The sequence below is a fragment of the Paenibacillus barengoltzii NBRC 101215 genome (assembly GCF_004000745.1).
Taxonomy (GTDB): Bacteria; Bacillota; Bacilli; order Paenibacillales; family Paenibacillaceae; genus Fontibacillus; species Fontibacillus barengoltzii.
Genome location: NZ_BILV01000001.1, coordinates 1 through 115,343, shown reverse-complemented (window position 1 = coordinate 115,343; position 115,343 = coordinate 1). Strand labels below are relative to the sequence as shown.

At 51.7% G+C, this 115,343-nt stretch carries 126 protein-coding genes, 1 pseudogene, 1 riboswitch and 1 other annotated feature (1 of these 129 running past the window's edge); of the genes and pseudogenes, 116 read left to right on the top strand and 11 right to left on the bottom strand.

All coding sequences use genetic code 11. From position 1 onward, the window contains the following. The 16 genes and pseudogenes from PBA01S_RS00635 to PBA01S_RS00560 all read left to right on the top strand — a co-directional run. Window positions 1-991 carry the 3' portion of a sensor histidine kinase gene (locus tag PBA01S_RS00635; RefSeq protein WP_127575086.1) on the top strand. Its footprint begins 773 nt before the window's first position, so 991 of the gene's 1,764 nt are visible here — the last part of the coding sequence; its start codon lies off the left edge, out of view; it ends in the stop codon at window positions 989-991. A gap of 74 nt (window positions 992-1,065) precedes the next feature. Continuing rightward, window positions 1,066-2,460, top strand: coding sequence for an ABC transporter substrate-binding protein (locus PBA01S_RS00630; RefSeq protein WP_085170733.1), 1,395 nt, complete (start codon window positions 1,066-1,068; stop codon window positions 2,458-2,460). Window positions 2,461-2,534: 74 nt separating this feature from the next. After that, window positions 2,535-3,470, top strand: a complete 936-nt coding sequence (locus tag PBA01S_RS00625) for a carbohydrate ABC transporter permease (RefSeq protein WP_028538270.1) — start codon at window positions 2,535-2,537, stop codon at window positions 3,468-3,470. Continuing rightward, window positions 3,467-4,270: a carbohydrate ABC transporter permease gene (locus PBA01S_RS00620; RefSeq protein ID WP_028538269.1), complete on the top strand. Its 804-nt coding sequence runs from the start codon at window positions 3,467-3,469 to the stop codon at window positions 4,268-4,270. Before PBA01S_RS00625 ends, PBA01S_RS00620 begins: the two co-directional genes overlap by 4 nt. A 62-nt stretch (window positions 4,271-4,332) precedes the next feature. Next, window positions 4,333-5,616 (top strand): cellulase-like family protein, encoded by a 1,284-nt coding sequence (locus PBA01S_RS00615; protein WP_127575085.1) that lies wholly within the window; start codon window positions 4,333-4,335, stop codon window positions 5,614-5,616. A 148-nt stretch (window positions 5,617-5,764) separates the two neighbouring features. Further along, the gene (locus PBA01S_RS00610; protein ID WP_016311681.1) at window positions 5,765-6,226 is read left to right on the top strand and encodes a Fur family transcriptional regulator; all 462 of its coding nucleotides are present in this window, start codon (window positions 5,765-5,767) and stop codon (window positions 6,224-6,226) included. A 1-nt stretch (window position 6,227) separates the two neighbouring features. Then, the gene (yidD, locus tag PBA01S_RS00605) at window positions 6,228-6,509 is read left to right on the top strand and encodes a membrane protein insertion efficiency factor YidD (RefSeq protein ID WP_028538267.1); all 282 of its coding nucleotides are present in this window, start codon (window positions 6,228-6,230) and stop codon (window positions 6,507-6,509) included. Window positions 6,510-6,923: 414 nt separating this feature from the next. Further along, entirely contained in the window at window positions 6,924-8,936 is a 2,013-nt protein-coding gene (gene metG / locus PBA01S_RS00600; protein ID WP_127575084.1) for a methionine--tRNA ligase, read from the top strand. A 185-nt stretch (window positions 8,937-9,121) separates the two neighbouring features. Further along, a complete protein-coding gene (locus tag PBA01S_RS00595) occupies window positions 9,122-10,117 on the top strand; it encodes a metal ABC transporter substrate-binding protein (RefSeq protein ID WP_028538265.1) in 996 nt (331 codons plus the stop codon). A 35-nt stretch (window positions 10,118-10,152) separates the two neighbouring features. Continuing rightward, window positions 10,153-10,914 carry a metal ABC transporter ATP-binding protein gene (locus PBA01S_RS00590; protein WP_028538264.1) on the top strand — a complete coding sequence of 254 codons (762 nt, stop codon included), beginning with the start codon at window positions 10,153-10,155 and terminating at the stop codon, window positions 10,912-10,914. Between the two features lie 12 nt (window positions 10,915-10,926). Further along, window positions 10,927-11,730, top strand: a complete 804-nt coding sequence (locus tag PBA01S_RS00585) for a metal ABC transporter permease (protein WP_028538263.1) — start codon at window positions 10,927-10,929, stop codon at window positions 11,728-11,730. 26 nt (window positions 11,731-11,756) lie between these two features. After that, window positions 11,757-12,470: a cytochrome c biogenesis CcdA family protein gene (locus PBA01S_RS00580; RefSeq protein ID WP_028538262.1), complete on the top strand. Its 714-nt coding sequence runs from the start codon at window positions 11,757-11,759 to the stop codon at window positions 12,468-12,470. A 131-nt stretch (window positions 12,471-12,601) separates the two neighbouring features. After that, entirely contained in the window at window positions 12,602-13,027 is a 426-nt protein-coding gene (gene mntR, locus PBA01S_RS00575; RefSeq protein ID WP_016311688.1) for a transcriptional regulator MntR, read from the top strand. Window positions 13,028-13,161: 134 nt separating this feature from the next. Further along, complete coding sequence (locus PBA01S_RS00570) at window positions 13,162-14,799, top strand: family 10 glycosylhydrolase (RefSeq protein ID WP_127575083.1); 1,638 nt, start codon at window positions 13,162-13,164, stop codon at window positions 14,797-14,799. A 332-nt stretch (window positions 14,800-15,131) separates the two neighbouring features. Next, window positions 15,132-16,848, top strand: a pseudogene (locus PBA01S_RS00565) (proline--tRNA ligase). Window positions 16,849-16,915: 67 nt separating this feature from the next. Further along, window positions 16,916-17,890 (top strand): patatin-like phospholipase family protein, encoded by a 975-nt coding sequence (locus PBA01S_RS00560; RefSeq protein WP_127575081.1) that lies wholly within the window; start codon window positions 16,916-16,918, stop codon window positions 17,888-17,890. Window positions 17,891-17,931: 41 nt separating this feature from the next. Here the strand turns inward: PBA01S_RS00560 and PBA01S_RS00555 are convergent, their stop codons facing one another. Beyond that, complete coding sequence (locus PBA01S_RS00555) at window positions 17,932-18,258, bottom strand: hypothetical protein (RefSeq protein WP_255315257.1); 327 nt, start codon at window positions 18,256-18,258, stop codon at window positions 17,932-17,934. Window positions 18,259-18,263: 5 nt separating this feature from the next. Continuing rightward, on the bottom strand, window positions 18,264-19,262 hold the full coding sequence (locus PBA01S_RS00550; RefSeq protein WP_127575079.1) for a DUF1385 domain-containing protein: 999 nt from the start codon (window positions 19,260-19,262) through the stop codon (window positions 18,264-18,266). A gap of 186 nt (window positions 19,263-19,448) precedes the next feature. Here PBA01S_RS00550 and PBA01S_RS00545 point away from each other — a divergent pair, with 186 nt between their 5' ends. The 34 genes from PBA01S_RS00545 to PBA01S_RS00380 all read left to right on the top strand — a co-directional run bounded on the left by PBA01S_RS00545 (window position 19,449) and on the right by PBA01S_RS00380 (window position 48,168). After that, window positions 19,449-20,009, top strand: a complete 561-nt coding sequence (locus PBA01S_RS00545; RefSeq protein WP_127575078.1) for a YqhR family membrane protein — start codon at window positions 19,449-19,451, stop codon at window positions 20,007-20,009. 68 nt (window positions 20,010-20,077) lie between these two features. Further along, complete coding sequence (gene aroQ, locus PBA01S_RS00540) at window positions 20,078-20,521, top strand: type II 3-dehydroquinate dehydratase (protein WP_085278492.1); 444 nt, start codon at window positions 20,078-20,080, stop codon at window positions 20,519-20,521. 50 nt (window positions 20,522-20,571) lie between these two features. Further along, window positions 20,572-21,645, top strand: coding sequence for a M24 family metallopeptidase (locus PBA01S_RS00535; protein ID WP_127575077.1), 1,074 nt, complete (start codon window positions 20,572-20,574; stop codon window positions 21,643-21,645). Window positions 21,646-21,809: 164 nt separating this feature from the next. Continuing rightward, a complete protein-coding gene (gene efp, locus PBA01S_RS00530; protein ID WP_016311697.1) occupies window positions 21,810-22,367 on the top strand; it encodes an elongation factor P in 558 nt (185 codons plus the stop codon). 209 nt (window positions 22,368-22,576) lie between these two features. Then, on the top strand, window positions 22,577-23,830 hold the full coding sequence (locus PBA01S_RS00525) for an aspartate kinase (protein WP_085169700.1): 1,254 nt from the start codon (window positions 22,577-22,579) through the stop codon (window positions 23,828-23,830). Between the two features lie 133 nt (window positions 23,831-23,963). Then, complete coding sequence (locus PBA01S_RS00520) at window positions 23,964-24,230, top strand: YqhV family protein (RefSeq protein WP_009225772.1); 267 nt, start codon at window positions 23,964-23,966, stop codon at window positions 24,228-24,230. Between the two features lie 129 nt (window positions 24,231-24,359). Beyond that, on the top strand, window positions 24,360-25,358 hold the full coding sequence (spoIIIAA, locus tag PBA01S_RS00515) for a stage III sporulation protein AA (protein ID WP_016311699.1): 999 nt from the start codon (window positions 24,360-24,362) through the stop codon (window positions 25,356-25,358). Further along, window positions 25,351-25,869 (top strand): stage III sporulation protein SpoIIIAB, encoded by a 519-nt coding sequence (gene spoIIIAB / locus PBA01S_RS00510; RefSeq protein ID WP_028538383.1) that lies wholly within the window; start codon window positions 25,351-25,353, stop codon window positions 25,867-25,869. The genes spoIIIAA and spoIIIAB overlap by 8 nt, the downstream gene beginning before the upstream one ends. 60 nt (window positions 25,870-25,929) lie before the next feature. Then, window positions 25,930-26,133, top strand: coding sequence for a stage III sporulation protein AC (spoIIIAC, locus tag PBA01S_RS00505; RefSeq protein WP_009225775.1), 204 nt, complete (start codon window positions 25,930-25,932; stop codon window positions 26,131-26,133). An 11-nt stretch (window positions 26,134-26,144) separates the two neighbouring features. Next, entirely contained in the window at window positions 26,145-26,534 is a 390-nt protein-coding gene (spoIIIAD, locus tag PBA01S_RS00500) for a stage III sporulation protein AD (RefSeq protein WP_016311701.1), read from the top strand. 32 nt (window positions 26,535-26,566) lie between these two features. Then, window positions 26,567-27,763, top strand: coding sequence for a stage III sporulation protein AE (gene spoIIIAE, locus PBA01S_RS00495; protein ID WP_016311702.1), 1,197 nt, complete (start codon window positions 26,567-26,569; stop codon window positions 27,761-27,763). A gap of 47 nt (window positions 27,764-27,810) precedes the next feature. Next, on the top strand, window positions 27,811-28,641 hold the full coding sequence (gene spoIIIAF, locus PBA01S_RS00490; RefSeq protein WP_016311703.1) for a stage III sporulation protein AF: 831 nt from the start codon (window positions 27,811-27,813) through the stop codon (window positions 28,639-28,641). A gap of 20 nt (window positions 28,642-28,661) precedes the next feature. Then, window positions 28,662-29,309, top strand: a complete 648-nt coding sequence (spoIIIAG, locus tag PBA01S_RS00485) for a stage III sporulation protein AG (RefSeq protein ID WP_016311704.1) — start codon at window positions 28,662-28,664, stop codon at window positions 29,307-29,309. 62 nt (window positions 29,310-29,371) lie between these two features. After that, the gene (locus PBA01S_RS00480; RefSeq protein ID WP_127575076.1) at window positions 29,372-30,160 is read left to right on the top strand and encodes a SpoIIIAH-like family protein; all 789 of its coding nucleotides are present in this window, start codon (window positions 29,372-29,374) and stop codon (window positions 30,158-30,160) included. Window positions 30,161-30,328: 168 nt separating this feature from the next. Then, window positions 30,329-30,826 carry an acetyl-CoA carboxylase biotin carboxyl carrier protein gene (gene accB, locus PBA01S_RS00475; protein WP_016311706.1) on the top strand — a complete coding sequence of 166 codons (498 nt, stop codon included), beginning with the start codon at window positions 30,329-30,331 and terminating at the stop codon, window positions 30,824-30,826. A gap of 87 nt (window positions 30,827-30,913) precedes the next feature. Next, window positions 30,914-32,257 carry an acetyl-CoA carboxylase biotin carboxylase subunit gene (gene accC, locus PBA01S_RS00470; protein ID WP_016311707.1) on the top strand — a complete coding sequence of 448 codons (1,344 nt, stop codon included), beginning with the start codon at window positions 30,914-30,916 and terminating at the stop codon, window positions 32,255-32,257. 112 nt (window positions 32,258-32,369) lie between these two features. After that, window positions 32,370-32,777 carry an Asp23/Gls24 family envelope stress response protein gene (locus PBA01S_RS00465; RefSeq protein WP_009225783.1) on the top strand — a complete coding sequence of 136 codons (408 nt, stop codon included), beginning with the start codon at window positions 32,370-32,372 and terminating at the stop codon, window positions 32,775-32,777. Window positions 32,778-32,881: 104 nt separating this feature from the next. Beyond that, window positions 32,882-33,421 carry an alkaline shock response membrane anchor protein AmaP gene (gene amaP, locus PBA01S_RS00460; protein ID WP_028538378.1) on the top strand — a complete coding sequence of 180 codons (540 nt, stop codon included), beginning with the start codon at window positions 32,882-32,884 and terminating at the stop codon, window positions 33,419-33,421. Window positions 33,422-33,435: 14 nt separating this feature from the next. Then, window positions 33,436-33,669, top strand: a complete 234-nt coding sequence (locus PBA01S_RS00455) for a DUF2273 domain-containing protein (protein WP_009225785.1) — start codon at window positions 33,436-33,438, stop codon at window positions 33,667-33,669. 276 nt (window positions 33,670-33,945) lie between these two features. After that, the gene (gene nusB, locus PBA01S_RS00450) at window positions 33,946-34,395 is read left to right on the top strand and encodes a transcription antitermination factor NusB (protein ID WP_028538377.1); all 450 of its coding nucleotides are present in this window, start codon (window positions 33,946-33,948) and stop codon (window positions 34,393-34,395) included. A 43-nt stretch (window positions 34,396-34,438) separates the two neighbouring features. Continuing rightward, a complete protein-coding gene (gene folD / locus PBA01S_RS00445) occupies window positions 34,439-35,296 on the top strand; it encodes a bifunctional methylenetetrahydrofolate dehydrogenase/methenyltetrahydrofolate cyclohydrolase FolD (RefSeq protein ID WP_028538376.1) in 858 nt (285 codons plus the stop codon). Between the two features lie 140 nt (window positions 35,297-35,436). Then, window positions 35,437-36,819, top strand: a complete 1,383-nt coding sequence (gene xseA, locus PBA01S_RS00440; protein ID WP_085169693.1) for an exodeoxyribonuclease VII large subunit — start codon at window positions 35,437-35,439, stop codon at window positions 36,817-36,819. Continuing rightward, entirely contained in the window at window positions 36,794-37,078 is a 285-nt protein-coding gene (gene xseB, locus PBA01S_RS00435; protein ID WP_085169692.1) for an exodeoxyribonuclease VII small subunit, read from the top strand. Before xseA ends, xseB begins: the two co-directional genes overlap by 26 nt. Before the next feature lie 47 nt (window positions 37,079-37,125). Further along, entirely contained in the window at window positions 37,126-38,001 is an 876-nt protein-coding gene (locus tag PBA01S_RS00430) for a polyprenyl synthetase family protein (RefSeq protein WP_085169712.1), read from the top strand. A gap of 177 nt (window positions 38,002-38,178) precedes the next feature. Next, window positions 38,179-40,089, top strand: a complete 1,911-nt coding sequence (gene dxs / locus PBA01S_RS00425) for a 1-deoxy-D-xylulose-5-phosphate synthase (RefSeq protein ID WP_371859483.1) — start codon at window positions 38,179-38,181, stop codon at window positions 40,087-40,089. 12 nt (window positions 40,090-40,101) lie between these two features. Further along, window positions 40,102-40,965, top strand: a complete 864-nt coding sequence (locus PBA01S_RS00420; RefSeq protein ID WP_085169691.1) for a TlyA family RNA methyltransferase — start codon at window positions 40,102-40,104, stop codon at window positions 40,963-40,965. 156 nt (window positions 40,966-41,121) lie between these two features. Further along, on the top strand, window positions 41,122-41,601 hold the full coding sequence (locus tag PBA01S_RS00415; protein WP_085169690.1) for a hypothetical protein: 480 nt from the start codon (window positions 41,122-41,124) through the stop codon (window positions 41,599-41,601). A gap of 59 nt (window positions 41,602-41,660) precedes the next feature. After that, a complete protein-coding gene (ahrC, locus tag PBA01S_RS00410; RefSeq protein ID WP_016311717.1) occupies window positions 41,661-42,110 on the top strand; it encodes a transcriptional regulator AhrC/ArgR in 450 nt (149 codons plus the stop codon). A 30-nt stretch (window positions 42,111-42,140) separates the two neighbouring features. Beyond that, window positions 42,141-43,880 (top strand): DNA repair protein RecN, encoded by a 1,740-nt coding sequence (gene recN / locus PBA01S_RS00405; protein WP_016311718.1) that lies wholly within the window; start codon window positions 42,141-42,143, stop codon window positions 43,878-43,880. 99 nt (window positions 43,881-43,979) lie between these two features. After that, window positions 43,980-45,311, top strand: coding sequence for a SpoIVB peptidase (gene spoIVB / locus PBA01S_RS00400; RefSeq protein WP_028538369.1), 1,332 nt, complete (start codon window positions 43,980-43,982; stop codon window positions 45,309-45,311). Window positions 45,312-45,614: 303 nt separating this feature from the next. Beyond that, window positions 45,615-46,418: a sporulation transcription factor Spo0A gene (spo0A, locus tag PBA01S_RS00395; protein WP_009225798.1), complete on the top strand. Its 804-nt coding sequence runs from the start codon at window positions 45,615-45,617 to the stop codon at window positions 46,416-46,418. A gap of 243 nt (window positions 46,419-46,661) precedes the next feature. Next, window positions 46,662-46,970 (top strand): ArsR/SmtB family transcription factor, encoded by a 309-nt coding sequence (locus PBA01S_RS00390; protein WP_016311720.1) that lies wholly within the window; start codon window positions 46,662-46,664, stop codon window positions 46,968-46,970. 11 nt (window positions 46,971-46,981) lie between these two features. Beyond that, window positions 46,982-47,929 (top strand): cation diffusion facilitator family transporter, encoded by a 948-nt coding sequence (locus PBA01S_RS00385; RefSeq protein WP_085169686.1) that lies wholly within the window; start codon window positions 46,982-46,984, stop codon window positions 47,927-47,929. Window positions 47,930-47,958: 29 nt separating this feature from the next. Beyond that, on the top strand, window positions 47,959-48,168 hold the full coding sequence (locus tag PBA01S_RS00380; RefSeq protein WP_085169710.1) for a hypothetical protein: 210 nt from the start codon (window positions 47,959-47,961) through the stop codon (window positions 48,166-48,168). A gap of 63 nt (window positions 48,169-48,231) precedes the next feature. Here the strand turns inward: PBA01S_RS00380 and PBA01S_RS00375 are convergent, their stop codons facing one another. Next, a complete protein-coding gene (locus PBA01S_RS00375) occupies window positions 48,232-48,558 on the bottom strand; it encodes a DUF2627 domain-containing protein (RefSeq protein WP_127575075.1) in 327 nt (108 codons plus the stop codon). A 162-nt stretch (window positions 48,559-48,720) separates the two neighbouring features. On the opposite strand from PBA01S_RS00375, the gene lpdA reads away from it, so the two are divergent. The 5 genes from lpdA to lipB all read left to right on the top strand — a co-directional run bounded on the left by lpdA (window position 48,721) and on the right by lipB (window position 54,420). Then, window positions 48,721-50,142: a dihydrolipoyl dehydrogenase gene (gene lpdA / locus PBA01S_RS00370; RefSeq protein WP_028538364.1), complete on the top strand. Its 1,422-nt coding sequence runs from the start codon at window positions 48,721-48,723 to the stop codon at window positions 50,140-50,142. A 127-nt stretch (window positions 50,143-50,269) separates the two neighbouring features. Beyond that, window positions 50,270-51,295 carry a thiamine pyrophosphate-dependent dehydrogenase E1 component subunit alpha gene (locus PBA01S_RS00365; RefSeq protein WP_028538363.1) on the top strand — a complete coding sequence of 342 codons (1,026 nt, stop codon included), beginning with the start codon at window positions 50,270-50,272 and terminating at the stop codon, window positions 51,293-51,295. Window positions 51,296-51,297: 2 nt separating this feature from the next. Next, window positions 51,298-52,284: an alpha-ketoacid dehydrogenase subunit beta gene (locus PBA01S_RS00360; RefSeq protein ID WP_085278501.1), complete on the top strand. Its 987-nt coding sequence runs from the start codon at window positions 51,298-51,300 to the stop codon at window positions 52,282-52,284. Window positions 52,285-52,302: 18 nt separating this feature from the next. Further along, entirely contained in the window at window positions 52,303-53,703 is a 1,401-nt protein-coding gene (locus PBA01S_RS00355; protein ID WP_085169684.1) for a dihydrolipoamide acetyltransferase family protein, read from the top strand. A 30-nt stretch (window positions 53,704-53,733) separates the two neighbouring features. Beyond that, window positions 53,734-54,420, top strand: coding sequence for a lipoyl(octanoyl) transferase LipB (lipB, locus tag PBA01S_RS00350; protein WP_028538361.1), 687 nt, complete (start codon window positions 53,734-53,736; stop codon window positions 54,418-54,420). 21 nt (window positions 54,421-54,441) lie between these two features. Here the strand turns inward: lipB and prli42 are convergent, their stop codons facing one another. Then, a complete protein-coding gene (gene prli42, locus PBA01S_RS00345; RefSeq protein ID WP_127575074.1) occupies window positions 54,442-54,540 on the bottom strand; it encodes a stressosome-associated protein Prli42 in 99 nt (32 codons plus the stop codon). A 75-nt stretch (window positions 54,541-54,615) separates the two neighbouring features. On the opposite strand from prli42, the gene PBA01S_RS00340 reads away from it, so the two are divergent. Beyond that, window positions 54,616-55,746 (top strand): M20/M25/M40 family metallo-hydrolase, encoded by a 1,131-nt coding sequence (locus tag PBA01S_RS00340; protein WP_127575073.1) that lies wholly within the window; start codon window positions 54,616-54,618, stop codon window positions 55,744-55,746. 81 nt (window positions 55,747-55,827) lie between these two features. Here PBA01S_RS00340 and PBA01S_RS00335 read toward each other — a convergent pair whose 3' ends face one another. Further along, a complete protein-coding gene (locus tag PBA01S_RS00335) occupies window positions 55,828-56,391 on the bottom strand; it encodes a tetratricopeptide repeat protein (protein ID WP_127575072.1) in 564 nt (187 codons plus the stop codon). Between the two features lie 290 nt (window positions 56,392-56,681). On the opposite strand from PBA01S_RS00335, the gene PBA01S_RS00325 reads away from it, so the two are divergent. The 13 genes from PBA01S_RS00325 (at window position 56,682) to sigF (ending at window position 67,980) form a co-directional block, all read left to right on the top strand. Beyond that, on the top strand, window positions 56,682-57,248 hold the full coding sequence (locus PBA01S_RS00325) for an NUDIX domain-containing protein (protein ID WP_127575070.1): 567 nt from the start codon (window positions 56,682-56,684) through the stop codon (window positions 57,246-57,248). After that, window positions 57,245-58,453: an endonuclease Q family protein gene (locus PBA01S_RS00320; protein ID WP_127575069.1), complete on the top strand. Its 1,209-nt coding sequence runs from the start codon at window positions 57,245-57,247 to the stop codon at window positions 58,451-58,453. The genes PBA01S_RS00325 and PBA01S_RS00320 overlap by 4 nt, the downstream gene beginning before the upstream one ends. Before the next feature lie 100 nt (window positions 58,454-58,553). Further along, a complete protein-coding gene (gene spoIIM / locus PBA01S_RS00315) occupies window positions 58,554-59,180 on the top strand; it encodes a stage II sporulation protein M (protein WP_127575068.1) in 627 nt (208 codons plus the stop codon). Between the two features lie 229 nt (window positions 59,181-59,409). Further along, window positions 59,410-59,883, top strand: a complete 474-nt coding sequence (gene fur, locus PBA01S_RS00310; protein WP_009225814.1) for a ferric iron uptake transcriptional regulator — start codon at window positions 59,410-59,412, stop codon at window positions 59,881-59,883. Between the two features lie 174 nt (window positions 59,884-60,057). Then, window positions 60,058-60,315, top strand: coding sequence for a DUF4227 family protein (locus PBA01S_RS00305; RefSeq protein WP_016311736.1), 258 nt, complete (start codon window positions 60,058-60,060; stop codon window positions 60,313-60,315). A 105-nt stretch (window positions 60,316-60,420) separates the two neighbouring features. Further along, window positions 60,421-61,365: a site-specific tyrosine recombinase XerD gene (gene xerD, locus PBA01S_RS00300; RefSeq protein WP_036699632.1), complete on the top strand. Its 945-nt coding sequence runs from the start codon at window positions 60,421-60,423 to the stop codon at window positions 61,363-61,365. Window positions 61,366-61,425: 60 nt separating this feature from the next. Next, on the top strand, window positions 61,426-62,613 hold the full coding sequence (gene deoB, locus PBA01S_RS00295) for a phosphopentomutase (protein WP_028538354.1): 1,188 nt from the start codon (window positions 61,426-61,428) through the stop codon (window positions 62,611-62,613). A gap of 51 nt (window positions 62,614-62,664) precedes the next feature. Next, window positions 62,665-63,501 (top strand): purine-nucleoside phosphorylase, encoded by an 837-nt coding sequence (locus PBA01S_RS00290; RefSeq protein WP_127575067.1) that lies wholly within the window; start codon window positions 62,665-62,667, stop codon window positions 63,499-63,501. A gap of 21 nt (window positions 63,502-63,522) precedes the next feature. Then, complete coding sequence (locus tag PBA01S_RS00285) at window positions 63,523-64,854, top strand: pyrimidine-nucleoside phosphorylase (protein WP_028538352.1); 1,332 nt, start codon at window positions 63,523-63,525, stop codon at window positions 64,852-64,854. Between the two features lie 266 nt (window positions 64,855-65,120). Then, on the top strand, window positions 65,121-66,311 hold the full coding sequence (locus PBA01S_RS00280) for a D-alanyl-D-alanine carboxypeptidase family protein (protein WP_009225820.1): 1,191 nt from the start codon (window positions 65,121-65,123) through the stop codon (window positions 66,309-66,311). Window positions 66,312-66,401: 90 nt separating this feature from the next. Then, on the top strand, window positions 66,402-66,755 hold the full coding sequence (spoIIAA, locus tag PBA01S_RS00275) for an anti-sigma F factor antagonist (RefSeq protein WP_009225821.1): 354 nt from the start codon (window positions 66,402-66,404) through the stop codon (window positions 66,753-66,755). A 29-nt stretch (window positions 66,756-66,784) separates the two neighbouring features. Further along, a complete protein-coding gene (spoIIAB, locus tag PBA01S_RS00270) occupies window positions 66,785-67,213 on the top strand; it encodes an anti-sigma F factor (protein WP_036624713.1) in 429 nt (142 codons plus the stop codon). Window positions 67,214-67,224: 11 nt separating this feature from the next. Then, window positions 67,225-67,980, top strand: coding sequence for an RNA polymerase sporulation sigma factor SigF (gene sigF, locus PBA01S_RS00265; RefSeq protein ID WP_009225823.1), 756 nt, complete (start codon window positions 67,225-67,227; stop codon window positions 67,978-67,980). A 79-nt stretch (window positions 67,981-68,059) separates the two neighbouring features. On the opposite strand, the gene chrA is transcribed toward sigF, so the two are convergent. Together chrA and chrB are read right to left on the bottom strand one after the other, a co-directional pair. Further along, the gene (gene chrA / locus PBA01S_RS00260; RefSeq protein ID WP_016311743.1) at window positions 68,060-68,602 is read right to left on the bottom strand and encodes a chromate efflux transporter ChrA; all 543 of its coding nucleotides are present in this window, start codon (window positions 68,600-68,602) and stop codon (window positions 68,060-68,062) included. Next, window positions 68,599-69,177 (bottom strand): chromate efflux transporter ChrB, encoded by a 579-nt coding sequence (gene chrB, locus PBA01S_RS00255; RefSeq protein ID WP_028538351.1) that lies wholly within the window; start codon window positions 69,175-69,177, stop codon window positions 68,599-68,601. Before chrB ends, chrA begins: the two co-directional genes overlap by 4 nt. Window positions 69,178-69,423: 246 nt before the next feature. Here chrB and deoD point away from each other — a divergent pair, with 246 nt between their 5' ends. The 6 genes from deoD to PBA01S_RS00225 all read left to right on the top strand — a co-directional run bounded on the left by deoD (window position 69,424) and on the right by PBA01S_RS00225 (window position 75,025). Further along, window positions 69,424-70,131 (top strand): purine-nucleoside phosphorylase, encoded by a 708-nt coding sequence (gene deoD / locus PBA01S_RS00250; protein ID WP_009225826.1) that lies wholly within the window; start codon window positions 69,424-69,426, stop codon window positions 70,129-70,131. A 138-nt stretch (window positions 70,132-70,269) separates the two neighbouring features. Beyond that, window positions 70,270-70,911 carry a stage V sporulation protein AA gene (locus PBA01S_RS00245; RefSeq protein WP_085278504.1) on the top strand — a complete coding sequence of 214 codons (642 nt, stop codon included), beginning with the start codon at window positions 70,270-70,272 and terminating at the stop codon, window positions 70,909-70,911. Next, window positions 70,911-71,333, top strand: a complete 423-nt coding sequence (locus PBA01S_RS00240; protein WP_016311746.1) for a stage V sporulation protein AB — start codon at window positions 70,911-70,913, stop codon at window positions 71,331-71,333. Before PBA01S_RS00245 ends, PBA01S_RS00240 begins: the two co-directional genes overlap by 1 nt. Window positions 71,334-71,379: 46 nt before the next feature. After that, window positions 71,380-73,005, top strand: coding sequence for a spore germination protein (locus PBA01S_RS00235; RefSeq protein WP_371859485.1), 1,626 nt, complete (start codon window positions 71,380-71,382; stop codon window positions 73,003-73,005). A gap of 112 nt (window positions 73,006-73,117) precedes the next feature. Beyond that, window positions 73,118-74,446 carry a diaminopimelate decarboxylase gene (gene lysA / locus PBA01S_RS00230; RefSeq protein ID WP_028538347.1) on the top strand — a complete coding sequence of 443 codons (1,329 nt, stop codon included), beginning with the start codon at window positions 73,118-73,120 and terminating at the stop codon, window positions 74,444-74,446. Between the two features lie 141 nt (window positions 74,447-74,587). Beyond that, on the top strand, window positions 74,588-75,025 hold the full coding sequence (locus PBA01S_RS00225) for a peptidylprolyl isomerase (protein ID WP_016311749.1): 438 nt from the start codon (window positions 74,588-74,590) through the stop codon (window positions 75,023-75,025). A gap of 70 nt (window positions 75,026-75,095) precedes the next feature. Here PBA01S_RS00225 and tlp read toward each other — a convergent pair whose 3' ends face one another. Beyond that, entirely contained in the window at window positions 75,096-75,323 is a 228-nt protein-coding gene (gene tlp, locus PBA01S_RS00220) for a small acid-soluble spore protein Tlp (protein ID WP_085169679.1), read from the bottom strand. 187 nt (window positions 75,324-75,510) lie between these two features. Next, a riboswitch (FMN riboswitch) is annotated at window positions 75,511-75,674 on the top strand. Between the two features lie 293 nt (window positions 75,675-75,967). On the opposite strand from tlp, the gene ribD reads away from it, so the two are divergent. From ribD to PBA01S_RS00135, 17 genes are all read left to right on the top strand, one after another. Further along, entirely contained in the window at window positions 75,968-77,089 is a 1,122-nt protein-coding gene (gene ribD, locus PBA01S_RS00215) for a bifunctional diaminohydroxyphosphoribosylaminopyrimidine deaminase/5-amino-6-(5-phosphoribosylamino)uracil reductase RibD (protein WP_028538346.1), read from the top strand. After that, complete coding sequence (gene ribE, locus PBA01S_RS00210; RefSeq protein ID WP_028538345.1) at window positions 77,089-77,763, top strand: riboflavin synthase; 675 nt, start codon at window positions 77,089-77,091, stop codon at window positions 77,761-77,763. Before ribD ends, ribE begins: the two co-directional genes overlap by 1 nt. A 70-nt stretch (window positions 77,764-77,833) precedes the next feature. Next, entirely contained in the window at window positions 77,834-79,075 is a 1,242-nt protein-coding gene (locus PBA01S_RS00205; protein WP_028538344.1) for a bifunctional 3,4-dihydroxy-2-butanone-4-phosphate synthase/GTP cyclohydrolase II, read from the top strand. Between the two features lie 62 nt (window positions 79,076-79,137). Then, entirely contained in the window at window positions 79,138-79,605 is a 468-nt protein-coding gene (ribH, locus tag PBA01S_RS00200) for a 6,7-dimethyl-8-ribityllumazine synthase (RefSeq protein ID WP_009225836.1), read from the top strand. Window positions 79,606-79,723: 118 nt separating this feature from the next. Further along, window positions 79,724-80,521, top strand: coding sequence for a segregation and condensation protein A (locus PBA01S_RS00195; protein ID WP_016311754.1), 798 nt, complete (start codon window positions 79,724-79,726; stop codon window positions 80,519-80,521). Beyond that, a complete protein-coding gene (gene scpB, locus PBA01S_RS00190; RefSeq protein ID WP_009225838.1) occupies window positions 80,490-81,158 on the top strand; it encodes an SMC-Scp complex subunit ScpB in 669 nt (222 codons plus the stop codon). Before PBA01S_RS00195 ends, scpB begins: the two co-directional genes overlap by 32 nt. 362 nt (window positions 81,159-81,520) lie before the next feature. Continuing rightward, a complete protein-coding gene (locus tag PBA01S_RS00185; RefSeq protein ID WP_085278507.1) occupies window positions 81,521-82,204 on the top strand; it encodes a DUF2953 domain-containing protein in 684 nt (227 codons plus the stop codon). Next, the gene (gene ytfJ, locus PBA01S_RS00180; RefSeq protein ID WP_127575065.1) at window positions 82,177-82,668 is read left to right on the top strand and encodes a GerW family sporulation protein; all 492 of its coding nucleotides are present in this window, start codon (window positions 82,177-82,179) and stop codon (window positions 82,666-82,668) included. Before PBA01S_RS00185 ends, ytfJ begins: the two co-directional genes overlap by 28 nt. Window positions 82,669-82,807: 139 nt before the next feature. Beyond that, window positions 82,808-84,007, top strand: a complete 1,200-nt coding sequence (locus PBA01S_RS00175; RefSeq protein WP_085278508.1) for a D-alanyl-D-alanine carboxypeptidase family protein — start codon at window positions 82,808-82,810, stop codon at window positions 84,005-84,007. A 50-nt stretch (window positions 84,008-84,057) separates the two neighbouring features. After that, the gene (locus PBA01S_RS00170; RefSeq protein WP_127575064.1) at window positions 84,058-84,687 is read left to right on the top strand and encodes a nucleoside recognition domain-containing protein; all 630 of its coding nucleotides are present in this window, start codon (window positions 84,058-84,060) and stop codon (window positions 84,685-84,687) included. A 6-nt stretch (window positions 84,688-84,693) separates the two neighbouring features. Further along, on the top strand, window positions 84,694-85,227 hold the full coding sequence (locus PBA01S_RS00165; protein ID WP_009225843.1) for a spore maturation protein: 534 nt from the start codon (window positions 84,694-84,696) through the stop codon (window positions 85,225-85,227). Window positions 85,228-85,363: 136 nt separating this feature from the next. Beyond that, window positions 85,364-86,110 (top strand): pseudouridine synthase, encoded by a 747-nt coding sequence (locus PBA01S_RS00160; RefSeq protein ID WP_036624368.1) that lies wholly within the window; start codon window positions 85,364-85,366, stop codon window positions 86,108-86,110. Between the two features lie 422 nt (window positions 86,111-86,532). Further along, window positions 86,533-87,060, top strand: a complete 528-nt coding sequence (locus tag PBA01S_RS00155) for a peroxiredoxin family protein (protein ID WP_016311761.1) — start codon at window positions 86,533-86,535, stop codon at window positions 87,058-87,060. 22 nt (window positions 87,061-87,082) lie between these two features. Next, on the top strand, window positions 87,083-88,756 hold the full coding sequence (resB, locus tag PBA01S_RS00150) for a cytochrome c biogenesis protein ResB (protein WP_085169675.1): 1,674 nt from the start codon (window positions 87,083-87,085) through the stop codon (window positions 88,754-88,756). Continuing rightward, the gene (ccsA, locus tag PBA01S_RS00145) at window positions 88,753-90,018 is read left to right on the top strand and encodes a cytochrome c biogenesis protein CcsA (protein ID WP_016311763.1); all 1,266 of its coding nucleotides are present in this window, start codon (window positions 88,753-88,755) and stop codon (window positions 90,016-90,018) included. Before resB ends, ccsA begins: the two co-directional genes overlap by 4 nt. Before the next feature lie 67 nt (window positions 90,019-90,085). Continuing rightward, window positions 90,086-90,802, top strand: a complete 717-nt coding sequence (locus tag PBA01S_RS00140; protein WP_009225848.1) for a response regulator transcription factor — start codon at window positions 90,086-90,088, stop codon at window positions 90,800-90,802. After that, entirely contained in the window at window positions 90,803-92,242 is a 1,440-nt protein-coding gene (locus PBA01S_RS00135) for an ATP-binding protein (RefSeq protein WP_028538338.1), read from the top strand. A gap of 128 nt (window positions 92,243-92,370) precedes the next feature. Here the strand turns inward: PBA01S_RS00135 and serA are convergent, their stop codons facing one another. After that, window positions 92,371-93,960, bottom strand: coding sequence for a phosphoglycerate dehydrogenase (gene serA / locus PBA01S_RS00130; protein ID WP_028538337.1), 1,590 nt, complete (start codon window positions 93,958-93,960; stop codon window positions 92,371-92,373). A gap of 220 nt (window positions 93,961-94,180) precedes the next feature. Then, window positions 94,181-94,408, bottom strand: a binding site (T-box leader). 181 nt (window positions 94,409-94,589) lie between these two features. Next, entirely contained in the window at window positions 94,590-95,507 is a 918-nt protein-coding gene (locus PBA01S_RS00125; protein WP_127575063.1) for a hypothetical protein, read from the bottom strand. A gap of 69 nt (window positions 95,508-95,576) precedes the next feature. On the opposite strand from PBA01S_RS00125, the gene PBA01S_RS00120 reads away from it, so the two are divergent. Together PBA01S_RS00120 and PBA01S_RS00115 are read left to right on the top strand one after the other, a co-directional pair. Beyond that, window positions 95,577-96,170 (top strand): CPBP family intramembrane glutamic endopeptidase, encoded by a 594-nt coding sequence (locus PBA01S_RS00120; protein ID WP_127575062.1) that lies wholly within the window; start codon window positions 95,577-95,579, stop codon window positions 96,168-96,170. Then, a complete protein-coding gene (locus PBA01S_RS00115) occupies window positions 96,167-96,844 on the top strand; it encodes a hypothetical protein (protein WP_127575061.1) in 678 nt (225 codons plus the stop codon). The genes PBA01S_RS00120 and PBA01S_RS00115 overlap by 4 nt, the downstream gene beginning before the upstream one ends. A gap of 61 nt (window positions 96,845-96,905) precedes the next feature. Here PBA01S_RS00115 and PBA01S_RS00110 read toward each other — a convergent pair whose 3' ends face one another. Beyond that, window positions 96,906-97,730 (bottom strand): polysaccharide deacetylase family protein, encoded by an 825-nt coding sequence (locus PBA01S_RS00110; protein WP_127575060.1) that lies wholly within the window; start codon window positions 97,728-97,730, stop codon window positions 96,906-96,908. 171 nt (window positions 97,731-97,901) lie between these two features. Between PBA01S_RS00110 and PBA01S_RS00105 the strand changes: the two genes are divergently transcribed. From PBA01S_RS00105 to PBA01S_RS00005, 22 genes are all read left to right on the top strand, one after another. Next, window positions 97,902-98,297: a hypothetical protein gene (locus PBA01S_RS00105; protein ID WP_255315256.1), complete on the top strand. Its 396-nt coding sequence runs from the start codon at window positions 97,902-97,904 to the stop codon at window positions 98,295-98,297. Between the two features lie 201 nt (window positions 98,298-98,498). Then, entirely contained in the window at window positions 98,499-99,119 is a 621-nt protein-coding gene (locus PBA01S_RS00100) for a genetic competence negative regulator (protein WP_127575059.1), read from the top strand. An 85-nt stretch (window positions 99,120-99,204) separates the two neighbouring features. Beyond that, window positions 99,205-99,897 carry a glutamic-type intramembrane protease PrsW gene (prsW, locus tag PBA01S_RS00095; protein WP_016311772.1) on the top strand — a complete coding sequence of 231 codons (693 nt, stop codon included), beginning with the start codon at window positions 99,205-99,207 and terminating at the stop codon, window positions 99,895-99,897. Between the two features lie 89 nt (window positions 99,898-99,986). Then, a complete protein-coding gene (locus PBA01S_RS22640) occupies window positions 99,987-100,139 on the top strand; it encodes a hypothetical protein (RefSeq protein ID WP_164744058.1) in 153 nt (50 codons plus the stop codon). Window positions 100,140-100,435: 296 nt separating this feature from the next. Beyond that, complete coding sequence (gene ypeB / locus PBA01S_RS00090; RefSeq protein ID WP_016311773.1) at window positions 100,436-101,803, top strand: germination protein YpeB; 1,368 nt, start codon at window positions 100,436-100,438, stop codon at window positions 101,801-101,803. A 149-nt stretch (window positions 101,804-101,952) separates the two neighbouring features. Beyond that, entirely contained in the window at window positions 101,953-102,606 is a 654-nt protein-coding gene (locus tag PBA01S_RS00085; RefSeq protein ID WP_028538333.1) for a flagellar brake protein, read from the top strand. 105 nt (window positions 102,607-102,711) lie between these two features. Next, window positions 102,712-102,921 (top strand): hypothetical protein, encoded by a 210-nt coding sequence (locus PBA01S_RS00080; protein ID WP_036699616.1) that lies wholly within the window; start codon window positions 102,712-102,714, stop codon window positions 102,919-102,921. 116 nt (window positions 102,922-103,037) lie between these two features. Beyond that, on the top strand, window positions 103,038-103,736 hold the full coding sequence (cmk, locus tag PBA01S_RS00075) for a (d)CMP kinase (protein ID WP_085169674.1): 699 nt from the start codon (window positions 103,038-103,040) through the stop codon (window positions 103,734-103,736). A 6-nt stretch (window positions 103,737-103,742) separates the two neighbouring features. Beyond that, window positions 103,743-104,324 carry a lysophospholipid acyltransferase family protein gene (locus PBA01S_RS00070; RefSeq protein ID WP_016311777.1) on the top strand — a complete coding sequence of 194 codons (582 nt, stop codon included), beginning with the start codon at window positions 103,743-103,745 and terminating at the stop codon, window positions 104,322-104,324. A gap of 199 nt (window positions 104,325-104,523) precedes the next feature. Continuing rightward, a complete protein-coding gene (gene rpsA, locus PBA01S_RS00065; RefSeq protein WP_016311778.1) occupies window positions 104,524-105,759 on the top strand; it encodes a 30S ribosomal protein S1 in 1,236 nt (411 codons plus the stop codon). A 196-nt stretch (window positions 105,760-105,955) separates the two neighbouring features. Beyond that, window positions 105,956-107,278, top strand: a complete 1,323-nt coding sequence (der, locus tag PBA01S_RS00060) for a ribosome biogenesis GTPase Der (protein WP_085169672.1) — start codon at window positions 105,956-105,958, stop codon at window positions 107,276-107,278. Window positions 107,279-107,289: 11 nt separating this feature from the next. Further along, the gene (plsY, locus tag PBA01S_RS00055; RefSeq protein ID WP_085169671.1) at window positions 107,290-107,901 is read left to right on the top strand and encodes a glycerol-3-phosphate 1-O-acyltransferase PlsY; all 612 of its coding nucleotides are present in this window, start codon (window positions 107,290-107,292) and stop codon (window positions 107,899-107,901) included. After that, complete coding sequence (locus PBA01S_RS00050) at window positions 107,894-108,934, top strand: NAD(P)H-dependent glycerol-3-phosphate dehydrogenase (RefSeq protein ID WP_016311781.1); 1,041 nt, start codon at window positions 107,894-107,896, stop codon at window positions 108,932-108,934. The genes plsY and PBA01S_RS00050 overlap by 8 nt, the downstream gene beginning before the upstream one ends. 304 nt (window positions 108,935-109,238) lie before the next feature. Next, window positions 109,239-109,511, top strand: coding sequence for a stage VI sporulation protein F (locus PBA01S_RS00045; protein WP_016311782.1), 273 nt, complete (start codon window positions 109,239-109,241; stop codon window positions 109,509-109,511). A gap of 144 nt (window positions 109,512-109,655) precedes the next feature. Beyond that, window positions 109,656-109,835, top strand: a complete 180-nt coding sequence (locus PBA01S_RS00040) for a DUF2768 family protein (RefSeq protein WP_009225869.1) — start codon at window positions 109,656-109,658, stop codon at window positions 109,833-109,835. Window positions 109,836-109,875: 40 nt separating this feature from the next. Further along, window positions 109,876-110,511 carry a nucleotidyltransferase family protein gene (locus PBA01S_RS00035; RefSeq protein WP_127575058.1) on the top strand — a complete coding sequence of 212 codons (636 nt, stop codon included), beginning with the start codon at window positions 109,876-109,878 and terminating at the stop codon, window positions 110,509-110,511. Between the two features lie 10 nt (window positions 110,512-110,521). Beyond that, entirely contained in the window at window positions 110,522-110,872 is a 351-nt protein-coding gene (locus tag PBA01S_RS00030) for a 2Fe-2S iron-sulfur cluster-binding protein (protein WP_085169669.1), read from the top strand. Window positions 110,873-110,909: 37 nt separating this feature from the next. Further along, complete coding sequence (locus PBA01S_RS00025; protein ID WP_127575057.1) at window positions 110,910-111,665, top strand: YphF family lipoprotein; 756 nt, start codon at window positions 110,910-110,912, stop codon at window positions 111,663-111,665. Between the two features lie 399 nt (window positions 111,666-112,064). Then, complete coding sequence (gene spoIVA, locus PBA01S_RS00020; protein WP_028538327.1) at window positions 112,065-113,543, top strand: stage IV sporulation protein A; 1,479 nt, start codon at window positions 112,065-112,067, stop codon at window positions 113,541-113,543. A gap of 402 nt (window positions 113,544-113,945) precedes the next feature. Next, on the top strand, window positions 113,946-114,218 hold the full coding sequence (hbs, locus tag PBA01S_RS00015; protein WP_009225874.1) for a non-specific DNA-binding protein Hbs: 273 nt from the start codon (window positions 113,946-113,948) through the stop codon (window positions 114,216-114,218). 118 nt (window positions 114,219-114,336) lie between these two features. After that, window positions 114,337-114,585 carry a trp RNA-binding attenuation protein MtrB gene (mtrB, locus tag PBA01S_RS00010; RefSeq protein WP_016311787.1) on the top strand — a complete coding sequence of 83 codons (249 nt, stop codon included), beginning with the start codon at window positions 114,337-114,339 and terminating at the stop codon, window positions 114,583-114,585. Between the two features lie 115 nt (window positions 114,586-114,700). Next, window positions 114,701-115,240 (top strand): hypothetical protein, encoded by a 540-nt coding sequence (locus PBA01S_RS00005; protein WP_127575056.1) that lies wholly within the window; start codon window positions 114,701-114,703, stop codon window positions 115,238-115,240. Window positions 115,241-115,343: the final 103 nt, after the last annotated feature.

Here is a 115,343-nt window from a genome sequence, read left to right as displayed (position 1 = left end):
CGTAGGGGAGAGATGGCAACAAGTTGCGGTGATCTCCAAATCACGCTTGTACGAGCGGATTAACAAGTTGTTGCTTTTTTACACGCTGATTGTGGCGGTAAGCCTCATCGTGGTGATGATGATTCTGCTTCCTCTGCTCGTGCAACTGACCCGGCCGATCTCGAAGCTGGTTCGAGCGATGAAACGAGTGTCCGCAGGCGATTTGAACACTGAATTGCAGATCCGGAGCGGAGATGAAATGGAACTGCTGGGGCTTGGATTTAACCGAATGATGAAGGATTTGAAATCATTGATCGAATCGCATGTGCAGGAACAGAAGGAAAAACGGAACATGCAGATCCAGCTGTTGTTGTCCCAGATGAACCCCCATTTTATATATAACACGTTAAACACTGTGATTTATTTAGCCCATGCTGGGCGAACGAAGGAGGTGGCCGACATGACCGCCTCATTAATCTATCTTTTGCAAAACACGATCAAAATCGGCGATGATGCCTGGTTCACGACCCTGGAGGATGAAATCGAATTGGTGAAAAAATACGCCGCCATCCAGGACTGCCGTTATCCCGGACGGTTTCGGATCGAATGGGACATTCAAGAGGAGCTGCTGCCCTGCATGGTCCTCAGGATGATGCTGCAGCCGCTTATTGAAAACGCGCTATATCATGGGATTTTCCCCTCCGAACGGGACGGTTGGATTAGGATCTCTGCTCGAAGATCGGATCGGTTTATCGAGGTATCTGTCATCGACAATGGTATCGGTATCCGCAAAGACCTAAAGGTCCCCCCCATCCAGAATGGCTCCACAGGAATCGGACTTTCTAATATTCGTGAACGATTGAATTTTCATTATGGTCCGCCGGCCAGCCTCGAGATTAAGAGCTTTCCGGGCGAAGGAACGGAAGTGCGGATACGTCTCCCTTTCACGATTGAGGACGGGGACTCCACTGCGGAAGACAGCCGATTTATGCGTAAAATAACCGGGTTGTGAGATTTTAACCCCATTGCCAGCGATGATAAGATCGCACTGTAAGCGGATACAAAAAGAATGTGGGAGGGGTTAATTTGAAGAACAGACGTCTGAAAAAGAGTTGGGTGACGCTCTTGGTGTTGGCGATGATGATCACGGCGATATTGGCGGGTTGTGCGAAGAACGATTCTGCCGCCAATCGGAACACAAGTGAGCCGTCGTCGAATTCAGGTGGCACTTCCGCCAACGCCGAAGGGGAAGCTCCGACGCTCGGCGGGATCCCCACAAACATCGAAGGTGAAATCGTCGTATGGGACTGGGATGAAGCCTTCCTGACCACGATGGTGCCGGAATTTAACAAAGTCTTCCCGAATGTCAAAGTGAAGTACACCGTCGTTAACAATAACGACTACATGCAGAAGCTGCAAAGCGGGATTGCATCCGGCTCCGAGGTGCCTGATGTCATATTGGGCGAAATGAACTTCCGCGGACAGTTGTTTGATCTTGATGTGCTCGACAATCTAGAGCAAGCTCCTTATCACTTCTCCAAGGACCAACTGCTCGATTATTTACCGCCGCTTCTTTCGAATACCAAAGGCGAGCTGGTGGGCGTCGATCAATCGATTACACCGGCTGGACTCGGATACCGGAGAGATCTGGCCAAGGAATACCTGGGCACCGACGATCCAAACGAATTGTCTACGCTGTTGCCGGATTGGAATGCCTTCATCCAAAAAGGAATTGAAGTCAAAGAAAAGAGCGGTGGTGCGGTGACGATGATCGCCAGTTTCGACGACGCTTACCGCGTGTTGAAAGGGCAGACCGAACAGCCATACATCAATGGATCCACAATTGAGTTAACGGAGCGAATGAAGGTACCGTTCGAAAAGCTGTTCGCCATGCGAGATGCCGGGATTCTTGGTAAATACGAGGGGTATACCCCGGGATGGAACGCGTCGTTTGCAAAAGGCGATAATATTTTCTACCCGATGGCGCCGTGGAGTCCCAAATGGAATGTGCAGGCTAATGATCCAGACGGCATCGGGCGATGGGGCTTGATGGCCGCGCCGGAAGGCGGCTTTACGTACGGAGGAACTTCTGTCAGCGTCTATAAGAACAGCAAGAACAAGGAAGCGGCTTGGGCTTACATTTACTTCTGTTATTTGTCCTCTGAAGGAATGGAGACGAATTACAAGAAGCTGGGAAATATGCCGGGGATCAAGAGCTTCTTCGATGAGCATCGCGATTGGCTTGAAGCCGGAACGGAGCTCGATCAGTTCTTTAATCAAAACCTGAGCTTGACGTTCTACGACGATATCGTGCCAGAAGTGACGGGGTCGACCCAAACGAAATATGATTCGATTGTGCAGACGGCATTTAACTCGTTATTCCCGCTATGGATGAAGGATACGAGCATCGGTGTAGACGGCGCTCTGGAGCAATTCAAGGAAGCCGTCAAAAATCAGGCCCCTGAGGCAACGATTAACTAATCGGGAGAATCGCCGGGGTGAGAGAACATCCTGTTTCTCACCCCAATCGATTCCTGAAAGGGGGACCTACTAGGATGAATGCCCAAACGGTCGTTAACAGCAAGCCGAGGAAGCGGCTTGGTCTTCGGCTGTGGCCCTACTTGTTTTCGCTTCCGTTCGTGCTTTTGTACTTGGCGTTTCAGTTTTATCCGGTCATCTATTCGTTTTTCCTCAGTTTTCACGAGTGGAATGGTGTCAGCGAGAAACGGTTTGTTGGTTTCACCAACTATGTGACGCTGTTTACAAAAGATCCGTTGTTTTACAAATCGATTTTCAACACGGTTGTCATCATGCTGATGTCGTTACCGACCTTGATCTTTACCGGCATGCTGTTGGCTTATCTCATTTTTAACATGGTCAAAGGGCGAATGCTGTTTCAAACGGCGAACTTTCTGCCATATATTACGACGCCTGTTGCTATTGGCTTTATTTTCTCTTTTATGTTCGACTGGCAGACCGGGATCATCAACGCCTTATTCGTAAAGATGGGCTTGCTTCAGGAAGGGATTTACTGGTTACAGGACCCCTGGCTGTCCCGAATCATCATTGCGATTATGATCGTGTGGCGAAATTTAGGTTACTTTATCGCGATCTATTTGGCGGGGATGACGGCCATTTCCCAAGATGTCTACGAGGCAGCGAAGGTGGATGGAGCTACAGCATTTCATACCTTTACGCGCATCACGCTGCCGCTGCTCCGAAATATCTCTGTGTTCCTCATTGTCACTTCGATTATCGGAAGCCTGCAGTTGTTTGACGAGCCGAAGCTGCTGTACGGCGGCTGGACGGCGAGCCAGGTCGGCGGTCCAGACAACGCGGCGCTGACGATCATTTGGAAGTTCGTCAACGATTCGTTTATGAATGTTCGTTTTGGATATGGTGCGACGATCGCTTATGCGTTGTTCATGCTGATCGTTGTGTTCTCCATCGTCAGCTATAAGATCTCCATGGGGAAGGGGGACCAGGAATGAAGGTCGTAAAATGGGGGTTTCTCAGCATAGTTACCCTCGTATCGCTGTTCCCTTTTTATGTGATGTTGATGATGTCGACGTATTATTCTGAAGATATTTTCAAAGGCTTGCCGTTGATTCCTTCCGACTATTTGTTGGAGAACTTGAAAACTGTGTTTAAGACCAACTTCGTGCAGGTTTACTTGAACAGTATGATCGTTTCGGTGTCCGCAGTGGTTATCGGTGTCTTCACGGCTACGATGATCGGTTATGCGGTCGCTAAATACCAATTTAAGTTGAGGAATTTTCTTCGCTATTTCATTATCATTACGATGATGGTCCCCAGCCAGGTTGGGTTGATCGGTTACGTTATCGAGATGCGTACACTGGGGTTTGGCAACACGCTTCTCTCCGTCATTCTGGTTTGGAGCGCATGGTCGTTTGGCGCCTTTTTCATGGTGCAGTTTATCAAGGATACGGTACCCAATGAAGTCATCGAGTGCGCGAGAATTGACGGGGCCTCGGAGCCGCGGATCTTCTTTAACATCGTTATTCCGTTAGTTAAGCCGGGACTGGCTACGTTGTCGACGCTGGTGTTTCTTTGGTCATGGAACAACTACTTGCTGCCGTTAGTGACGATCAATAACAGTGAAAACTATACGATCCCGCTGTTTGTTTCAACGTTAGGATTTGTCCACCGGACCGATTATGGCGCTCGGATGGCGGCGCTGGGGTTGTCGACTTTGCCTGTTCTCATCATCTTCCTGTTTGGCAGCCGCTCATTCATTAAAGGGATTACTTCAGGGGCCGTGAAAGGATAAGAGCTAAACGGAACCGCCGAAATCAAGCTTCTAAATTTAAGAGGTTTTAAGAGGTGAATCGCATGAACAAGATCAGCGCGCATCTTCCCCGCAAACTAACGATTACGATGTGGGATTTCTCTTGGTATACGATGACGATGCCGGGGGAACCGTTTCACGATCTGGAGCAGTGCTTCAAGGAGGCGGTGGAAAGGGGCTACAATACGATTCGAATCTGTGCGATGCCATTCCTGCTATTTACGGCAGACGGCCCGCGTCCTGGCCGATTAGCCTTCTCCAATCTTGGTCAAGTGGGAGTGAGGACACGCTGGTATAACTGCAAAGGCGGCGCGGAAATCGACGGTCATCAGCATTTATTAAATCTGTTTCGTCTGGCGAAGCAATACGACATGTTGATCATCCTCTCTTCTTGGGAGTATCAACAGAGCCCCAGCTTCTTGAGAACACCGGAGCTATTTGAAGCGCTGCAGGCGATTCCGCCGCAGGAGCGATTCATGGCTTTGGCTCGGTCGATGGATCAGTTAATTCATTTCGTCAAATCAGCCGGACTCGGAGACCGTATCGCTTACGTGGAACTGCACAACGAGATCGAGTTTGGACGGTTGAGTCAGATGGCGTTGGAGGCGGGCATCTCGTCCCGGCAGCTAGGCAAGCTGATCCGCTATACGAAGTCCTATGTGGAGGAGGCACTTGCCTATTTACAGGAACAGCATGCCGATCTTCGGATCACCGGCTGCTACACGCTGAACGAGCCCTATTCCAAAGACTGTGTTCCGGATAACGAGCAGGTTGCCCATTTTCACATGTATATTAACGGTGTACTGCAGCAGTTGATGGAGGAGACGGGGATCCGTAACCCGGATCTTGAATTTCCCAATGCTTTGGTGCAATCTTTACTAAGAGATGACGCTCCGCCGTTCGAGGACTATAGGCTGCCCGATGGTGAGGAATGGCGAATGCATGAAAATCCGGTTGGCCTTAAGCTGATGTACGTCCATGACTGGTGCGACCCGGTGAAATGGGATTTATACTTGTATGAGCATTACGGCGCACATAAGCAGGCGATGCTGCAGAAGGTGGACGAACGGTTTCAGGAAACCGCGGATTGGGCAGAGAAGCACGACATTCCGGTTGTTATAGGCGAAGGATATGTCGGCTATACGCCGCTGTTCGCCCAATTTGAGGAAGGTCCGATCGGCAAAGCTATTGCGGAATACGCCATACGAAAAGGGATGGAGCACGGCTTTTGGGGCATGGTGCTCTGCTCCAATTGCGCTCCTCATCATCCCTTTTGGTCCGACGTCGCTTGGCAGCAGAAGTGGAACCGGTTTATTTTAAACAGTTGACATGGATGGTATCGCCCTTTTGCCTTCTTAAAGGTAAAGGGGCTTTTACGTTTGTGGAGTTGGATCCCGTCGAATTGACGATGCACTGAATTTGGGGCATTATTAGAAGAGACGCATGGAACGAAGGTGCAGACGGGAGGAATGTCACATGCTGTCGACCGAGGAGATTATAAAAGTGATGTCCAGCCGGGGACTGCGGATTACCGACCAACGCAAAAGCTTGGCCAAACTGTTCGCTGAGCGGGACGGGTATTTGACCCCTAAGGACGTCTATGAATATATGGGTAAGGAATACAGCGGCCTTAGCTTTGATACCGTGTACCGGAACCTCCGGGTGATGGAGGAGCTGGGGGTGTTGGAGCAGGTCGTATTTGAGGACGGTTTGAAGTTCCGAGCCAGCTGCAGCAGTGAAGGGCATCATCACCATCATATGATCTGCTTGCAATGCGAGAAGACGTATCCGATTCATTTCTGCCCGATGCCGCTGACCGATGCGCCGGAGCAGTTCCAGGTTGTGAAGCATAAGTTTGAGGTATTTGGGTATTGCAAAAATTGCCGGCCGGACGGCAAGCCGCAGGATGCCGCGCCGGAGCAACACGAGGTGCACTGAGATGGGGCTCGTCCGCAAAACGTTTCAGGCGCCGATCCACGTGTACCGCAAGTTTATTTCGCCGCTCAAGCCGCCAACCTGCAGGTTTTATCCGACCTGCTCGGCATATGCTTTGGAGGCGATTGAGGTCCATGGCCCGCTGAAAGGGTCTTGGCTGGCGGCCAAACGGATCGTGAAATGCCAGCCGTTTCATCCGGGCGGTTATGATCCGGTTCCCCCTAAGGTAGAGAAGAAGCGCGGGGGAGAGCAAGGCACGCCTCCGCTGAGCGGCGGACAAGCCTAATCGCATTTGTGCGAGACCAACTCCAGCGCGGCTTGACACGGTTTGGAAATTTTTTTAATATAAAGTTTGAAATGAACAACCTCAACCTCAATACTTTCCAGTGAACGGATGAGTACAAGGATTGGATCCAGCCACAGAGAGCCGGGGGAGCTGCAAACCGGTCTGGAGCGTCTTTGGAATATGGTCCGGGAGGAACCGTCTTTGAGCCGAGCAGCGTGCGCTTTATGCGCAGCGCTTCGGTAAGGAGATGGCGTAGAGTCCGGCGTTAACGGACGGTCGAATTTCGACCAACGGAGCCCGCAGCCTGTGAAGGAGCGGGGAAATTGGGTGGTAACGCGTGAGAACTCTCCCGCCCCATATGGGGCGGGAGTTTTTTTGTTGTATTTGTCATGAAATAAAAGGAGATGAATCGCGATGTCCAACAAACCAACATTTTACATTACGTCGCCGATCTATTATCCAAGCGATAAGCTGCATATCGGCCATGCCTATACGACGGTGGCGGGGGATGCCATGGCGCGGTACAAGCGGCTGCGCGGCTTTGATGTCCGCTATTTGACGGGGACGGATGAGCACGGACAGAAGATCGAGCAGAAAGCGAAGGAAAAAGGCCAAACCCCGCAGCAGTTCGTAGACGGGATCGTGGCGGGGATCAAGCAGCTGTGGGAGAAGCTGGACATTTCCTACGATGACTTTATCCGCACAACGGAGCCGCGGCATAAGCAGGTCGTGGAGGCGATTTTTGACCGTTTGCTGAAGCAAGGGGATATTTACAAAGGGGAATATGAAGGCTGGTACAGCATTCCTGACGAGACGTATTATACGGAATCGCAGCTGGTGGATGTCATCCGCAATGAAAAAGGCGAAGTGATCGGCGGGAAAAGCCCGGAGAGCGGCCATGCGGTAGAGCTGGTGAAGGAAGAGTGTTATTTCTTCCGGATGAGCAAGTATGTGGATCGTTTGCTGAAGTTCTATGAGGAAAACCCCGACTTCATTCAGCCGGAGTCCCGCAAGAATGAGATGATCAACAACTTCATCAAGCCGGGGCTGGAGGATTTGGCCGTCTCGCGCACAACGTTCGACTGGGGCGTGAAGGTCAAAGGCGATCCGAAGCATGTCGTGTACGTGTGGATCGATGCGTTGTCCAACTACATCACGGCCCTTGGTTACGGCACGGACAATCAAGAGCTGTTTGAGCGGTATTGGCCGGCAGACGTTCATCTCGTGGGGAAAGAAATCGTGCGCTTCCATACGATTTACTGGCCGATTATGCTGATGGCGCTGGGGCTGCCGCTGCCGAAGAAGGTGTTTGGCCATGGCTGGCTCTTGATGAAGGGCGGGAAAATGTCCAAATCCAAGGGCAACGTCGTGGATCCAAACGTGCTGATCGACCGTTACGGGCTTGATGCTACCCGGTATTATTTGCTGCGTGAGGTGCCGTTCGGTTCGGACGGTTCGTTTACGCCGGAAAGCTTCGTACAGCGGGTGAACTCCGATCTGGCTAATGACCTTGGTAACTTGCTGAACCGTACCGTGGCGATGGTAGAGAAGTATTTTGGCGGCGAGGTGCCGGCTTATGAGCCAAACGCCACGGCGTTTGATGCGGAGCTGGAGCAAGCGGCGCTGGATACGGTCCGCAAGGTAGAGGAGGTTATGGAGAACATGGGGTTCTCCGTGGCGCTCACCCATATTGGGGCGTTTATCAGCCGAACGAACAAATACATCGATGAGACGCAGCCGTGGGTGCTGGCCAAAGATGAAGCGAAGAAAGGCGAGCTCGCTTCGGTCATGGCGCATCTGGCCGAGTCGCTGCGCATCGCCTCGATCCTGTTGCAGCCGTTCCTGACACAGGCGCCGGCGAAGATCTGGGCGCAGCTCGGCATCGCTCCCGGGGAGCTCACGACCTGGGAGAGCGCCAAGACGTTTGGCCTGATCCCGGCCGGAACGAAGCTCGTCAAAGGCGAGCCGATCTTCCCGCGGCTCGACGCAGAGCAGGAAATCGAGTTTATTTCGAACTCGATGACCGGGGGTACGCCGGCTGCCGCCCCGGCTGCCGCTTCGGCGTCGACGCCGGCACCGGCAGTGGAGAAGCCGGAGCCGAAGGACGAAATCGGCATTGACGATTTCGCGAAGGTAGAGCTGCGGGTTGCGCAGGTGCTTGCCTGCGAGCCGGTGCCGAAGGCCGACAAGCTGCTGAAGCTGCAGCTGGATCTGGGCTATGAGCAGCGCCAGGTTGTGTCCGGTATCGCCAAGTTCTATAAGCCGGAGGAGCTGGTTGGACGCAAAGTGATTTGCGTGACGAACCTGAAGCCGGTGAAGCTGCGCGGCGAGCTGTCGCAGGGCATGATCCTTGCCGCTTCGCAAGGTGATCAGCTAACGCTGGCCACGGTGCCGGATACGATGCCAAACGGTGCGATCGTAAAATAATCAGACGGATAAGCGATGACTTGCGGTATGCTCACCGCAAGTCATCCAGGCCGCCAGAGGAACCTTCCTCTGGCGGTTTTGTTTGTTGTGCACAACTTATAGGAAGAATAATAGAGGTTGACATTCCAAGAGGAGGGCCCTATAATCCTTGTTGGTAATCATTACGATTAAGAGAGGGAGTCATGATGTTTATACATAGATTCAAGCGAGGCTTCGTCGCAGCGGCAATGTTGCTTACGCTCCTGCTGGTTCTAGCTGGCTGCGGGAAGAACGGAAGCAGCGGGACAATCGTTGAGGGCAAGGTGAACGTAATCACTAGCTTTTATCCGATCTATGAATTTGCCAAGGCGATTGGCGGCGAAGAAGCGAATGTCATCAACTTGCTGCCGACCGGCGTTGAGCCGCATGATTGGACGCCGCGCAGTCAGGATATTTTAAATGCATCGAAAGCTCAGCTGTTTTTGTATAACGGCGCAGGGTTGGAGGGCTGGGTCCCGAACTTTCTGAAAGGCTTAGGTGCCGATGCCAAAGTGAAAACGGTGGAGATCAGCCATGGCATTGATTTGATCGAAGCCGAGGGCGATGATGGTCACGGGCATGGCGAGGAAGCCGAACATGGGGAAGCACACTCGGACCATGATGAGGAAACGGAGCCTCACCATGTAGATCCGCACACCTGGGTCAGTCCGAAATCGGCGATGATCATGGCCGAGAATATTAAGAACAGCTATATTGAGGTCGATCCGCAGCACCAAGCGGCTTATGAGTCGCGGTATCAGGAGCTGCTGAGTCAGCTGCAGGCGCTAGATGCTAAGTTTATGGAGCAGCTATCCTCATTGCCGAAGAAGGAAATCGTTGTTTCTCACCAAGCTTTTGGCTATTTGTGCCGGGACTATGGATTAACCCAACATGCGATTATGGGGCTGTCGCCGGAGGCTGAGCCGCGGGCTCAAGATTTAGTGGCCTTGTCAAAGCTGGTGAAGGAGAAGGGCATTCGTTATATCTTTTTCGAAGAGCTTGTCTCGGATAAATTGGCCAAAACGCTGGCTTCTGAAGCCGGTGTGGAGACGCTGGTCCTTAATCCGGTTGAAGGCTTGACGAAAGCCCAGGCTCAGGCCGGCGACAATTATTTTACGTTGATGGAGAAAAATTTGCAAAATCTGATTCAAGCTCTACAATAAGAAGAAACTATATGTACCGGAAGGACGCTAAATAAATGAAATCCGACGCAACTACGGCACAGGATGCCGTTTGTCATGATAGTGTAATCGAGCTTGACCACGTTTCCTTCGCGTACCAGGAACAACAAGTGATCTCCGACTTCAGCTTTGCGGTTCGCGAGCGGGATTTTGTTGGCGTGATTGGTTCCAACGGGGCGGGGAAGACCACACTGCTGCGGATGATGGTGGGTCTGCTGCAGCCTACCGAAGGGGAAATTCGCTTGTTCGGCGAGCCGATCCGGCGCTTCCGCGATTGGGGGCGGATCGGCTATGTGCCGCAGAAGAACGCCTTCAATCCTCTGTTTCCGGCGACGGTACGCGAAGTGGTGTTGTCCGGTCTCTACAATAACAGGAAGCTGTTCCGCCGAATTGGTCGTGAGGATCAGCGGATGTGTGATGATGCGCTGGAAGTGATGCGGATCGGGGATATCCAGCATAAGCGCATCGGTCAGCTGTCCGGCGGCCAACAGCAACGGGTATTTTTGGCGCGGGCGCTTGTGAACAAGCCCGATTTGCTCGTTTTGGACGAACCTACTGTCGGCATTGACGCCCAGACGCAAGCCGACTTTTTTGAATTGATTTTTCATATGCACGCCCACCATCACATGACGTTTCTGATGGTCTCCCATGATATCGGCATGATTGAAGGGAAGCTGGGGCAGGAACCCCGCAAGCAATGCGGGGCAATTAAATTTTACGTGCGCCACTCGCACGAGCAGGACTGCGCGATCCCGGATCTGCAGCATTCGTTGGTTTAGGAGTTGTTTATTTTGGAGATATTGTCCGCTGATTTTTTTCAAAGAGCGCTGGCCGGCGGCCTGCTGATCGGGTTGACCGCACCTTTGATCGGAATCTTTCTGGTGCTGCGTCGTCTTTCGATGATTGGTGATACGCTGGCTCATGTGACCATCGCCGGGGTGGCGTTAGGGTTCTTGCTTGGGGTCTACCCCGTGGGGGTTGGCCTTGCTTTTGCGGTCGTCGCCTCGTTTGCAATTGAAAAGCTGCGTAAAGCGTACCGAGGTTATGCCGAACTGTCGATTGCTATTATCATGTCAGGCGGGGTTGCACTAGCCTCTCTGTTCTTTACGCTGGGGATGGGTTACAATACGGATGTGGTCAGCTATCTGTTTGGCAGCATTTATACGCTGGATACAACAGATTTATATGTAACTTTTGGCGTCACCCTGGTGGTGGTGATCGTTGTCGTTGCCTTTTTCAAGGAATTTTTCCTGCTAACTTTTGAAGAAGATGCCGCTTCAGTAAGCGGGATTCCGGTGAAGCTGTTGAATCTGCTGCTGACGGTGATGACGGCACTCGTCATCAGCACCGCCATCAAAATCGTTGGCGCCTTGCTCGTTTCGGCGCTGCTGACGATTCCTGCGGCCTGCAGCCTGCTCATCGCCCGCAGCTTTAAAATGTCCGTGATATTCTCCGTCGTCATTGCGGAAATCGCGGTGATCGCCGGGTTGATTGTGGCGGGGGTCTGGAATTTGGCTCCGGGTGCGACGATTGTATTGCTGCTGATCTGCATGCTGATACTTACTTTGCTGGGCAAACGGGGATTTTCTGCCTAGCCCGCAAGGGTACATAGGGGGTACTTATGGCTGACATCCATCTCGGGATTGCCTTCGGCGCGGGGGTTGCTTCCTTTATTTCGCCTTGCTGCCTGCCTTTATATCCGTCTTACCTGTCCTATATTACCGGGATGTCCGTGCAGCAATTGAAGACGGAGCAAAGCAAACGGGACGTTCGCTTCCGGACGATGACGCATACGCTGGCGTTCATCCTCGGCTTCTCTGTTGTGTTCTATACATTGGGCTTTGGCGCTGGACTGTTTGGCGAATTTTTTAATCAATATCGCGGGCTCATTCGGCAATTATCCGCCATTTTGATCATTTGTATGGGTTTGTTTCTGATGGGGATCTTCCAGCCGCAGTTTTTACTCAGGGAACGGAAGATGAATTTGAAATTCAAACCGGCCGGATACATCGGTTCGTTTATTTTTGGCATCGGCTTCTCCGCGGGCTGGTCGCCCTGCGTTGGCCCGATTCTGGCGGCGATTATCGCCTTAGCCGTTACGGAGCCGGGAACCTGGATTGGACTGATCACCGCCTATACTCTTGGGTTTGCCTTGCCTTTTTTTATCTTGGCGTTCTTTATCGGATCAACCAAATGGATTCTCCGTTATTCTGCCATAATGATGAAGATCGGCGGCGCGCTGATGCTGCTGATGGGCGTATTGCTGTTCACAAACCGTATGGCGCAAATCACGATTTGGCTGCAGCAAATTACGCCTGAATGGTTGAAGTTCTAGGGGAAGACGAAGGAAAGTGTGCCGATGCGCACTTGCCAACGGACAATCATAACATGTATCATTAACAGAGTAATGTTTAACATGCGTACAGGTTTGTCCGCGTCAACTCATGGAAAAGAGGGAATCGATAGATGCCAACGCCCAGTATGGAAGATTATTTGGAGCGTATTTACAAACTGATCGACGAGAAAGGATACGCCCGCGTGTCCGATATCGCGGAAGGTTTGGAGGTTCATCCTTCCTCCGTTACGAAGATGATTCAGAAATTGGACAAGGATGAATACTTGATCTACGAGAAATATCGGGGCCTTGTCCTGACCAATAAAGGGAAGAAAATCGGGAAACGGCTCGTAGACCGGCATCACTTGCTGGAGGAGTTTCTTGGGATGATCGGCGTTGATCACGAGAACATCTATAAAGACGTTGAAGGAATCGAACATCATTTGAGCTGGGATTCGATCACGCGTATTGCGACGCTTGTGGAATATTTCAAACGGGACAGCAATCGAATTCGCGACCTGGAGAAGGTCCATCAGGAACTGATCAACGAATCCTAGAAGAAGCATCTGTCTTTTCAGAGAAGGCAGATGCTTCTTTCTTTTTGTCCGAAGGGCGCAACTCTTGACCTCCGCATGACGTTTAAGAAAGTAGCACGGTTCGTCCGTACATAACGATGATGTGGAGGATACTGATGAAATTTTGCAAATGGTTTATTCCTATTCTAGTGTTGCTCATCTTATGGCCTTATTCCGGGAATACGCCGGCGGCCGCAGCCGCAACCGACATTCGGATTGTTTTAGATGGTGAGGTGTTATCCACCGATGCTTCGCCATACATTAAGCCTGGGGCGAATGTCACCATGGTTCCGCTTCGGGTGATCAGTGAGAACCTGGGAGCCCAGGTAGCCTGGTCCCAAGTTGATAAAACCGCGACGATTCAAAAAGACGGCACTACCCTCGTGCTGACGTTAGGTTCTCCTGCAGTCCAAGTTGACGGGAGCACGATCAACCTGGAAGCTTCTGTGGAAATCAGCTCCGGCCGGACGATGGTGCCGTTGCGTTTTGTCAGCGAACAGCTTGGCATTTCCGTGAATTGGAATCAGCTGACCCGTACGATCACACTGTCGAGCGGCTCCGAAGTAACTCAGCCGGAACCAGGTGCAGGCGGGGAGGACCCGCAAACCGATCTGCCTCAGCCGCCGGTTGTGGATACATCGAATGGGTTGCGCGGTGTTTGGGTATCCACGGTTTCTAATCTCGACTGGCCGAGCAAAAGCTCGTACGGCAAGGTAGATGCCCAGAAAGCCGAATACGTCCAACTGTTAGACGAAGTGCAAGCGATGGGAATGAACGCAGTGTTCGTTCAGGTGCGGCCGTCTGCGGACGCGATTTATCCGTCGTCCCTGGTGCCGTGGTCCTCTTATTTGACGGGAACCGCCGGCAAGGATCCGGGATACGACCCACTCCAGTTCCTGATCGAAGAGACGCACCGTCGCGGCATGGAATTCCACGCTTGGTTCAATCCGTTCCGTGCCAGCACAGGCAGTGATGCCAGCAAGCTTCCGGCGAATCATGTCGCCAACCAACATCCAGAATGGATCGTGAAGTTTGACGGCAAGCTGTATATTAATCCAGGGATTCCGGAAGCCCGTGAACATGTGATTAAAGCGATTATGGAAGTTGTGAACGGATACGATATTGACGGAGTTCATTTGGACGATTATTTCTATCCGACCGGGGAGACGGCCTCGAAGAAGTTCTCGGATGATGCTGCATTTAAGTCTTACAACTCCAAGAAAATAGCCACGAAAGGCGACTGGCGCCGGGACAATATCAATCAGTTCGTTCAGAAATTAGGCCAACGGATTGAAGCGTCTAAGCCGAATGTTTCTTTTGGTATCAGCCCTTACGGAGTTTGGCGGAACAAGTCAACCGATTTGACCGGCTCGGATACGAAAGCCAGCGTTACGGCATACGACAGCACCTATGCCGACGTTCGGACCTGGATTAAGAATGAGTGGATCGATTATGTCGCTCCCCAACTGTACTGGAGCATGACGCGCAAGGAGGTTCGTTATGACCTGCTTGCCGATTGGTGGGCCGGGGAGGTAAGAGGGACGAACGTGAAACTGTACATCGGTCATGCGCCGTATAAGCTGGGAACGCCGGAGATCGGCTGGTCCACCGCGCAGGAAATCATCAATCAGCTCGAATACAACCGGCAGATTCCTGAAATCAGCGGCAGCATCTTCTTTAGCGCCAAGGATCTGCGGAAGAATCCACTGGGATTGATCCCGCTGCTGCAGTCTTATTATGGAGTGCAGCCTTGACAGGAACAATGAAATGCGTTAAATTCGTTGTCAACATGATTTAAATGATATTAATGTTCCATCAGCCGTGATCAAGGATTGAAATTAACGACTGCGTCCTCAGAGAGGAGACCCGGGAGCTGGAAGGTCTCTGTCGCACGTGAATTTTTCCCGCCTTGTGAGCTGTACGGGGAGATTTCCTCTGTGGAAATTGAACACGTACCGGTCCCCAACCGTTATCATGGTTAGAGCACCGTATGAGCTTGATCGACGGTGGAATTAGGGTGGTACCACGACACATTCGTCCCTTGACGAATGTGTCTTTTTGTTTTCAGATGAAGGAGGTCATTGAAATGCGCCAAAGCCGATTATTATCCCCAACCCTGCGGGAGGCTCCATCCGATGCAGAAGCGGCCAGCCATCAGCACCTGCTGCGCGAGGGCTACATCCGCCAATTGGCAGCGGGGATCTACTCCTACCTGCCTTTAGGAAGAAAGGTGCTGCTTCGAATCGAACAGATTGTGCGGGAGGAAATGAACCGGGCCGGAGCTCAGGAACTGCTTCTCCCTGCAATGCAGCCGGCGGAGCTTTGGCAGAGATCCGGTCGTTATGAACGCTATGGCCCTGAGCTGATCCGATTCAAGGATCGGCATGATCGCGAATTTGCTTTAGGTCCAACGCATGAGGAAGTCATCACTTCATTGCTGCGAGATGAGGTGAACTCATACCGCCAGCTGCCTCTAACGGTTTATCAAATTCAGACGAAGTTCCGTGACGAACGCCGTCCCCGGTTTGGTTTGCTGCGCGGTCGAGAGTTCTTGATGAAGGATGCCTACTCCTTTGACACCGATTGGACCGGCTTGGATGGCGCATATCAATCCATGGTTTCTGCTTACGAGAAAATCTTCCGCCGCTGCGGTCTGAAGTTCCGAGCTGTTGAGGCTGACCCTGGAACGATTGGCGGGGAAGGCGGCACCCATGAATTCATGGCCTTAGCCGATATTGGCGAGGACGTTGTAGCTGTGTGCGGGAATTGCGATTATGCAGCGAATCTTGAAAAAGCGACTTCAGCGCTGCCAGACCCAAGCCTGCAAACTCAATCATCGGCAGCTGACCGTCCCGAAGTGGTTGATACGCCGGGCGTGCATACCATCGAACAATTAGGTCAGTTCTTTCAAGTGGGCCCTGAACATTTCCTCAAAACGCTGATTTACGTTCCTGAAGGGAAAGAGCCAGTTGCGGTCGTCGTACGCGGTGATCATGAAGTGAACGAGCTGAAGGTGGCTGCCTGGTTAGGCGTAGATCACGTGCAGCTTGCTGATCATGAGACAGTAGAGAAAATAACCGGTGCCCCGGTGGGGTTTGCTGGCCCGATCGGCCTTATGATCCCGGTCTTGATGGACAGGGAGGCTTCAAACATGGACACAGCGATTGCAGGGGCAAATGCGCCGGACACCCATTTACGCTCGGTCTGCCCAACACGCGATGTAGCTGAAGCCTCCATCGGCGACTTTCGCAACGTGGTGAAAGGAGATGCTTGCCCACGCTGCAAGGAGGGAAGGCTCCAATCGTTGCGGGGCATTGAGGTTGGCCATGTGTTTAAACTTGGAACCAAATACAGCGAGCGGTTAGGCGCCGTATTTTTGGACGCCCAGGGGCGTCAGCAGCCGATGATCATGGGATGTTATGGAATCGGCCTTTCTCGACTTATGTCCGCAATTGCCGAACAACATCACGATGAACATGGCCTCATCTGGCCGGTATCGATCGCACCATACCAGGTACACATCATCCCAATTTCCGCTTCAAATTCGCAGCAAATGGAACTTAGCCTCAAGCTTTATGAAGAGTTAACTCAAGCCGGCGTAGAGGTATTGTTGGATGACCGGGATGAGCGCCCCGGTAGCAAATTTAATGATGCTGATTTGATCGGGATTCCTTATCGGATCATCATTGGGAAGTCTGCTGCACAAGGACAAGTCGAATGGGGTAGAACGAGCCTCTATGAAGCGAGAACTGATCCCCATTGATGAAGCCATTCGGCGAATTCACACGCGCCAAGTTCTTTAGTCATACGTACACCTCTCCCAACATACATAAGCAGTAAACTGAATGTGGGTTGGGAGGAGGGCGCCGGATGCTGATTAACGGAGTTTTTGAGGGCGGCGGAGTCAAAGGGATATCGTTGGCTGGTGCGGTCCGGGCAGCCGAAAAGCATGGAGCGCAGTTTCATCGAGTGGCCGGAACCTCATCAGGTTCAATTGTCGCTTCAATGATTGCTGCAGGCTATACCGCAGACGAAATGAAAGAACTGATTATGACGACGTCCTTCACCAAATTTCTGAAGAGAGCGCCCCTTTTTAATTTGGCATTAATTGGCCCCGCTCTTCGGGTCTTGCTGAAAAAAGGCTTGTATGCCGGGGAAGCGTTGGAGGAGTGGATCCGCCAACTTTTACTGCTGAAGGGTATTCGGACGTTTGGCGATTTGGAGCGGGGGAAGCTGACGATCATCGCCTCGGATATCACCAGTGGGAAAATCATGGTACTGCCGGACGATTTAGAGAAGATTGGCATCGACCCAACGACGTTTGAGGTTGCCCGAGCGGTTCGTATGAGCTGCAGCATTCCGTATTTCTTTGATCCGGTGTTGCTGCGATTGCCGCCGAAGCTGGCCAGAGGGAAGCCGTTCACCGAGCAATTTCTGCATATTGTGGATGGCGGATTGCTCAGTAATTTTCCGCTATGGTTATTTGATCAGGAAGAACCGCGGCAAGGCGGGCGTCTTATTCCGACGGTCGGCTTTCAAATGGTTGGCAAAAATACGAATAAACCGCATCGAATCACCGGCCCATTTACGATGCTGCAGGCGATCGTGGAGACGATGTTGTCGGCCCATGATGAGCGGTACATTGAGCAATCCAACCGCTATCGTACCGTGAAAATTCCGACGCTAGGCATCGGCACTACGCAATTTGATATTAGCGAGGAGGAAAGCCAACTGTTGTTCGAATCCGGGTTTCTGGCGGGGGACCGGTTTTTCGCCAATTGGAGCCTGCAGCTATATGAAGAACAGTTTAAGAAGTACCAACAAGCAAATAGCACGTTCAAATAAAAGGAAAGGACGGAACCCCAGCGGTTCCGTCCTTTTGCATTTTAATGATATTTCGGCAAATCGTCGTCGTTTTTGCCTTTGTTGCCTTCGATGACTTGAAACGGATAAGTCTTGCGCTTCTCCGTCCGGGGATTCTTCAGTTCCGCAGCCACTTTGGCCATCGTACGCGCGGAAGGCTTGATCTTCGGCTGTTGCGCCTTTCGATATTTCTTCGGCGGATATTTATAAAGCAGGAAGACGATACCAAAGACAGCCACCGGAACAATGATACTACTCCACTCGATTTGATGCTTGATAAACAAACCATCAATAATATAGAACGCGACAAGAAGGACGATGATCCAAAACATGATGCCTTGTTTTCTCATGTTACTCATCCTTTCAAGGGATCCAATGATGTACCCACCGGCGTCTCAATAACGCCGACCTGTTCCAACTGCGCATCCAGCTCGCGCATCCGGTTAAAAGAAGCGATCGATACTTCAACCATATCATCGGTCGGTTCTTTTGTAGTCAACAACTGCAGCCAAAGTCCTGGATATCCCAGGAACCGCAGCACCGGAATGTCGCGAACCGCATTCGTGAACCGCAGCATTTCAAAGGAAAGTCCAATTACAAGCGGGAGCAGCAAGATTCGAATGTAGATCCGTTCCCAAACCGTGTCCCAACTGAAAATCGGCAGGGAATAAATGATCACGCCAACGATTACCGTTAGGATGATAAAGCTGCTGCCACACCGGTAGTGCAGGCGGGAATATTTTTGTACATTGGCCGGGGTTAATTCTTCGCCTGCTTCATAAGCAGAAATCACTTTATGTTCCGCTCCATGGTATTGGAACAGCCGTTTGATCACAGGGGTCTGGGACATGAGCCACAGATATCCGAGAAGAAGAACAATTTTAATGACACCTTCAACCAAGGAGTGCAACGTCTGGCTGGCAAACGCATGTTGGAACAAATATTGCTCCAAGAGCGCCGGTACCAATGTGAAAATGAGCTTTCCTACGATAAAGGACAAGATCCCTACGACGGCAACTCCAAGCAGCATCGTGAGAGAAAAGCCTGACTCTTCTTTTTCCTTCTGTTTGGCGCGTTCTTCGGGGTCCATCTCGTCATCGGCCATCGCCTCTGCCGAAAAATTCAGGTGTTTGGAGCCTTTGGCACTAGCGTCAACGATGCTGACGATACCGCGGATCAGCGGGATTTTGCGCAGCTTTTTGACCCATTCCTTATCTTCCTTTGGGACCTCTAAGAAGCTGATTTCCCCGTTTTTCCGGCGCACTGCGGTCACATTCACATATTTCCCGCCAAACATGACGCCTTCTATAACGGCTTGGCCGCCGTAAATCGTCGGTGTGGATTGTTCAGGCAAAACTTTCACCTTCCTATAATGTATAAGTTTGGTTTGGTATAAGCGGCAAGACATCGATCATTTGTAATGATTCCATTGTAACGGACTTTGCGGGCAAATTCTAGTTGGATTAGTCGTTTTGGAAATGTGCATACTAATCTTCAAAAAAAACGCAGGAACTTATTCCTTTGGAAAGGAAGGATGCGAATGAAAGCGGATAAGGAGAAGAAGCAGAACGGGGTTCAACCGTGGCGCCAGCAACACCGGGAACATACGAATATCTGGCTGTATACGCTGGAAATCGGGTGTTTTGCTGGATTAATTTGGGGTGGCGTGAAGGGGGTATTCTTCTATATGAGATTCACCTCGGTGCTGCCAGGCTATTTGTTGGAGCCGTTCTTCAAAAATTCGTTCTTGCATAGTCAAGCCGGGTACTATTTGGGCTGGCTGGCGTTTATCGGATTATCGATTCTGGCGACGCTGATTTATGTGTTGGCGTTCCGCAAGCTCAAAGGGCCAGGTCCGGGCATTCTATATGGCATTGCCTGGTGGGGAATTTTGTTTGGAGTGCTGGGCCCGTTGCTTGACATGATCCCTCCGCTGCGCGAATTGTCGCGGACGACGATCATCAGCGAGTTTTGCTTGTATTTGCTGTGGGGGTTGTTCATCGGTTATACCACGGCTGAGGAATACACGGATGAGCGCGCACGTGAACCTAAAAAAACCGGCGAACAGGCGCTTTCCATGGAGGGCGGGGCAAAAAGTTAAAGCTTCTCAAGCGACTCCTACCTATGTTAAAATTATTTTTGGTTATTTTTCGGAAAGGGGGAGCCGCCATGTACCGCATCTTAGTGATGAACGGACCGAACTTAAACATGCTTGGCGTGCGCGAGCCCGGCGTCTATGGTTCCGAGAAACTGGTTGATATCGAAAACCATCTGAAGGAACTGGCTGCGCCAAACGGGCTGGAATTATCCTTCTTTCAGTCCAATCACGAGGGCGAGCTGATCGACCGGATTCATGCCGCCTACGGAAATACGGATGGAATTCTGTTGAATCCAGGTGCACTCACGCATTATAGCTATGCGCTTCGGGATGCCTTGACTTCCGTAAGCATCCCCGTGGTTGAGGTCCATCTGTCCAATATCCACGCCCGTGAGGCGTTCCGGCACCACTCGGTCATCGCACCGATCGCTGTCGGTCAAATCTCTGGATTCGGATCCTACGGATACGAAATGGGACTACTGGCCTTAAAACGTCACTTGGAGCGGGCAAAATAACGGAGAGATCGTAAGAAGGTTATTACCTTTATAATAAGGGAGAGTTGGTTATGGCGAGTACACGTGTAGCCCGGCTCCGTGAGGCGATGAAATCGCAGCAAATCGAAGCCGTACTCATCACCGGAGAAGTGAACCGCTGCTATTTGACGGGATTTACGGGAAGTTCCGGCTATGTCTTGATTACCGATCAGAAGGCTTGGTTGCTCACAGACTTCCGCTATTTAACCCAAGCTGCCGAACAGGCGCCTGGGTTCGAAATTGTGGATCACGGGCCATCGGTTACTGGAACGATTCAAAGCTTGCTGAAGCAAGAGGGCATCGAACGGCTTGGTTTTGAAGAAGATCAGTTGGTCTATGCCACCTACCGGACTTATGAAAATGAATTGAAGCCGGTGAAGCTGGTTCCGCTTAGCGGGTTGGTTGAAGAACTGCGGATCTTCAAGGATGACGAAGAATTAGCGATTATGAAGGAAGCGGCGGAATTGGCTGACCGGACTTTCCTGCATATGCTCGACGTTCTGAAGCCGGGCATGAGCGAGTGGGATGCCGCTCTGGAACTGGAAACATTCATGAAGAAGAACGGTGCTACCGGACCTTCGTTCGATACGATTATGGCTTCGGGAGAACGCTCCGCATTACCGCACGGGCGAGCGAGCGAACGCATTATGCAAGCGAACGAACTGGTCACGATGGATTTCGGCGCTTTGTACAAAGGGTATTGCTCTGATATTACGCGGACGGTGGCCTTGGGGACGCCAAGCGCCAAGCTGCGTGAAATCTATGATATCGTTCTGGAAGCCCAGCTGCATACGCTGGAATTCCTTCGTCCAGGAATGACTGGACGGGAAGCCGACGACTTGGCACGCGACGTCATTACCCGTTACGGCTACGGTGAACAGTTCGGACACAGCACCGGACATGGCCTTGGAATGGAAGTGCATGAGGCTCCGCGCGTCTCCAAAGCAAGCGACACGGTGCTGAAGCCGGGGATGGTTGTCACCGTTGAACCAGGGATCTACCTGCCGGGAATCGGCGGCGTTCGCATCGAGGACGATGTCGTCATCACGGAAACCGGAATTCGCCGGTTGACGGAATCAACGAAGGATTTTATTTCACTAGGCTAAAATAGGGTTGCCGCCGGTCTTTATAAAGGACCGGATGCCCGGCTGTAGTGCGTGGTTTCGCAGGGTCTCCAAGCGTGGGGGAACAGCAGCTAACGTGAGCAGCTTGAAATTTGGGTATTTTTCAATTTTAATATAGGTGTTAACCCACTTGAGGAGGTACTTTTGTGATTTCAGTAAACGATTTTAAAACAGGCTTGACCGTCGAGGTGGACGGCGACATTTATACGGTGCTGGAGTTCCAACACGTAAAACCGGGTAAAGGTGCAGCGTTCGTCCGCTCCAAGCTGAAAAATCTGCGGAACGGCAACATTGTAGAGAAAACGTTCCGTGCCGGCGAAACCATCAGCCGGGCGATGATTGAAAACCGTGATGTATCCTATCTGTATGCCAGCGGCCAAGAGCATACGTTCATGGATAATGAAACCTTCGATCAATTTACATTGACGTCGGATCAATTGGAATGGGAACTGAACTTCTTGAAAGAAAATATGAACGTAAAAATCGTCAGCTACCAAGGCGAAATTATCGGGATCAACCTGCCAAACAGCGTCGAGCTGAAGGTTATTGAAACGGAACCGGGAATCAAAGGTAACACGGCTACCGGTGCTACGAAGAACGCCAAAGTCGAAACCGGCTTGAACGTTCAGGTACCGCTCTTCATTAATGAAGGCGATGTACTCTTGATCGATACACGCGAAGGGAAATATATTTCGCGGGCATAATCCCTCAGCAGTTGTTTGCTACAAGGCTCCGCTCCAGGCGGAGTCTTGTACTAATAGGCATCCTCCACCTACCTGGGTGGAGGAATTTTTGTTAATATCGGCAAAACCATTGACGAACTTCGGGTCTTTCGTATTATACTGGTTTAAAGCGTTACTGGATTCAATGGGTTGAACGCTCCGACTTGGAGCACCATTAGGGAGGGTCTGACTTGGCTTTATACGTGATGAAATTTGGAGGCAGCTCTGTAGGCGATACGGAGCGTATGCAACGCGTCGCCCGGCGGGTTGTAGACAAACAGCAGGAAGGGCATCAGGTGATGGTGGTCGTCTCCGCGATGGGCGACACGACGGACGATTTGATCGATCAAGCGAAGCTGATTAATCCGGACCCACCTTTGCGGGAAATGGATATGTTGATGACGACCGGCGAGCAAATCTCGATCGCATTGATGGCAATGGCTATCGATGCGCTGGGCGCTAAGGCCGTTTCTTATACCGGTTGGCAAGCAGGCTTCCGCACGGAGGCAGAGCATGGTAAAGCTCGGATTACCGATATTAAGCCGGAGCGGGTGCTCAAGTCATTGGAAGAAGGGTATATCGTGATTGTAGCCGGCTTCCAGGGCTTGACTGAGGACGGAGAGATTACGACGTTCGGGCGCGGCGGTTCGGATACGACAGCCGTCGCTTTGGCTGCGGCGACAAAAGCGGATTATTGCGAGATTTATACCGATGTGGACGGGGTGTATTCAACGGACCCGCGGATCGTGAAGAATGCCCGCAAGCTGAACGAAATCTCATACGACGAGATGCTTGAACTCGCGAACTTAGGTGCGGCGGTTTTGCATCCACGTGCGGTGGAATATGCGAAGCACAATAATGTACGGCTCGTTGTCCGCTCCAGCTTTAACAATCATGAAGGTACGGTCGTGAAGGAGGAAGTCAATATGGAACAAGGTGTGGTAGTCAGCGGGATCGCGTATGATAAGAACGTAGCCCGAATCAGCATATTGGGCGTATCGCACGTGCCAGGCGTACTGGCGAAGGTGTTTGGCTCTCTGGCAGAGGCCAAGATCGATGTGGACATCATCGTCCAAAGCGGGGTAACGAATGGGAAAGCGGATTTCTCCTTTACCGTAGCCCTGTCCGATTGCGATAAGGCAGTGAAGGTATTGGAAGGGATCCGTAACGAGCTGCCTTATGAGAAGGTAACCTCCCAGGAGGGGCTTGTGAAGGTTTCGATCGTAGGCGCAGGGATGGTCAGCCATCCGGGCGTTGCAGCTCAAATGTTTGAAGTGATCTCCAAGCAGGGCGTTAATATTGAGATGGTTAGCACCTCTGAGATTAAGGTATCTTGCGTGATTGAAGGAAGCAAGCTGAACGATGTCGTGAAGGCCTTGCATACCGCATATGGTTTGGACGCGGAGACCACCGCATTTGTTGGCGGTCCGCAAGAACGGCGCTAATCCGTATATCAATTAACTGAAGAACGGTACAAAGGAATCCCTCGAAGCGAATGGCTTCGGGGGATTTTTTTTAATAAATAGAGAGTTTCAGGCATATCGTTAAGAGAACAGATGGGACAAGAAGGAGGTATATATGCTTGATAAATTCGTGACTAGCATGGCGGCCTTGCGAATTTTTTCGGGGACGATCGAAATTCTCGCAGCGCTGCTGATGCTGAAGCTGGGCAGGGTGGACAAGGCGCTGGCCGTTAATTCGGCGCTGGCGTTCGTTGGCCCGACCATACTGCTTGTCACCACGTCGATTGGACTTGCCGGTATGGCCGACAAGCTATCGTGGGGAAAGATGGCATGGATTGGGTGCGGTGTGACTTGTCTCTTAATCGGCATTTTGAAGAAATGATAGAGTTCCCTAGCATATTGACCAAGTACAAGCATACACATGTGATATAGCAAAAAACAATCCAAATAAGAGAAAGCAAATCAGGCGATATGGACCTGCGTGAAAAGTAAGAGTTTTGGGGGTACGCCTATGAACCCAAGTTGGTTAACCGTATTTCCCGACAATCTCCGGGACTTGCTGCTGAAGCTTCCGCCTTCTATCTTTACGGCTTTGGAAGAAATTCGCATTCGCGAGGAACGCCCGCTGGAGATTAATACGGGCGGCCGCTACTATTTTCTAACGCCGGACGGGGAGATGACGCGAAATCCGAACGCCGCATACAAGCCATGCAAGCAGGACGGCAAACGGCTGCTTGACCTGATCACCAACCATTCGCTGTACACGATGGAAGAGGAGCTGCGCAAAGGGTTTATTACGATCGCTGGCGGCCATCGGATCGGACTGGCCGGGAGAACCCTGCTCAGCGGAGGAAGGGTGGAGCACCTGCGTGACATCAGCGGGTTTAACGTGCGGATTGCCCGAGAGATGAAAGGCATTGCGGATCCGATCCTGCCGAGGTTGCTTGATTTCAAGCACAAGACGGTGTATCACACCTTAATTCTGTCTCCGCCCCAACAAGGAAAGACGACGCTAATTCGCGATTTAGCGCGCCAGATTAGCAGCGGCACCTGGGGACATCCCGAGGCCTCCTGGCCGGGGCTCAAGGTTGCGGTCATCGACGAGCGCTCCGAAATCGCCGGCAGTAAGCGGGGCGTGCCCGGCTTTGACATGGGTCCGCGAACCGATGTGATGGACGGCTGCCCGAAGGCAGAAGGAATCATGATGATGATTCGCTCCATGTCACCGGACGTCATCATCGTTGATGAAATCGGTCGACCGGAGGATGCCGAGGCTTTGGCTGAAGCGCTGCACGCCGGCGTTAGGGTCATTGCCACGGCGCATGGTTCAAGCGTGGACGATTTGGTCGCCCGTCCGGCATTGTCCAGGCTGGCGGAGAGTTCTTTCTTCCAAATGTACGCGGTGATTGCGCGGACGGATAAGGGACTTGCCTTTAAGCTGTGGGACGGCAAACGCCGCGGAATTCCGGCGCCTGCCCCTGGATGGAGAGGCAGGGAAGAGCATGCTTAAGATGTTTGGAGCCGCCCTCGTCCTGCTGACTGCCACTTTGGCGGGCTGGCTGAAAGCAAGACAATTCGCAGCGCGGCCAAGCCAGATCCGCAGGCTGATCCTCGCACTAAAGCGGCTCGAGACAGAGATTATGTACGGCTTTACCCCGCTGCCGGATGCCCTCCGAAGAATCGGTGAGCAAAGCGGGGAGCCGATCCGGGCGATCTTCGTTCGGGCGGCAGACCATATGAGTTCCGCTCACCCGCTGACCGCCCAGGAGAGTCTGGAGCAAGCTGTAACGAAGCTGTGGAGCTACACTGCGATGAAGGCGCCCGAGCAAGAGGTCATCAGGCAGCTCAGCATCACGCTCGGGACAAGCGACCGGAAGGATCAGCTGGGTCATATCGCAACAGCGGTGCGGCAGCTTGAGAGCGAGGAATCCGCAGCACGGGAAGAACAGGCCCGCTATGAAAAAATGTATCGAAGCTTGGGGCTTTTGTGCGGAGCGTTCATCGTCATTTTGTTCTACTGAATATCATTTCCCTCCACGGCTGATTGACGCCTGTGAAATCGTTAGTGAGGTGCCAAATCAATGAACATAGAAGTGAACGCCATCTTTCAGATTGCTGGCATCGGTATCATCATCGCCATGATCCATACGGTATTGAAGCAGATGGGCAAAGAGGACATGGCGCATTGGGTGACCCTGATCGGGTTTGTGGTCGTTCTGTTCATGGTCATCCGATTGCTTGACAGTCTGTTTCAGGAAATTAAATCGATCTTTTTATTCCAGTAGGTGAGCGCTCCGTGGAAATCATCCAAGTTGTAGGGCTCGGGCTTATCGCAACCGTGCTGGTCCTGGTCGTCAAGGAACAAAAGCCGATGTTCGCATTCCTGATTGCCGCAAGCACGGGCGTTCTGATCTTCCTGTACCTGATCGGAAAAATCGGGGGAATTATCGAGGTGCTGGAGGATCTGGCCGAGAAATCCGGCGTCCAGATGATCTATCTGAAGACGATTCTGAAAATTATCGGCATCGCCTACATCGCCGAATTTGGGGCACAGATCGTCCGGGATGCCGGTCAGGAGAGCATCGCCAGCAAAATCGAAATGGCGGGTAAAGTGCTCATTATGGTGCTAGCCATACCGATTATCAGCATTATTATCGAGACGGTCATCAAGCTGCTGCCGGCTTAGCAGGCGCATTGCATCAGATTGGGGAGAAAGTTATGCCAGCAACGATTGAACGATGGCGCGGGTCTACGCTGCTCTTGATCATCCTAGGGGTCCTGCTGTTTTGGTACATGCCCGTCATCGCCTCCGCTGAAGGGGAAGGGGATAACTGGATCCAACGCCAGGCCAAGGAGCTTCCCACCGATCAGGTCGAAACGTATTGGCAGCAGCTGATGAAGGAGTACGGCGGGTTCTTCCCGGATCAGAAGCTCCCTTCCTTTATGGATATGCTTCTGCAGCAGGACCAGAGCTTTAGTCTTAAGGCGGGGCTAAGCGGCCTGATGCGATATATGTGGCACGAGGTGCTGTATAACGGGCACATCTTAGTGACCATCGTGCTGCTCTCCATTTTTAGTATGATTCTGGAAACCTTGCAAACCGCATTCGAGCGCAAACAGGTCAGTAAAGTGGCTTACTCCATCTGCTATATGGTGATTTTGGTGCTTGCAATCAACAGCTTCCATGTGGCGATCACCTATGCGACGAATGCGATTAGCGGAATGATTGACTTCATGATGGCGATGGTGCCGCTGCTGTTCACGCTGCTAGCTTCTCTGGGCAATGCGGTAACGGTAACCGTGACTCACCCTTTGGTTGTGTTTATGGTCCATGCGGTAGGGACAGCGGTACATACGGTCGTATTCCCGCTGTTGTTCTTCTCGGCGGTGCTGCACATCGTCAGTTCTTTGTCAGACAAGTATAAGCTTACTCAGCTGGCCAATTTACTTCGCACCGTGAGCATGGCTTTGCTTGGGGTCCTGCTCACCGTATTTCTTGGCGTCATCTCGGTGAAGGGCATCGCCGGATCCGTGGCCGACGGGGTCACCCTGCGAGCAGCCAAGTACCTGACCGGCAACTTCGTTCCTGTCGTCGGCAAAGTGTTCGCCGATGCAACGGACACGGTGATCTCGGCTTCCCTGCTCGTCAAGAATTCGATCGGCCTGGTTGGAGTGATCATCCTGCTGTTTCTATGCGCCTTCCCGGCAATCAAGATCATTACGCTGGCACTGATCTTCAACCTGGCTGCGGCGGTGATGCAGCCGCTCGGCGATTCACCCGTGATCGCATGCCTGGAGACGATCGGCAAGAGCATGTTGTATGTCTTCGCAGCGCTGGCCGCGGTGGGCATGATGTTCTTCCTGGCGATCACGATCATGCTGACCGCTGGAAACATCACCGTGATGATGAGGTGAGCCGTCCTAAGGGGACCCAAACGATATACAAGGGGTGGTGATCATGCGTGGACTGGCTGGCGGGGTGGCTAAGAGAAATCATTTTCATCGTATTAATCGCCGTGTTTATCGATTTGCTGCTGCCCAACCGCGCGATGGAGCGTTACGTCAGATTCGTGGTCAGCCTGCTGATCCTGCTAACGTTAATATCCCCGATCATGCGTTTCTTCTCCGCCGATGCCAAAGATCAGCTCGAGGCAGCATTCTCGACGAGCTGGGATGGACTAGAGAGCCATTCCCAGGTTCAAAGCACAGAAGCGATCCTGCAACAGGGCGAGAAGCTGAGGGAGAAGCAGGAATCCGAAGCCTTGGCCTGGGCAGGCGAGGAGGCGGCAAGGCAAATGAAGCAGCAGATCGAGCGCTCGACGGGACAGCAAGTTCAACGAGTAACGGTCAAGCTGAAAACGAAGCCAACGGACAAATCCGGAGCCGGAGGAGTCGCTCCGCTGGCTGCTGAGCCGGTCATTTCCGCGGTAGAGGTTGTCATGGCACAGGTGAAGTCGGAAGAGCAAACCGCAAAGGCCGGTGGAGCCGGACGGGGGCCGGAGGTATCGATCGCACCGGTTGAAAAAATAAAAATCAGCGTAAACACAAGCGATTCCGGCAAGACCAAGGACGCTGAGGGGGAATCCGAAGCGCAGAGCCAAGCGGTGATGGCCGGTACGCCTGAAGAGCCAATGGGCGAGAACGGCTCTGGGGGAGAGGGCAAGACGGTCGCAAGCGATGCCGAGCCAGCCGCAGACCGGCTGGTCTCGCAAATCGAAGACCTGCTCCAGGAGAACTGGGGCGTTGATCGAGAGGCAATCACGGTCCTAAGGGCCGAGCATCTAAATGATTAACACGCCGGGAGGTGAAGAAAGTGCCGGGATGGCTGAAGAAATTGGAGCAATGGTTAGGCAAGGGGACGGACGGCAAAAAGGCTGCAAGTACGTTCCGCTGGCTGTTGATCCTCGGGTTGGTTGGGATTGCCATCATGTTGTTTAACTCCTTCGTTAACGTGAAGCAGCTGGATAACAACGGCGAAGGGAGCCGCGAACCGCCGATGATGCAGGACCTATCGAGTTCGACAGGATCTGCGGGCATCGCGGGTGACGATGATTTCAGCAGCATCGAAACGGCGCTCGAAGGCAAGACCAAAGAGATTTTGGAGAAAATCGTGGGCGTTGGTGCGGTAGATGTGCTGGTTACCATCGATTCGACCGAGGAAATCGTGGTCCAACGAAATATCAAAGATTCGCAGGAGCTGACAGAAGAAAGCGATGCGGATGGGGGGAAACGGCATATCACCCAATATACCCGAGACGGACAGATCGTCACCTACGAAGCTTCCGGCAGCGAGCAGCCGATCGTTACCAAGAAGATCAAGCCGAAGGTTCGCGGCGTGCTGGTTGTCGCCCGAGGAGCTGAGAACAAAACGGTGAAGAGCTTGATCGTCGATGCGGTTGAGAAGGGCCTTAACGTACCGGCCTACCGGATCTCTGTCGTCCCGCGCAAGCAATCTCAATAAGGAAGCAATCGAAAATGAAGGAAATGTTTCGTTCGAATACATTTTGAGGAGGAAAATCCATTATGAAATCCAAAAGACAAACGATTTGGCTGGTTTCCATGCTGAGCTTGATGGTGATTTTATCGGCTTACTACTTATTTACGGAAGAAGGACCGCAACCTGCAACAACAGCTGACGGACAACAGGTGGCTACGACAAATAACGGCATGAATAGCACAGAAGGCGATGACGTGATCCTGTCCGAAGTGACAACGGACGGCACTGAAAACAGCAGCACGATCACGGACGATACAACGGTCGCAGATCAAACGGAGCAATCCACCGATGAGAGCAACAACGAAATTACAGATATAGCTCAAGAAGACGATACCGCAACCTCCACGGATACGCAAACGGCTGATGCCGGCAAAGCGTCGGGAAATACGGCAGCTGCGGACAACGGCCAGAAGGAAACCACTACAGATGAGGATGTGCTGAGTCAACTGGAAGCTCAAGGCGTCTCCTCTACGGACACGCTGAACGCTTACCAATTCGCTCGCGCTCAGGAGAACATGAAAAAGCAAGAAGAGCTGATGAAAGCGATCAATGAAAACGAATCTCTCGAAGAAGCTGCAATGGCTCAACAAGAATTAAGCGCTTTGGAAGAGAAGGAAGCAAAAATCTATGACATCGAAGAAAGATTGAAACAGCAATATGCCAATGCTGTTGTACAAGAAGCGGACGACAAATATAAAGTCGTGGTGATCAGTGAGAAGATGGAAGCAAAAGAAGCCGTCAGCATCATGGACCTCGTGATCAAGGAATTGGGTGTATCTCAGGATAAAGTCAGCGTACAATATGTGAAACAATAAGGTTATAGGCTCAGTTGAATAGCAACCGAGGAAGGGAAGGGTCCGAGGCAACTTGGACTCTTTCCATTTTGATCGATTATGATATAATACATAAAGTTATGAGCCGAGAAGGCTTATGGTTGAAGGCCAAGGCTTTTCCTACAAAGCTGAAGGAGAGAGAGTGAAGATATGTTTAAGCTGAGTGAAATTAAAGAATTGATCGAGCTGCTGGACCAAACGTCCGTGCATGAACTAGAAATCGAAAATGAAGGCGCTCGCTTGTCCATTCGTAAGAACGGCGCGAGTGAAGTTGTTCACGTGCAGCCGCAAGTTGTTGCCGCTGTACCGCAAAATGTCCAAGCTGCCGCATCGGCTCCGGCTCCGCAAGAAACGGTATCGGCTCCTCAAGCGACAGACTCGGCTCCATCGGCGGCACCTGCTGCGAATTTACATACCATTGTTTCGCCGATGGTCGGGACGTTTTATCGTGCTTCGTCGCCGGAAGCTCAGCCTTATGTAAATATCGGCGACAAAGTCGGCGAGAAGACGACGGTCTGCATCATTGAAGCAATGAAGCTGATGAACGAGCTAGAGGCGGAAGTGAAAGGCGAAATCATCGACATCCTGGTGGAGAACGGGCAGATGGTCGAATACGGTCAGCCTCTCTTTTTGGTGAAGCCGGAGTAAACCAAGGATTACGCCCTTAACGCATCACGTATGTTGCAGCTTCAAGGGCCGTTACCCTAGCTTTCCAAAGGAGGATACGAGTATCTCATGAAATTTCATAAAATATTGATTGCCAACCGCGGCGAGATTGCTGTGCGGATCATTCGTGCTTGCCGTGAACTCGGGATATCTACCGTAGCGGTCTATTCCGAAGCGGACAAGGATTCGCTGCACGTCCGTTTGGCTGACGAAGCTTATTGCATCGGACCTACGCCGTCGAAGGACAGCTATTTGAATCTGACCAATTTGATGAGTGTAGCGACGTTAACGGAGTGCGACGCGATTCATCCCGGGTACGGGTTCCTGGCTGAAAATGCCGACTTCGCGGAGATCTGCGGCTCCTGCAATATTACGTTTATCGGCCCTTCCCCGGAAGCGATTACCCGCATGGGGGACAAGGCGATGGCGAAGCAAACGATGAGAGAGGCTAACGTGCCTGTTATTCCGGGCTCGGACGGATTGATTGAGGACCTCGAACAAGCCGTGATGATTGCTCGGGACATCGGATATCCGGTCATCATCAAAGCGACAGCTGGCGGCGGAGGCAAAGGGATTCGTATTGCCGAGGACGAGGAATCGCTGATTAAGCAAATTACAACAGCGCAGCAGGAAGCGCAAAAAGCTTTTGGGAATGCCGGCGTGTATCTCGAAAAATATTTGACCGGCATGAAGCATGTGGAGATCCAAATCATCGCCGACAAGCACGGCAATGCTGTATACTTGGGCGAACGCGATTGCTCGGTGCAACGTCGCCGCCAGAAGTTGCTAGAGGAAGCGCCATGCCCCGTGCTCTCGCCTGAGAAACGGCAAGAGATGGGAGAAGCGGCGGTTCGGGCTGCATTGGCGGTAAACTACTCCGGTGCGGGTACGCTGGAATTCCTTCTGGGTCCGGACGGACAGTTTTACTTCATGGAAATGAATACGCGGATTCAGGTTGAGCATCCGGTTACCGAGATGGTGACCGGCGTTGATTTGATTCAAGAGATGATTTCCGTGGCCGAAGGCAATCCGCTTTCCTTCACCCAAGAGGACATCAAGCTGAACGGTTGGTCGATCGAATGCCGGATTAATGCGGAGGATCCGACTCGCAACTTTATGCCGTCTCCGGGGAAAATCGGCTTCTATTTGCCTCCGGGCGGTCCAGGGGTTCGCGTCGATAGTGGGGCTTATCCAGGGTACATGATCTCGCCTCATTATGATTCCATGATTGCGAAACTGATCGTTTGGGGACCCACACGGGAGGAAGCGATTGCGAAGATGAAACGGGCTTTGTCCGAATTCGCGATCGAAGGAATTCATACCACGATTCCTTTCCATCAGAAGCTGCTGGAGCATCCAACCTTTATTAAAGGTGACTTTGATATCAAATTTTTGGAAGAAAACGAGATATAGAAAGCCGCCTCGTGTTTGTCATAATGAACCCAAAATGATATAGTATGTATAATAAGTGCGCGGTATCTATCGATAGAGCAGCGTCATACTTATTGAGAGGTGGATGAATAGAATGAGCACATTGCCAACGGAATTCGAACGTACGGATATTGGTGAAATTCAAATTGCCCCTGAAGTCATCGAGGTGATTGCTGGACTAGCTACCGTCGAGGTCAAGGGGGTTGCCGGAATGAGCGGCGGATTTGCCGGCGGAATCGCCGAACTGTTGGGAAGAAAGAACCTTTCCAAGGGTGTGAAGGTGGAAGTCGGTCAACGTGAAGCTGCGGTGGACGTATCCGTTATCGTCGAATACGGCAACCGTCTCCCGGAAGTCGCCTCGGAAATCCAACGTAATGTGAAACGCTCCATCGAAAACATGACGGGACTGAATGTCGTTGAAGTGAACGTACATATTCACGACGTCATTTTCAAAGCAGCCGAACGTGTGGAAGAAGTGGAAGCGACCCATCGCGTGAAATAACGATTTGTCATGAACCCCTTGACCGCTTCCTTGGTCAGGGGTTTACTGTAATTTTCAGCTGGGACAAGCTGAAGCAACCCTCTTTTAAGGAGGCAATACCTGTCGTGGCCAAAATTTTAGATCGAATTTTGATGTTTATTTACAGCTTGAGCATTGCCATCCTATCCGTATTTGTCATTCTTGTGCTCACGGACGCTGTTCCTATGGAGCTGAAAGTTCTGGAGCAACAACCGATCTATATCGGTACCTGGGTAGCGGCAATCCTGCTGCTCTTGATCAGCATTCGGGTATTTTACATATCCATCAGCAGAGATCGCAGTGCGGCGACCTCGATTGACCAACGCAACGAATACGGTGATATCCAGATCTCGGTGGACACCATTGAGAACTTAGCGTATAAAGCCGCTTCCCGCGTGCGCGGCATCAAGGAAGTGAAGACGCGGATTCGGATCACGGAGTCCGGCCTTGAAATCGTCGTGCGTGCGTTGGTGGACGGGGAGACATCGATCCCTGCGTTGACGGAAGAAGTTCAGAAGCAAGTCCATGACCGTGTCGAGGAAATTACCGGGATTCCTGTCTCCTACGTATCGGTGTACATTGCCAATCTGGTCCATTCCCCGGTTCTCAAAGGCCGGGTTGAATAGGGGTGAGCAGCGGGGTGTTCTGGAAACAATTGTGGGAGAGTCACAAAGGACGCCTGCTCGGGATAGCGGCGGCCGTGTTTTTATGCCCGATCTATCTGTTTTTCGGATTCTGGAATATGTTGTTCTGCGCCTTGCTGCTATTTATCGGGTATACGATTGGTAAGCAGAAGGACTTGGAGGGAGGCCCGCTCCTACCTTGGGGCACGATTTGGGAATGGCTGTCTACGCGTTGGCGTCCCTTTAAATGAGATTTTTGAATTTTGAATTCCTCATTACCGCTTCCTGTGATATGCTTACTCCGGAAAAGAGCTAGGAACGTGTTCTTGCCCCTTTTGTGGAGTAAGCCTATTACGGGTCTTTTTTTGTGTTAAAGCGAGTCGAGAAATGTGAAATGTCCGGTGATGTTTAAGCCGTTTTTGGTCTATGCTTATGGGTAAGTACTGAGGGATAGGAAATGAAGCATAGCAACTTAAAAGTAAGCCATGATGGAAGAGTAAGCGTAGAAATTGGTTAGGAGGAAACAGATGAAACGGCGTTTGGCGAGAGAGATTGCGGTGCAGAGCATGTACCAGATGGAAATGAATGAGGTGGACGCAAACGAAGCGGTGACGATGCTGCTGACGGAAGCGATGGAAGAGAACGAAGGTGAAGTCGAGCTGTCGGATGTGGATGCGACACGAGCTTTCGTCCTGGAGCTGGTCAATGGCACTTGGAGCCGGAAGGATGCGATCGATGGCTTGCTGGAAGATTATTTGAAGGGATGGCAGATCAGCCGTTTGTCTAAGGTGGACCGGCAGGTGTTGCGTCTGGCAACCTATGAAATGATCTTCCGCGATGACGTGCCGGGGAAAGTCGCTGTAAATGAAGCGATCGAGCTGGCCAAGCATTTTGGATCCCCGGAATCCGGCAAGTTCGTCAACGGCGTACTGGGGAAGATGATTCAAGACATCGATCAGCTGAAGAGCAAACGATAATTTTTTCATCCAATATTATTTTATAGAAGAGGAGAGGACGAGCATGACAGCACCAATTATTAACGGTAAACAAATTTCGGAGGATATCCGCAAGGATTTGCGCGCAGAGGTAGAACAGCTGGTGAAACAAGGCTTTACGCCAGGACTGGCCGTCGTGCTCGTCGGGGAAGATCCGGCTTCGCAGGTGTATGTGCGGAATAAGGAGAAAGCCTGCCATGAGTTGGGCTACTATTCGGAGGTTCACCGTCTGCCAGCCGATACGTCGCAGGCGGACTTGCTCGCTTTGGTGGACAAGCTGAACCATCAGGCGAATATCCATGGGATTCTGGTACAGCTGCCGCTGCCTAAGCATATTGATGAGAAAGCCGTTATCGATGCCATCTCGCCGGAAAAAGACGTTGATGGATTCCATCCGATTAATGTTGGGAACTTGATGATCGGCGACGACAGCCTGTTGCCGTGCACACCGGCAGGGGTGATTGAGCTGATCAAACGCACCGGCGTGGAGATCGCCGGGAAGCATGCGGTTGTTATTGGCCGCAGCAACATCGTCGGCAAGCCGGTTTCCCTGCTCCTGCAACGGGAGAACGCCACGGTCACGATGTGCCATTCGCGCACGGCGAACATGAAAGAGTTGACTCGCCTCGCGGACATTCTTGTCGTTGCGATCGGACGCGCCAACTTCGTAGACGCTTCCTATGTGAAGCCGGGTGCAGTCGTGATTGACGTAGGGATGAATCGTCTGGATAACGGCAAGCTGGCTGGGGACGTTGACTTTGAGAGCGTAAAAGAGATCTCTGGACCCATCACACCGGTACCTGGCGGCGTTGGCCCGATGACGATTACGATGTTGATGCAAAATACGCTGATTGCAGCGAAACGCCTGCAAGGGCTGGCTTAAGCGGAGGTGCCAAGTAATGGCTGGCCGGTGTGTGTCGTTGGACCGTACGGCTTTAAGTTCCCTTGTTTTCATCAGCAGCGACTACGAGAAGTGAATTAGGGCATGATTTTCCCTTAGTTCTCGGAAAGGAGGCGGCACCTTTGGATCAGCAACGGATTTTAACGGTTAAGGAGTTAAACCGCTACATCCGCATGAAGCTGGAATCGGATCAGGTGCTCACCGACGTCTGGATTCGCGGTGAAATCTCCAATTTCACGCATCATTCCAGCGGGCATATGTATTTCACGCTGAAGGATGCGGACAGCCGAATCAAGAGCATTATGTTCGCATCGTACAACCAGCGGTTGCCGTTCCGACCCAAGGAAGGGACGCGCGTGATTGCACGCGGCAATGTTTCCGTCTACGAGCGGGACGGGCAGTATCAATTTTACGTGACGCATATGCAACCGGACGGCGTAGGCAGCCTGTATCTCGCCTTCGAACAGCTGAAGCAGAAGCTCGATGCAGAGGGCTTGTTCGCGCCGGGACGCAAACGGCCATTGCCGCGGTTCCCGAAGACGATTGGCGTGGTGACCTCGCCGACCGGGGCAGCGGTCCGCGACATCTTAACGACGCTGGGGCGGCGGTACCCGCAGGCCGCGGTGATCCTGTACCCTGTGCTTGTCCAAGGCAAAGGGGCAGCGCCGTCGATCGTGAAAGCGATTCGCACGCTGAACGCAATGGGCGAGGCCGACGTGCTTATCGTCGGCCGCGGCGGCGGCTCGCTCGAGGAGCTGTGGGCGTTCAACGAGGAGCAGGTCGCGCGGGCGATCTATGAATCGGCGATTCCCGTCATCTCGGCCGTAGGCCACGAGACAGACTTCACGATCGCCGATTTCGTCGCCGACCTGCGAGCTGCCACGCCCACCGCGGCCGCCGAGCTGGCCGTGCCGCACACGGCCGAGCTGCGCGCGCACTTGCGCCAGCGAGAACAGGTGCTGCAGCAGAGCTTGCAGCACCGCTTGCAGCAGGCGCGCGAACGGCTGCGCCGGCTGCAGCGCTCGCCGGCGCTGACGCAGCCGCGGCGCAGCCTGCTCCAGCACGCGGAGCGGCTGGACCGGCTGTCCTCGCGGCTGACGGGGCACATGCAGACGCGCCTGCAGCTCGCCGGCGCGGCACAAGACCGCCTGCACCAGCGTCTGCTGCGCTTCCATCCACGGGATGCGCTGCAGTTCGCGGGACGCCGGAGGCGGGAGGCGGATCGCCTGCTGCGGCAAGCGATGCAGGGCATCCTGCGAGAGAAGTCCAGTCAGCTGGCATCGGGCATTCGCCATCTGGATGCACTGAGCCCGCTGAAAGTCATGGCGCGGGGCTACAGCCTCGTCTACGATGAACGCGGGGATCGGTTGATCAAGTCGTTATCGGACGTTGAACTGGGTGACCGGATCACGGTGAAGGTGACGGACGGAGAACTAGATTGTCAAGTTTGGGGCATGAGACCGGAAGGAGCGGGAGAAGATGAAGGAACAGGAAGCCAAGCTTAATGCAGCAGACGCGCAGCAAGCTGAACTTAATTTCGAAGATGCGATGAACCAGTTGGAGGATATCGTGTCTCAGCTGGAGCGCGGAGATGTGCCGTTGGAGAAAGCGATTGACCTGTTTCAGCAGGGCATGCGGCTCTCGCAAATCTGCGGTCAAAAGCTGGCACAAGTGGAACGAAAGATCGAAATGATCGTAGAAGAAGACGGGGCGGTGGAGAAGCAGCCGTTTCAGCCGCCGCTAAGTGATAGTTCGGACTTCTGAAGAGAGCGGTGATCTTGTTGCAGCAGCATTTATCGATAGAGGCATATATGAAGGAGATTGCTGAAGCCGTGTCCACGCGCTTGTCCTCCAGCCTTCCGGCGGTATGGAACGTGCCGGAAACGCTAAGTCAGGCGATGGATTATTCGCTGATGGCGGGTGGGAAACGGCTTCGGCCGCTGCTCGTCGTGGCTGCGGCGGAGGCGCTCGGCGGCAGCCGAGATGCGGCAATGCCCGTCGCCTGCGCCGTGGAAATGGTACATACGTACTCGCTGATCCATGACGATCTCCCGGCCTTGGACAATGATGACTTTCGTCGCGGAAAACCGACGAACCACAAAGTGTTTGGGGAAGCGATGGCCATTTTGGCCGGGGATGGGCTGTTAACGCATGCTTTTTACAGCGTGGTTCAAGCGAGCCGCCAGCAAGGGGTGTCGGCGGAGTCGGCGCTGGCGATCGTGGAGGAATTATCGCGATTTGCCGGGCCGGGCGGCATGGTGGGCGGCCAAGTGGCCGACATGCAAGGCGAGCAGGGAGTGACCGATCTCGACCAGCTGCGCTACATCCATGAGCACAAAACCGGAGATCTGATCGTATTTTCAGTCAGAGCAGGCGGACATATCGCTTCGGGAAATACGAAGCAGCTTGAGGCATTGGAACGGTATGGACGGGCGCTGGGGCATGCGTTTCAAATTCAGGACGACATCCTGGATCTGATCGGGGACGAAAGCAAACTCGGCAAAAAAACGCAAAGCGATGTCATCCAACAGAAGGTGACTTACCCTTACTTTATCGGCATCGAGGCTTCCCAAGCGGAAGTCGAACGGCTGACGAGTGAGGCGAAGCAGGCGTTACAAGACGGAGCGATTCCGCATCCGCAGCGGCTGCTGGAGATTGCGGATCTGTTGCTTCGCCGGGATCATTAACGTATTTGTCTCATCGAGGTGTTGGTCGAAATCAGGGAAAAATGACTTACGTATCTGCCGTAAGTGATTTCGACATCGCGATGACATATGGTATAATGAAGGCTATTATCAACAAGTGTAAGAAAAGGCCGGACTTGGATGTCGGCTTTTGGAACCATACATTTAGGAAAGCGGGGAATGGCTGTGCTGCTTTCGCAAATACATGAGCCTGCCGATCTGAAAAACTTGTCCCTGGAGCAATTGACGCCGCTCGCTGAGGAGATCCGTCAGTTCTTGATTGAGAAGCTGTCGGTCACCGGCGGGCATTTGGCATCGAATTTGGGCGTGGTGGAACTGACGATCGCCCTGCATTATTGCTACAACAGTCCGCAGGATAAACTCATCTTTGACGTAGGACACCAAGCCTATGTACATAAAATCTTAACCGGACGGAAGGACCAGTTCGACACGCTTCGTAAACATCGGGGATTATGCGGATTCGTCAAACGAAGCGAGAGCGTGCATGACGTGTGGGAAGCAGGGCACAGCAGCACCTCCCTCTCCGCGGCCATGGGGATGGCGCTGGCCCGAGACATGAAGGGCGAATCGAACCGCGTAATTGCGATCATTGGGGACGGTGCGTTAACCGGCGGGATGGCATTTGAAGCGCTGAATCATATCGGCCATGAGAAGAAAGATTTGATGGTAGTTTTGAACGACAATGAAATGTCGATCGCGCCAAACGTTGGAGCCTTGCATAATTACTTGACCAAAATTCGTTCGGACCGCAATTACCTGCGGGCCAAAGACGAAGTGGAACAGCTGCTGAAGAAAATCCCGGCCATCGGCGGCAAAGTTGCCAAAACTGTGGAGCGGGTGAAGGACAGCCTGAAGTATTTGATGGTATCCGGCGTCTTATTTGAAGAGCTCGGATTCAAGTACCTGGGACCAGTCGATGGCCATGACTTGCCGGGTCTTATTGATGCCTTCAAGCAGGCGAATAACGTCAGCGGACCAGTGTTGGTGCATGTGCTGACGACCAAGGGCAAAGGTTATACTCCGGCAGAACAGGATTCGCATAAATGGCATGGTATCACGCCGTACAAAATTGAATCCGGCCAATTGTTAAAGGCTGTTGGGAACCCGATGTATACGGAGGTGTTCGGACAGACCTTGATTGAGCTGGCCGAACAGGATGAACGGATCGTGGCCGTCACTCCAGCGATGCCAGGCGGTTCCGGATTGGTGAAATTCGGTGAACGTTTTCCGGGCCGCATGATTGACGTGGGGATCGCTGAGCAGCATGCCGCGACGATGTGCGCTGCCATGGCGATGGAAGGCTTGAAGCCGGTTTATGCGGTATATTCCACGTTCATGCAGCGGGCTTACGACCAGATCGTGCATGATATTTGCCGTCAGAACGCCAACGTCATGTTCGCGATCGACCGGGCTGGATTCGTAGGAGCGGACGGGGAAACCCACCAAGGGGTTTACGATATCGCTTTTATGCGTCATATTCCGAATATCGTTCTCATGATGCCGAAGGATGAAAATGAATTGCGCCACATGATGAAGACGGCACTGGAATATAACGACGGGCCGATTGCATACCGCTATCCGCGGATTAACGTCCCTGGGGTTCCGTTAGACAAAGAGCTTGTGCCGATTCCGATCGGAACATGGGAGCTGCTGCGGGAAGGCGACAACCTGACGATCGTTGCGGTTGGCCCGATGGTACAGGTTGCCGAGGAAGTGGCGGAAAGACTCAAGCGGGAAGGCGTGTCTGCTGCGGTGGTTAACGCCAGATTCTTAAAGCCGCTCGACCGAGAGATGCTGGTTCAACTGGCGCAAAGCAGTGGAACAATGATCGTGCTGGAGGAAGCGTCGCAAGCGGGAAGCTTGGGGAGTGCGATCCTGGAATTCTATGCGGAGCAAGGAATTACGGGTCTGGACATCCGATTGATGGGAGTACCCGACCGGTTCATCGAGCACGGCAGCATCAAGGAGCAATTGGAAGAAGTCGGCTTGACGGCTGAGAACGTTGTTCGTGAGGTGCACAAGCTGCGGAGCGAACAACATTTGACGCTCGGCAAGAAAGTAAATTATTGACGGGAGATTGGCATGTCGGTTTCCAAGGAACGCGTAGACGTCCTGCTTGTGGAGCAGGGGTATTTTGACAGCAGAGAAAAAGCGAAAGCGGCGATCATGGCCGGACTGGTGTTTGGCGGACAAGAGCGGATCGAGAAGGCGGGGACGAAGATTCCTCGGGACACGGTGTTGTCCGTCAAGGGTGCGATTCATCCCTATGTCAGCCGGGGCGGACTTAAGCTGGAAAAAGCAATTAAGCAGTTTAACCTGGATCTGACCGGTCGAACGATGCTGGATATTGGATCGTCAACCGGCGGATTTACGGATTGCGCTTTACAGCACGGCGCGGAGTATGTGTACGCGATTGACGTGGGATACAATCAGCTGGATTGGTCGCTGCGTAACGATCCGCGGGTGAACGTTAAGGAACGCACCAACTTCCGTTATATGACCCCGCAGGATTTAGACGGTCCTACGCCGGATTTTGCCAGTATCGACGTTTCCTTTATTTCGCTAAAAATCATTTTGCCGCCGCTCCTTGCGTTATTGAAGCGGCCGGCGGACATCGCTGCGCTCATCAAACCGCAATTTGAGGCGGGGCGTGAGAAGGTTGGCAAATCGGGAGTCGTCCGCGATCCCAAAGTACATCAGGAAGTGTTAGAGACGGTGCTGAGCTTTGCGGTGGAGCAAGGCTACGAAGTGGCTGGATTAACCTTCTCTCCAATTACCGGCGGGGAAGGGAACATCGAATTTTTAGCTCATCTCCAATTGGAAGAGGAAGCTGCGGCTGGTGCAGCAGGGGAGCTAGATGTGGATCAGTTTACCCGGATCCGCGAGCTGGCGGCCAGCGTGGTTCATGAAGCATCAAACACTTTTACAGGAGGCCCATCCAAGTGATGGGTCTTTTTTCATTGGAGCATCTTGCAAATCGAACGCTTGTTCCCTATAATGGAATCAAAACCGTGATGTTGTCCACATTCCCTTCTAAATTTTGTGCTTCTCAAGACAGGAGCTCATCGCAGAAGCGTCGAAATAAGGGATGAGGTGATATCGGTGGGAGCTTATTCGGACGGTCTTCTGATGATCGTGATCGCGGGAATCGGCGCGTATTTGCTATACCGCGGTTTTCGTTCCTGGGTCCGCAAGCCGTTTACTTTACGATCCGGCATCGGATTTGAGATGAATGAGGAGATTATAGAGCACCCTGCGGTGGACATGCTGGAAGAAGCAGGGTATGAAGTCGTCAGCGATAAACTGAAAGTTCCGCTCACCTTCCGTGTGGACGGAGAACTTCTGCACAGCCGTCTGTTTATTGACTATATTGCAGTCAAGAATGGGGAATTCTATCTCGTTAGAACTGCGCGAGAGCGCCGCCCGGTGGAATGGACGGGTAGCGGTTTGCGCCGGGACCTGTTGCCGTTCCTGCTGTTATATCCGGAGTGTGCCGGCGTGTTGTACGTGGATCCGGAGCAAGGAGAGCTGAAGGTCATATCCCTAACGACAGACGATAACGAAGAAGATGAATCCGCCTAAACCGATAAATACTGATAAATAAGAATAAATACGATCATGCAGGGCTAATGGAGGGCAGAATGAAAGGGCATAGACATATCAAGATAAGGGAAATTATTTCGGCCAGGGAAATCGAGACTCAAGATGAACTGGTAGAAGCATTACGCGAGGCGGGGTATCAAGTCACTCAGGCGACGGTCTCCCGCGACATTAAGGAATTAATGCTGATTAAGGTGCCAACAGACGACGGAAGATACAAGTATTCCATGCCGACGGCTCAACGTTATAATCCGGTGCAGAAGCTGCAGCGAGCGCTGGTCGACAGCTTCGTGCATATCGACTATACCGGCAATTTGGTTGTGATGAAGTGTCTTCCGGGGACTGCGAATGCGGTAGCCGTGCTGCTGGACAATATGGAATGGCCGGATCTGCTTGGCACGATTTGCGGTGATGACACCATCTTGCTGATCTGTCGCAACGAGGACTATAGCCGGTATTTGATTGATCAGATCATGGGATACATATCTTAATTGATTTGGGAGTAGGGGAGGAGTGCCCGGATGTTGGTTCATTTATCCATTCGTAATCTGGCAGTGGTTGAAGCGGTTGATGTATCATTTGGTTCCGGTTTTCATGTCCTGACAGGGGAGACGGGAGCGGGCAAATCGATCATCATTGATGCCCTGGGCCTAATTGCCGGCGGCAGGGGATCAGCCGATTTAATCCGTTATGGTTGTGATAAAGCCGAGATGGAGGCTTCCTTCGATCTGCCGGCAGATCATCCGGTTTGGACAACCCTGGAAGGGTTTGGCATCGCGGGCGACCCCGGAGAGCTTCTAATAATTCGCCGGGAAATCAGCGTTCAAGGCAAGAGCTCAGCCCGCATTAACGGGCAGCTGGTGAACTTATCGATGCTGCGCGAGGTTGGAGAGAAGCTGATCAACCTGCATGGCCAACATGAACACCAAACCCTGCTTCGACCGGAACGTCATTTAGAATTGCTGGACGCCTACGGGGCCGAAGCGATTGATCCGGTGAAAGCGGCTTATCAAGCGACCTACGCCGAGTTCGTACGGATTGACAAGGAATATCATGAGCTGCGTAATACCAGTCAACAGGCGTTGCAAATGCTTGATTTATACCGTTTTCAGCTGAGTGAAATTTCTGCAGCCGAGTTAAAACCGGGGGAAGATGAATTACTCGCGGAGGAAAAGGTCAAGCTATCCCATAGCGAGAAAATGATGGAGTCCATTTCGAAAGCCTATGATTTGCTGTACGGTCCTCAGGGACTGGACGCGATTGCGAAGGCTGTCTCGAAGCTAAGTGAAGTATCGGCTTACGACAGCAAGGGAATATCTCCGCTCCTGGAGCAGCTTCAATCCGCGTATTATCAATTGGAGGATGCGTCCTTCAGCCTGCGGAATTATCGTGAACGGATCGAGTTTAATCCGGAACGGTTGGAAGAAGTCGAAGAACGTCTGGATCTGATCTCTACGCTGCGCCGTAAATACGGTGATGATATTCAAGGGATCCTTGCGTATTATGAGAAGATTCGCCAAGAAGTGGATGCCTTGGAGAATAAGGATGAACGCCTGGAGCAGCTCCAGGTGCAACGGGAGAAATTAACCGAGCGGCTGATGAAGCAGGCTTTCGAGCTAAGTGCAGTACGGCAGCAGAAGGCCGTTGAACTCGCGGCCCAGATCGAGGCGGAGCTTAAAGACCTGCAAATGGGTCGGACCTCTCTGGAAGTGAAGTTAAGCCTTATGGAGGATGCCAACGGATTGGAATGGGAAGGAAAGAAGATCCGTCCCGGCAAACACGGTATCGACAATGCTGAATTCCTCATTTCGCCAAATCCCGGAGAGCCGCTCCGACCGCTTAGCAAGATTGCATCCGGCGGTGAGCTGTCCCGCATGATGCTGGCGCTTAAGAGCATCTTTGCCCGGCATGAACAGGTTCCTGTACTCATTTTTGACGAAGTGGATACGGGTGTCAGCGGACGGGCCGCTCAGTCGATTGCCGACAAATTGTCGCGATTGTCTGGATTGTGCCAAGTTTTCGCCATCACACATTTGCCGCAGGTGGCTTGCATGGCGGATCGGCAGTACCTCATCGAGAAAGTCGTTGAAGACGGCCGCACCATGACACGCGTTGCTTCCTTAGATGAAGCCGGACGAGTGAATGAACTGGCCCGCATGCTCGGCGGGGTAGAAATCACGGAAAAGACCCAGCATCATGCCCAAGAAATGCTGAAGCTGGCACAGGCACAAAAGGATGTTTTATTAAGTCTGGCACAATGATTGACAGTAATAAAACACCTGACCCGGGGTATCTTATAGGTACGCAATTGGCGACCACCGTTTCGTCAAGCGAAAGAAGCTAAGGGAGCGTGACAGCCATTGAACCCGAACCTCAGGAATCGAATGCTCGGTCTTTTTCTTGCCTTCTTCTTTTGTTTTCTCGGCACGTCTGCCGCTGAAGGGCGGCTTCCTGTACTGCCGGACGAGTTACGCCTGTTTCAGGGTCAGGGAACACAAATTTCATTTGCTTTACCCGTGCAGGCCGAAGTCAGCGTAGATCGCCCTGATGTAGTGATGGTCAACGGGCAAGCGAACCCATCCATGAAAGTATCGTTAGGACATCCGCTCAAGCTTTCGTCGCTTCGGAGTGGAGAAGCCAACCTCCGCATGAAATTATTCGGTCAAATTCCTCTAAAGACCGTCAAGGTCAATGTCATCCCGGACCTTAAAGTGATTCCCGGCGGACAAACCATCGGTGTCAAGGTGAAATCCGCCGGGATCTTAGTGGTCGGGCATCATCAAGTTGTAACGGATACCGGCAAAGTTTCACCCGGCGAAGCGGCCGGAATCCAAGCCGGTGATTTGATCACCCACATTAACGGAATGAAGCTCCACGATGTTCGTGAAGTGGCGGAAATTGCCGCTGAAGCTGGCAAACATCAACGGCCTCTTAAGATCACCTATATGCGGAACGATAAGGAGCTCACCACGTCCTTAAATCCAGCATATGATCAGCAGGATCGGGCCTGGAGACTTGGCTTGTATATCCGGGATTCGGCTGCAGGGGTCGGCACCTTGACGTTTTATGCCCCGGATCACGGCGTCTATGGGGCCCTCGGTCACATTATTACCGATATGAATACCCAAACGCCGATCGTCGTCGGCAGCGGGCAAATTCTGCAATCCAGCGTCACATCCATCTCCAAGAGCGAAAGCGGTGAACCCGGGGAGAAGCGGGCTCACTTTCTCAAAGAAGGTAAGACCCTAGGCAATATCGAACGCAATACGAATTTTGGGATCTTCGGGAAGATGTCGCAAAATCCAGAGCATAGCCTTTATGAGAAACCGATTCCCGTCGCTTTTTCAGAAGAAGTGAAGGAAGGACCGGCTGAAATTCTGACCGTCGTTGAAGGTCAACGTGTAGAGCGGTTTAAAGTCGAAATCGTCCATGTTTCCAAACAGAGTGCACCGGAAACGAAAGGATTAGTTATTCGCATTACCGACCCGCGTCTCGTGGAGAAGACCGGTGGTATCGTTCAAGGCATGAGCGGTAGTCCAATTCTTCAGAACGGCAAGCTCATCGGTGCTGTGACTCATGTGTTCGTCAACGACCCGAAATCAGGATATGGTTGCTTTATCGAATGGATGCTGCAGGATGCCGGTATTTTACAAAGCACGAAAGACTCGATGCAAAATCTTAAGGCGAGCTAAACGCTGCCTTAAGATTTTTTTAGATATCAGAAAGTATAAACTTCAGGGGATTGGCATCCAAGAAGGGAATTTCCTTAAGCATAGGTCGACAAACACAGCTTTCAATCTGTATGCAAATGTCGAATGTATCCGAATTAGATCGCTTTCTGTAAATAAATAATTTATTATATATCAATCATGCAAAAAAATAAATAAAAATAATTTTCGACAGAAGGAATTTACTTTTGCATGTCGAATCCTTATTCTGGTAAGAAGAGAAGCAATGAATAAACCTATCCAATTACCTGAAGGAGGAAGTAGGCAGTGCAGAAAATCGAAGTGTTGTTGGCAGATGATAATCGTGAATTTACGAATTTGCTCGCGGAATACATTTCGGAGCAAGACGATATGGTCGTCTCGGGAATCGCCTATAACGGGGAAGAAGTACTGGAGATGATCGATCAAGCAGCAAGAGTTCCCGATGTCTTGATCCTTGACATTATTATGCCTCATCTGGACGGACTCGGTGTGCTTGAGCGCATTCGCGACCTGAACCTGACCCCTCAGCCTAAAATCATCATGCTGACCGCCTTTGGTCAAGAGAACATCACGCAGCGTGCCGTTCAGCTTGGAGCTTCTTACTACATCTTGAAACCATTTGACATGGAAGTGTTGGCGAATCGGATTCGTCAGCTCGTGGGTGTCCAAACCTTGAGCAACAGCGCACCTTCTACTTCGTTTGCCAAATCGAATGTGGTGCCTTTGGGCAAAGGGAAGAACCTCGATGCGAACATCACATCGATCATACATGAAATCGGAGTTCCGGCGCATATTAAAGGGTATCAATATCTGCGCGAAGCGATCACAATGGTGTATAACAACATCGAAATTTTAGGCGCTATTACGAAAACGCTGTATCCAGCAATCGCGGAGAAATTTAAAACGACGCCATCCCGCGTAGAGCGTGCAATTCGTCATGCGATTGAAGTCGCTTGGACCCGTGGCAATATCGACTCCATCAGCCATCTTTTTGGTTATACGATCAATATCTCCAAATCCAAGCCGACCAATAGTGAATTCATCGCCATGGTAGCGGATAAGCTGCGGATCGAGCATAAGGTGTCTTGAAAGTCTGAGGACACGAATAGTGATAACGACGGGAGAACATAAGCCGTTGGTCGTTCACTTATGCAGCGATCCAGAAAGGTTCAATGAAAGGCGGTCCCTCTCGGTGTATACCGGGATGCGGCCGTTTTTTATTTTGCCTAAGACGAAAATCCGCACTTGTTGATTGACAATATAGGACCTTTAGGATTATTCTGTATATGAGCATATGTTCATATACAGTTATTTCGAGAGGGGAACGACCAAGTGGATAAAAAATTACACGTTGATCTGAGCCCGGATACACTGGAGAAGGTTTCTACGATATTCAAAGCATTATCTGATCCGACCCGAATCAAAATTCTTCATTTGCTGTCGGAAGAAGAATGTTCCGTGACGCATATGTCGGAGGTGTTGAATTTGTCGCAGTCGGCGGTGTCCCACCAACTCAGTTTGCTGCGAAATTTGCGGCTGGTCAAGTTCCGGCGAGAGGCCAATACGGTGTACTACAGTTGTGACGACGAGCATGTGATTTCACTCTTGAAACAGGCGATTCAACACGCTTGTTGCGAATAGGAGGGAGATTCATGGGACATCATCACGCTCATCATCATCACGGCCATGACCATAGCCATGCCGGCCATTTCCACGATCATCATGCGGCGCGTTCTGGAAACAAGAAGGGGCTGTGGATCGCTTTATTGATCACGGCTTCGATCGCTGTTCTTGAATTTTGCGGCGGTTTGATTACCGACAGCCTTGCTTTATTGTCTGATTCCGGTCATATGTTAAGCGATGCCAGCTCGCTGCTGCTTAGCCTGATTGCCTTTTGGTTTGCCGCTCGACCTGCTTCTAAGCGAAATACGTACGGATACCACCGTATGGAGATCCTGGCGGCTCTGCTGAATGGGGGAGCCCTGTTTGTGATCGCCGGGTTTATCTTTTGGGAAGCTTACGGGCGATTGCTTGATCCGCCAACCGTGTCCAGCAATACGATGATCGTGATTGCAGTGATCGGTTTATTTGCGAATTTAGCTAGCGCAGCGGTATTGCTGAAGAAAGGCGACGTCAAAGGCAACTTAAACCTGAAAAGCGCTTATCTGCATGTACTTGGAGATGCTTTGGGTTCGGTTGGCGCTATTCTCGCGGGAATCGTGATGTCGTTGTTTGGCTGGTATATTTTTGACCCGATTATCAGTGTTCTGGTCGCTTTGTTAATTCTTCGCAGTGCCTGGAGCGTCATCAGCCAATCGGTGCACATATTGATGGAAGGCTCGCCCGCATCGATCGATCAAAGTCAGGTGAAGCAGTGTCTGGAAGGGATTCCTGGGGTTGTGGAAGTCCATGATTTGCATATTTGGACCATCACTTCGGGGATGGATGCGTTAAGCTGTCACTTAACAATAGAGGATGGCAGTCAAAGCCAAGCCGTGTTACAGGAAGCAATTACTGCCTTGGAGAAGACGTTCCACATCGGTCATACCACCATTCAGGTGGAAACCTCGCACATCCAGCATCGGGAGCTTATGGTATAATGCCATCAGGAGAAAGGATGAGCATTAATATGACGAACGATCTTGAGCCGGCAGCTTACCGGGAATTGCTGGAGGGCACGAATTTGGAAGAAAATCAACGGCAGGCCCTTCTGGAACTAATCCAACGTTACGAACAGCTTCTTGCAGAGAACGCTAGGTTACGCAAGGCATTGCTTCGTGCAAATGCCCATCAAGGTTCGCGGATGTCGACCAAACTGAAGGAAGCGTTATATGAATAAGCTAAAAAACCTCTTTACGCTGAAGACAAAGCGAAAGAGGTTTTTTCATATGATCCGAGGAGTTTAGTCGTTCTGTACCACAGCGGGTTCTGGTTCTTTTGCAGCGGCTTGGGCGGCTTCGTCTTTTTTGCGAAATCTGGGACCTAGGTAATTCCGCTTGCGATCCCGGAAGAAGATCCACCCGCCCAAAAATCCGGCGCCGGCTGCAAACAGAACAACGCCTAGCCCGAAGTTTATCCAGTCAAATGTGACTCGGGTTAACGAATCGTCGCCGTGTGCTGACATATAATCAAATAAGGTGTCTTTGATTTTTATAAATCCGATCATCGCTGCAATGCCGGGAATCACCAGCAAAATAATCGCAATAAACCGGGAGAACTTGAGCCTCATGCGCTAGATCTTCCTTTCCCTCTCGAAATGGCTATGTATTGTTAAAAATATCATACCTTTTTCCTGAGGGGATGTCTATTTACGGCTTTGATTTGTAATAACGGAAAAACAAGGTAAAATAGGGGAAAGTGACTGAATTGATAGAATGGGTGGAGATGAATTATGGCAATTACTTGTGATGTAGCGGTGCTTGGCGGAGGGACTGGCGGATATATCGCAGCCATTCGCGCGGCACAGTTGGGGAAAGACGTTGTCATTATTGAGCGGGACAAGCTGGGGGGAACCTGTCTGCATCGCGGATGTATCCCAAGCAAAGCGCTGCTACGCAGTGCGGAGCTCTACGCGCAAATGAAGGACAGTGCAAGTTACGGCATCGAGACAAGCGGTGTGACGCTCGTATTCCCGAAAGTGCAGGAACGAAAGCAAAGCATCGTGGATCAACTGCATAAAGGGGTCCAATATTTGATGCGTAAACATAAAATCCGCGTGATTGAAGGAAATGGGCGAGTGATCGGGCCGTCGATTTTCTCTCCCAAAAGCGGAGCCGTTGCCGTGGAGCTTCCGGATGGTGAAATGGAGACGGTCGTGCCTACGAACTTGATCATCGCCACAGGCTCACGGCCGCGAATGCTGCCAGGGCTTGAGCCGGACGGGAATTATATTCTTAGCAGCGATGAAGCGCTGCAGCTATCCGAACTTCCCGGCTCGATGCTGATTGTGGGAGGCGGCGTCATCGGGGTTGAATGGGCCTCCCTGCTAAATGATTTTGGCGTGCAGGTGACCGTGGTAGAAGCCGCGAATCAGCTGCTGCCGGCAGAAGATGAGGATATCGCCCGTGAATTACAGAAGCAGTTGCAACGGCGCGGCGTTCAAGTCATCACAGGGGTTACGGTTGATCCGAGTTCTTTAGAAGTTGGTCATAACCGGGTGCAAATCTCCGCAAAACGAGGGGACGAATCGATCCGGCTCGAAGCGGACAAGCTGCTGGTATCCATCGGACGCCAGGCCAACGTGGAGAATATTGGGCTCGAAAATACCGACATCGGGTTAGAACGCGGCTTCATTCGGGTAAATGAATATATGCAAACCACGGAACCGCATATTTACGCCATCGGCGATTGCATCGGCGGGCTTCAGCTCGCACATGCCGCCAGCCATGAAGGGTTAACTGCCGTCCATCATTTGGCCGGGGAAGCCTCGCATGGTTATCAAGAAAGCCAAGTTCCGCGCTGCGTGTACACCCGTCCTGAAGTCGCATCGGTTGGAATCACCGCCAAGGAAGCGAAGGCTAAAGGGCTGGAGGTTAAAGTTGGCAAAGTTCCGTTCTCGGCGATTGGTAAGGCGCTGGTGCATGGCGAAACGGAAGGATTTGTGAAAATGGTGGCCGATGCCCGCACCAATGATATTCTCGGCGTACAGATGATCGGGCCGCATGTGACGGAGCTGATCAGCCAAGCGGCACTGGCCCAGGTGCTGGATGCGACGCCTTGGGAAGTTGGACAAGTCACCTTTGCCCATCCGACGCTGGCAGAAATTATCGGGGAAGCAGCGCTGGCCGTGGACGGGAACTCCTTAAACGCTTGAGGTAACGGGCAAAATGATGAATATTTTCCTTTTCGCTGCAAAACGATTATAATAAACTTATTCCAAGTCTTAGTACCTGGTGTTAAGATTAAGGTATGTAACGCCCCAATCAAAGGAGGTAACTCCCATGAATGCCAAAAGTGTAGTTCAAACCGAGCCAAAACATAAGCAACTCGGACTAACAGATGCAGAAGTCATTGAGATGTACAGATATATGGTGACCGCACGCAAATTCGATGAGCGTAACCTATTGCTGCAGCGGGCCGGGAAAATTAATTTCCACGTTTCCGGGATCGGTCAAGAAACCACGCAGGTTGCTGCGGCGTTTGCGCTTGATCGTGAGCGCGACTATTTCCTGCCTTACTACCGGGACTACGGCTTTGTACTGGCCGTGGGCATGTCGCTTACGGAATTAATGCTCTCAGCCTTTGCCAAAGCGGATGATCCGAACAGCGGCGGCCGTCAGATGCCAGGACATTTCGGCAGCAAACGGCTGCGTATCGTGACCGGCTCCAGTCCGGTAACCACGCAGGTGCCCCATGCCGTAGGCGTTGCCTTGGCGGCCAAAATGCAGAAGAAAGACATTGTTTCTTATGTCACGTTTGGGGAAGGCTCCAGCAATCAGGGGGATTTTCACGAAGGGTTAAACTTTGCCGGTGTTCAGAAGCTGCCGGTCATCTTCTTGTGTGAGAATAACCAATATGCCATTTCTGTGCCGGTGAAGAAGCAGTTGGGCGGTCGCGTGGTGGATCGGGCTCAAGGGTATGGCTTCCCTGGGGTTCGTGTCGATGGCAATGATGCGCTGGAGGTGTACCGAGTTGTGAAGGAAGCGCGGGAACGCGCGATTCGCGGCGAAGGGCCTACACTGATTGAAGCGATGATGTACCGCCTGTCTCCGCACTCGACATCGGATAATGATCTGGCGTATCGGACGAAGGAAGAAGTAGAAGAGAACTGGAAAAAAGACGGTATCCCTAAAATGAAGTCGTACCTGATCGAAACCGGCATTTGGAGCGAGGAGCAGGACGAAGCGCTGTTGCGGGATATCCAACAACAGCTGAAGGAAGCGGTGGAAGCGGCTGACAATGCGCCGTTCCCACGGCCGGAAGACACGCTGCTGCATGTCTATGCCAGCGAAGGGGAGGAGCAGTAATCATGCCGGTGATGGAATATATCGACGCGATTCGTCTGGCCATGAAGGAAGAAATGGAGCGGGACGAAAGCGTGTTTGTTCTGGGGGAAGACGTCGGCGTTAAGGGCGGCGTGTTCACCACAACGAAAGGGCTGCAGGAGCAGTTCGGTGAAATGCGCGTCATCGATACGCCGCTGGCGGAATCGGCCATTGCCGGTGTTGCGATTGGTGCAGCGATGTATGGTCTGAAGCCGATCGCAGAAATGCAATATTCGGACTTTATGCTGCCGGCGACGAACCAGATTATTAACGAAGCGGCGAAAATTCGCTATCGTTCCAACAACGACTGGAATTGCCCGGTTGTGGTCCGCGCTCCAATCGGCGGCGGGATTTTTGGCGGGTTGTACCATTCCCAATGTCCGGAATCGATTTTCTTCGGTACCCCGGGGCTGAAGATCGTTGCCCCTTATTCCGCTTATGATGCCAAAGGCTTGCTGAAGGCAGCGATCCGCGACCCCGATCCGGTGTTGTTCTTTGAGAATAAGAAATGTTATAAGCTCATCAAGGAAGAGGTGCCGGAGGACGATTATATCGTTCCGATCGGCAAAGCGAAGGTGCTGCGGGAAGGCGATGACATTACGGTTATAAGCTACAGCTTGCCGCTGCATTTTGCGATGCAGGCTGCGGAAGAGCTGGCGGCAGAGCAAGGGATCCGCTCCCACATTCTTGATTTGCGCACGCTGCAGCCTCTGGACCGCGAAGCTATTATTGAGGCTGCCCGCAAGACAGGCAAGGTCCTAATTATCCATGAGGATAATAAAACCGGCGGTATTGGTGCAGAAGTATCGGCGATTATTTCTGAAGAGTGCTTGTTCGAGTTGGATGCTCCGATTGCAAGACTGTGCGGACCGGACGTTCCGGCGATGCCGATTAGCCCTCCGATGGAGAAGTTCTTTATGCTTAGCAAAGATAAGGTCAAAGAAGCGATGCTTCAATTGGCGCTTTATTGATTGGGAGTGAGGATACGAATGTCATCCAATAAAACATTGATAGACGTGCAATTACCCCAGCTCGCCGAATCGCTTGTCTCGGCGACGATCGGGAAATGGCTGAAGAAGCCGGGGGATCCCGTTGAACAATACGAGCCGATCCTTGAGGTTATTACGGACAAAGTAAATGCGGAAATCCCTTCGACGGTCGACGGTGTAATGGGCGAGCTGCTAGCAGAAGAAGGGCAAGAGGTTCAGGTTGGTGCCGTGATCTGTCGGATCGAGACGGCGAACGCGGCTGCTGATGCGCCAGCCGGCGACTCAGCGGTGAATGAAGCCGCCCGTTCTGCTGCCGGCGCGGCAAGTGCGGGGGAACAGCCCGATCAGTCGCAGCGCCACCGGTATTCGCCGGCCGTGCAGACGTTAGCTGCCCAACACGGGATTGATCTGCGGCAAATTACGGGCACGGGGCTTGGCGGACGGATTACGCGGAAGGATGTGCTGGCTTACATCGAGCAAGGCGGCCGCGGCAGTGTTGCTGCGCCACCAGCACCGGCAGCAACGACGGCTGCTGCACCGTCCGTGCCGCTGCAGTCAGCGCCAACAGCGTCTTCAGCTACACCGGTGTCGCAGCGCGTGATCCCGGCCGTGATCAACGATGCTCCGGGTCCAGTGCGTCATTCCGGCTTGCACTTGACGGAGAACCCGCCGATCCCAACCATCGAGGTGGAAGGGGGCGACCGTTCCGAGTATTTTATCGACGTAACCCCGATCCGCAACACGATCGCAACCCGGATGCGCCAAAGTGTGTCGGAAATTCCACACGGCTGGATGATGATCGAGGTCGACGTGACCAACCTGGTCCAGCTGCGTAACAAGATCAAGCAGGAGTTTATGCAGAAGGAAGGCGTCAATCTGACGTACCTGGCTTTCCTGCTGAAGGCGGTTGTAGGAGCCATCAAGGATTATCCGATCATGAACTCGGTATGGGCTGTGGACAAGATCATCGTCAAACGCGATATCAATATCTCCCTTGCCGTTGGGACCGAGGATTCGGTACTGACGCCGGTCATCAAGAAGGCCGATCAGAAAAATATCGCAGGTCTGGCACGGGAAATCGAGGAGCTGGCAACGAAGGTCCGCTCCGGCAAGTTGAAGCTGGAAGACATGCAGGGCGGCACGTTTACGGTGAACAATACCGGTTCCTTTGGTTCCATTTTGACGCAACCGATTATCAATTACCCGCAAGCCGCGATTCTGACGTTTGAGTCGATCGTGAAGCGGCCGGTTGTGATCAACGATATGATTGCCGTCCGTTCGATGGCTAATCTGTGCCTGTCCTTGGACCACCGGATTTTGGACGGCGTAATTTGCGGCCGCTTTATGCAGCGGGTGAAGGAAAATATGGAAAGCTACAATTTGGACACGCAGGTATATTGAACGTAACATAAGAATCGAGGCGACAATGCGATGAACGAAGGCTTGACAGTACGCTATTATCCGATGATGGAATATGGGGAAGCCTGGGATTTGCAGAAACGGCTCATTAAAGAGATGGATGCACAGCAGCAGGGAGAACACCTGCTGCTGTTGCAGCATCCGCCGACCTATACGATAGGCTCCCAAAACCATCCTGAACATTTGCTCCTAAGCCCTGAGCAACTGCAGGAGCGGGGCATTGCTGTGTTTGAAATCGATCGCGGGGGAGATATTACATACCATGGTCCCGGGCAGCTAGTTGGCTATCCGCTGCTTCGGTTAGAGGCCGGGCGCGGGCTGGATTTGCACGGGTATTTGCGCCAGCTGGAGCAGGTGATTATCGATTATTTGGCCGAGTTTGGCATCGAAGGCTCACGTAAACCGGAATATACCGGAGTGTGGGTTGGTGACGTGAAAATTTGTGCAATTGGCGTCAAGTTCAACAAATGCAGGCATCATCGAGGTTTTATTACGAGCCACGGCTTTGCTTTTAATGTGAAGTCTGGTATTCAAGAGGAAGGCTTTCGCGGAATAATACCTTGCGGGATTCAAGAATACGGGGTGACCTCGCTCGAAGACGTGACTGGCCGCTCATTTACGGTTGAGCAAGTCGCAAGGGAGATCGTTCCGAAGTTTAACGCGATATTTGGGCGTTCGGGGGCTTGGGTCGAGGCTTAAGCAGCCCCCAAAGCGGGTTGGTTAGCGAATGAAGAAGGGTTCTAGGAAAGCGATCAGCGTTGAAGCCAGCATGGCAAACAACATCAAATATACGACGATTCTCATTGTATTTTTGCGCATCATGGTAACTCCTTTGACTTAAACGTATATTATTCTCACTCTTATTATCGTATCGAAGAAAGCGAGGAAAGTCCAATGATTAACGAGGAACGCCTCATCGGACAATTTCTGGAGCTGGTGCAGGTGGACAGCGAAACGAAACACGAGCGCCAAATAGCCGATGTGTTAAAACAGAAATTCAGTGAATTGGGACTGGACGTTGTAGAGGACAGTTCGGCGGCAGAGACGGGACATGGCGCCGGGAACCTGATCGCTACGCTGAAAGCTAGTGAAGGCGTGTCCGTGGAACCCTTCCTGTTCACCTGCCACATGGATACCGTTACTCCGGGCAAAGGGATTAAACCGATTGTTGGGGAGGACGGATGGATTCGCAGCGACGGCACGACGATCCTTGGAGCGGACGACAAAGCGGGTGTAGCGGTGCTGCTGGAGCTGATTCAAGTTCTTCAGGAGAAGCAAATTCCACACGGACAAATCCAGTTTGTCATCTCGGCTGGCGAGGAATCGAGCCTGCGCGGGGCACGGGCGCTGGAGGCACAGTATGTTAATGCGAAGTTCGGGTTCGCGATCGACACCGGCGGTGAAGTAGGCACGATTTGCATCGGCGCTCCCACACAGGCGCGAGTAGAAATCGAGATTTACGGCAAAGCGGCTCATGCCGGTGTCAATCCGGAAGACGGCATCAGCGCAATTCAGGTCGCGGGCAAGGCGTTGGCACGTATGAAGCTCGGGCGTATTGACGCAGAGACAACCGCTAACATCGGCAAGTTTGAAGGCGGCGGTGCGACGAACATCGTACCGGATCACGTCATCTTATATGGCGAAGCACGCAGCATGTCCCAAGAGAAGGTCGACAAGCAGCTTCAGGACATGAAGGAAGCGATGGAATCCGCATGCCGCGACTTTGGAGCCAAGGGAGAATTCCGCAGCGAGGTGCTGTATCGGGCATTCCGGATCCCGGAGGAAGCCCCTGTGCTGCGGATCGCCAAGCAAGCGGCGGCTGCGCTCGGGCTTGCGGGAACGACGTTTACGACCGGCGGCGGCAGCGACGCGAATGTCTTTAATAGCCTGGGGATTCCAACGGTGAATTTGGCGATCGGCTATGAGGACATCCATACGACCAGCGAAAGAATCAAGAAGGACGATCTCGTAAAAACAGCGCAGTTTGCGCTGGAGATCGTACGCCAATCGGTATCCTCCTCTTGATCCCTTAAAGAATGTCAGAATGCCCGGTGCGACCAATGCGCACCGGGTTTTATTTTGTATATTCTCTACCATTAATTCACATTAATGCAGCCGAGTAGACGATTTGGCCGGGAAGTGACGAACCTGCGTAGTACTCCACTTGGTATGCCAGCCTGAAGCTTGAATCAAGTTCAGAGCTTGGTGGAAGTCGTCTAAATATTTGCATATTTTCTCCTGCTCTGATTTTGGCGGGTGATACAGTTGGATTCGTCGCTCGAGATTGGTGATCGCCAGTTGCAAGTAACAGGAGGCTGCACCGAAACGAGCTGCTGCGAAATCGGGATTCTGCTCAGCAAGTGCTTCAAAGATGGGAGCGGCTTCTTCGTAATTTCTCTCATCATAACAAATCTCTGCCCAAATCAGACTTAGCTCCAAGAAGGGGGGAGTGGGCTCGCGAAGCAACCGAGGTTCGATCTGCAGCAGCCGTTCTTTGGCTAGTGCGACATAACCTTCTTTATATAAAGACTGGATCAGCTCGCTAAGCAAATAGTTGTCCATCTGCCCCGCTAGCTGTTCAGCAACGTCAATCCGACCTGTGGATACGGCATTCTGGATCATTTCTACGAGTTTTCCCATATTTTTAGGCTGTCCGGTAGGACTGCGCATTTTCACCCCCTCCTTTTATTAACCGATTTTCCCTTAACTGAATAACTATTTTGATAGGAATGAATCAAATCCGTGATTTTTACGTCACGTCCTGATTCTTTTCTCCATTGGGACAGCAGAAGGCGAATCTGCCAAGCTTTACCCTGAGCGCGTACACGGTCTTCCGTAAAATAGCTTTTCATAAGGGGGCTCCTTTCCGAACGGTTTGGTATAATAACACCATATGTCTCGTGTGGACAAGTTATGTATGATTGGAACGGTTGATGACACGATTAAGGGAGGAACAAGAAATGGCGGCTAACGATAAATTAAAGGAAACCACGGTTTCCACAGAGTCGATCTTCCAGGGGAGAGTGATCTCCTTGCAATTGGATACTGTCAAACTGCCGGACGGCACGACGGCAACCCGTGAAATTGTGAAGCATCCGGGTGCGGTTGCTGTGCTGGCGGTGCATGAGGGACGCTTGTTGCTGGTGGACCAATATCGCCAAGCGATGGGCCGATGTGAATTAGAGATTCCGGCGGGTAAATTGGAGCCAGGCGAAGATCCTGCGGAGGCAGCGGTCCGTGAGCTGCAGGAGGAGACCGGGTATCGCTGCGATAAATTGATTCATTTGCACTCCTTCTACACTTCGCCGGGGTTCGCAGATGAAATCATTCATCTCTACTTGGCCGAGCAGTTGAGTGCGGGAGAGATGTCGCTGGATGCGGACGAATTCCTTGAAGTTCAGGAAGTGACGCTGGAGGAGGCGCTTGACCTCATTTCGGAGGGGCGGATTGCGGATGCCAAAACGATTCTGGCAGTGTATATCTGGCAGCTGAAGGTTGTGCGCGAACAGGCAGGGGCAAGATTATGATCTCAAGTTCCACGACCACCTCGGCCGAGCTTACGACCGTATTCGCCGATTTGCATATTCACATCGGACGAACCGGGCGGGGGGAGCCGGTGAAGATCAGCGGCAGCCGTGATCTGACCTTTGCCGGGATCGCCAAGGAGGCTGCAAAGCGCAAAGGGATCGGACTGGTTGGAATCATTGACTGTCATGCCCCAGGGGTGCAAGAGGATATCGACCGGTGCCTGGAGCAGGGGGAAATGCAGGAGCTGAAGGAGGGCGGCATCGCCTATCAAGGGACGACGATTCTGCTGGGATGTGAACTGGAAATCCGAGAACCGGGGATGGGGCCGGCGCATTTGCTTGCTTTTTTCCCACACCTGGAGACGATTCGCGGCTTTACTGAATGGCTGAAAGCAAGAATGAAAAATGTGGGGTTAAGCTCGCAGCGCGTGTACGCTCCGGCGGTTACGCTGCAGGAAGAGGTGTATGCCCGCGGCGGTATGATCATTCCGGCCCATATTTTCACGCCGCATCGCAGCATTTACGGAAGCTGCGCTCCTCGAATGTCAGATGTGCTGGATCTCTCCCTGATCAGCGCGGTGGAGCTGGGGCTCAGCGCGGATACGGAGATGGCCGGATTGATCAGTGAGCTTGATCCTTTTCCGATTTTAACCAATTCCGACGCACATTCGCTGGGCAAAATCGGTCGGGAGTATAATGAACTGCGCTTGAAGGAAGCGAGTTATCATGAATTCGTGAAGGCTCTTCGGCGTGAAGAGGGGCGGTTGGTGGCCGGCAACTACGGACTAAATCCGCGTCTTGGCAAATATCATCGAACATACTGCAGCAACTGTAACTATATCATCGATGAGGCCGAAGCTAATGTAGAACGATGTCCCTATTGCGGCAGCCCGAAACTGGTGCGAGGCGTGCTGGACCGCATTCGCTCGATCGCCGATCGCGCGGAACCCAGTGTACCGCGGTATCGTCCGACGTATCATTACCAAGTTCCCCTGGAGTTTATCCCGGGCCTGGGACCGGCAAAATTAGAGCTGCTGCTGGACAGGTTCGGCACGGAGATGAACATTTTGCATCACGTGCCAGAGGAGGAACTGGCTGAGGCGGTGGGAACGGATCTGGCCCAGCTTATTGGCATGGCCCGCAGCGGCAGGCTCGAACTTAGTGCAGGCGGCGGGGGAATATACGGCAAAGTGAAAAAATCTTAATCTAGCGGCGGCGGTCTCGACATGCGGAAGGCATAAGCAGGCAGGCTAGTTCATAGGGATAAGATAAGACCTTATCGAACAAGCTAGGAGGCAAAATTCGATGCTGCACCCAATTCGCCATGCGTTTAAAGATCAAACGCCGCTATATGTTTTTGTTTCCGTGCTGTTTTTAATGGGCGTCGTATTCGGTGCGCTCATGGTCAACGCATTAACATTGGAACAACAACAGGATATCTCCCGATTTTTAGGTGATTTCTTTCTATCGATCAACGAAGGCGGGTCCGAATTTCAACCGATGACGTTCTGGCAAGTAGCCGGGTTACATCTAAAATGGCTAGGTCTGATCTGGCTGTTGGGATTATCCGTAATTGGGCTTCCGGGGATCTTGATTCTCGATTTTCTAAAAGGGGTATTAATTGGCTTCACCGTCGGCTATTTGGTTGGCCAATATACATGGAAGGGGCTGCTGTTTGCCCTCGTTTCCGTAGCGCCGCATAATCTGATTGTGATTCCAGCCCTGCTGATCGCCAGCGTCGCAGCGGTGAGCTTCTCGCTCAACATCATTCGCTCGCGTGTGTTGATGAGCCGTCCCGGCCAGGCTACCCGGCCTTTCCTGTCGTATACAGGGCTGACGTTGGCCATGGCAGTGGCGCTGCTTGCCATCTCCTCGTTCGAGACATGGGTGACGCCGGTGATGATGAGTTGGGTGACGCCGTTGATTGCATGAGTTTGTGCCTGTGTAGAAAAATACATCCCCCGCACCTGGCTGCTGGCCTGGACGGGGGATATTCGTTTTTTCTAGCACGTTCTACTAATTTTAAAACATCCTGGTGATAAGGATTCCCTCAGATTTTGCAATCTACCAAAATGTTTGACTTTGTTGAATATCTCCCCCTATAATGAAAGAAGTGGTCATGAACTTATTGGATGTGCGGCAAGGCTGGGGGAGGGATAACATGGAAGCAAAGATCGAAAAAATCAAACAGCAGTTACAATCCCACGGTTACAAATTGACGCCCCAGCGGGAAGCCACGGTACGCGTTTTGCTCGAAAATGAAGATGATCATCTGAGTGCGGAAGATGTTTTCATGCTCGTCAAAGACAAGGCACCGGAGATCGGCCTGGCCACGGTCTATCGAACATTGGAATTGCTCAGCGAGCTTCACGTTGTGGAGAAGATCAACTTCGGCGACGGTGTAGCCCGGTACGACTTGCGTACCGATACGACTAAACATCATCACCACCATTTGATCTGTGTTCAGTGTGGGGCAATGGATGAAATTCGCGAGGATTGGCTTGGACCGCTCGAGGAACGCTTGGAGAAGGAATTCAATTTTACGGTGCTCGATCACCGGTTGGATTTTCAAGGCATTTGTTACCGATGCAAGGACAAGAACAACGATTCGCCTGGAACAGACAATAAGAAATAACTTCGTTAAGCCGAGCTCTTTACGGCCCTGCCGTAGGGAGCTTTTTACGTTGCCTTGCACGAGGGAACGCCGCGTAAGCCGCATCATCTATGAAGTCATTTCCGCATACTCCCTAGTCTCTCTCTATATACTTAATACATAGGGTGTCCTAGCAGACAAGCAGGCGCCCCACAAATGATAGAGAGGATGGGGTTCATGGTCATCTCGCTTCGAAAATGGCTCAGAACAGGGAAATATTTGATCCTGTTTGTTGCTCTTGCGTATACTTTTTATAAGGCGTTAGGACTGCTGGACGATGTTCTCTTTCGTGAGGACAAGTACCGCGTACCCGAAGGCTCTGCGGTGAAAGTATTTTATGAAGGCGTACCCGGAAATAACATGATGGAGAACATGACGGAGCGGCTGAAGTTATTTTTCTGGTATGGAGAGTAGTTCATTAGCTGGACAGCAGGGAAATTTCGCAAGAGTGTGGAAATAGTAATCAAGGCGGATGGCTGAGGATATTGCATTTGATAACCAGGAAAGGAGGCGCAGCGCATGGAAAGGGATGCGGCCTCTTTTATTTCGTTTTTGGCCGGGCAACGGGCATTAAGTGAAGCAACGCGGGAGTCCTATGCGCGGGATCTCAAGCAGTACATAAGCTATTTGCAATCGAAGCAGGTCAGCGATTACCGCCAAGTGACTCGTGCGGGCATCTTGCTCTATTTCGCTTACTTGAAAGATCTCGGCAAGGCGCCGGCAACGATTCAACGCGTATCTGTCACCCTTCGCGCTTTCTTTCGGTATTTACTGCAGGAACGGCGGATTGACCAGGATCCCTTCATCATGTTGGAGGTGCCCAAAGTCGAAAAAAAACCGCCGCAAACCCTCACCGTAGAGGAAACCGAACGGCTGCTGGAGGCCCCAAAGCCCGACACACCATTAGGCTTAAGGGACAAGGCGATGCTTGAGCTGCTCTATGCAACCGGCATCCGCGTTTCCGAGCTGATCGCGCTCAACCAGAACGATGTGAACCTGGAGCTTCACTTTCTTAGGTGCACCGGGGATCGAGGGAAGGAACGCATTCTTCCGTTTGGAGAAGTCACCGCGGAATGGCTTGATATGTATTTAAGGGAAGGACGCAGCCGTCTGATTTTGGAGGATAAGGAGAACCCGGCTCTTTTTCCGAATCGTCGGGGCGGGCGGATTAGCCGGCAAGGTTTCTGGAAGATAATGAAGAAATATGGCCAGGAAGCCGGGATCACGGCCGATATTACGCCGCATACCTTGCGTCATTCCTTCGCCGTCCATCTATTGGAGCGGGGAGCGGACGTGAGGTCGGTCCAGGAGCTGCTCGGGCATTCCGATGCCTCCACAATTCAAATGTATGTAAGTCGTTCAAGGTCCAATCTGAAGACGGTTTACGACGCCTTTCATCCGCGGGCCATGCGGGAGGCGAAAGCGCCGGAAGCCGTTCATGAAGGGGAACCGAAGGATCATTAGAATGGTTTCCCTTCTGGGAAGGGATAACTAAAGCTGCATAGATTAAAGGAGTGATAGAAGATGGAAAACGGAAATCGTTTTAGAAAAATGACCGTCATCGTCCTCGACAGCGTGGGGATCGGTGAACTGCCGGACGCCAAAAAATTTGGTGACGAAGGTGCACATACCTTGGGGCATATTTTGCAAACCGTACCCGGTACGAAGCTGCCGAACTTGCAAAAATTAGGACTTGGCAATATCGCAGCGCTGCCGAATCTGGATCCGGTGGACGAGCCGCTCGCTTACTTCGGGAAAATGGCAGAGATCTCTGCGGGCAAAGATACAATGACCGGCCACTGGGAATTGATGGGCCTGAAGATTGAAACGCCGTTCCAAACGTATCCGAATGGCTTCCCGCGCGATTTGATCGCTCGCTTCGAGCAGGAAACGGGACGTAAAATTATTGGCAACAAGCCAGCCTCCGGTACGGAAATTTTGGTGGAGCTCGGCGAAGAGCATATGAAAACCGGAAGCTGGATCGTCTACACTTCGGCGGACAGCGTATTTCAAATTGCAGCCCATGAAGAGATCATTCCGCTGCCAGAGCTGTACCGGGCTTGCGAAATCGCTCGTCGGCTGACGCTGGAGCCGGAGCATTCCGTTGGGCGCGTTATCGCCCGTCCGTTTGTTGGTCAACCAGGAAACTTCCAACGTACGCCAAACCGCCACGATTATGCGGTGAAACCGCCGGAACCAACCGTACTCAACGCGTTGAAAAATGCCGGCAAGGAAGTGGTGGCCATCGGGAAGATCGGCGATATTTTCTCCGGGGAAGGAATTACTGCTTCGTATCCAACGAAGAGCAACCAGCACGGAATTGAAGAAACGCTGCAGCGGATCGGCCAGGACTTCACCGGCATGCTGTTTACAAACCTGGTGGATTTCGACTCCTTGTACGGCCATCGCCGTGACCCGCAGGGCTACGCTCGTGCGCTGGAGGAGTTTGATGCGGCAGTACCAGATTTGCTGAAAAATGTAGGGGAGAACGACTTGCTGATCATTACGGCTGACCACGGGAACGACCCGATTCATGCCGGAACGGACCATACTCGCGAATATGTGCCATTGCTTGTTTATGGGCCAAGCTTGAAGAAGCCGGGCAGCCTGGGCATCCGTGCGACGTATGCCGACTTGGCCGCAACGATCGCCGACAATTTCGGGGTCCATGCCACCGAGCACGGAAAGAGCTTCTTACACGAACTCGTATAAGCGCAGAAGCTCAACTGTCATTTATAGCTTGTGAACCAGGAGGATTACGATATGACGACGACATTAAACATTGGAATGATCCGGGAAGCAGCAGATTATATCCGTTCCCGGTCGGGCCTTACGCCAAAGGTAGGATTAATCCTGGGCTCTGGATTAGGCGTACTGGCCGATCATATTGAAGAGCCCGTCAGCATCAACTACAGCGATATCCCGTTTTTCCCGCAGTCGACGGTTGAGGGACATGCAGGCGAGCTGTTGATCGGGACGGTACAGGGTACGCCGGTTGTGCTTATGAAAGGCCGCTTCCACATGTACGAAGGGTACGGGCCGGAGATGACGGCTTTCCCGGTACGGGTCATGAAGGAGCTGGGCGTCAAAACGCTGCTGGTCACGAATGCAGCTGGCGGGGTAAACACATCCTATGAGCCGGGAGATCTGATGCTGATCTCCGACCATTTGAATCTCACAGGCCGTAATCCGTTGGTAGGGCCAAACGACGAGGAGCTGGGGCCGCGCTTCCCGGACATGTCCCAAGCGTACAGCCGTCGTCTGCGCGAGATTGCACGGAAAGTCGCTGCCGACAAGGGAGTGCCTCTGCAAGAAGGCGTCTATGCCGGCTTGTTGGGCCCAACCTATGAGACGCCAGCGGAAATCCGCATGCTGCGGACGCTGGGTGCCGATGCCGTCGGGATGTCCACGGTTTCGGAAACGATCGTTGCCCGCCATGCTGGCATCGAGGTGCTAGGGATTTCCTGCATCAGCAACATGGCGGCAGGTATTTTGGACCAACCGTTGTCCCATCAGGAGGTTATGGAGACGACCGAGCGCGTGCGTGAGAAGTTTCTAAGCCTTGTGTTGTCCATTATCCCGGAGATTGGCGAAGCTTAAGAAGAACGGAGGCAAGGAGCGATGAGAGCGGTAGATCTGATCCGTAAAAAAAGGGACGGCCAGGAGCTGACGAGCGAAGAAATCGCCTTCTTGGTCAAAGGGTACAGCGAGGGGCAAATCCCCGATTACCAAATGTCCGCATGGGCGATGGCCGTTTATTATCAAGGGATGAGCGCCCGGGAGACGGCCGACCTGACGATGGCAATGGCCGGTTCCGGAGATACGATTGACCTTAGCTCCATCCGTGGCATTAAGGTCGATAAGCATTCAACGGGCGGAGTTGGCGATAAAACCACCGTCGTCTTAGGCCCGCTTGTGGCGGCCGCCGGCGTACCGGTTGCGAAGATGTCCGGCCGGGGGCTCGGGCATACCGGCGGGACGATCGACAAGCTGGAAGCGATCTCCGGATTCTCTGTGGAGCTTACGAAGGAGCAATTTTTCCGCCAGGTGAACGAAATCGGCCTTGCGGTCGTCGGCCAAAGCGGGAATATGACACCAGCCGACAAGAAGCTGTATGCGCTGCGGGATGTCACCGCGACGGTCGATTCCATCCCGCTGATCGCCAGCAGCGTCATGAGCAAGAAGATCGCTGCTGGTGCGGACGCCATCGTGCTGGACGTTAAGACCGGCAGCGGCGCGTTCATGAAGACGCTGGAGGACTCGATCCGTCTAGCCAAGGCCATGGTGGATATCGGCACGCAGGTCGGACGCCGCACGGTTGCCGTGATTAGTGACATGGACCAGCCGCTGGGCCATGCAATCGGCAACGCGCTGGAGATCAAGGAAGCCGTGGCAACGCTGCGCGGGGATGGACCGGCCGATCTCGAGGAGGTCTGCCTGATTCTGGCGTCCCATATGCTGATTCTCGGCGGCAAGGCATCAAGCGAGGAAGAGGCGAAGGCGATGCTAGCCGAGCAGATTAAGAGCGGTCAAGCGCTGGAAAAGCTGAAGCAAATGGTTGCGGCGCAGGGCGGTAACACGGAGCAAATCGGCCGCCCAGAGCTGCTGCCGGAAGCAGAGCTGAAGGTGGATGTGAAGGCAACTGCGGGCGGATATGTTGAATCGATTCAGGCCGAGGAGATTGGCCTCGCCGCCATGATGCTCGGAGCGGGCCGGGAGACGAAGGAATCCGTCATTGATCTGGCTGCCGGCGTAGAGCTGCGCAAGAAAATCGGCGATCCGGTTGAGGCAGGCGAAACGCTGGCGGTGCTGCATCTGAACCGCAGCCATGAGACGGGCCTCGCGGAGGCACAGCGGCGCATTCTTAACGCGTATGGCATTTCCAGTACGAAGGTGCCGCGTCGCCCGCTGGTGTTCGCACTGGTAACGCCAGACGGGATTAAGCGATTCTGAGCGAGGGACGCAGACGACGTAGTCATATTCATAAGATAACGGAATCATATGGCCTTATTTTGGCTAAACGACGGGGTGTGGACATACGCCTCAAATGATCAAAATAAGGCCATCAACTTCTCTTATTTTAGAGGATTGGGGCATTTAACCCAAAGAAATCAAACGCCTAAAAGGCGTTTTTTCTTTTTGCACAGGAATATTATTCCTCTTTCATGCCGATACTAGGTTAGCAGAATCCAGACTTATGTCTAGAAGGAGGATAAACCTTGAAAAGACGGATGTTGACCTGGTTTGCCGCGTTCGTATTGGCCGTATCGGTGTGGCCGACCTACACCAGTGCTAATCATGGCGGTCCGCATGACGGGGATGATGAAATCGCATTGGCGGAAAATGCGTTGTCCGCCGTCTTAATCGATGCCGATACCGGCACAGTAATTTACGAGAAGAAGAGTCATGAGAAGCTGCCACCTGCCAGCATCACCAAAATCATGACGATGTTGCTGACCATGGAGGCGATCGATAACGGCACGCTGAAGCTGACCGATAAGGTGACGACAAGCGAATATGCGGCATCGATGGGCGGCTCGCAGATCTTTCTGGAGCCGGGCGAAACGATGACTGTGGATGAGCTGTTGAAGGGCGTGGCTATGGCGTCTGGGAACGATGCGTCCGTGGCGCTTGCCGAGAAGATCGCCGGCTCGGAAAAAGCCTTCGTCAAAATGATGAACGAGCGAGCGCAGCAGCTGGGACTCAAGGATACGCATTTTGCGAACTGCAACGGCTTGCCGGTGGCGGACCATTATAGCTCAGCTTACGATATCGCCATTATGAGCCGGGAGCTGCTGAAGCATGAGGAGATTACGAAGTATACCGGGGCGTATCAGGATTATTTGCGCCAAGGCACCGAGAAGCCGTTCTGGCTCGTGAATACGAACAAACTCGTGCGCTTCTACAGCGGGGCAGACGGCCTGAAAACCGGCTATACCTCGGAAGCGAAGTTCTGCCTGGCCGCTACCGCAAAACGTGACGGACTTCGCCTGATCGCTGTAGTGCTGGGCGAGCCGAATACTAAAACGCGGAACAGCGAAGTCTCGGCGATGTTCGATTACGCCTTCTCGCAATACGCGTTGCTGCCGATTTATCAAGCCGGGGAAACGATTGGCAAGGTGAAGGTGCAGAAGGGGATGAGCGCCCAGTTGGAGCTGACCGCCGCCAAACCGCTGAATGTACTGGTCAAAAAGGGTGTGAAGCAAGACAGCATCACGCATAAGTTGATCGCACCAGAAAAGCTTGCAGCACCGATTAAAGCCGGTCAAACGATCGGCAAGCTGGTCGTCTATCAGGATGGCCGCACGTTGACAGAGTTCGAGCTGACCGCCCCTGCGGACATTGATAAAGCGGGCTGGTGGACATTGTTCAAGCGAACCGCGGCACACTTGTTTTTTGTAGATTCATAGGGCTTTTCTTCTAGTTTTGTCAGGCGGCAGGAATCCGGCCTGAGGTCGTAGAATTGTTGTGTTCATGTCTAGGGAGGAGAGTGAACAGGCGTGAATTTGCATGTGGAAATGGTAAGACACCGCGAGACATTAATTGTACGCTTGAGCGGGGAATTGGATCATCATACGGCGGACAACGTCCGCATGCGGATGGATGAAGAAATCGCCCGCGGGAACTGCCGCAATCTGGTGTTAAGCCTCAAAGAGCTGCAGTTTATGGATAGCTCCGGCATCGGCGTCATCCTCGGAAGATATAAGCTGATCAAGCAAAAGGGCGGGAAGATGGTCGTATGTGACGTCAACCCGCCGGTATATCGACTGCTGGAAATGTCGGGATTGTTTAAAATTATGTCCATCTTCGAAAACGAGGATCTGGCGCTGACGGAACTGGAGGTGGCCCTGTGAGTACCAACGCGAATCAAGCCGGGAATTTCATGAAACTTCAATTTGCCGCGAAGTCCGAAAATGAATCGTTTGCCCGGGTGACCGTCGCTGCCTTCGTTTCTCAGCTGGATCCTACGATGGATGAAATCACCGACTTGAAGACGGTGGTTTCGGAAGCGGTCACCAATTCCATCATCCACGGATATGACGGGAACCCGGAAGGGATTGTCACCATCTCTGCTTCCATTGAGGGCGATACGGTGACCTTGATCATCGAGGATCAAGGCCGAGGTATTGAGGATGTGGAATTGGCGAAGCAGCCGCTTTATACGTCGAAGCCGGAACTGGAGCGCTCGGGGATGGGCTTTACGATTATGGAAAATTTTATGGATGAATTCGATGTGACCAGCGAGATTGGCGGGGGCACGCGCATTCGGATGAAGAAGAGGATTGTATCCAAGAAAGCTTTATACAATTAGGGGTTGGAGCTATGGATGCCGAAGTGAAGCAAATCTCGAGAGAGTTTTTGGACGACACGGAAGTGAAACGGTTGATCGCCCTGAGTCAATCCGGGGACAACGCTGCTAGAGACCGGCTGGTGAACTGCAACATTCGACTTGTCTGGTCCGTCGTGCAGCGGTTTATGAATCGGGGATACGAACCCGAGGATTTGTTTCAAATCGGCTGTATCGGCCTGCTGAAGTCGGTGGACAAGTTTGATCTCAGCTATGATGTGAAGTTTTCTACGTATGCGGTGCCGATGATCATCGGGGAAATTCAGCGGTTCCTGCGCGATGACGGGACGCTGAAGGTCAGCCGTTCATTGAAGGAGATGGCGAACAAGGTTCGCAAGAAGAAGGATGAACTGTCCAAACAGCTGGGCCGGCTTCCAACCGTCAAGGAAGTTGCCGATGAGCTGGGTGTTACACCCGAGGATGTCGTGTTTGCCCAAGAGGCGAACAAACCGCCGGCATCCATTCACGAAACCGTATTTGAAAATGATGGCGATCCGATCACACTGATGGATCAAATTGCTGACGAGACCCAGGAGCGCTGGTTCGACAAGCTGGCGCTACATGAAGCGATCGACGGCTTAACCGACCGGGAACGTCTTATCGTGTACCTTAGGTACTATCGCGACCAGACCCAATCAGAGGTGGCGACCCGGCTTGGGATATCCCAGGTTCAGGTGTCCAGGCTCGAGAAAAAAATATTGCAAAGCATTCGCGACCAGATCGCGCAATGAAATGGGCAAGCCCTTCGGACAGCGTCAGCCTTCAACGGCGCGCTGAACCGAGGGGCTTGTGTATTGATACAGACCGCGCTTAAACATAATGCTGGAGCACTACTCCACCGTAAATGAACGCCGCTACGATGACAATGGCTGGATGGATTTTACGGCGCTCCATTGCCCAGAACGCGATGGCTGCGATCACCAGCGTCTGCCAGATGCCGATCGTGCCCATGGGCTCCTTGGCCATCTGCCACGTGAGGGTGATCATCATAACCGCAATCACCGGCTGCACGAGCAAGGTCATCCCTTTGACGATGCTGGATTGGCGGTATTTGGCAAGAAGGCGCAGCAGCAGAATGAGGCCAATTGCTGAGGGCAGCACGGTGCCTATCAACGCGAGTCCAAGGCCAACCCAACCGCCGACCTCAAAGCCTACGTAGGCGGCGATTTTGGTAGCGATGGGGCCTGGTAAGGCGTTACCGAGGGCAAGCATATTGGAAAATTCCGCATCCGACAACCAATGGTAGTGGGGCACGATCTCCTGGTACATTAACGGGATGGAGGAGGGGCCTCCACCATAGCCCAACAGATTGGCGATCAGGAAGCCAATCAACAAGTTCAGCCAATCAATCATAGATGATCTCCTTCCCGGTCCGGCCGTTTCCGCTTGTTGCGGAAACGTGCGATCGCTCGGAAATGTACAGCCCCATAGCCAAGGAACAGCACGATCACGAGCGCTGGATGAACTTCTAAGATCTCCAGCAGCAATAGAGCCAGAAGCATAAACAGAATGCCGGCGATGATGCCGAGGCCTTTGATTCCTTTTTTCGCAAACTCATAAGCCATCACTCCGAGCATGACGGCGATTACGGGCGAGACAGCGGCGATCATGCCTTTTACGACGCGAGACCCCGCTAGAAGATTTACAGCTGAGAGCAGCAGAAGCATCGCCAGGACACTAGGTAAGATGTGCATGATCACTGCATAGGACGCGCCCAGGATCCCCCTGCGTTTATAGCCCAGGTAGGCAGCCATCTTCGTTGCAATAGGGCCGGGCAAAGCGTTAGCAATGGCGAGAATTTCGCCAAACTCTTCATCACCCAGCCACTGATAACGCTTGACGGCATCGTGCCGGATCAAGGGGATGACGGAAGGCCCGCCACCGTAACCTAACACGCCGGTTCTAACCATGGATACACCTAGGTCCATATAATCTTTCAGATGAGGTTTCAAGCGGTTCCCTCCTTTGTACTTAAGTTACCCGACTTCGTCCAATCCTAGAATAACCAATCAATCCTATTATAGAGGCAAGGGGAGGAACGCGGTGAAAAATGTGCATTAATACATCAATACGGTTCTGCGGTGATTGCATCCATGTACGTGGTTTGTTGCATCCTATATAATAAAGAGCGTTGATAACAATACCAAAATTGGAAGCAAGGGAGATACCAGAACATGAGTGTACATATCGCAGCAAAACCGGGAGAAATTGCCGAAACGATTCTGCTGCCTGGAGATCCGCTCCGGGCTAAATTTATCGCCGAGACGTATTTGAGCGACGTCATCTGTTATAACGAAGTGCGCGGCATGCTTGGCTTTACCGGAACGTATCAAGGAAAACGAATTTCCGTTCAAGGGACCGGCATGGGCATCCCATCGATCTCAATCTATGTGAATGAGCTGTTGAAGGAATACGGTGTCAAAAATCTGATCCGCGTGGGAACATGCGGCGGCATGCAGCCGCATGTACATGTGCGTGACGTGATTTTGGCTCAAGCTTCTTGTACCGATTCAAGCATGAACCGTCATGTCTTTAGCGGTTACGACTTTGCGCCGATTGCGAACTTCGAGCTGCTGAAGGCAGCATATGAGCGCGGTGTGGAGAAAGGGTTGAAGCTGCATGTCGGTAACATTTTCAGCTCGGATATGTTCTATCGCGACGATACAAGCGTAACTCAGCTGCTGATGAAATACGGCGTGTTAGGCGTTGAAATGGAAACCACGGCCCTCTACACCTTGGCTGCCAAATACGGCGTGAAGGCGTTGACGATTCTAACCGTCAGCGACCATCTGCTGACGGGCGAGGAGACGACGGCGGAGGAACGGCAAACGACGTTTAAGCAAATGATGGAAGTGGCTCTGGATACGGCAGCATCGCTGTAATCCCAGAACCATCGAATTAAGCATGGGAACGGATGCGTGAGCATACGTCCCATGCTTTTTTTGCGTGCAAAGAGTAAGAGTAAAGCCTCTCCTCCCTTGGCATACTATGGGCAATACGCTAGTGGAAGGGTGGTCAGCATGGAGAATGAGTCTGCGTCCATCGTCTATTTGCGTCTGCGCAAGCAAGTCGGGCTTCCCGCTGGGGCGCCGATTCGGCTGCGGGACGTAGCCCGTGTGCTGGCAGAGCCGGAGCTGGAGGGCAAGCTGCTGGAGCTGGAGTTGGACCGGCCGGAGCAACGGGATGGGAATCTGATCGTGATTGATACGCTGCGGGTCATTTCGGCGATTCAATCGAAGTTTCCCGGGCTGCGGATTGAGTTGCTTGGCGAGCCCCATGTACTCGTGGAAATGATCAAAGCCGAGAAGAAACCGTCTTTGCTGCTGTTTGCCTTAGTTTGGCTGCTGCTCTTCTTCGGAGCGGCCTTGACCATCATGAACTTTCACGCCGACGTCAGCATGCCCGAGGTTCAGGTCCGAATCGTGGAGATGATCACGGGGGAGAAGGACGAGCATCCTTACCTGTTTCAAGGGGCCTATTCCGTAGGCATCGGTTTTGGGATGATCGTCTTCTTTAATCATTTATTTAAGAAAAAATGGAACGAGGAACCCACCCCGCTTGAAGTCGAAATGTTCCTCTACCAGGAGAACCTGAACCAATACGTCGTTGCCGAAGAGTTAAAGAAAATGCACCGTGCCGACTCGTCGGCGAAGCGAAACTGATGTCACCACTAGCTGCGGGGTTGGCGATCTTCCTAGGCCTGGCCGGCGGTGTGGCCATTGGCAGCGGCGTGATCGCTTTATTTATCGTGCTGGACATGATTCCGCGCCTAGCCCAGGTGACAAATTCCTATGACAAGGTGCATTGGTACGAAGGGGCGATGATCGCCGGAGCGGTGATTGGTACGGTAGCGGACTTCTGGGACTGGAAGGTGGCTGGGCCATGGCTGATTACCGGCATCGTTGGTTTGTTTAACGGCGTTTTTGTCGGGATGTTGGCGGCGGCTTTGACCGAGGTGCTGAACGTGCTTCCCATACTTGCCAAGAGACTGCATATGCAGCGATACCTGTTTGGCTTCTTGCTCGCGATGGTGTTTGGCAAAATGGCAGGCTCCCTGTTTGAGTGGTTTATTTACAGACCGTGATTTGAAGAAACGGAGGTAGATCTGGATGGAGCAAGATACGCAGGATATGATGCAGGACGGAATGGATCAGCCGCAGGCGATCCCGGATTTCGTACCTGAGGAAGAAGAAAATTTTCTGCAGGAGAATTATCCGGAAGAGGAAGCGATTCGACGAAAACGCGAATCGGAGCGGTCCGACAACGTTGAGGAGTCGGTGATCTATTGGCAGCAAAGCGATGCGATCAGCCGCAGTCTGACGACAACCAAGCATACGCTGAAGGAAGTCATCGGGGCGGGGGAGAGCTTCGACGTTGTATTCCGTGAAATGACTTATGGCGGCAAACGCACCTGCTTGGTCTTCATTAATGGATTTGCAAGCACCGAAGCCATGCAGGAGATCATTAAGCGGTTGACGTATTTGACGCCGGAGAATTTAACAACCGGAGCGCTCCGCTCCTTCTTCGAACTCTATATACCTCATGTTCAGGTAGAAAAAACAGAGAAGCTCAGCGATGCCATCAATAAAACGTTAGCCGGCATGAGCGTGCTGTTTATTGAAGGCGAGCAAACCGCGCTGATTATGGATACCCGGCAGTACCCAACTCGTAGTCCGGAGGAACCTTCGCTGGAGCGCGTCGTCCGCGGCTCGCGGGACGGATTCACGGAGACCTTGGTGACCAACATTACCTTGGTTCGCCGTCGGCTACGTGACCCGGGACTGAAGTTGGAAATGGTCAGCGTCGGCCGCCGGACCCGCACCGACGTCTGCATCGCCTACATCGATGATATCGTCGATAAGACGCAAGTCGATTCAATCCGAGAAAAAATTAAAGCCGTGAACATCGACGGGATACCTCTCGCGGACAAGCAGTTGGAGGAAGCGATCATTCACCGAGGCTGGAATCCATATCCGCTGGTACGCTACTCGGAACGGCCGGATGTCGTTGCTTCGCATTTGCTTGAAGGCCGGGTTGTCGTGTTCGTGGATACATCGCCCAGCGTGATGATTTTGCCGACGACCTTTTTTGATCTTTGCCAGCATGCGGAAGAGAACCGGCAAACCCCATTCATGGGGACTTACTTACGTTGGGTTCGCTTCTTTGGGATATTCGCCTCGCTCTTTCTGCTGCCCATTTGGCTGCTGATCGTTGTTCATCCCGAGTTCAAACCGGCGGGGCTTGCCTTTATCGGACCTCAGGAACAAGGTAAAATCCCTCTTATTGCCCAATTCCTATTAGTCGAGTTTGGTGTTGATTTGATGCGGATGGCGGCTGTGCACACGCCAACGCCGCTGGCCTCCGCGATGGGCTTGATCGCTGCGATCTTGATCGGCGATATCGCCGTACAGACGGGGTTATTCGTCAACGAGGTTGTTCTTTACATGGCGGTAGCGGCTATCGGGATGTTTGCAACGCCAAGCTATGAGCTGGGGCTGGCCAATCGGATCGTGCGGCTCGCATTGCTTGTGGCCGTGGCGATATTCGGCGCACCTGGGTTTGTAGTAGGGGTTACGGCGTTTATCGTATGGCTGACCCTGCGCCGCTCGAATAATTCGTCCTACTTGTGGCCGTTTATACCTTTTAATGCAAAGGCGATGGCCGGGGTAATTTTCCGCGTTCCAGTCTTGACCTCCAAGCAAAGACCGTCCTCCAACAAACCGCGGGACAACACGCGAATGCCGGGCAAAAAGTGAGGCCTGGGCTTGTTTAACAAATAACACAAATGATAATCCGAAAAATCCATTTTTCAGTTTCCCGGTTGTTTGCTATACTGGTGTAAAATTGTGAAAGTGGAGGACTGCATAGATGTATTTACACGGTACCAGCAAAATTAATGCAAAAGGCCATCTCGAAATCGGCGGCTGTGATACGGTCGAGTTGAAGCAAACCTATGGAACGCCGCTGTATGTCGTAGATGAAGCTCTTGTGCGGCAAAGATGCCGTGAATATATGGATGCTTTCCGTGCATCGGGCCTGTCTTTCCAGGTCGCTTATGCCAGCAAAGCATTCTGCGTCATGGCGATGTGCCGGCTGGCCGAGGAGGAGGGCTTGTCCCTGGATGTTGTCTCCGAGGGTGAATTGTATACGGCCCTTCAAGCGGGATTTCCTGCGCAGCGAATCCATTTTCATGGCAACAACAAGACGCCAGATGAATTGGAGATGGCAATTTCCGCCGGGATTGGCTGTTTCGTAGCGGACAATTTTACGGAGTTGCATATGCTGCAGGCGCTTGCCGCTGAGAAAGGCGTTACGGTGAATGTCCTGCTGCGCGTAACACCAGGGGTGGAAGCCCATACGCATGAATATATTTCAACGGGTCAGACGGACTCGAAGTTCGGGTTTGATATCGGCAACGGTTCGGCATTGGAAGCCGTTGATTTGGCTAACCGCAGCTTGAATTTGCAATTGCTTGGCGTGCATTCGCATATCGGCTCGCAAATTTTTGAGGTGGAAGGGTTCCAGTTGGCCGTTGAGCGTGTTGCGGCTTTTGCAATGCAGGTGAAGGATCAGCTTGGTGTGACCTTCAAGGTGGTTAACCTGGGTGGCGGCTTTGGCATTCGTTATACGGAAGGCGACACGCCGTTGAAGGTGTCTGATTACGTAGGAGCGATTACGGATGCAGTGAAACGGGAGTTCGCGAATTATCCGCAGCTTCCGGAAATTTGGGTTGAACCGGGTCGGAGCATCGTTGGTGATGCCGGCACAACGCTGTATACGGTAGGTACAAGCAAGGATATCCCTGGCGTGCGTAAATATGTGGCCGTTGATGGTGGGATGACGGACAACCCACGTCCGGCGCTGTACGGTTCGAAATATGAGGCAATGTTGGCCAACCGCGCCAACGATGCCAATGAGGAGACCGTGTCGATCGCCGGTAAATGCTGCGAAAGCGGCGATATGCTGATCTGGGACGTAGAGCTGCCGAAGGTGAACAGCGGCGATCTGCTCGCCGTATCTTGCACCGGTGCGTACAACTACGCGATGGCCAGCAACTACAACCGGATTCGCCGTCCGGCCGTCGTATTCGTGCAAGACGGACGCAGCGATCTCGTCGTGAAGCGCGAGTCGTTGCAGGATCTGCTCGCTTGTGACGTGATTCCAGAACGGATTGCGAAGCAGCCATCGCTGAAATAAGCAGGAACTTATGTAACAGCAAGGCCTGAGAGGGAGCGAATTGTCGTTTCCTATCAGGCTTTGTTTTGCTTGTATGCGGATTTTCTAGTAAACTGTAAGAGGTTTGTCCTAGACGTTGATGAAGAAGGGTGTGTATACGATATGAAAAAAGGTAAAATCGTTTTGGAAAAAGGCGGAGAAGTCGAAATTCAGTTCCTGCCTGAAGAAGCTCCTGGAACGGTCGCAAACTTTGAGAAGCTGGCCAACTCCGGATTTTATAACGGACTTACGTTCCATCGCGTGATCCCAGGGTTTGTTGCACAAGGCGGCTGCCCGATCGGCAACGGCACAGGCGGCCCAGGGTATACGATCAAATGCGAAACGGATACCAATGTGACGAAGCATGAGCGCGGGGTCTTATCGATGGCCCATGCCGGCAAAGACACCGGCGGCAGCCAGTTCTTTATCGTCTATGAACCGCAGCCGCATTTGGACGGCGTGCATACCGTTTTCGGTAAAGTGACATCGGGGATGGAGTACGTGGATCAAATTCGTCCCGGGGATAAAATGAAAGAAGTTACCGTCTGGGACGAAGCTTAATTTAATTCGCAAACTTAAAAGGGCCCTCGCTATGCCAAGTTGGCATGAGCGGGGCCCCTTTTTCGTTGGTTTAGGAATTTCTTTGGTGGGCGGCTTCGTCTTTCACTTCTTCACGGAAGCCCTCGATGGCGCGCAGTCGTTTCTCGTTCTTCTCCTCGATTTGCTGCTTCTCCTGAGGGGAGATTTCATCAGCATGCTCGCTGAGATAATCTTGTCCTTCACGGAAGTTCTTAATCGTGTTTTGGATGTTGCGTTGAATCTTTCTCACATTGTCGGAGCGATTATCCGGTTTTGCCACGTTCATTCCTCCTGAGAAATAGAATTGGTTATCGATATCGTTCTTAAGGTTGGCTCTTTGGGCCAGTTTTTATGCACTCTGCAAGAACCGCGAGGAAGAAGGGGATTGGTGCTGTGACAGGTGTGCTTGATTTTTTACAAAATTAGTGCTAACATTCGTCTTGCAGTCATGCAAAATCTAATAATTAGCAATCCTTCGGGGCAGGGTGAAATTCCCTACCGACGGTGATGGCTCATTGGACGGTCCGTTCGATGAAGCACAAGTCCGTGACCCGCAGTGCTTACGTAAGCATGCGGCTGAGCCGGTGAGATTCCGGGACCGACAGTATAGTCTGGATGGGAGAAGGAAACGCGAGAGCACATACGTTATTTTATTTGCGAAGGTGTTCGTACCTAAAGAGCTTCAAACGATCAAGTTATATTTTTCACATACCTTGGGTGGTGAAGAGTCTTGACGTTGCCAAGCTTTCGTTTTGGTCTATTTGTCGTTTTGTACGATTTTAGGGGCGTGTTTTGGCGACAGTGGGTAGACGAAAGTGCTCTTTTTGATAGGCGTAAAACTACTCTCATGTTCAGCCCTGCCGGATTGCGGCAGGGTTGTTTTTGTATTCTTCGCTTCACGGATTGGCGTAAGGAGGACCGCGGATGAAGGTGATTGACGACGAATATTACATGGCGCTGGCGTTAGATATGGCGGAGCGCGCACAAGGACAAACCGGGACCAATCCAGTCGTTGGTGCCGTTGTCGTGAAGGATGGGGCCTTGGTTGGGCTGGGCACGCACTTGAAGCGGGGGACTCCGCATGCCGAGGTACATGCCTTGAACATGGCCGATTCCCAAGCAGAAGGGAGCACCGTATATGTCACCTTAGAGCCTTGCAGCCATCACGGACTGACCCCGCCTTGTGCCAAGCGATTGATTCAGGAGAAGGTGCGGCGCGTCGTAGTTGCCTGTGAAGATCCGAATCCGCTGGTTGCCGGCAAAGGCATTGAAATGCTGCGTGCTGCCGGAATTGAAGTTGAAGTGGGTGTGTTGCGTGAACGAGCTTTGAAGCTGAATCGCCGCTTTATTAAGTTCATCACGAGAGGCATGCCTTATGTGACGATCAAATCCGCCAGCACGCTGGATGGGAAGCTTGCAAGCCGGACAGGGGACAGCAAGTGGATTTCCAATGAGAAAGCGAGAGAAATCGTCCACTCGATGCGCCATCAACACCAAGCCATAATGGTGGGCGTTTCGACGATCCTGGCGGATGATCCGCAGTTGACTACCCGATTATCCGTTCCGGGGCTGTCGCCCATTCGCATCATTGCGGATTCAACGCTCCGCATTCCTGAGACGGCCCAAGTCCTGCGGGACGGGCAATCTCCCACTTGGATTGTGACGACGGAACAGGCCGATCCGGACAAGGTTGAACGCCTCACTCGCCTTGGGGCGGAAGTTCTCCGCTGCGGCAGCGGCCCGCAGGTTGATCTGCGGAATGCGCTTGTTCAAATCGGTCAACGCGGGATATCTTCTATCCTCGTTGAAGGTGGCGGACGACTTAACGGTTCGCTGCTGGAACAACAACTGGTGGATGAGATCGTACTTTTCCTAGCCCCTAAGCTGATTGGAGGCGTGGATGCCCCTGCAAGTTTTAACTTCGCCGGATATGATCTCATGCGGGATGCGGTGACCTTGCGCGACATGGAAGTCGAACAAATCGGGGATAATGTGTGCATCAGAGGAGTACCGGTCTGGGTGCAGGTGAAGGAGGGAGATCACTAATGTTTACAGGACTTGTGGAAGAAATCGGCACTATGAAATCGATCAGCCGCAAAGGGGAAGCCATGATTCTGAACATTGCGGCAAAGGTAGTTACCGAAGGCATTAAGCTGGGTGACAGCATCTCAGTGAACGGCGTCTGCTTGACCGCCACGTCGTTTGATGCTTCCTCCTTCTCGGTTGACGTGATGCCGCAGACGTTCCGCAACACCAATCTGAAGGACTTGAAACCCGGCAGCCGTGTGAATTTGGAGCGGGCCATGGCGGCGAATGGACGCTTCGGTGGACATATCGTACAGGGTCATGTCGACGGCGTCGGCACGATTGTTGGTACGAGTCAGGATCAGAATGCGGTTGTGTTTGAAATTCGACCAAGCAAGCCTTCCTTATTCAAATACATTATTCCTAAAGGCTCCATCGCCGTGGATGGCATCAGCTTAACGGTGGTCGAAGCGGAAGGCGGGACGTTTACGGTATCTATCATCCCGCATACGTTAGCCGAGACGGTGCTCGCCTTTAAGCGGGCAGGAGATACAGTGAATCTCGAATGCGATGTGCTGGGAAAATACGTGGATCATCTCCTCAAGTACGGCAGAGGCGGCCAAGATACGGATGAAGCGAGCGGCGGCGAGTCGGGAATTAATCTCCCGTTTCTGGCTGCGAACGGATTCGTGTGAACCTACGAAATAACGTCTCTAAGTTCCGTTACATCGGACGATCAACATTTATTTTAAGGAGGGGAATGTGATGAGTGACATTGTATTAGACCGGGTCGAGGAAGCAATTTACGAACTAATGCGCGGGAAGGTCGTTATTGTCGTCGACGACGAAGACCGGGAGAATGAAGGAGATTTCGTGGCACTTGCGGAAAAGGCGACGCCCGAAGTGATTAACTTCATGATCACGCAAGGCCGCGGACTGGTCTGCCTGCCGATTACAGCGGAACGGGCAGAAGAGTTGGATTTGCAGCCGATGGTGGCGCAAAATACGGATAATCACGGGACGGCGTTCACCGTCTCCATTGACCATAAAGATACAACGACGGGGATCTCGGCATATGAGCGGTCGTTAACGGTAAAGGCGATCATGGATCCCAATGCCAAGCCGTCGGACTTCCGCCGTCCAGGACATATGTTCCCGCTAATCGCCAAGAAAGGCGGCGTGCTGCGCCGCGCTGGACATACGGAAGCCGCGGTTGATCTGGCCCGGATGTGCGGGGCCTATCCTGCTGGCGTCATTTGCGAGGTTATTAAGGAAGACGGGACGATGGCCCGGCTGCCGGATTTGGTGGAGATCGCCAAAACTTATGATCTCAAGCTGATCAGCGTCAAAGACCTGATCCATTACCGCAATGAGAAAGAGAAATTGGTGAATCGCGAAGTGGAAGTTCGCATGCCAACGGATTACGGCGAGTTCCGCGCTGTCGCTTATACAAATGATGTGGATAATAAAGAACACGTTGCGCTTGTCAAAGGAGAAATCAACGGCGATGAGCCGGTGCTGGTGCGGGTGCACTCTGAGTGCTTGACAGGGGACGTGTTCCACTCTCACCGCTGCGATTGCGGTCCGCAGTTTGAAGCCGCTTTGCGCCAGATTGAGGAAGCTGGCAGAGGCGTGCTGCTATATATGCGACAGGAGGGGCGCGGCATCGGCTTGATTAACAAGCTGAAAGCCTACAAACTGCAGGAACAAGGCTTTGATACGGTGGACGCCAACCTGAAGCTTGGATTTCCGGCAGACCTGCGCGATTACGGAATTGGGGCGCAGATTCTCAAGGATCTGGGTGTCCGCAAAATTCGCTTGATGACCAACAATCCACGTAAAATCAAAGGCTTGGAGGGCTATGGCCTGGAGGTTGTCGAACGGGTACCTATCCAAATGAAAGAGAACGAGGATAACACCAAGTACTTGCATACCAAACAAGCGAAATTAGGGCATTTGCTCAAATTTGACGATGTGGAGCAGGATGAATCCTCCACTCGCGTTTAAAGGCGAAGCAAACTCCCTCTTAGCAATGATCTAACTCTACTAATAGAAAGGTTTGATGAATCATGGCAAACGTATTTGAAGGGCATTTAGTATCGGACGGGTTAAAATATGCGATCGTGGTCAGCCGCTTTAATGAATTTATTACAAGCAAGCTGCTTTCCGGCGCCTTGGATGCATTGAAACGGCATGGAGCCAAAGAGGAAGAAATTTATGTCGCCTGGGTACCGGGGGCATTTGAAATCCCGTTTGCGGCACAGAAGCTGGCGGAGAGCGGCAAATACGATGCAGTCATTACGCTGGGTACGGTCATCCGCGGTTCCACCACTCATTATGATTATGTCTGCAACGAGGTTTCCAAAGGCGTTGCTGCCGTTGGCCTTAAAACCGGCGTGCCTACGATCTTTGGCGTCGTAACGACCGAAAATATCGAGCAGGCGATCGAACGTGCCGGAACGAAAGCCGGAAATAAAGGCTGGGATGCCGCACTGGCAGCTATCGAAATGGCGAACTTGACGAAACAGCTGCAATAATGCTTATCTTAATGTAGTACCCCTGAGCCGAAGGGGTACTACATTTTTCTTTTGCAACAACCGATTTTTAAGGTAAACTTATGTACATACATGTTTGCTTACGGGTGGAGGATGTTCATTGACGACAGTAACGTATAAGCTGGAAACCTTCGAGGGGCCGCTGGATTTGCTATTGCACCTGATCGATAAAGCCGAGATTGATATCCATCAAATCTCCATCAGTGAGATTACCGATCAGTACCTCGAATATTTGCAAGACATGCAGGAGCTTGAGCTGGAGGTCACCAGCGAGTTTCTGGTCATGGCTGCGACGCTGCTGTCGATCAAGAGTAAGCAGCTGCTGCCGAAACCACCCGTCATCGAAATGGACGATGATTTCGATTACTTGTTTGAGGAGGAAGAGGATCCTCGGGACGAGCTCATCCGCAAGCTGATCGAATACCGTAAATATAAAGGGATCGCTGCGCATTTGCATGAACGCGAATGGGAGCGCAGCTTGATTTTCTCGAAAGAACCGGAGGATCTGACGCCGTTTATGCCGGAGGTGCAGGAGAACCCTGTGAAAGGGCTGCATGCTGCTGATTTGATTGCCGTCTTCCAGAAGGCGATGCGTCGGGCAGCCAAGCGCAACACGGTGGCGCGGATTCACCGCGACGAAATTTCCGTTAAGGACCGGCTGAAGGAAGTCGTGTCCGCGTTCGAGCATGTGGGGAAAGGCGGCAGGTTGCTCTTTTCCAAGCTGCTGCATACGGAGATGAGTCGGCACGAAATCGTCGTCACGTTTTTGGCCGTGTTGGAACTGATGAAGATGAAGCAAATCGTCTGCTATCAGAACCGGCTTTTCGACGATATTGTTATGGAGTGGAGAGGGGAAGGAAGTATCGATGAATTTTCAGGAATTGAAATCGATTATTGAGGGGTTGCTCTTCTTGGCAGGTGAGGAAGGCTTAAGCCTCAAACAGCTGGCTGAAGTGACGGAGCAGCGGCAAGAGGTGGTGTCCGATGCCTTGCTGGATATGAAATCGTCCTTCGAGCGAGCCGGCAGAGGACTGCAAATCGTGCAAATCGCCGGCAACTACCAGTTGGCGACGCTTCCGGAGCATGCCCCTTATTTCGAACGGCTGGCTTATTCGCCTTCGCGTTCGACCTTATCCCAGGCTGCGCTTGAAACGTTATCGATTATCGCTTATCGTCAACCGATTACTCGGGTGGAGATTGAGGAAATCCGGGGGGTGAAATCCGAGCGGGCGATTCATTCCCTGGTCAACAAGGATTTAATTGAAGAAGTGGGCCGCGCTGAAGCGATCGGGCGTCCGATTTTGTACGGGACCACCAAAGCGTTTCTGGACTATTTTGGACTGGCCAGCCTAAAGGATTTGCCGGACTTGGCCGATTTCGAAAGTGCCGAGGAGCTGGAGGAGGAGACGCAGCTCCTGTTCCAGCGCTTAGAGGAACAACAGCTGACGTTTGATGATGTAAATCAGGATTTTGTTGCAAAGGAGGAGGAGTCACCGGGGGAAAATCCCGATGATATGGAACCAGGGAATTTATGAGGACATTTGCCTGGTAGGCGGTTGAGCGAGGCGCCAGCCTCGCCTGACTTCGCGATGTAATCACCAGTGTTGCAGTGTCCGTCCATTTTACAAACCATATGGCAATCCATGACCCCACCTGCTCATCACCAATCTCTCTAAAAAGCCTCCCACCGCATTGCCGCTTACATAACCCCCATCACCCGGCCAAGTGTGCTCGGGTAATTTTTTCGCTCAATTAAGTCATCGCAATTGCCGATAACCGGCCAAACAGTTCGTTGTCGAGCACTTTGCTTAAAACGTGAAACGTATCGAATGATTTCCTTTTGGAATAGCCATACTACGATGGAGTATTTTATCTGATAGGTATGGAGGGCTTTCCCGTGTGGATTTGGCTCGGAGGCATCCTGATCCTGCTGCTGCTAATAGCTGCCTTGATTTTGCTGTCTACCATTACGTTCAATTTGACCCTGCGCAAGAAAAATCGGGATGACATGGTGTTGCTGGAAGTTACGATGCTCTATGGCTTTGTTCGCTTACGTTACCAGGTACCTACGATCCGGATTAAAAATTGGCGTGACGGTGTGCAGATCGAGAAAAATCAGCCAGAGAACGTGCTGCAAAAGGAATCCACCAGCGTCGACCACGAGGTGAACAAAGACAAGGTCGAGCAATGGATGGATCAGTTCGAACGTTTGCTTCAAGCGACCAGCGGGCTACGGGTCTGGCTTCAATCCACACTTCGCCGCGTCTCCTTCCGCAAGCTGGAATGGTCAACGAACATCGCGTTAGAGGATGCGGCCCATACCGCGACGTTAACGGGGGCACTATGGGGAGTTAAAGCGACGATTGTTGGCTGGCTTACTCGTTATATTTCTTTGAAGCAGAGACCTAAATTGTTTGTCGTTCCTGTATTCGGCAGCAAGCCGTTATTTTCCACGGAATTGCGCTGCATAGCGCAAATTCGCTGCGGTTATGCTATCTATGCTGGACTGGTACTTATAGTTCGCGTGCTAAAAGTGAAGGGAGGAGTTAAGAAATGGCTGACCATCCTATTAAAGGGCTAATGCAAACCGCTATGGAAAACATCAAGGAAATGGTTGATGTCAACACGATCGTGGGTGAGCCGGTCGAAACGCCGGACGGCAGCGTGATTTTGCCAATCAGCCGCGTGGGCTTCGGTTTTGCTGCCGGGGGGAGCGATTTTATTGTTGATGATGAACACAATAAATCGACTACAGGCTCTTCTGAGAACGGCACTGTCCGCCCGTTTGGCGGCGGTAGCGGCGGCGGGGTGTCGATTAATCCGATCGCGTTCCTCGTCGTAGGGAAGCCGGGCGTACACATTGTGCCGCTGGATAACCAAACACATCTTGTCGAAAAAATCATCGATACCGTACCTGGTATTATCGACCGAATCCAGTCCATGTTCCCGAACCAGAATGCAACTGCGAATGCAGCGATGGCAACAGCACAAGCTGCCCAGATGCAGGAATCGGCCGTCCGAACCGGCATCAATCCTTTTGCATAACTGCCTTTTGACCGTTGATCCTTTCCGGGCTGCCGGGAGGGGTCTTTTTCTTGATTTCAGGTGGGACATACTCTCTTGCAAAATTGCATATAAGTAAACAAGTACCTGCTATAGTACCTGTTACCGGAGGAATCAACTTATGAAGAAAGATTCACATGACCGCAGATTACGCACCTTTTGCTGCTTATTGGCCGCGGTTTTGCTGTTCGCCTGGTTGAATCCGCAGGCTGTACAAGCTGCTCCCGATGCGCCCTCGATCCATGCTCAGGCCGCTGCGGTCATTGACGTGACCTCGGGTCGCCTGCTGTACAGCTTGCACGGAGATGACGAGCTGCCCATCGCCAGTTTGACCAAGATCATGACCGCCATCGTCGCGATCGAGCACGGCAATCTGTCGGATATGGTTAAGGTTGGAAAGAACGCATACGGGAAGGAGGGCTCATCCCTCTATCTCCATTTAGGGGAAGAGATGAGTCTGGAAAATATGCTATACGGGCTGATGCTCCGTTCAGGCAATGATGCCGCGACCGCGATTGCGGAGCATGTGGGCGGCTCGGAAGAAGGCTTTGTTTATTTGATGAATGAGAAGGCCAAGCTTCTCGGATTAACGCATACCCATTTTCAAAATCCGCATGGTTTAGATGCCGAAGGGCATTATTCTTCAGCCAACGATTTGGCCAAGCTGACAAGCTATGCATTGAAAAATCCGCACTTTAAGGAGATCGTTCGAACACCCAGCAAAACCGCGCCAAACCCCAATGATCCGTGGGATTATAAGTGGTTAAACAAGAACAAGATGCTGCGTTTCTACGACGGGGCAGACGGCGTGAAAACCGGCTATACGAAGACGGCTAGACGTTGTCTGGTGAGCTCCGCGACCCGCAATGGACAGCAAATCGCCGTCGTCACATTAAACGACGGAGATGATTGGAATGATCACCGCAAGCTGCTGGATTACGGTTTTGCGAACTTTCCTCTGACGACGTTGATCGGCAAAGGGCAAGCGATTGAAAACGGTCTGGTGACCGGGGCGGATTTCAAATATGCGCTGGCCCCGGAGGAAGTCGGTCAAGTTGAGAGAAGGCTGAAGTTAGCAGAGGTGCGAACAGGCTCGTTTGGTTATCGCGGACGAATCAGCGTTCGATTAAATGGAGAAGAAATCGGCACGGTGCCGGTGTACGATAAGGCCAGCTACAATCCCGCCATCATGGGCAACGGGAATGAGCCGAATGTCGGCGGAGTCTATGGATCCGCCTCGGAACATCAGGTGATTCAATGGCCTTCTGATTGGTCTGCGGCGTTAAAGAAGGTGCTGCAAACCTTACTGTTTGACATTTGACGTGGAGTTAAGGGAGATAGGCAGGACTGGGCAAAGGAGGGGAAGAACGAATGGTCAACAAAATTTGGCTTGCACTAATTTTGATTGGGTTTCTCTTTGCAGCCATTAAGGGGGATATCGGTACGGTGACGCAAGCGGCGTTTGACGGGGCTGCGACCGGCGTAACCGTATGCTTTGGATTAATCAGCGTGTTGGTGTTTTGGCTTGGGATCATGCGACTGGCGGAGGATTCTGGCCTGGTGAAGACGATCTCCAAGCTGCTTGGACCGATTGTTGCTTATTTGTTCCCCGACGTGCCGAAGAACCATCCGGCGATGGGGTATATTTTATCGAACATGAGCGCGAATTTACTTGGCCTTGGGAACGCAGCTACGCCGATGGGAATCCGCGCCATGCAGGCGTTGCAGGAGCTGAACCCAGACAAACAAACGGCCTCCCCGGCCATGTGTACCTTGCTGGCCCTGAACACTGCCAGCATTACGTTGATTCCCACCACGTTGATTGCGATCCGCATCAACTTCCATTCTGCGAATCCGGCAGAAATCGTGGGGTCGACGCTACTTGCGACAGCCATCGCCACAGGGGCGGCTATCGTCGCTGATCGCTGGTATCGCAGACGGAACACGTATCGTACACCACCGCAGATCTCGGCGCCACCCGATATTTCGCTGAAAGGGTGAGGCATTTTGCTCGATTGGGTGAATCTTATTTCGGCTTGGGCCGTACCGGTGATGATTGCCTTTATTCCGCTTTATGCTTATTTCAAAAAAGTACCGGTCTATGAGTCGTTTGTCGACGGAGCGAAGGATGGGTTCTCAACCGCCATAGGGATCATCCCGCATCTGGTTGGTATGATGGTGGCGATCAGCGTGTTCCGCGCTTCCGGAGCGCTCGATTTCTTTGTTGGTTGGATGACGCCCTTTCTATCCTGGCTTCATGTTCCGCCGGAAGTGCTGCCGCTTGGGTTTCTTCGGCCTTTGACCGGAACGGGCTCATTGGCCTTTACAACTGACCTGATCAAAACCTATGGTCCAGATTCGATGATCGGCCGGATCGCTTCCACTATTCAAGGAAGTACCGATACAACGCTCTACGTTTTGACGGTGTATTTCGGGGCCGTGGGGATCCGGAACGGCCGTTATGCCTTAAAGGTTGGATTATTTTCGGATGTCGTTGGCTTTATCGCTGCGATCGTCGTTTGCTTGCTCTTATTCGGTTAAATAACTACATACCTTTTATGATCGTTGAACCGCCTGCAGCACTTCGCTGATGGGGCGGTTTTTGCGGTTTATGGGGGCTGCTATTGTGATTTTTCCATGAGGTGGGTATCATGTGTATGAGGTGACTAATGCAAATATGGAAAGATTACAGAAAATTTTGGCCGCTGCCGGTGTGGCATCGCGCCGTAAATGCGAGGAATTAATTCTAAGCGGCAAGGTTCAAGTCAATGGTGAGACCGTTACGACGCTGGGCACGAAAGCTGATCCGTCCGTGGACGTGATTACCGTTGAGGGCAAGCCAATCGGCGCGGAGAAGAAGCTGTACCTGATGTTCAATAAACCGAAAGGCGTCATCACGAGCGCTTCCGATCCCCAAGGCCGGAAAATCGTCACCGATTACTTAAAAGGAATCAAGGAGCGGGTTTATCCAGTAGGCCGGCTCGACTACGATACGGAAGGTCTACTGCTGCTGACCAATGACGGAGAATTTGCGCATTTGCTGACGCATCCAAAGCATCATGTACCGAAGACGTATCTGGCAACGGTCAAAGGGGTACCGCATGGTACAGCGCTGGACAAGCTGAAGCAAGGTGTGATGCTGGAGGATGGGATGACGGCACCAGCCGAGGTCGAGTACTATGACATTGACCCGGAGGAGAAGTACGCAACCATCTCGATCACGATTCATGAGGGCCGAAACCGTCAAGTGCGCCGCATGTTTGATGCAATTTCGCACCCGGTGACACGGCTCAAGCGAATTTCTTTTGGTGATTTGGTTCTGGGCAACCTCAAACGCGGTCTGTACCGCCATTTAACCAAAGAAGAAGTCGACAGCCTCTACAAACTCGCTCGCACTACTACTCCCCACACTCCTAAGCGCTAGAAATGTGGTGAATCGTGGTAAAGAAGCGGTGAATTTGAAGATGAAGCAACTGTAGATTTTAAGGAACGATCAGTATCCGTTGACCTTCATAAGAGTGGAAAATGGCATAGTGTGAAATGATTCTGGAGAAACGGCAGTGGTCGCCTTTGTGAGCGGATTTCACCCTTAGTATGAGTTTAGGATATCAATGAAATCCGCGAGCAGCAGCGATCGTAAGAACATTTCACACGTCGCCCCAACCCATGAGCTCCTTAGTTCAATTTGAGATTATCCATCCGAAGATATCCCCCTCATTTCTTGCGCGTCACATAATATTCATATTTCCCCGGGCTGAAACTGCGGCAATTTTCGTTATAATGTTCATAGAGTGTTCACGAATTGTTCAACACTTCATGACAATTTTCATAGAAAGGAAGTTAACTATGGGGAAGGCGAGACGGCCGATCCAAATCGTCATCTTGCTGTTGATCGTCATCCTGGGCGGATATGCGATCGGGACTGCAGTGTCCGGCGGTGAGGCCGATAAACCTAAGCAAGGCGGGAATCCTCCGGCGTTTAAACTGCTCGGTTTGGATGGACAGGTACATACGTTAGACGACTATAAGGGCAAATCGGTGGTCTTAAACTTTTGGGCTACCTGGTGCACCTATTGCGTCAAAGAAATGCCTGCATTACAAGCCCAATGGGAAAAATGGCGCGATCAAGGCGTCGTCGTTCTAGGCATCAACACGGGCGAAGACGAGATGACCGTACAAAATTTCGTCAAGCAGACAGGTGTGGATTTTCCCATTTTATATGATTCCAACAATACGACAACGCGCGATTACGGCATCGTGCCGATGCCAACGACGTTCTTTATCGGCAAGAACGGCAAAATTACCTCCATTCATCAAGGCGAGCTGAATTTGGATACGTTGGATGACCAAATCAGGCAGCTGGTGGGGCTTTGACGTCGAGAGGAGGACATAATCGGTGATTGAAAACACAAAATGTGAATGCGGCCACCAGAACCGGGTGGGGACCGTATTGTGCGAAGCCTGCGGCAAACCGCTGCTTGAGGAGGATCAGCAGCAAGGCGGGCTTTTGGAGATGCGTTATGACGGGGTTGCTCGGCGCTCGCAGCGGGCCAATCCCAATTTTATTGATCGGGTCTGGAACTTCTTCTCCTCCGTCAAGGTCGCGATTTATTTGATCATCATCACCTTGATTGGTGCGATGTTAGGGACGATCTTCGAGCAGGAGAGCAACTTCATTAATTTTGACCCTTCAACCTATTACAAGAACAAGTATGGAACGATCGGCGAGATCTATTACCGACTGGGTTTGTCCCATACGTATGAGTCCTGGTGGTTTATTCTGCTGCTGGTGATGATCGGTGCTTCGCTTGTCATCTGCAGTCTGGATCGGGTGCTTCCGCTTTACAAAGCGCTTTCAAAACAGAAAGTGCGCAAGCATCTGGCTTTCCTCACCCGTCAGAAAATCGTGTATCAAGGGGAAATCAATGAAGATGGCGAGGAATGGGTGCAACGTGCCGTTCAACCGCTGCGGAAGAAGTATTACCGGGTTTATACAGATGGCAGCGCCTTGCTGGCAGAGAAACAGCGGTTTAGCCGCTGGGGCCCTTACATTATTCATATCGGGCTGATCGTTTTTCTCTTGGCGGTACTGTTCCGCGGATTGCCGGGGCTGCATCTGGACAAACATTACTGGTTCCCTGAAGGCGAAATTACGCATATTCCCGATACGAACCTTTATTTGAAAAACGAGAAGTTTTCGGTTGAATATTACAGCGAGGACGAAATGTCCGAGGATTTTAAAGCGAGAGGGAAGGTCGTACCTAAGCTGTTTGAAACCCAAGCCGTGCTGTATGAATGTACAGCGGATTGCGACGATCCTTCCAAAGAGCCGCAGCTTCGCGAAGTCAAGCGACATGCTATTCGGGTGAACGATCCGCTCAGTTACAAAGGACTACAAGCGTATCAATTTGATTTTGATCTCACCCCGAAGCTTAGATCGGTGCAGCCCGCTTTAGTAGATGTCAAGACCGGAGAATCCTACGGCAAGTTCAAATTGGACATGAGAAATCCAGAGCGTGAGTATAAAGTAGGCCCTTACCGGTTAACGCTGCAAAATAAGTATATGGATTTTTCCCTGAACGACGAGGGAAAGCCGGTATCCATTTCCGGCGAGCCGAACGCGCCTGCCTTTTTATTTTTGATCAAAGGACCGGATCTTCCGGAGGATGGCGCACAGTACATTTATTTCCCTAAACAGATTGACAAGGAGCGGTTCCAGCAAGATGCGATTAACGAGCAGCTTGGAGGCGTGCAATCGAAGCTGCGGCTGGACGTCCTTGGGATGGAAGACGTCGACTTTATCGAAGCGTCCAGTTATTTGAACATCCGGGTCGACCGGGCGATGCCGTTCGTTTGGGTGGGCCTTGGGATCGTGATGCTTGGACTGGTCATTGGATTTTACTGGCAGCATCGCCGCATCTGGCTGCGTGTTGATGGCCGCCAGCTGACGCTGGGCGGACATACGACCAAGAATTGGTTTGGCATGCGCCGCGAAGTTTCCGCATTCCTCCAATCGATGGGGGTTGAAGCGGATGAGAAGTCATTGGAAAATAGGGGGAAACATCCATGAACTTTTTGGAAATCAGCAGAGTCGCATTTATGACGGCCTTTTTGCTTTATTGTGCGGCTTTTATTTTTTATGTGGTGGCTGTAACCGGCAAGACGTGGCGCAATCGCGACCCGAAGCGCCATGAGAAAAAATGGGGACGCATTTCATTTGCCGTTTCCTCGCTTGGGTTGCTCTCGCATTTTGTCTATTGCGGAACCCGCTGGGCGTACAGCGGACATGTACCCGTCAGCAACATGTACGAATTTATGACGTTCTTGTCTATGATGATTATGGTGGCTTTCACCATCGTTTTTATCATTTATCGCAAAATATTACTGGGAATGTTCGCCCTCCCGCTGGCGATTATTATTATGGCGTACGCTGCGGTATTCCCGCGGGACGTTCAGCCGTTGATTCCATCGCTGCGTTCCATTTGGCTTTATATCCACGTGACGCTGGCGGCTACCGGCGAGGCGTTCTTCGCCGTTGGTTTTGTGGCCGGGTTGATGTACCTGCTGCGGGCCGTTGATTTTAAGGCGACGGACAAGGCAGGCCGCCGTCAAAAATGGTGGGTTGAATTTACGCTTTTTTCTATTATTATAGTATTGGGCTTCATTGTTTCCGTCTTTGCCTTCCGGGCAGCCGGATATGAAGCTGTGTTCGTACAAAATCAGACAACGATTGACACCCAAGTGGAGCAGAATAGTACAATAGAAGATAAAGAAGTTTATAATCTGCCACCGATCGTTGGTCCGCATCAAAGTGAGCCGGAGCACATTCAGCCGTTCCTCGGGATGAAGAAGCCTTTGTTTGATGCACCTTCCTGGATGAGAGGGGAAACGGCCGGCCGTAAACTGAATACAATAATTTGGGCAATACTAACAGGTATCGTGCTTTATTTGCTGCTCCGGTTAATCTTGCGTAAGCCGCTTGGCACCGCGTTATCTCCTGCAGTACGGGGCATCGACCCAGATGATTTGGATGAGATCAGTTACCGGGCAATTGCGATCGGATTTCCCATCTTTACGCTGGGGGCGCTCATATTTGCCATGATCTGGGCGCAGCAGGCTTGGGGCAGATTCTGGGGTTGGGATCCGAAGGAAGTATGGGCGCTGATTACCTGGCTATTTTACAGTGCTTACCTCCACTTGCGCTTATCGCGCGGCTTCCAGGGACGCAAGTCTTCGTGGCTGGCTGTACTTGGATTTCTTGTGGTGATGTTTACGCTGGTTGGGGTAAATCTGATCATAGCGGGGCTGCACTCTTACGCGGGTACCGATTAACTCAGGCAATAATACCATATGGACTGCTCAACTGATTGGGTAAGATGATGAAGGGGTTGTTGTTAAAATGTCAGATCAAGCAAACCGCATTCTGGTAGTCGATGACGAGGAGCGGATTCGCCGGCTGCTAAAGATGTACTTGGAAAAAGAAGGCTACGAAATCGATGAAGCCGAGGATGGGGAGACTGCCCTGAAGTTGGCGACTTCCAACGACTATGGTTTGATCTTGCTCGACGTCATGCTTCCGGGGATTGACGGCGTCGAGGTCTGTAATCGATTGAGACAAGTTAAAGCAACACCGGTACTGATGCTGACGGCCAAGGGAGAGGAAATTAACCGTGTACAGGGCTTTGAAGTTGGAGCGGACGATTACGTCGTGAAGCCGTTCAGCCCACGCGAGGTCATCTATCGGGTCAAAGCGATCATGCGCCGTGCTTCCGCTACGGCTTATTTGACGAAGGAAAGCGGAACTAGCAACAATATTGTGTTCCCTCATCTCGTGATTGAACATGATGCCCATCGGGTAACTGCTAACGGGCAGGAGGTCAGTTTGACTCCCAAGGAGTATGAACTGCTGCATTATCTGGCTGTTTCGCCGGATAAGGTGTTTTCCCGGGAAGAGTTACTGAAGGATGTATGGAACTACGAGTTTTTCGGTGATTTGCGTACGGTGGATACCCATGTGAAACGGCTTCGGGAGAAGTTGAACAAGGTGTCGCCGGAGTCCGCTGCGATGATCACGACCGTATGGGGCGTCGGATACAAGCTGGAGGTTCCAAAGTAAGTGAACTTCTGGAGAACGCTCGTTGGTAAGCTGTGGATTACGATTATTTGCTTGGTAGCTTGCGTCCTGATGTTAATGGGACTGTTCCTGCTGCCATACATCGATACGAACTTTACAAACTCCGGAGCGGTCAAACGGTTATTTGTGATCGTCGCAATGATCGGATTTTCGCTCACAACGTTTTTTGCTTTGTTTCTGTTCACGAAGATTACACAGCCGATGCAGCAGCTGATTCGGGCTGCGGATTCGGTGCGCAAAGGCAAATACGACACGCGTCTGTCTCTGCGCACGAGTGATGAAATCGGTGAGCTTGCCATCACGTTTAACCATATGGCGGAAGAACTGGAAAATACGATCCGCAGCTTAAAGCACGAGAAGGAACATCTTTCCAGCGTGCTTAGAAGCATGAATGATGCGGTAATTACATTGGACCGCGAGGGTGCTGTCATTTTGACCAACCCGCCGGGTGATCGGTTATTACAGCTTTGGGGAGATCTGACAGAGGAGAGCGAGGAAGATATACCTGCCTCTGCTAACGAAAAACAGATGGTACCGAAGCCGCTCTTTCCGTTATTCCGTCGTTTGCTTGATCAAGAGAGCGACCAGAAGATGAACGTCCACGTTATGAAAGGGGTATGGTCCGTACATATGGCGCCGCTGTCCTCAGACGGTGAGGTTCGCGGAGCCGTTGCCGTACTTCGGGATGTAACCGAAGAAGTGAACTTGGAGAAGATGCGCCGCGATTTCGTGGCGAACGTGTCTCATGAAATTCGGACCCCGCTCTCGATGATGCAAGGGTACAGTGAAGCGCTGCTTGACGGCATGGCTTCTTCGCCGGAAGAGAGCGCGGAGCTCGCCCAAGTTATTTATGACGAGTCCCTGCGGATGGGACGGCTCGTTCGTGATTTGTTAGACCTGGCTCGGATGGAGGCAGGTCATACGGATATGGTTATGCGCAGGGTCGACTTTCGTGAGTTGGCAGAGAGGGTGGACCGCAAATTTCAGGTCCGAGCCAAGGATAACGGGGTTGAGCTTGTGTTGGAGCTGGAAGACGGGGAGCTGCAGCTGCAAGCCGATGAAGACCGTTTAGAACAGGTGCTGACCAATTTGCTGGACAATGCTTTCCGGCATACGCCGGAAGGAGGGAAGGTGACGGTCAAGGCTTCCATGGAAACCGGCGAAATGGGCAAGCAGCTTCACGTCGCCGTATCGGATACCGGTGTAGGCATTCCGAGCGAAGATTTACGGTATATCTTCGACCGCTTCTACAAAGCCGACAAAGCACGGGTTCGCGGTGAGAATGGCGGGACGGGATTAGGTCTTTCGATCGTCAAAAATATCATCGCAGCTCATCAAGGTTCCATTTGGGCCGATAGTGAAATTGGCAAGGGCACCGTATTTCACTTCTTGCTTCCTGTCGAATCGGGACAATCTACGTAATCACAAAAAAACATCCTTCGCGAAGAAGGATGTTTTTTTGTTGAATGCCGCAGATAAATCTTGTTCATCGTGGAACAATGATTGATTTGACGGCGGAATGAATATTCGTGATCTCGTGTTTCGAGGCGTTACGCGAAAATGATATGCTGGGCTTTATTGATTTCCGGAAGCTTCGTCAAATCGTCCAGAACTTCCTTCGTCACGGTTTTATCCACAGTCAGTACCATGATCGCTTCACCGCCAACCAGTTTACGTCCAACCTGCATGGAGGCGATGTTCACCTCGTTCTTCCCAAGCAAGGTACCCACATGCCCGATGATCCCTGGTTTGTCGTTGTGCGAGATGAAGATGAGGTGGCCTTCTGGCGCGACGTCAACCGGGAACTTGTCGATTTGGACAATCCGTGCACCGTAACCGTTCAGCAGTGTACCAGCGACCCGGCGCTCCGTTCCGTCCTGAGCCTTGAGGGTCACGGAAATCAGATTGGTGAAGCCCTTGGTAGCCGAGGCTTGCGAAACCACGACGTTAATGTCACGGACCTTCGCGAGGTGCATCGAGTTAACGATATTCACGTCGTTGCCGAAATGACGGGACAGCACGCCTTTGATAATGTAGCGAGTCAGCGGCTGCGTATCCACTTCCGCCAGGTCACCAGCATAATCCACATGGATTTCTTTGACAGCCTGATTGTTCAGCTGGGACAGGAAGACCCCAATTTTCTCACCGAGCCCGAAGTAAGGCTGCAGCTTGTTCATGACGCTGGCTGCAACCGGCGGCATATTCACCGCATTTTTAAACGGTTCGTTGCGCAGGATATGAAGCACTTGCTCGGACACGTCGATGGCCACGTTCTCTTGAGCTTCTACGGTAGAAGCGCCAAGGTGCGGCGTCACGATGATCTTCGGATGATGAAGGAACGGATGATCCGCTTCCGGCGGCTCTTTCTCAAATACGTCGAAGGCAGCCCCAGCTACGATGCCTTGATCAATGGCTTCCACCAGCGCCAATTCATCAATGATACCGCCGCGGGCGCAGTTGATGATGCGCATACCTTTCTTCATCACTTCAAATTGCGGACGGGCAATCATATGCTTCGTCTCTGGTGTGAGCGGTGTATGCACAGTAATGAAATCCGCATTCCGGATGATTTCGTCTACCGTCGCTAGCTTCACGCCCAGCTTCTCCGCCCGATCTTCAGTAAGGAAAGGGTCATAGCCGAGAATGTCCATGCCAAATGCTTTGGCGCGCTTCGCAACCTCGCTGCCGATCCGGCCCATGCCCAACACGCCCAGCGTTTTGTTGCGCAGCTCGACGCCAAGGAATTTGCGATCCCATTCGCCTTTGATCGTCTTCGCATAGGCTTGCGGAATATGACGGGCCAGCGCCATCATCATGGCAAAGGCATGTTCACAAGTCGTAATCGTATTGCCGTCCGGAGCATTAATGACAATAATTCCGCGTTTCGTCGCCGCTTCCAGATCGATGTTGTCGACCCCAACCCCAGCACGGCCGATAACTTTCAAGCGGGTTCCGGCTTCCATGATTTTCTCGGTGACTTTCGTTTGGCTGCGGACCAGGAGACCGTCATATTGCGGAATAATCTGCACCAATTCATCTTCGCTGAGACCTGGCTTCTTATCGACCTCAACGTCGGCTGCATCCATCAGCTGCTGAATCCCCAAGTCGCTGATCGGATCCGATACTAAAACTTTAAACATGTTGATTTGACCCTCCTAAAAGTTTTATATAGCAAGGCCTCCTTGAAAGACAGCAAGTGTGGCTATCTTCGGAAGCATAAGCTGATGTGGTTAAGTTGAGTTTCTTCATTGACGCTGTGTCCGATTACCGCACCAAAGAACTAAGGTACCAAGGACGCCTGGGAGGCAGTTGGCGTCGCTAAATAAATCAAAAACTCTCAATCCGCACACTACTTCCGTAGTAAGGGACGAGAGTTATTCGTGGTACCACCCTAATTCGCTGCCCCTTCGCAGAAAGCAGCCTCAGTTGTCATTGCTGACAAGAACGATAACGGGTTCACCGGCTACGCCTACTTTCATTTCGACGCAGCGACTCAGGAGCGCTAAAGCCATTCGTTCCGCTGCCGGTTTGCAGCACCACCGACTCTCTGGAAGCTTTCCGAAGGCTTCTTTCCTTCAAAGTGTTTCATGAGATGTAATTTTTCATAATGTAACACGGGCCTTGGCAAAGTGTCAACACTAACCTGAACATTTTTACAAAGTTAGGTGTTTGTCGTTCGGATTTTGCCCAAACTTGAATCCGTCTAAAATTTTGGTTATGATTTTACTAATGTCGAAAAGCGTCTCTTAACGGCGGACAGCGAAAGGGCCTAGTACTCCGCAAAGAACGGCAACTCCGGCAACGATTCGGAGGCGTAGTACGTTGACTTCCATTTTACAAATTCTTTGCTCTTCACGGCATCCGTTTCAATTAAAACCTTAACAATAGAGCCGATGGAGTTCAATTGAAGCGCCTCAGCTTTTCCGCTGCTGATTAACTGATCAATCTTGGCCGTGAAGTCCTGCGGCAAATAGGATACATAAAGCTGCTCGTTCACCATCATATCGGTGACGGCTTTGTTTTTTACCGCAAGCGTATAACCGGACCATTCTTTAGTTCCGATGTTCTCTTTGTATGTATAGTCAGCAGAAACGCCGTTTTTGGTTTTAGCGGTCCATTTCAGCATCGAGGCATAATATTTCTTTTGCGCCTGCAGCCCGTACTTTTTGGCGTTCACCGTGAACTCATCTTGATTGACGATTTTGGCAAGCTCCATGCCTTTCTTGTTTCCTGCCTTAGATTTGATCTGGTCCATGCTTTCCTCAAACAGCTTTAGGCTCTTTAAATAGTCCGTTTGGGCCTCCTTGAGCAACGGGGAGGAGTCGGCAATAGAATGTACAGCAATTTGCTCATAGCTGGCCTTAGCTTTATCTCGGATATCTTTCAGCTTATCCGATGATACCGGCTTGGAACTGTGGGTGATGTCTTCGATCAGAGTGAGGTAATTTTCTTTAAATTGCTGATACGGCTGAAAAACCACATAGTAGAATGTGACCAAATCCTGTTGCTGGTAGGAGGTTTCGTTTTCCTCTCGAATCGTGATCGCTTTGAGATTCGCGTATTTGGCTTCCGTCTTGTCGATGCCAAGATTAAGTCCAAGAAAGAACGTCCCAAACGCAGTAATCAGCAAGGCGAGAAATCCGAGCGAGAACAGCATCTCAAATTTGGTGTTATTTTTCCGAATCATACTTATGCTCCTTACTATATTGGTTTGAATGCGTTAAAATATTATAAAGGACAGGGTTTGACAAAAACTATGAAAAAGTTCAAATTGCGCGATGTAAAAATACAAAAAGTCGACCCCGGTCAGTTAAACGATCGATTGTTGCTCATTAATTTATATCTCACGCAAGGGCTTACATTACTTATCGGTCTTGTGATCTTGTTATTTCAGAAAAGAAACCCATTTCACCTGTTCCAATTTCCGAATAGTGTCGAATTTGTGTACTGGGGAGCAGGATTTGCTGCGGTGATGTTCGGGGCGGATATGCTCTTGTCCCGGTTCATCTCGGAAGAAAGTATGGATGATGGGGGCATTAATTCCCTGCTCTTCCGTCATCGACCGATTTGGCATATCGTCGTGATATCGGTGGTTGTTGCCGTCTGCGAGGAGCTATTGTTCCGTGGGGCAATCCAGTATGGGCTGGGTCCGTATTGGACGAGCATCCTGTTTGCAGCGATCCATGTCCGGTATCTTCGGCATTGGATTCCGACGGCATGGGTGTTTGCAAGCAGCTACGGCCTCGGATTTATTTATGTTCAAACGGGAACGCTTTGGGCGCCGATCTTATGTCACTTTTTGATCGATCTCGTATCAGGCCTGGTGATTAAATTTCGGAGGGAGTCATGAACGAGCATTTAAGCCGATTGGACCGATATGGTCAGCAAAATCGAACGAAGCAAAGTGCTTCCATACAATCGCGGAATCTGGCCTCCGGGATGGCGGCGGCTGAACTCAAGCAGGAACCTGCGGCGGTGAATGCCGAACCGACGTATGCCGCTGTCCGATCCCCGAGCAGCTTAAAGGTGGAGCCGTTTCCCCTGATCGCGGATGAGGAGCGTTACGCAACACCTGTTAAGAAGAAGCCGGTCATTGGCGATGAGACGATGGTTCGGCTGCTGATTCCGCGTAAATCGGAGGAGCCGGTTCGGCAAGGGACGAAGACGCTGCCAGCGGCAACGGAGCCGACATCTCCCAAGACGGTTGCGGCGGATGATAATAAGTTTGAGTCTGCGGCGGTTGCAGCATTGGCGAAACTTAAAGAGCCAGTTCAGCGACCATCCCATTCAACGAAGGGTTCTCCACCTCGGAGTGAACTCGACCATTTTGGGGAATCAACCATGCTGGAAGAAGAACCCGATTTGGCTAAGCTGCCTACGCGCAAGGAGTTATATCCGTCACAACGTGTTAAAATGACCCGGTGGTTTTATAATTCGCTTCTTTATGCTTTTGTTATTATTTTGATTTATCTGTTATGGTGGGGCTTAAGCGATTCGCCGTGGGGAAAAAGCCATGGATTATAAAAACAGGTTGCAACATTAAAACCGTCAGGAAATCTCCTGACGGTTTTTTTTGGATTCAAAATTATTTTGATGATTCGGCATCCGCAGGTTCAGGAGCCGGTCCGATAGTTCGAGGGTCAACGAAGCCGTACCCTTTCTGTTCCAGTTGGGTGAGCAATTCATCCAGTGCCTCAACAGTCCAAGGAAGCTCGTGCATCAAGATATTGCTTCCAGCGTGAAGCTGTTCGAGCACATTGGCGATGACCGCCTCGGGCTTGTTTTTGTTTTTGCTGTCCCAGTCAAGAGATCCGTTGGACCAAGTCATGTAGATGAGCTCATTGTCGTCTGCGATTTGATGCGTTGTATCGTTCCCTGAACCGAAGGGAGGACGGAAGAAACGCGGGGCTTCGCCAATCGTTTCCTTTACGATACTTTGCACATCTTCAATTTGCTTACGCATATTCGCAGCGGACTCTTTCTTTAAATCGATGTGATCCCAGCTGTGGTTGCCGATGATCTGCCCGCGCTCATGGATCAGCTGCAGCAGCTCGGGATGGGCTTTAACCCGATATCCGTTAACGAAAAAGATCGCTTTGGCCTGGTGTTTATCCAACGTATCGATCAGTCCATCAATCATTTCCTTCTCCTTCGGTCCGTCGTCAAACGTCAGGAGAACCACCTTCTTGTTCACGGTGTCGTCATTTGGCACTACGTTATATGCCTTATTAATGTGGTACTGCAGGGGAGGGGCAGCCGTTTCGGTTGAGGTTGGCTCATCATCTGAAGGTGAAGAGTCCTCAGGCTGTAGGTCTACCTGACCGAATTCATTGGTGCCATCGTTGGTGTCATCCGGTGCGGTTACTTCGGAAGAAGCGTTGGTGTTTTGGTTAGATGTGGTTGGTGTCATGGTTGCATCAGTTTGGCCGCATGAGCTAAGAATAAGACAAGCGGCGGCGATGAGCAGGAGTTTCTTGTGGAGCAAAGAAGTCAACTCACTTTCCTGTATTTATGCCGCATGAGTTCAAGGAAATCCGCGAACACTACAGATGATTTTAACATAACCAAGGAGGTTTTTTACGTGAAATCTTCCTCATTTTTAGGCGGTTTATTGGTTGGTGTCTTCGCCGCGATGTGGGCTTCGCGACGGAAGCAAAGCCTGATGTCCGTGATGAGCGGTGCAGGCTCGGCCCTGAAGTTTGCAGGGATGACCTCGAAGCGTAACGACAGCCCTACCGAAGATATTTCAGGAGCGCTGAAAACAGAGGATACAGGGTCTGCATCTGTCACAAAGGCTAAAGGGGCAGACAACGCCCAGGTGTATCCCAGTTCCGGCACGGTATCAACGTCCGGTTCGAATCATTCGAAGGAATACAGTCTGAAGCAGCTGACCGACTTCATTAAAGGCGATCCGGATGTGCGCCGTGAAGTTGAGAACATTCTCAAAGAGGCGAAAACCCCGGTTCCAGGGTTGTAATTCGGCTCAAACCCCCATTCCAAGAGTCATTTTCTGCCCCCTTGACAGGGCAGCAGAAAATGATTCTTTTTTGTTCTATTTTAAAGCGTGCATTTAGATGAAATAAGTGATAACATACATACAAAGAACCATTTTCAGCACACTTGACAGCAGGTTTCATAATCTGTTTTATAACAACGTATAGAGAGAGGAGGATCCTGTATGAAGATAGAAAGACTAGGCCAGGATAAGATACGGATTTTCCTCACGTTTGACGATTTAAGCGAACGCGGTATACAGAAAGAGGACATGTGGCAGGAGATTCCCAAAGTCCATGACCTGTTCACTGAAATGATGGATCAGGCTTATAATGAAGTGGGCTTTGACGCCACTGGGCCATTGGCTGTGGAAGTGTTCGCCCTTCCTGCACAAGGAATGGTCGTCATCGTTACGCGCGGCAAATACGATCACCATCATCATGGGATCGGCTCGCCTTATGAGGATGAACTGCCGGAAGAAGTTTATGAGATGGAAGTTACGCTGGAGCAAAGCGATACGATTCTGTATTCCTTTGACGATTTCGAGAATGTAATCGAAGCGGCACACGTGCTGAAGTCGATGCTTCACGAAGCCGGCAGACTGTATAAATATAATGGGAAATGGGTTCTTCAGCTGGAGCCGGAGGAAATTGAGGATGGCAAACATCCTGCTCTGATCGCAGTATTAGCTGAATTCGGCGAAGCGACATCCGTAACGACGGCGATGCTGGAGGAGTACGGGCAATTAATCATGGCTGATCATGCGGTGGATACGATTTGCAACCACTTCAAACGCCAGGATTGATGACGTCTCGTATGAAGGCAGACCCATGTCAAATCAGAAGAGAGAGAGACAAAGAACGGAAGCAGCCAATAAGGGGGGATAACCGTTGCTCTTTTTCTCGATTTTAAGCGCAGCGGTTGCTCCCGGGATTGCACTGCTTACGTATTTTTATCTCAAGGACAAGTATGATGCGGAACCGCTGCATATGGTCATCAAGGTGTTTTTGCTTGGTTTCTTGATCGTATTGCCGGTCCTGATCATCCAGCGAGGGTTAACGATGTGGCTGGGTGAAGGACCGCTGGTTACAGCTTTTGGCATTTCGGCCGGTGTGGAGGAAGTGCTGAAGTGGTTCGTATTGTTTCATATGATTTACAACCATACCGAATTTGATGAGCCGTATGATGGAATATTATATGCGGCGGCCATTTCATTGGGATTCGCAACGGTTGAGAATGTATTGTACGCTTTTGCGAGTCACGCTTCGATTGGCACCATGCTCGTTCGAGCTCTGCTCCCCGTATCGGGCCATGCGATGTTCGGCGTGATGATGGGGTACTATCTGGGGCGGGCTAAATTCTCGAGCGGCGGGCAATCTCGAAAGTTCCTGATTTTTTCGTTAGCTTTCCCGCTGTTCTGGCATGGGGTATACGATTGGATTCTTAACAATACGACGCAGTATTGGATTTGGTTTATCGTCCCCCTCATGGCTTTCCTCTGGTATGGAGGGCTCGGGAAGATGTATCGGGCCAACAACCGTTCCCCGTTCCGTTTAACGCCGGGGGCGAAGGGGCAAGATTAATTTGCTTTAGATTAGGGCATCCTGATTCTAACATTCGCATGTCTACGCCAAGGTAGGCTGCAGGATCGTTAGAAAGGGGTGCCTTTTTCGTGCGCGTCAAGGTGCGAATTACTTGTAAAGCGTGCGGCGAGCGGTTTGTGTTACGCGGCAAAAAAGAGCGCGACCATATTGAAACCGGCTTTAAGCAATGCCTATGTAATAATCAGCATGACTTTGAGATCGAAGAAGAAGCGATACAGTAAGGAACCGGCTGTACTCAAAATCAGACATCGACTAGGCGTGAATGGGAGATATCTTTTTGAACTACCGTTCTAAATAGAGGTTCAATTAGTGGGTTTGAGCAGCGGAGCGTAGCCGGAGGCTACGTGAGCAGCGGAGAGCCCGGGTGAATCCAAGATCCGACGTCGAATAGGCTCCAAAGCATAGGCTTCGTGATCGGAAGACAGCTTTTTGAACTACCTTATTCTAATGCATAAAGTTCTTTCCTTCTTGTCACACTAATCCCAACCTAGTTGAAGAAGGGAGAGAGCTAAGCCCAATGTACAAACGACTGAGTGCGATTCTATTCCCGGTGACCGCTGTGCTGTTGATCGGCGCCCTGGTGTGGGGGTATCAGGAGAACCAGGAGAAAAACTCGATTCTGATCAAGGCGGAAAACCAATATCAGCGGGCGTTCCATGATTTGTCGTATCACGTGGACAAGCTGCATACGGAATTGGGCAACACCTTGGCGGTAAACTCGGCCTCCACCGGTGCCCAACGTAAAGGGCTGGTGAATGTATGGCGCATCACGAGCGAGGCGCAGAACGAAATTAACCAGCTTCCGTTAACCTTGCTCCCGTTTAATAAGACGGAAGAGTTTCTATCTCGGATCGCGAAGTTCTCGTATCAGACTGCGATTCGCGATTTGACGAAACAACCTCTAACCGAAAATGAGATGAAAAATCTAAAAGAACTGTACAAAAGTTCGGCGCAAATCGCCCAAGACTTGCAAGGCGTACAGAACAAGGTTATCGCGAATCGCCTGCGCTGGATGGACGTCGAGACGGCGCTGGCGAGTGAGAAAGAACCGAGGGACAATACGATCATCGATGGCTTCAAAACCGTAGATAAAAAGGTTGGCGAATACCCTGAGCTGGATTGGGGACCGTCCATCTCCAGCATGTACAATAAACGTTCGGTGAAGAAGCTGGGCGGACGTCCGATCACCGTTGAGGAAATTAAACGTAAAGCTGCGAAGTTTACGGGCGTACAAAGCCAAGAGAACATCCAAGTCGTAGAGAACGGGAAAGGAACGGAGTGGGCTTCCTATACGGCTAACCTGAAGAATAAAAAAGGTGACGAGTCTTGGTCGCTTGATTTTACCCGTAATGGCGGTCATCTAATCTCCTATGTATACCATCGCCCAATTGGACCGAAAGCCGTGGACGTAAGTACCGCAAAACAGCGAGCTAAAGAATTTTTGGAAAACAAAGGGTATCCAGGGCTAGCGGCCGTTTCTTATGATGAGTTCGATAATGAAGGAAACTTCACGTTCGTCAGCAAGCAAGACGATGTGCTGATTTATCCGGAGAAAATTACGATCCGTGTTGCCCTGGATAACGGGCAAGTGACCGGGATGCAGGCCAGTGACTACGTGTATGAACGTGAAAGCCGGGAAAAGGTCGGAAAACCGAAACTGACCTTGCAGCAAGCGCGTAAATTTTTGAATCCGGAGTATAAGGAGAAATATCATCGTCTTGCGCTCATCGAGAACGAGCAGTCAGAGAAGGTGCTAACTTACGAATTTGGCGGTTCAATTAACGGATCGCAGTACAAAATTTTCATCAATGCCGAGAACGGCAATGAAGAGATCATCGAAGAGATTCGCACCCGCAACAATCAAGGAGAAACGAAGTCTTCTTGATGCTCTGTGCAGCAGCTTCAAAGGAATGTTCCGGTTGTCCGGAAGATTCCTTTTTGCTTTTTTTAACGAATTAATTAAGTCCAGCCGCCTCGCGCCGTGCTATAATCATTAGCATAGTAGTACAACCATGACATAGGACGGTGGCAACCTTGTTTCCTAAAGTGAACGATCTCGTATACATTCAAGTCGCTTCGGCGGAGAAGCCAAACGATGAGAAGGAATGTAAATCACGGATCGCGGACGTGGAAGAAGAATCGTTTTTGATCGAAGTACCGATCGAGACCGGGAGCGGACGCATCAAAAAGCTGTACATCGGGGACGAATTATCCGTGTATTTCCTGACGGAAAACGGAGTGAAAAATTACTTTAGTACATACGTGCTCGGGTTTGCCGACGACGTTGTTCAATTAGTGCGAATTCGCAAGCCTGACCCAGAAACGATTACGAAAATCCAACGGCGCAATTTTTTGAGAGTGGTCGCACAATTAGAAATCGCTGTGCTTATGAAGGACGGCGTGCGCTTTGTTACATATACGGAGGATGTTGGCGGAGGAGGAGTCTCTTTCAGCTGCAGCAACGAATTTAAGCTGGCTCAGGGGGATCATCTCTTCTGCTGGCTGCTCATCCCGTTCAAGAACGGTACGATCGACCATGTGCCTTTTGAAGCGGAAATTGTTCGAATGAAGAAGCTGGAGACCGGGCGCACGATTGTCATGCTGAAATTCGTAAGCATTTCGGACCTTGAACGGCAAAAGCTGATACGATATTGCTTCGAGCGGCAGTTTGATTTTAAAAATCGCTGAGTTTCTCCTTGTATAAACGTATTTCTGATTTCCCAATATGGATAAGCTATACATGAACGCTTTGAAATCGATCTATGTTTGTGTGCTGCCAGGGAGGAAATCGAAATGAAAAAAGCGAAAGACGACGAAATTTACACCGAGCTGTTTTTGTCATTCTCGGACAAGGCAGAAAGATGGATCAAACGGAGTTTACTGGTTTTATTGGCAGCATTATGTTTATTTCAACTCTTGCTGCGGATTCCAGAATTGCGATATGTACTAGCCTCAGCAGACAAATATGAAGGGGTGCCCATCCACAGAGAACAAAGGAATTGATCGGGAAAAGCAAGCGCGTTTCTTTTGCATCCCTTTGTTATCTGTGGTATAATTTTCACGTCGCAGGCAATGCCTGCTTTTTTCTTGAGGATTTGTTTTTGAGGAGGAATGCCCCTTTGGCAAGCGAGACGTCAACAACCCACGACAAAATCAACATCGCCATCGACGGTCCTGCGGGGGCAGGGAAAAGTACGATTGCTCGTATGGTTGCTGGTAGACTACATTATGTCTACGTTGATACCGGGGCGATGTACCGGGCGGCAACTTGGTATTTTCTGCAGCTAGGGATCGGACCAGATGAAGTGGACAAAGTGCTGCAGCATTTACCTGATTTGAATATCGAATTGCTGCCTGGAGAACAGGGGCAACAGGTCCGGGTGAACGGTCGTGACGTCACGGAAGAGATTCGCTCGTTAGCCGTCAATGCCCAAGTGTCTCGATATGCGCAAATCGAGGGGCTGCGCGATCGGCTTGTCTCATTGCAGCGGCAAATGGCTTTGCGCAAAGGCGTCGTCATGGACGGACGTGATATCGGCACTTGCGTATTACCTGATGCGGAAGTGAAAGTGTTCATGACCGCGAGCGTTGAGGAACGGGCACGTCGGCGTTACAAGGAAATGAAGGAGCAGGACAAGATCTCCTTCGATGAACTTGTGCGATCGATTGAAGAGCGAGATCGGCTGGACCGGGAGCGGGAGGTTTCTCCGCTGCGGCAGGCAGAAGATGCTCGACTGCTGGATACGACGCAGATGTCCTTGGATGAAGTGGCCGATCACATCATCGCCATGTGCAGTACTTATGGAAGTGAGAGTTGAGCCTGGATGATCTATCGTTTTTGTCGCAGTGTGCTTCGCGTCCTCTACAAGCTGTTGTATCGCTTAGAGGTAAGCGGCTTAGAGCATATTCCCAAAGAGGGCGGAGTGCTCTTGTGCTCCAACCATATAACTTTGCTTGATCCGCCGACCATCGGCATTATGGTGGAACGCAAGGTGCATTTTATGGCCAAGCAGGAATTGTTCAACATTTTCGGCTTCAGTTGGCTGATTCGACAGCTAGGCGCTTTTCCTGTGAAGCGGGGAGGCGTAAGCAAAGAATCGATCAAAACTGCGCTGAACTTGCTCCGTAACGGCCACGTTATTGGGATCTTCCCGGAAGGCCGTCGGGTGAAAGACGCCGAGGCCAATGTGATTGGCAAGAAAGGTGCGGCAACGTTCGCGCTTCGTAGTGACGCAGCAGTGATTCCGGTGGCGATTATTGGCACTTATAAATTGTTTCGGAAGATGCGTGTCGTCTACGGACCGCCGGTGGATCTGACGGAGTTCAAGGAGAATGGCGGACCGGACGCAGCCGAGCGAGCCACGGAGAAGATCATGGCCAGCATTGCCGAACTGAAGAAACGTTAATTTTTCATGCCTTTACCAGATGAGATGCATGAAGGCTTATCACATTTGGGAAGCTATACCTTAATGGATTGTTTTGAACTTCGCTACAAGTGGAAGCTCAAAAAGTCAATTTTTTACTTAGCGATCGAAAGCTGGCTTTTTGAACAACCTTTAGAGCGGGTTTAAATAAATGGGTTTTTGAATTGAGGAGGTTATTGACATGTCGGAAGAAACAAAAAATGTTCAAGAGGCAGCGGAAGTCGCTAGCCAAGATGAAATGGAGCAAATCGTCTCTTTGAAAAAAGGGGACACCGTCAAAGGAACGATCGTCAAAATCGAAGATAACCAAGCTTATGTAAGCATTGGATATAAATATGACGGTGTAATTCCTATTCGCGAGCTGTCCTCCGTACATCTCGACAATGCGGCGGATGCTGTGCAAGTAGGCCAAGAAGTAGAAACGAAAGTGGTCAGCATCGACGACGAGAAGGAACGCCTGGTGCTCTCCAAACGTGCGATCGACAGCGAGAACGCTTGGGAAGAGCTGGAGAAGAAGTTCCAGAACGGCGAAGTGTTCGAAGTTACGGTTGCCGACGTCGTCAAAGGCGGAATTGTCGCTGACGTAGGCGTGCGCGGCTTCATTCCGGCATCGATGGTAGAACGTCACTTCGTTGAAGACTTCAGCGACTACAAAGGCCGCACGCTGCGCGTCAAAGTGAAAGAACTTGATCGCGAGAACAACAAAGTGATCCTCTCTCAAAAGGATGTACTTGATGAAGAGTTCGAAGCGAACAAGCAAAAAGTGATGGCTGAATTGAAAGAAGGGCAAGTGCTGGAAGGCACGGTTCAACGCTTGACTCAGTTTGGTGCATTTGTTGACGTAGGCGGCGTTGACGGATTGGTACACGTATCCGAAATCGCATGGAACCATGTTGACAAACCTGCTGACGTCCTGTCCGAAGGCGACAAAGTGAAGGTGAAAGTGCTCAAAGTTGATCCGGAAAAAGGCAAAATCAGCCTTTCGATCAAGGCAGCACAACCAGGTCCTTGGGATACAGCGGCTGAGAAATTCCACACCGGTGACATTGTAACGGGCGAAGTTAAACGATTGGTGAACTTTGGTGCCTTCGTTGAAATCGCACCGGGGGTAGAAGGACTCGTTCATATCTCTCAAATTTCGCATAAGCATATCGGAACTCCGCATGAAGTGCTGAAAGAAGGACAAACGGTACAGGTGAAAGTGCTGGACGTGAACCCTAGCGAGAAACGGGTAAGCCTCAGCATTAAAGAAACGGAAGAAGCTCCGGCTCCTGCACCGAAGAGTGAAAGACCTTCCAAAGGCAGCAGCGTGAGAAAAGAAGACCTGGGCGACAACCCTAACGTATCGCTGAGCAATCAAGGCTTGAGCATCACGCTGGGCGAACGCTTTGGCGACAAACTCAGCAAACTGAAATAATCAGGTTTTAGTGGCTCGAACATCGGCGGACCCTGAACAAGCGGGTTCGCCGTTTTTGTTGTTGACCGTTAGCCAAGCTTTCTTTTTTTTGCTATGATGATTTACGTGTATCTGTAAATAAACGTGTGAAGCCTATCCTATATAGCGTATCGATTCAATTTTGAAAATCCGAAAATAAGTATTAGGAGGGATGTCAATGGCAAGACCCGTTGTGGCTATCGTTGGGCGGCCGAATGTGGGGAAATCCACAATATTTAACCGGATAATTGGAGACCGCCTGGCCATCGTGGAAGATAAGCCCGGGATTACGCGCGACCGGATATATGGCGCGTCGGAATGGAACGGAAAACCGTTCAGCATCATCGATACGGGGGGGATTGAGCTCGACGACCAGGAACCCATCCTCAAATCGATCCGGATGCAGGCCGAACTCGCAATCGAGGAAGCCGATGTCATTGTATTTATGTGTGACGCCAAGGCTGGCGTGACTTCTTCGGACGAGGAGGTCGCCAACTTGTTGTACCGGTCAGGCAAACCGGTTATTGTCGCGGTGAATAAGGTGGATAACATCGGCCGGATCGACAATATTTATGAGTTCTATAACCTCGGCTTTGGTGAGCCGATTGGGGTATCGGGCAGCCATGGCACAGGGATCGGTGATTTGCTGGATGCGATCGCAGATAATCTGCCTGAGCTCGCGGATGACGAATACGATGATGACGTGATCCGGGTTGCTTTGATTGGTCGTCCAAACGTTGGGAAATCCTCGTTGGTGAACGCCATTCTCGGGGAAGAGCGAGTCATCGTCAGCGATATCGCCGGAACCACCCGTGATGCAATTGATACGCCGTTTGAGAAAGACGGTCAACGGTACGTCCTGATCGATACCGCAGGGATGCGCAAACGCGGGAAGGTCTATGAAACGACGGAGAAGTACAGCGTGATGCGCGCCATGAAAGCGATCGAGCGGGCGGATGTGGTACTGGTTCTGATTAACGGAGAAGAAGGAATCATCGAGCAGGATAAGCATATCGCGGGATACGCTTACGAAGCTGGTAAAGCTTCTATTTTCGTTGTGAATAAATGGGATGTGGTTGAGAAGGACGATAAAACCATGCACCAATTTGAGCAAAAAATCCGCGACCACTTCTTGTTTATGACGTATGCCCCGATTGTTTTCCTGTCGGCTAAAACGAAGCAGCGTTTACATAAACTGTTGCCGGTGGTTCAGCACGTCGCGGATCAGCATGCGAAGCGCGTGCAGACCCATCTGCTCAACGATGTTGTGTCGGATGCGATCGCCATCAATCCTCCGCCTACAGACAAAGGGCGGCGCCTGCGAATTAATTACGTCACGCAGGTTGCGGTGAAACCGCCGACCATCGTGGTGTTTGTTAATGATCCAGAGCTGATGCATTTCTCTTATGAACGGTATCTGGAGAACAAAATCCGGGCAGCGTTTGATTTTGAGGGAACGCCAATCCGGCTGTTTACGCGGCGCAAGTCTGATGAAAGTTAGGGGAGAATAAGGTGATTTTACCCGTTATAGCTGTAATTGTTTGTTATTTGCTTGGCTCGGTTAGCTTCAGCGTCGTGCTGGCGAAAGCTTTGAAAGGCATCGATATTCGCCAGCACGGCAGCGGTAATGCGGGGGCCACGAATACACTGCGCGTACTAGGGAAAGGCCCGGCAATTCTCGTTCTGGCTCTGGATGTGCTTAAGGGGATTGCCGCCGTTTGGATCGGCCGCTGGCTGGGCGGCGGCGTTGATTGGATCGCCTCGCTGTGCGGCATCGCAGCCATCGTCGGCCATAACTGGCCGCTGTATTTCCGCTTTCGTGGCGGAAAAGGGATTGCCACCACGATTGGCGTGATGGCGACCTTGTTTTTCTTCCCTGCGTTGTACGCGGGGATCATTGCGATATTATCGATTATTATTACCCGGTACGTCTCGCTTGGTTCGCTGATCTTCGTCTTCTTGACGCCGATTTTTCTGGCAGTCTCCGGCGAATTCGGCCCTTATTTCTGGGCGAGTCTGGTCATCTGTGTGTTTGCCTTCTGGAGACATCGCACGAATATTGTGAAGATCGTGCACGGCAAGGAAAATAAGCTGGGATCCAAAGGAGGAGATCGCGTTGTCTAATAAAGCCGCCGTGCTGGTGGCGGGCAGTTGGGGAACGGCACTCGCCAGTGTGCTCGCCGACAAAGACATGGAAGTTGCCTTGTGGACACGTAACGAAGCCCAACAGGATGAAATCAATACGAAACATCGGAATGAACGTTTTTTGCCTGGTGTGGACTTGTCACCTCGCCTTACGGCAACCACGGATTTGGAAGCTGCAGTGACCGGCGCGAAAGCAATCGTAATGGTTGCGCCGTCCTCAGCAGTCCGTGAGGTTGCTCGATCGCTGAAGCCCTTCTGGCATGAGGATATGCTGCTTGTGCACGCGACCAAGGGCTTTGAGATTGAGAGCATGAAGCGGATGTCGACGGTGATTGCGGAGGAGCTCGGCTGTGAGGAAGGTCGGATTGTAGTCTTGTCCGGCCCCAGCCATGCGGAGGAAGTGGTGAAACGCTGCCCTACGACCGTGGTCGTGGCTTCACAGGTTGAGGCTCAAGCGGAAAAGGCTCAGGACTTGCTCATGAACCCGTATTTCCGCGTCTACACGAACCGGGATATGGTAGGCGTAGAGCTTGCCGGGGCATTGAAAAACATCATCGCATTAGGAGCTGGAATGTCCGATGGACTAGGTTACGGAGATAATGCCAAAGCGGCGTTACTGACCCGTGGTCTTGCGGAAATTACGAGGGTCGGCGTTGAAATGGGAGCGAACCCGCTTACCTTTGCCGGTCTGGCCGGGATCGGCGACCTGGTCGTGACCGCAACCAGCCGACACAGCCGGAACTGGCGAGCCGGGTTTATGCTAGGGGAAGGCAAACCGTTGGAGGAAGTTCTATCCCAGATGGGCATGGTTGTGGAAGGCATTCGTACAACGAAAGCGGCGCATGCCATCTCGGAGAAGTATCAGGTGCAAATGCCGATTGCGGCTCAGCTTTATCACGTGCTGTTTGAAGGGTTGGACCCGCGCACTGCGGTCGAAGCACTCATGGGACGCGACCGGAAAACAGAGATGGAAGTCATGTCCCTAGAAACCTGGGAACAATGGCACACCTGAGAGGTAATTCAAAAACTCGACTTTTGATCACGAAGCGTGCTCACAGTAGCCGATGCGACATCGAATCTTGAATTCACCCGGGCCTTCCGTTGCTCACGTAGGTCTGCCTACGCTCCGCTACTCAGTCCCGGCTTCATCCAACCTTCTCGGTGCTGAAAAGCCGATTTTTGAACCTTGATTGAAATTGGGGTTACTAGACACGGCTTTTGATCACACCGCTATAGCCCGTTTTGTTGGGGGAATATCACCTTTGCTTCCGCCCTCTCATACATTGGTTGAAGAGGACAACGGAGGAGGCGAAAGCGTGAGCAAGATATCCAAAGAGGCCTTGAATGCCATCAACAAGAAGACGGGTAAAGCGATTTCGGAAAGTTCGGTCAAGAAGCTGGCCAGCACCGTAAAGCCATCCACAATGCAAAATGAAGCCGAACTACGGAAGCTGATTAAGCAAGTTTCGGCGATGGCGAAAGTTCCCGTGTCGGAAAGCACGATTCAAGAGATCGTGAACGCCGTGAAAAAAAGCGGGATGAATCCGTCCAATATGGAAGCCTTAATGAAGTTAATGCTAAAAAAATAAAAAAGGTGATCCTTATTGCGCTTAAGCTCTGCGGCCCTCTGCCGTGGGGCTTTGTTTAGTTTAGGCAAGCGCGTAGCCGGAAAGACCGCATAATGCTATAATATGGATCATATTAAAGCAAAAAATAGTAGGTGAATTCAACAGATGGATGCAATGACGAAGATGTGGCTATCGATTGCCGCCGTTTTGATCATGGGGGTTTCGGTCTTTTTGATCACATTTGCACGGACGAAAACCAAAGGGTGGATTAAGGGCATCTTATCACTCCTCGCCTTTTTTATTATGCTGGTGGGCTTTTTGACCGGGCTTGTGTCGATTACTTGACAGCACCTCTACACCACTGAACCAAGAGAAGAGGAGATCTATGCAACAACAAGATAGCAAAGCCTATGCCGATTTAACCGAAGATCTATGCAAGTTGGCTGAAAGCTGCGGAATGGAGGGCAACTGGCTGCTAGGAGGCAGCTGCGGATTGTGGCTCCAGGGCGTTGAGCTTGCGACAGTTCCGCGGGATATCGACGTCTATGCAGATCTGCTGACGGCTGACCGGCTGCACGAGCGGCTCAAGTCGTTTGCGACGGACCGGCCGCGTCATGACCAAAGCGGAATTTATACCTCCAGGTTAAGCCATTATCGTATCGGGGAGTCGACGATTGAGCTCGTTGGCGGATTTGAAGTCCATACTAACGGGGCGTTCTATCGGACGGAGATCGAAGCCGTGTTGGCGCCGGTTGCGCAGCGTGTGAAGCTTCGTGATAGCGCTTTATGGGTCATGCCGTTAGCCCATGAATTGGTGTTCAACCTCTTGCGCGGGCGCCCGGATCGCTATTTGCCGATTGCGGGGATGATGCGTAATGAACCGGATCGACATCTACCGCTATTGGACGAGCTGCTGAAACGGAACGAATGGTCGGCGGAGTGGGTTGGACGGATGGCGGAGTTGTTGGATCGCCCGCTGCTTTCCCGGCCATGGCGCGAATATCGCGGCGGGGAGGCTTAAGGAGCAGATCGTGGAAGGACGTATTACGTTTCTGCCTTCGGGGAAAACCGTTCAAGTCCGGCCTGGCACCTCGGTTCTAAGGGCTGCCCGCAGCGCCAGAATTCATCTAGCGACGCGATGCGGGGGGAATGCCGGCTGCCTCATGTGCAAAGTTCAGGTCGATGCGGAACATGCTGACGCGTTAACTCCTCCGAGCGATGCGGAGCGCCGCAAGCTTGGCCCGCTGCTAGAGCAGGGGACGCGACTGGCCTGTCAAGCGAAGATCCGGGGGAATGCGGTCGTTCAGCTGCCGGAGGATCCCCTTAAAGCGGCGATTCGCAAGCAACTGGAACGGCAACGGGAAGAGGAGGAACTATGGTGATGGCAAGTACGGAAGGGGATAAGGTGAGATTTTCAACATGACGAAGTACCTTTTTTTGAAGCAAACCTGCTGGAGATCGACGGCGCTGATTGTCATATTGGTGTTAACGACCTCTCTGCTATCAGGCTGTTTATACCGCGGCGAGAGGCAGCAGGGCGGTCCGATTTCCTATATTGAGAGCGTGGACCGGGTCCAACGGGCGATTGACCGTTTTCAGGAAGATAAGGCGATTCTGCCGATCATTACGGCTGGGGAGGATACTCCCCGATACGAGAAATACAAGATCGATTTGAACCAATTGAAGCGGGAAGGTTATTTGGATGAGCTACCGGCAGCGGCCTTTGAGCAGGGCGGAAGCGTCTATTTTCTCGTCATCGATGAAGAAACGGATCCTACGGTCAAAGTAATGGATTTAAATACGGTTCAGAAGGTGAACGACGTCCAGCACAAAGTGCTGAGCTACCGTACAAGTCACAGTAATGCACTCCCGGGCGAGGCTGAGGGTGAGGTCTATCCAGGTCTGTATACGGTGAATCTCTCATTGCTTAAGGCCGACAGCTTGGCATTGACCAGTGTCTACTCTGGAGAAACTCTGTCCTACCTGATGGACAAGCAAGGCAATGTGTATGTGAACTACGCTTTTGATATTATGCAGGTGATCGATCAGTCTGGGAAAACGCCGCAAGGTGACGAAGATTTGCGCACCTGGTTGACGGATCGCTCCGCATTCGTTCCGGTGAAGTCGCTGCCTTACCGTTGGAACGGAAGCGAACCCGTACCCTATCTCAATTAGGAAGAAGCCTCTCGAATGATTTCGGGAGGTTTTTCTTTTCTCTCTTCTCCTTTTTCCTGCGTCATACTTTTTCCGATAGAGTCATACAAATGGGAGTATGGCGGTTAAGTGCCCGCCTTGTTCGGGTTGAATGAGCGGCCCCGCAAAAAAAACGGGCTTGGACGGTTTTAACCGTCATATTCTCGCATCTGGTACATAAGATGTTACTAGTCCAAATGCATGTACGAGTTTACGCCGCTTCGTTCAGGTTCCTTCCACAGGTTTGCGGCGGCGGACACGGGCAAGAGGGGCTGCCGCTCCTGCCGCAGCAGCGAGGCCCAAAAGCATGATGAATCACGAAGCGGATGCTCTCGGGGCATTTTTCCTTCGGCGAAATTTGAGGAGGGGATATCATTGGTATTGGAGAAAGTGGACATTTTTAAGGACATTGCCGAACGAACTGGAGGCGACATCTATCTAGGGGTCGTCGGTGCCGTCCGTACCGGGAAGTCGACCTTTATTAAGCGATTCATGGAAACTGTCGTACTCCCGAACATCGCAAATGAAGCAGATCGAGTCCGCGCGGTAGATGAACTTCCGCAAAGCGCCGCCGGCAAAACCATTATGACGACCGAACCGAAGTTTGTTCCGAACAATGCGGTGCAAATCAAGGTGGCTGAAGGACTCGAGGTCAACGTAAGACTCGTCGATTGCGTCGGATACGCCGTGGAAGGCGCAAAAGGTTACGAGGACGAAAACGGGCCGCGGATGATCTCCACCCCATGGTTTGAAGAACCGATTCCGTTTCAAGAAGCGGCGGAAATCGGTACACGCAAAGTCATCCAAGAACATTCCACGTTAGGGGTTGTCGTGACGACGGATGGAACGATTGCCGATATTCCGCGTTATTCTTACGTGGAATCTGAGGAGCGGGTTGTTGCCGAACTGAAGGAGGTCGGCAAGCCATTTGTGATGGTGATCAACTCGACACGTCCAAACAGTGAAGAAACCCAACAGCTCCGCGGTGAGTTAGCCGCAAAATATGACATTCCGGTCCTTGCGCTCAGTGCAGCGACAATGACAGAAGAAGACGTAACCGGGGTCCTCCGGGAAGTTCTGTATGAGTTCCCAGTACATGAGGTGAACGTCAATTTGCCTAGCTGGGTGATGGTACTGAACGAGAACCACTGGCTGCGCACCAATTTTGAGAACTCTGTCCGCGACACGGTTAAGGATATTCGCCGTCTGCGCGATGTCGATCGGGTTGTCGGCAACTTCATGGAATACGATTTTATCGACCGGGCTGGTCTCAGCGGATTAAATATGGGTCAAGGTGTAGCCGAGATCGATCTGTATGCGCCGGATGATCTGTATGACCGCATCCTGATGGAAGTGGTGGGCGTTGAGATTCGAGGCAAAGACCATTTACTGCAGCTGATGCAGGAATTTACGCACGCGAAACGGGAATACGACCGGTTCGCCGAGGCGCTGGAAATGGTCAAAACGACCGGTTATGGCATCGCTGCGCCGACGCTTGCGGAAATGGCGCTGGATGAGCCAGAGCTGATCCGTCAGGGATCCCGCTTCGGAGTAAGGCTGAAGGCGACAGCACCATCGATCCATATGATCCGCGTCGACGTCGAGTCGGAATTTGCGCCGATCATCGGGACCGAGAAACAAAGCGAAGAGCTTGTCCGTTATCTGATGCAGGATTTCGAGAACGATCCGATCAAGATCTGGGAGTCCGACATCTTCGGCAGATCCTTGCACTCGATCGTACGCGAAGGCATTCAAGGCAAAATCGCCATGATGCCGGATAACGCTCGTTACAAGCTGCAGGAAACGCTGGGGCGGATTATTAACGAAGGTTCCGGCGGCCTCATCGCCATCATCCTATAGGTAACGAAATATTCGGCTTTTGATCATAACTACATCCAACCTTCACGGTGCTGAATAAGCTGACTTTTCAATCTCATTGATTTCCTAACCTTAGGCAATTCCTCCTCAATGACCGCGCGTATGCTGAACCATGGCTGCGTGCGGTTGTTTTGTTATTTGAGGGCGGAAAGGTCCATTTTGTAGGGCGAATTGAGGAAATATCGCCGGGAAGCCTTGAAATAGCTTGAAATTATGTATGGGCTGTATTACTATAAATTTGTTCCGCGTCCCCGAAAGCGCGATTTCATCACGTTTTTCGGGAATTTGTACGTAATGAATTGCATAAATCACGTATATTCTGCGGTAAAACGGAAACACAAATAGCAAGTGGTATTATTTTCCTTGGTGGGAGGTGAAACACACATGAACAAATCCGATTTGATTGCTCAAGTTGCAGAAAGTACTGAGCTGTCCAAGAAAGACGCGACGAAAGCGGTTGATGCCGTTTTTGATGCGATTTCCACAGCGCTGCAGAACGGAGATAAAGTTCAACTGGTTGGCTTCGGTAACTTTGAAGTCCGCGAGCGTTCCGCCCGTAAAGGCCGTAACCCGCAAACCGGAGAGGAAATCGAAATCCCTGCGAGCAAAATTCCTGCTTTCAAACCAGGTAAAGCGCTCAAAGACGGAATTAAATAAAGATTTCTACATATCTTCCGTGCAAAAGACCGTGGGCTTCTCGTTCACGGCTTTTTCTTTTCACGGAGGCTTAAAGAAGAACCAATCTGTCTAAAATGTGAAGGGGAGGCGCTGCCACATGGATAACCAGCAACACGGTAACGATCCATCTGCCGCGGGCGGAGACTATTTCGTGATTAAGGCCAAAGAACAGGGCGTTACGGTCATCGGACTAACCCGGGGGAAGGATACGCGGTTTCACCACACCGAAAAGTTGGACAAGGGCGAGGTGCTCATCGCTCAATTTACCGATCACACCTCAGCTGTCAAGGTTCGCGGCAAAGCGCTCGTCTATACGAAGCACGGCTTGATTGATACGGAGGAATGATTTTCTAATCTGCAGGCATAGCCTGCTTTTTTTCTATGTAGAATGGGGTATAAGAACCGTATGGACAAAGGCTAAAATTGGCGCTGTCCAAGAGTACCAGAAGGGAGAATGCCCCATGAAACGGAACTTATTCGTTCGGGCCATCCTGCTAACATTCATCTGTGCGCTGGGAATGGCAGGAACAGCTTGGTTAGGGGAGCATCCTGCCCGTCAGCGGCAGGCAGCAGCGGTGTTTGCGGGTACGTCCCCAGCGGAGCTCACCGAGGAGAACCTTGTGGATGCTTTGGCCCCGTTGCAGCTTCCGGTGCCCATCGCGAAAGTGGAGCTGAACCGAGATATTTTGTCCGTTGACCTGAAGGTTGAGGGGGACTCGGTTCGTACTGCAGATGTGTACCGGGGAATGGCGGAAATGATCTCGTTTGCGTTCGAACGCACGAACAATATTGATCAACTGTTGCTGCGGTTGATGGCGGAGGACCGCTGGATTGGCACCAAGTATTTGTTGCTGGCTGCGGATGTTCGGCGGACCGAATTTACGGCTGAGGAGCTGGACCTGCTTCGACATGTCGGCAGCGGTGAGATCCCCGAGGCGCTGCGGCTGCGCCTGCGGATGACCGAAACCAAGTTGTGGAAGTCCCGTTTTCTACAGGAGTAAACGGTAAATTGAGCGATGCGTTGATTTCACGTATCACCTCCGTGTCAACTCATATAAAAATGTTACCGAAGGATAATGGTTCACTCACGTAATTTTGTTACCC

Coding starts and splice junctions, on each gene's coding strand:
- PBA01S_RS00625 (WP_028538270.1), top strand. CDS start 2,535: ATGAATGCCCAAACGGTCGTTAACAGCAAGCCGAGGAAGCGGCTTGGT.
- PBA01S_RS00620 (WP_028538269.1), top strand. CDS start 3,467: ATGAAGGTCGTAAAATGGGGGTTTCTCAGCATAGTTACCCTCGTATCG.
- PBA01S_RS00615 (WP_127575085.1), top strand. CDS start 4,333: ATGAACAAGATCAGCGCGCATCTTCCCCGCAAACTAACGATTACGATG.
- PBA01S_RS00610 (WP_016311681.1), top strand. CDS start 5,765: ATGCTGTCGACCGAGGAGATTATAAAAGTGATGTCCAGCCGGGGACTG.
- yidD (WP_028538267.1), top strand. CDS start 6,228: ATGGGGCTCGTCCGCAAAACGTTTCAGGCGCCGATCCACGTGTACCGC.
- metG (WP_127575084.1), top strand. CDS start 6,924: ATGTCCAACAAACCAACATTTTACATTACGTCGCCGATCTATTATCCA.
- PBA01S_RS00595 (WP_028538265.1), top strand. CDS start 9,122: ATGTTTATACATAGATTCAAGCGAGGCTTCGTCGCAGCGGCAATGTTG.
- PBA01S_RS00590 (WP_028538264.1), top strand. CDS start 10,153: ATGAAATCCGACGCAACTACGGCACAGGATGCCGTTTGTCATGATAGT.
- PBA01S_RS00580 (WP_028538262.1), top strand. CDS start 11,757: ATGGCTGACATCCATCTCGGGATTGCCTTCGGCGCGGGGGTTGCTTCC.
- mntR (WP_016311688.1), top strand. CDS start 12,602: ATGCCAACGCCCAGTATGGAAGATTATTTGGAGCGTATTTACAAACTG.
- PBA01S_RS00570 (WP_127575083.1), top strand. CDS start 13,162: ATGAAATTTTGCAAATGGTTTATTCCTATTCTAGTGTTGCTCATCTTA.
- PBA01S_RS00560 (WP_127575081.1), top strand. CDS start 16,916: ATGCTGATTAACGGAGTTTTTGAGGGCGGCGGAGTCAAAGGGATATCG.
- PBA01S_RS00555 (WP_255315257.1), bottom strand. CDS start 18,258: ATGAGAAAACAAGGCATCATGTTTTGGATCATCGTCCTTCTTGTCGCG.
- PBA01S_RS00545 (WP_127575078.1), top strand. CDS start 19,449: ATGAAAGCGGATAAGGAGAAGAAGCAGAACGGGGTTCAACCGTGGCGC.
- aroQ (WP_085278492.1), top strand. CDS start 20,078: ATGTACCGCATCTTAGTGATGAACGGACCGAACTTAAACATGCTTGGC.
- PBA01S_RS00535 (WP_127575077.1), top strand. CDS start 20,572: ATGGCGAGTACACGTGTAGCCCGGCTCCGTGAGGCGATGAAATCGCAG.
- PBA01S_RS00520 (WP_009225772.1), top strand. CDS start 23,964: ATGCTTGATAAATTCGTGACTAGCATGGCGGCCTTGCGAATTTTTTCG.
- spoIIIAA (WP_016311699.1), top strand. CDS start 24,360: ATGAACCCAAGTTGGTTAACCGTATTTCCCGACAATCTCCGGGACTTG.
- spoIIIAB (WP_028538383.1), top strand. CDS start 25,351: ATGCTTAAGATGTTTGGAGCCGCCCTCGTCCTGCTGACTGCCACTTTG.
- spoIIIAC (WP_009225775.1), top strand. CDS start 25,930: ATGAACATAGAAGTGAACGCCATCTTTCAGATTGCTGGCATCGGTATC.
- spoIIIAE (WP_016311702.1), top strand. CDS start 26,567: ATGCCAGCAACGATTGAACGATGGCGCGGGTCTACGCTGCTCTTGATC.
- PBA01S_RS00480 (WP_127575076.1), top strand. CDS start 29,372: ATGAAATCCAAAAGACAAACGATTTGGCTGGTTTCCATGCTGAGCTTG.
- accB (WP_016311706.1), top strand. CDS start 30,329: ATGTTTAAGCTGAGTGAAATTAAAGAATTGATCGAGCTGCTGGACCAA.
- accC (WP_016311707.1), top strand. CDS start 30,914: ATGAAATTTCATAAAATATTGATTGCCAACCGCGGCGAGATTGCTGTG.
- PBA01S_RS00465 (WP_009225783.1), top strand. CDS start 32,370: ATGAGCACATTGCCAACGGAATTCGAACGTACGGATATTGGTGAAATT.
- nusB (WP_028538377.1), top strand. CDS start 33,946: ATGAAACGGCGTTTGGCGAGAGAGATTGCGGTGCAGAGCATGTACCAG.
- folD (WP_028538376.1), top strand. CDS start 34,439: ATGACAGCACCAATTATTAACGGTAAACAAATTTCGGAGGATATCCGC.
- xseB (WP_085169692.1), top strand. CDS start 36,794: ATGAAGGAACAGGAAGCCAAGCTTAATGCAGCAGACGCGCAGCAAGCT.
- PBA01S_RS00430 (WP_085169712.1), top strand. CDS start 37,126: ATGAAGGAGATTGCTGAAGCCGTGTCCACGCGCTTGTCCTCCAGCCTT.
- dxs (WP_371859483.1), top strand. CDS start 38,179: ATGGCTGTGCTGCTTTCGCAAATACATGAGCCTGCCGATCTGAAAAAC.
- PBA01S_RS00420 (WP_085169691.1), top strand. CDS start 40,102: ATGTCGGTTTCCAAGGAACGCGTAGACGTCCTGCTTGTGGAGCAGGGG.
- ahrC (WP_016311717.1), top strand. CDS start 41,661: ATGAAAGGGCATAGACATATCAAGATAAGGGAAATTATTTCGGCCAGG.
- recN (WP_016311718.1), top strand. CDS start 42,141: ATGTTGGTTCATTTATCCATTCGTAATCTGGCAGTGGTTGAAGCGGTT.
- PBA01S_RS00385 (WP_085169686.1), top strand. CDS start 46,982: ATGGGACATCATCACGCTCATCATCATCACGGCCATGACCATAGCCAT.
- PBA01S_RS00380 (WP_085169710.1), top strand. CDS start 47,959: ATGACGAACGATCTTGAGCCGGCAGCTTACCGGGAATTGCTGGAGGGC.
- PBA01S_RS00375 (WP_127575075.1), bottom strand. CDS start 48,558: ATGAGGCTCAAGTTCTCCCGGTTTATTGCGATTATTTTGCTGGTGATT.
- lpdA (WP_028538364.1), top strand. CDS start 48,721: ATGGCAATTACTTGTGATGTAGCGGTGCTTGGCGGAGGGACTGGCGGA.
- PBA01S_RS00365 (WP_028538363.1), top strand. CDS start 50,270: ATGAATGCCAAAAGTGTAGTTCAAACCGAGCCAAAACATAAGCAACTC.
- PBA01S_RS00360 (WP_085278501.1), top strand. CDS start 51,298: ATGCCGGTGATGGAATATATCGACGCGATTCGTCTGGCCATGAAGGAA.
- PBA01S_RS00355 (WP_085169684.1), top strand. CDS start 52,303: ATGTCATCCAATAAAACATTGATAGACGTGCAATTACCCCAGCTCGCC.
- lipB (WP_028538361.1), top strand. CDS start 53,734: ATGAACGAAGGCTTGACAGTACGCTATTATCCGATGATGGAATATGGG.
- prli42 (WP_127575074.1), bottom strand. CDS start 54,540: ATGCGCAAAAATACAATGAGAATCGTCGTATATTTGATGTTGTTTGCC.
- PBA01S_RS00340 (WP_127575073.1), top strand. CDS start 54,616: ATGATTAACGAGGAACGCCTCATCGGACAATTTCTGGAGCTGGTGCAG.
- PBA01S_RS00335 (WP_127575072.1), bottom strand. CDS start 56,391: ATGCGCAGTCCTACCGGACAGCCTAAAAATATGGGAAAACTCGTAGAA.
- PBA01S_RS00325 (WP_127575070.1), top strand. CDS start 56,682: ATGGCGGCTAACGATAAATTAAAGGAAACCACGGTTTCCACAGAGTCG.
- PBA01S_RS00320 (WP_127575069.1), top strand. CDS start 57,245: ATGATCTCAAGTTCCACGACCACCTCGGCCGAGCTTACGACCGTATTC.
- spoIIM (WP_127575068.1), top strand. CDS start 58,554: ATGCTGCACCCAATTCGCCATGCGTTTAAAGATCAAACGCCGCTATAT.
- fur (WP_009225814.1), top strand. CDS start 59,410: ATGGAAGCAAAGATCGAAAAAATCAAACAGCAGTTACAATCCCACGGT.
- PBA01S_RS00305 (WP_016311736.1), top strand. CDS start 60,058: ATGATAGAGAGGATGGGGTTCATGGTCATCTCGCTTCGAAAATGGCTC.
- xerD (WP_036699632.1), top strand. CDS start 60,421: ATGGAAAGGGATGCGGCCTCTTTTATTTCGTTTTTGGCCGGGCAACGG.
- deoB (WP_028538354.1), top strand. CDS start 61,426: ATGGAAAACGGAAATCGTTTTAGAAAAATGACCGTCATCGTCCTCGAC.
- PBA01S_RS00290 (WP_127575067.1), top strand. CDS start 62,665: ATGACGACGACATTAAACATTGGAATGATCCGGGAAGCAGCAGATTAT.
- PBA01S_RS00285 (WP_028538352.1), top strand. CDS start 63,523: ATGAGAGCGGTAGATCTGATCCGTAAAAAAAGGGACGGCCAGGAGCTG.
- spoIIAB (WP_036624713.1), top strand. CDS start 66,785: ATGAAACTTCAATTTGCCGCGAAGTCCGAAAATGAATCGTTTGCCCGG.
- sigF (WP_009225823.1), top strand. CDS start 67,225: ATGGATGCCGAAGTGAAGCAAATCTCGAGAGAGTTTTTGGACGACACG.
- chrA (WP_016311743.1), bottom strand. CDS start 68,602: ATGATTGATTGGCTGAACTTGTTGATTGGCTTCCTGATCGCCAATCTG.
- chrB (WP_028538351.1), bottom strand. CDS start 69,177: ATGGACCTAGGTGTATCCATGGTTAGAACCGGCGTGTTAGGTTACGGT.
- deoD (WP_009225826.1), top strand. CDS start 69,424: ATGAGTGTACATATCGCAGCAAAACCGGGAGAAATTGCCGAAACGATT.
- PBA01S_RS00245 (WP_085278504.1), top strand. CDS start 70,270: ATGGAGAATGAGTCTGCGTCCATCGTCTATTTGCGTCTGCGCAAGCAA.
- PBA01S_RS00240 (WP_016311746.1), top strand. CDS start 70,911: ATGTCACCACTAGCTGCGGGGTTGGCGATCTTCCTAGGCCTGGCCGGC.
- PBA01S_RS00235 (WP_371859485.1), top strand. CDS start 71,380: ATGATGCAGGACGGAATGGATCAGCCGCAGGCGATCCCGGATTTCGTA.
- lysA (WP_028538347.1), top strand. CDS start 73,118: ATGTATTTACACGGTACCAGCAAAATTAATGCAAAAGGCCATCTCGAA.
- PBA01S_RS00225 (WP_016311749.1), top strand. CDS start 74,588: ATGAAAAAAGGTAAAATCGTTTTGGAAAAAGGCGGAGAAGTCGAAATT.
- ribD (WP_028538346.1), top strand. CDS start 75,968: ATGAAGGTGATTGACGACGAATATTACATGGCGCTGGCGTTAGATATG.
- ribE (WP_028538345.1), top strand. CDS start 77,089: ATGTTTACAGGACTTGTGGAAGAAATCGGCACTATGAAATCGATCAGC.
- PBA01S_RS00205 (WP_028538344.1), top strand. CDS start 77,834: ATGAGTGACATTGTATTAGACCGGGTCGAGGAAGCAATTTACGAACTA.
- ribH (WP_009225836.1), top strand. CDS start 79,138: ATGGCAAACGTATTTGAAGGGCATTTAGTATCGGACGGGTTAAAATAT.
- scpB (WP_009225838.1), top strand. CDS start 80,490: ATGAATTTTCAGGAATTGAAATCGATTATTGAGGGGTTGCTCTTCTTG.
- ytfJ (WP_127575065.1), top strand. CDS start 82,177: ATGGCTGACCATCCTATTAAAGGGCTAATGCAAACCGCTATGGAAAAC.
- PBA01S_RS00175 (WP_085278508.1), top strand. CDS start 82,808: ATGAAGAAAGATTCACATGACCGCAGATTACGCACCTTTTGCTGCTTA.
- PBA01S_RS00170 (WP_127575064.1), top strand. CDS start 84,058: ATGGTCAACAAAATTTGGCTTGCACTAATTTTGATTGGGTTTCTCTTT.
- PBA01S_RS00160 (WP_036624368.1), top strand. CDS start 85,364: ATGGAAAGATTACAGAAAATTTTGGCCGCTGCCGGTGTGGCATCGCGC.
- PBA01S_RS00155 (WP_016311761.1), top strand. CDS start 86,533: ATGGGGAAGGCGAGACGGCCGATCCAAATCGTCATCTTGCTGTTGATC.
- ccsA (WP_016311763.1), top strand. CDS start 88,753: ATGAACTTTTTGGAAATCAGCAGAGTCGCATTTATGACGGCCTTTTTG.
- PBA01S_RS00140 (WP_009225848.1), top strand. CDS start 90,086: ATGTCAGATCAAGCAAACCGCATTCTGGTAGTCGATGACGAGGAGCGG.
- serA (WP_028538337.1), bottom strand. CDS start 93,960: ATGTTTAAAGTTTTAGTATCGGATCCGATCAGCGACTTGGGGATTCAG.
- PBA01S_RS00125 (WP_127575063.1), bottom strand. CDS start 95,507: ATGATTCGGAAAAATAACACCAAATTTGAGATGCTGTTCTCGCTCGGA.
- PBA01S_RS00120 (WP_127575062.1), top strand. CDS start 95,577: ATGAAAAAGTTCAAATTGCGCGATGTAAAAATACAAAAAGTCGACCCC.
- PBA01S_RS00115 (WP_127575061.1), top strand. CDS start 96,167: ATGAACGAGCATTTAAGCCGATTGGACCGATATGGTCAGCAAAATCGA.
- PBA01S_RS00110 (WP_127575060.1), bottom strand. CDS start 97,730: ATGACACCAACCACATCTAACCAAAACACCAACGCTTCTTCCGAAGTA.
- PBA01S_RS00100 (WP_127575059.1), top strand. CDS start 98,499: ATGAAGATAGAAAGACTAGGCCAGGATAAGATACGGATTTTCCTCACG.
- ypeB (WP_016311773.1), top strand. CDS start 100,436: ATGTACAAACGACTGAGTGCGATTCTATTCCCGGTGACCGCTGTGCTG.
- PBA01S_RS00080 (WP_036699616.1), top strand. CDS start 102,712: ATGAAAAAAGCGAAAGACGACGAAATTTACACCGAGCTGTTTTTGTCA.
- PBA01S_RS00070 (WP_016311777.1), top strand. CDS start 103,743: ATGATCTATCGTTTTTGTCGCAGTGTGCTTCGCGTCCTCTACAAGCTG.
- rpsA (WP_016311778.1), top strand. CDS start 104,524: ATGTCGGAAGAAACAAAAAATGTTCAAGAGGCAGCGGAAGTCGCTAGC.
- der (WP_085169672.1), top strand. CDS start 105,956: ATGGCAAGACCCGTTGTGGCTATCGTTGGGCGGCCGAATGTGGGGAAA.
- PBA01S_RS00040 (WP_009225869.1), top strand. CDS start 109,656: ATGGATGCAATGACGAAGATGTGGCTATCGATTGCCGCCGTTTTGATC.
- PBA01S_RS00035 (WP_127575058.1), top strand. CDS start 109,876: ATGCAACAACAAGATAGCAAAGCCTATGCCGATTTAACCGAAGATCTA.
- PBA01S_RS00025 (WP_127575057.1), top strand. CDS start 110,910: ATGACGAAGTACCTTTTTTTGAAGCAAACCTGCTGGAGATCGACGGCG.
- hbs (WP_009225874.1), top strand. CDS start 113,946: ATGAACAAATCCGATTTGATTGCTCAAGTTGCAGAAAGTACTGAGCTG.
- mtrB (WP_016311787.1), top strand. CDS start 114,337: ATGGATAACCAGCAACACGGTAACGATCCATCTGCCGCGGGCGGAGAC.
- PBA01S_RS00005 (WP_127575056.1), top strand. CDS start 114,701: ATGAAACGGAACTTATTCGTTCGGGCCATCCTGCTAACATTCATCTGT.